This window comes from Peribacillus phoenicis, assembly GCF_047238085.1.
Lineage (GTDB): Bacteria > Bacillota > Bacilli > Bacillales > DSM-1321 > Peribacillus.
On record NZ_JBDFMF010000001.1, the window covers coordinates 1,049,687 to 1,165,029 of the forward strand.

General features: G+C 39.9%; 101 protein-coding genes, 3 pseudogenes and 2 riboswitches (2 of these 106 running past the window's edge). Of the genes and pseudogenes, 77 read left to right on the forward strand and 27 right to left on the reverse strand.

Annotated elements, in window-relative coordinates:
* From ABC374_RS05115 to ABC374_RS05145, 7 genes are all read left to right on the forward strand, one after another.
* On the forward strand, positions 1–11,390 hold the 3' portion of the coding sequence (locus tag ABC374_RS05115) for an amino acid adenylation domain-containing protein (protein ID WP_413016318.1). 2,455 nt of this gene lie to the left of the window's left edge; only the last 11,390 of its 13,845 coding nucleotides appear in the window; the start codon falls outside the window, past its left edge; the stop codon is at positions 11,388–11,390.
* Between the two features lie 134 nt (positions 11,391–11,524).
* Positions 11,525–12,130: a DUF6434 domain-containing protein gene (locus ABC374_RS05120; RefSeq protein ID WP_413016320.1), complete on the forward strand. Its 606-nt coding sequence runs from the start codon at positions 11,525–11,527 to the stop codon at positions 12,128–12,130.
* 14 nt (positions 12,131–12,144) lie between these two features.
* Entirely contained in the window at positions 12,145–13,197 is a 1,053-nt protein-coding gene (dinB, locus tag ABC374_RS05125) for a DNA polymerase IV (RefSeq protein WP_413016322.1), read from the forward strand.
* A 29-nt stretch (positions 13,198–13,226) separates the two neighbouring features.
* Positions 13,227–13,940, forward strand: coding sequence for a thioesterase II family protein (locus tag ABC374_RS05130; protein WP_413016324.1), 714 nt, complete (start codon positions 13,227–13,229; stop codon positions 13,938–13,940).
* Complete coding sequence (locus ABC374_RS05135; protein ID WP_413016326.1) at positions 13,941–14,618, forward strand: 4'-phosphopantetheinyl transferase family protein; 678 nt, start codon at positions 13,941–13,943, stop codon at positions 14,616–14,618.
* 680 nt (positions 14,619–15,298) lie between these two features.
* Positions 15,299–16,036: a tRNA pseudouridine(38-40) synthase TruA gene (gene truA / locus ABC374_RS05140; protein WP_350301787.1), complete on the forward strand. Its 738-nt coding sequence runs from the start codon at positions 15,299–15,301 to the stop codon at positions 16,034–16,036.
* Between the two features lie 96 nt (positions 16,037–16,132).
* Positions 16,133–16,657 (forward strand): type 1 glutamine amidotransferase domain-containing protein, encoded by a 525-nt coding sequence (locus ABC374_RS05145; RefSeq protein WP_413016329.1) that lies wholly within the window; start codon positions 16,133–16,135, stop codon positions 16,655–16,657.
* Between the two features lie 119 nt (positions 16,658–16,776).
* Here the strand turns inward: ABC374_RS05145 and ABC374_RS05150 are convergent, their stop codons facing one another.
* Positions 16,777–17,460, reverse strand: a complete 684-nt coding sequence (locus ABC374_RS05150) for a DUF421 domain-containing protein (RefSeq protein WP_350301789.1) — start codon at positions 17,458–17,460, stop codon at positions 16,777–16,779.
* A 278-nt stretch (positions 17,461–17,738) separates the two neighbouring features.
* On the opposite strand from ABC374_RS05150, the gene ABC374_RS05155 reads away from it, so the two are divergent.
* From ABC374_RS05155 to ABC374_RS05170, 4 genes and pseudogenes are all read left to right on the forward strand, one after another.
* The gene (locus tag ABC374_RS05155) at positions 17,739–19,841 is read left to right on the forward strand and encodes a YhgE/Pip family protein (protein WP_413016331.1); all 2,103 of its coding nucleotides are present in this window, start codon (positions 17,739–17,741) and stop codon (positions 19,839–19,841) included.
* Between the two features lie 270 nt (positions 19,842–20,111).
* Positions 20,112–20,955, forward strand: a pseudogene (locus tag ABC374_RS05160) (ABC transporter ATP-binding protein).
* On the forward strand, positions 20,888–21,640 hold the full coding sequence (locus ABC374_RS05165; protein ID WP_101224076.1) for an ABC transporter permease: 753 nt from the start codon (positions 20,888–20,890) through the stop codon (positions 21,638–21,640). The pseudogene ABC374_RS05160 and the gene ABC374_RS05165 overlap by 68 nt, the downstream one beginning before the upstream one ends.
* A 41-nt stretch (positions 21,641–21,681) precedes the next feature.
* Positions 21,682–22,698 (forward strand): aliphatic sulfonate ABC transporter substrate-binding protein, encoded by a 1,017-nt coding sequence (locus tag ABC374_RS05170; protein ID WP_413016333.1) that lies wholly within the window; start codon positions 21,682–21,684, stop codon positions 22,696–22,698.
* Positions 22,699–23,066: 368 nt separating this feature from the next.
* On the opposite strand, the gene ABC374_RS05175 is transcribed toward ABC374_RS05170, so the two are convergent.
* A complete protein-coding gene (locus ABC374_RS05175; protein ID WP_413016335.1) occupies positions 23,067–24,005 on the reverse strand; it encodes a DHH family phosphoesterase in 939 nt (312 codons plus the stop codon).
* A gap of 445 nt (positions 24,006–24,450) precedes the next feature.
* Between ABC374_RS05175 and ABC374_RS05180 the strand changes: the two genes are divergently transcribed.
* The 4 genes from ABC374_RS05180 (at position 24,451) to ABC374_RS05195 (ending at position 27,795) form a co-directional block, all read left to right on the forward strand.
* Positions 24,451–25,638: a CaiB/BaiF CoA transferase family protein gene (locus ABC374_RS05180; protein ID WP_413016337.1), complete on the forward strand. Its 1,188-nt coding sequence runs from the start codon at positions 24,451–24,453 to the stop codon at positions 25,636–25,638.
* Between the two features lie 14 nt (positions 25,639–25,652).
* Positions 25,653–26,858 carry an acyl-CoA dehydrogenase family protein gene (locus tag ABC374_RS05185; protein ID WP_054400504.1) on the forward strand — a complete coding sequence of 402 codons (1,206 nt, stop codon included), beginning with the start codon at positions 25,653–25,655 and terminating at the stop codon, positions 26,856–26,858.
* 23 nt (positions 26,859–26,881) lie between these two features.
* Positions 26,882–27,193 carry a DUF3870 domain-containing protein gene (locus ABC374_RS05190; protein ID WP_048682993.1) on the forward strand — a complete coding sequence of 104 codons (312 nt, stop codon included), beginning with the start codon at positions 26,882–26,884 and terminating at the stop codon, positions 27,191–27,193.
* 434 nt (positions 27,194–27,627) lie between these two features.
* A complete protein-coding gene (locus ABC374_RS05195; RefSeq protein ID WP_413016339.1) occupies positions 27,628–27,795 on the forward strand; it encodes a hypothetical protein in 168 nt (55 codons plus the stop codon).
* Positions 27,796–28,194: 399 nt separating this feature from the next.
* On the opposite strand, the gene ABC374_RS05200 is transcribed toward ABC374_RS05195, so the two are convergent.
* Together ABC374_RS05200 and ABC374_RS05205 are read right to left on the reverse strand one after the other, a co-directional pair.
* Positions 28,195–28,509 (reverse strand): hypothetical protein, encoded by a 315-nt coding sequence (locus ABC374_RS05200; protein ID WP_350301796.1) that lies wholly within the window; start codon positions 28,507–28,509, stop codon positions 28,195–28,197.
* 97 nt (positions 28,510–28,606) lie between these two features.
* Positions 28,607–28,684: pseudogene (locus tag ABC374_RS05205) on the reverse strand (CotG/ExsB N-terminal domain-containing protein); the annotation flags it as partial.
* A 149-nt stretch (positions 28,685–28,833) separates the two neighbouring features.
* Here ABC374_RS05205 and ABC374_RS05210 point away from each other — a divergent pair.
* The gene (locus ABC374_RS05210) at positions 28,834–29,925 is read left to right on the forward strand and encodes a CotH kinase family protein (RefSeq protein ID WP_413016341.1); all 1,092 of its coding nucleotides are present in this window, start codon (positions 28,834–28,836) and stop codon (positions 29,923–29,925) included.
* A gap of 146 nt (positions 29,926–30,071) precedes the next feature.
* The gene (locus ABC374_RS05215; protein WP_413016343.1) at positions 30,072–31,043 is read left to right on the forward strand and encodes a TRM11 family SAM-dependent methyltransferase; all 972 of its coding nucleotides are present in this window, start codon (positions 30,072–30,074) and stop codon (positions 31,041–31,043) included.
* Positions 31,044–31,195: 152 nt separating this feature from the next.
* Here the strand turns inward: ABC374_RS05215 and ABC374_RS05220 are convergent, their stop codons facing one another.
* Positions 31,196–32,392, reverse strand: coding sequence for a M14 family zinc carboxypeptidase (locus ABC374_RS05220; protein ID WP_413016345.1), 1,197 nt, complete (start codon positions 32,390–32,392; stop codon positions 31,196–31,198).
* Between the two features lie 195 nt (positions 32,393–32,587).
* The gene (locus ABC374_RS05225; protein WP_413016347.1) at positions 32,588–33,553 is read right to left on the reverse strand and encodes an MBL fold metallo-hydrolase; all 966 of its coding nucleotides are present in this window, start codon (positions 33,551–33,553) and stop codon (positions 32,588–32,590) included.
* A gap of 328 nt (positions 33,554–33,881) precedes the next feature.
* Here ABC374_RS05225 and ABC374_RS05230 point away from each other — a divergent pair, with 328 nt between their 5' ends.
* Both ABC374_RS05230 and ABC374_RS05235 read left to right on the forward strand, forming a co-directional pair.
* The gene (locus tag ABC374_RS05230; RefSeq protein ID WP_413016349.1) at positions 33,882–34,859 is read left to right on the forward strand and encodes a 2-hydroxyacid dehydrogenase; all 978 of its coding nucleotides are present in this window, start codon (positions 33,882–33,884) and stop codon (positions 34,857–34,859) included.
* Between the two features lie 649 nt (positions 34,860–35,508).
* Positions 35,509–36,741: a multidrug effflux MFS transporter gene (locus ABC374_RS05235; RefSeq protein WP_413016351.1), complete on the forward strand. Its 1,233-nt coding sequence runs from the start codon at positions 35,509–35,511 to the stop codon at positions 36,739–36,741.
* Positions 36,742–36,805: 64 nt separating this feature from the next.
* Here the strand turns inward: ABC374_RS05235 and ABC374_RS05240 are convergent, their stop codons facing one another.
* Positions 36,806–37,591 carry an SDR family oxidoreductase gene (locus ABC374_RS05240; RefSeq protein ID WP_350301801.1) on the reverse strand — a complete coding sequence of 262 codons (786 nt, stop codon included), beginning with the start codon at positions 37,589–37,591 and terminating at the stop codon, positions 36,806–36,808.
* 207 nt (positions 37,592–37,798) lie between these two features.
* Between ABC374_RS05240 and ABC374_RS05245 the strand changes: the two genes are divergently transcribed.
* From ABC374_RS05245 to ABC374_RS05255, 3 genes are all read left to right on the forward strand, one after another.
* Positions 37,799–38,797 carry a Gfo/Idh/MocA family protein gene (locus ABC374_RS05245; protein ID WP_413020273.1) on the forward strand — a complete coding sequence of 333 codons (999 nt, stop codon included), beginning with the start codon at positions 37,799–37,801 and terminating at the stop codon, positions 38,795–38,797.
* Between the two features lie 81 nt (positions 38,798–38,878).
* Entirely contained in the window at positions 38,879–39,187 is a 309-nt protein-coding gene (locus tag ABC374_RS05250) for an iron-sulfur cluster assembly accessory protein (RefSeq protein ID WP_413016353.1), read from the forward strand.
* Positions 39,188–39,208: 21 nt separating this feature from the next.
* On the forward strand, positions 39,209–40,330 hold the full coding sequence (locus ABC374_RS05255) for an NADH-dependent flavin oxidoreductase (RefSeq protein WP_260356967.1): 1,122 nt from the start codon (positions 39,209–39,211) through the stop codon (positions 40,328–40,330).
* A 271-nt stretch (positions 40,331–40,601) separates the two neighbouring features.
* Here ABC374_RS05255 and ABC374_RS05260 read toward each other — a convergent pair whose 3' ends face one another.
* Positions 40,602–41,612, reverse strand: coding sequence for a LacI family DNA-binding transcriptional regulator (locus ABC374_RS05260; RefSeq protein ID WP_413016355.1), 1,011 nt, complete (start codon positions 41,610–41,612; stop codon positions 40,602–40,604).
* Between the two features lie 393 nt (positions 41,613–42,005).
* On the opposite strand from ABC374_RS05260, the gene ABC374_RS05265 reads away from it, so the two are divergent.
* The 26 genes from ABC374_RS05265 (at position 42,006) to ABC374_RS05390 (ending at position 73,073) form a co-directional block, all read left to right on the forward strand.
* Positions 42,006–43,688, forward strand: coding sequence for a sugar phosphorylase (locus ABC374_RS05265; RefSeq protein WP_413016357.1), 1,683 nt, complete (start codon positions 42,006–42,008; stop codon positions 43,686–43,688).
* A gap of 15 nt (positions 43,689–43,703) precedes the next feature.
* Positions 43,704–45,005 (forward strand): ABC transporter substrate-binding protein, encoded by a 1,302-nt coding sequence (locus tag ABC374_RS05270; protein WP_413016359.1) that lies wholly within the window; start codon positions 43,704–43,706, stop codon positions 45,003–45,005.
* Between the two features lie 133 nt (positions 45,006–45,138).
* Complete coding sequence (locus ABC374_RS05275) at positions 45,139–46,014, forward strand: carbohydrate ABC transporter permease (RefSeq protein ID WP_413016361.1); 876 nt, start codon at positions 45,139–45,141, stop codon at positions 46,012–46,014.
* Positions 46,007–46,855 carry a carbohydrate ABC transporter permease gene (locus ABC374_RS05280; RefSeq protein WP_413020274.1) on the forward strand — a complete coding sequence of 283 codons (849 nt, stop codon included), beginning with the start codon at positions 46,007–46,009 and terminating at the stop codon, positions 46,853–46,855. Before ABC374_RS05275 ends, ABC374_RS05280 begins: the two co-directional genes overlap by 8 nt.
* 37 nt (positions 46,856–46,892) lie before the next feature.
* A complete protein-coding gene (locus ABC374_RS05285) occupies positions 46,893–47,951 on the forward strand; it encodes a zinc-dependent alcohol dehydrogenase (protein ID WP_413016363.1) in 1,059 nt (352 codons plus the stop codon).
* A 106-nt stretch (positions 47,952–48,057) separates the two neighbouring features.
* Complete coding sequence (locus tag ABC374_RS05290; RefSeq protein WP_413016365.1) at positions 48,058–48,873, forward strand: sugar phosphate isomerase/epimerase family protein; 816 nt, start codon at positions 48,058–48,060, stop codon at positions 48,871–48,873.
* A complete protein-coding gene (locus ABC374_RS05295) occupies positions 48,870–49,904 on the forward strand; it encodes a Gfo/Idh/MocA family protein (protein WP_413016367.1) in 1,035 nt (344 codons plus the stop codon). The genes ABC374_RS05290 and ABC374_RS05295 overlap by 4 nt, the downstream gene beginning before the upstream one ends.
* A complete protein-coding gene (locus tag ABC374_RS05300; protein WP_413016369.1) occupies positions 49,901–52,123 on the forward strand; it encodes a glycoside hydrolase family 65 protein in 2,223 nt (740 codons plus the stop codon). Before ABC374_RS05295 ends, ABC374_RS05300 begins: the two co-directional genes overlap by 4 nt.
* Before the next feature lie 122 nt (positions 52,124–52,245).
* Positions 52,246–53,403 (forward strand): glycerate kinase, encoded by a 1,158-nt coding sequence (locus ABC374_RS05305; RefSeq protein WP_413016371.1) that lies wholly within the window; start codon positions 52,246–52,248, stop codon positions 53,401–53,403.
* A complete protein-coding gene (gene pgmB / locus ABC374_RS05310; protein WP_413016373.1) occupies positions 53,384–54,061 on the forward strand; it encodes a beta-phosphoglucomutase in 678 nt (225 codons plus the stop codon). Before ABC374_RS05305 ends, pgmB begins: the two co-directional genes overlap by 20 nt.
* 539 nt (positions 54,062–54,600) lie before the next feature.
* Positions 54,601–56,010 (forward strand): GH1 family beta-glucosidase, encoded by a 1,410-nt coding sequence (locus ABC374_RS05315; RefSeq protein WP_413016374.1) that lies wholly within the window; start codon positions 54,601–54,603, stop codon positions 56,008–56,010.
* Positions 56,011–56,519: 509 nt separating this feature from the next.
* On the forward strand, positions 56,520–58,160 hold the full coding sequence (locus ABC374_RS05320; protein WP_413016376.1) for a SulP family inorganic anion transporter: 1,641 nt from the start codon (positions 56,520–56,522) through the stop codon (positions 58,158–58,160).
* An 85-nt stretch (positions 58,161–58,245) separates the two neighbouring features.
* Positions 58,246–58,659: a MerR family transcriptional regulator gene (locus ABC374_RS05325; RefSeq protein WP_241590541.1), complete on the forward strand. Its 414-nt coding sequence runs from the start codon at positions 58,246–58,248 to the stop codon at positions 58,657–58,659.
* A gap of 224 nt (positions 58,660–58,883) precedes the next feature.
* Complete coding sequence (locus ABC374_RS05330) at positions 58,884–60,398, forward strand: carboxylesterase/lipase family protein (RefSeq protein ID WP_413016379.1); 1,515 nt, start codon at positions 58,884–58,886, stop codon at positions 60,396–60,398.
* Between the two features lie 32 nt (positions 60,399–60,430).
* Positions 60,431–61,717, forward strand: a complete 1,287-nt coding sequence (gene kynU / locus ABC374_RS05335) for a kynureninase (protein WP_413020275.1) — start codon at positions 60,431–60,433, stop codon at positions 61,715–61,717.
* Positions 61,718–61,731: 14 nt separating this feature from the next.
* Positions 61,732–63,081 carry an amino acid permease gene (locus ABC374_RS05340; RefSeq protein WP_350301807.1) on the forward strand — a complete coding sequence of 450 codons (1,350 nt, stop codon included), beginning with the start codon at positions 61,732–61,734 and terminating at the stop codon, positions 63,079–63,081.
* A 17-nt stretch (positions 63,082–63,098) separates the two neighbouring features.
* Positions 63,099–63,944 carry a tryptophan 2,3-dioxygenase gene (kynA, locus tag ABC374_RS05345; RefSeq protein WP_413016381.1) on the forward strand — a complete coding sequence of 282 codons (846 nt, stop codon included), beginning with the start codon at positions 63,099–63,101 and terminating at the stop codon, positions 63,942–63,944.
* A 292-nt stretch (positions 63,945–64,236) separates the two neighbouring features.
* The gene (nadD, locus tag ABC374_RS05350; protein WP_350301809.1) at positions 64,237–64,890 is read left to right on the forward strand and encodes a nicotinate (nicotinamide) nucleotide adenylyltransferase; all 654 of its coding nucleotides are present in this window, start codon (positions 64,237–64,239) and stop codon (positions 64,888–64,890) included.
* Positions 64,891–65,145: 255 nt separating this feature from the next.
* On the forward strand, positions 65,146–66,177 hold the full coding sequence (locus tag ABC374_RS05355; RefSeq protein WP_350301810.1) for a sulfate ABC transporter substrate-binding protein: 1,032 nt from the start codon (positions 65,146–65,148) through the stop codon (positions 66,175–66,177).
* A gap of 67 nt (positions 66,178–66,244) precedes the next feature.
* Positions 66,245–67,084: a sulfate ABC transporter permease subunit CysT gene (gene cysT, locus ABC374_RS05360; protein WP_350301811.1), complete on the forward strand. Its 840-nt coding sequence runs from the start codon at positions 66,245–66,247 to the stop codon at positions 67,082–67,084.
* 10 nt (positions 67,085–67,094) lie between these two features.
* Positions 67,095–67,979: a sulfate ABC transporter permease subunit CysW gene (gene cysW / locus ABC374_RS05365; protein ID WP_350301812.1), complete on the forward strand. Its 885-nt coding sequence runs from the start codon at positions 67,095–67,097 to the stop codon at positions 67,977–67,979.
* Between the two features lie 10 nt (positions 67,980–67,989).
* Complete coding sequence (locus ABC374_RS05370) at positions 67,990–69,054, forward strand: sulfate/molybdate ABC transporter ATP-binding protein (protein WP_350301813.1); 1,065 nt, start codon at positions 67,990–67,992, stop codon at positions 69,052–69,054.
* Positions 69,055–69,568: 514 nt separating this feature from the next.
* The gene (locus tag ABC374_RS05375) at positions 69,569–70,945 is read left to right on the forward strand and encodes a C40 family peptidase (protein WP_413016384.1); all 1,377 of its coding nucleotides are present in this window, start codon (positions 69,569–69,571) and stop codon (positions 70,943–70,945) included.
* Positions 70,946–71,140: 195 nt separating this feature from the next.
* Positions 71,141–71,575: a hypothetical protein gene (locus tag ABC374_RS05380; protein ID WP_350302816.1), complete on the forward strand. Its 435-nt coding sequence runs from the start codon at positions 71,141–71,143 to the stop codon at positions 71,573–71,575.
* On the forward strand, positions 71,563–71,862 hold the full coding sequence (locus ABC374_RS05385; RefSeq protein WP_076366987.1) for a YxcD family protein: 300 nt from the start codon (positions 71,563–71,565) through the stop codon (positions 71,860–71,862). Before ABC374_RS05380 ends, ABC374_RS05385 begins: the two co-directional genes overlap by 13 nt.
* 236 nt (positions 71,863–72,098) lie before the next feature.
* Positions 72,099–73,073, forward strand: coding sequence for an aldose 1-epimerase (locus ABC374_RS05390; protein ID WP_413016387.1), 975 nt, complete (start codon positions 72,099–72,101; stop codon positions 73,071–73,073).
* Between the two features lie 40 nt (positions 73,074–73,113).
* On the opposite strand, the gene ABC374_RS05395 is transcribed toward ABC374_RS05390, so the two are convergent.
* Entirely contained in the window at positions 73,114–74,502 is a 1,389-nt protein-coding gene (locus tag ABC374_RS05395; protein WP_413016389.1) for an amino acid permease, read from the reverse strand.
* Between the two features lie 520 nt (positions 74,503–75,022).
* Between ABC374_RS05395 and ABC374_RS05400 the strand changes: the two genes are divergently transcribed.
* The 3 genes from ABC374_RS05400 to ABC374_RS05410 all read left to right on the forward strand — a co-directional run bounded on the left by ABC374_RS05400 (position 75,023) and on the right by ABC374_RS05410 (position 77,113).
* Positions 75,023–75,190, forward strand: a complete 168-nt coding sequence (locus tag ABC374_RS05400; protein ID WP_350301817.1) for a YezD family protein — start codon at positions 75,023–75,025, stop codon at positions 75,188–75,190.
* A gap of 438 nt (positions 75,191–75,628) precedes the next feature.
* Positions 75,629–76,414 (forward strand): serine hydrolase, encoded by a 786-nt coding sequence (locus ABC374_RS05405; RefSeq protein ID WP_350301818.1) that lies wholly within the window; start codon positions 75,629–75,631, stop codon positions 76,412–76,414.
* 90 nt (positions 76,415–76,504) lie between these two features.
* On the forward strand, positions 76,505–77,113 hold the full coding sequence (locus ABC374_RS05410) for a YdcF family protein (protein WP_413016392.1): 609 nt from the start codon (positions 76,505–76,507) through the stop codon (positions 77,111–77,113).
* Between the two features lie 34 nt (positions 77,114–77,147).
* Here the strand turns inward: ABC374_RS05410 and ABC374_RS05415 are convergent, their stop codons facing one another.
* Positions 77,148–77,408: a hypothetical protein gene (locus ABC374_RS05415; protein ID WP_350301820.1), complete on the reverse strand. Its 261-nt coding sequence runs from the start codon at positions 77,406–77,408 to the stop codon at positions 77,148–77,150.
* A gap of 290 nt (positions 77,409–77,698) precedes the next feature.
* Here ABC374_RS05415 and cspC point away from each other — a divergent pair, with 290 nt between their 5' ends.
* Positions 77,699–77,899, forward strand: a complete 201-nt coding sequence (gene cspC, locus ABC374_RS05420) for a cold shock protein CspC (protein ID WP_034314312.1) — start codon at positions 77,699–77,701, stop codon at positions 77,897–77,899.
* Between the two features lie 121 nt (positions 77,900–78,020).
* Here cspC and ABC374_RS05425 read toward each other — a convergent pair whose 3' ends face one another.
* The gene (locus tag ABC374_RS05425) at positions 78,021–78,188 is read right to left on the reverse strand and encodes a hypothetical protein (protein ID WP_164855016.1); all 168 of its coding nucleotides are present in this window, start codon (positions 78,186–78,188) and stop codon (positions 78,021–78,023) included.
* Positions 78,189–79,334: 1,146 nt separating this feature from the next.
* Between ABC374_RS05425 and ABC374_RS05430 the strand changes: the two genes are divergently transcribed.
* Complete coding sequence (locus ABC374_RS05430) at positions 79,335–79,835, forward strand: hypothetical protein (protein WP_413016394.1); 501 nt, start codon at positions 79,335–79,337, stop codon at positions 79,833–79,835.
* Between the two features lie 334 nt (positions 79,836–80,169).
* Positions 80,170–80,412: pseudogene (locus tag ABC374_RS05435) on the forward strand (tyrosine-type recombinase/integrase); the annotation flags it as partial.
* Positions 80,413–80,472: 60 nt separating this feature from the next.
* On the opposite strand, the gene ABC374_RS05440 reads toward ABC374_RS05435, so the two are convergent.
* Together ABC374_RS05440 and ABC374_RS05445 are read right to left on the reverse strand one after the other, a co-directional pair.
* The gene (locus ABC374_RS05440) at positions 80,473–81,705 is read right to left on the reverse strand and encodes an aminopeptidase (protein ID WP_413020276.1); all 1,233 of its coding nucleotides are present in this window, start codon (positions 81,703–81,705) and stop codon (positions 80,473–80,475) included.
* A 294-nt stretch (positions 81,706–81,999) separates the two neighbouring features.
* Entirely contained in the window at positions 82,000–83,487 is a 1,488-nt protein-coding gene (locus ABC374_RS05445) for an aldehyde dehydrogenase family protein (RefSeq protein ID WP_137023217.1), read from the reverse strand.
* Between the two features lie 272 nt (positions 83,488–83,759).
* Here ABC374_RS05445 and ABC374_RS05450 point away from each other — a divergent pair, with 272 nt between their 5' ends.
* Positions 83,760–84,965 carry an MFS transporter gene (locus tag ABC374_RS05450; protein WP_241590517.1) on the forward strand — a complete coding sequence of 402 codons (1,206 nt, stop codon included), beginning with the start codon at positions 83,760–83,762 and terminating at the stop codon, positions 84,963–84,965.
* A gap of 39 nt (positions 84,966–85,004) precedes the next feature.
* On the opposite strand, the gene thiE is transcribed toward ABC374_RS05450, so the two are convergent.
* From thiE to tenA, 6 genes are read right to left on the reverse strand one after another with little or no spacing between them, the layout of a single operon-like run.
* Complete coding sequence (gene thiE, locus ABC374_RS05455; protein WP_413016397.1) at positions 85,005–85,637, reverse strand: thiamine phosphate synthase; 633 nt, start codon at positions 85,635–85,637, stop codon at positions 85,005–85,007.
* Positions 85,618–86,259, reverse strand: a complete 642-nt coding sequence (thiM, locus tag ABC374_RS05460; protein WP_413016399.1) for a hydroxyethylthiazole kinase — start codon at positions 86,257–86,259, stop codon at positions 85,618–85,620. The genes thiE and thiM overlap by 20 nt, the downstream gene beginning before the upstream one ends.
* On the reverse strand, positions 86,225–86,434 hold the full coding sequence (locus ABC374_RS05465; RefSeq protein WP_413016401.1) for a hydroxyethylthiazole kinase: 210 nt from the start codon (positions 86,432–86,434) through the stop codon (positions 86,225–86,227). The genes thiM and ABC374_RS05465 overlap by 35 nt, the downstream gene beginning before the upstream one ends.
* On the reverse strand, positions 86,431–87,237 hold the full coding sequence (gene thiD / locus ABC374_RS05470) for a bifunctional hydroxymethylpyrimidine kinase/phosphomethylpyrimidine kinase (RefSeq protein WP_413016403.1): 807 nt from the start codon (positions 87,235–87,237) through the stop codon (positions 86,431–86,433). The genes ABC374_RS05465 and thiD overlap by 4 nt, the downstream gene beginning before the upstream one ends.
* Positions 87,206–87,727: an energy coupling factor transporter S component ThiW gene (gene thiW / locus ABC374_RS05475; protein ID WP_413020277.1), complete on the reverse strand. Its 522-nt coding sequence runs from the start codon at positions 87,725–87,727 to the stop codon at positions 87,206–87,208. The genes thiD and thiW overlap by 32 nt, the downstream gene beginning before the upstream one ends.
* Positions 87,728–87,742: 15 nt before the next feature.
* Positions 87,743–88,432 carry a thiaminase II gene (gene tenA / locus ABC374_RS05480; RefSeq protein ID WP_413016405.1) on the reverse strand — a complete coding sequence of 230 codons (690 nt, stop codon included), beginning with the start codon at positions 88,430–88,432 and terminating at the stop codon, positions 87,743–87,745.
* 89 nt (positions 88,433–88,521) lie between these two features.
* Positions 88,522–88,626: riboswitch (TPP riboswitch) on the reverse strand.
* A 157-nt stretch (positions 88,627–88,783) separates the two neighbouring features.
* Positions 88,784–88,888: riboswitch (SAM riboswitch) on the forward strand.
* Between the two features lie 174 nt (positions 88,889–89,062).
* Between tenA and ABC374_RS05485 the strand changes: the two genes are divergently transcribed.
* Together ABC374_RS05485 and ABC374_RS05490 are read left to right on the forward strand one after the other, a co-directional pair.
* Entirely contained in the window at positions 89,063–89,251 is a 189-nt protein-coding gene (locus ABC374_RS05485) for a Fur-regulated basic protein FbpA (RefSeq protein WP_350301835.1), read from the forward strand.
* Positions 89,252–89,504: 253 nt separating this feature from the next.
* Complete coding sequence (locus ABC374_RS05490) at positions 89,505–89,699, forward strand: aspartyl-phosphate phosphatase Spo0E family protein (RefSeq protein WP_413016407.1); 195 nt, start codon at positions 89,505–89,507, stop codon at positions 89,697–89,699.
* Positions 89,700–89,767: 68 nt separating this feature from the next.
* Here the strand turns inward: ABC374_RS05490 and ABC374_RS05495 are convergent, their stop codons facing one another.
* Complete coding sequence (locus ABC374_RS05495; protein ID WP_350301837.1) at positions 89,768–90,274, reverse strand: GNAT family N-acetyltransferase; 507 nt, start codon at positions 90,272–90,274, stop codon at positions 89,768–89,770.
* 219 nt (positions 90,275–90,493) lie between these two features.
* Between ABC374_RS05495 and ABC374_RS05500 the strand changes: the two genes are divergently transcribed.
* Positions 90,494–91,195 carry a GDSL-type esterase/lipase family protein gene (locus ABC374_RS05500; RefSeq protein ID WP_413016410.1) on the forward strand — a complete coding sequence of 234 codons (702 nt, stop codon included), beginning with the start codon at positions 90,494–90,496 and terminating at the stop codon, positions 91,193–91,195.
* 42 nt (positions 91,196–91,237) lie between these two features.
* Here ABC374_RS05500 and ABC374_RS05505 read toward each other — a convergent pair whose 3' ends face one another.
* Positions 91,238–93,055, reverse strand: coding sequence for an ABC transporter ATP-binding protein (locus tag ABC374_RS05505; RefSeq protein WP_413016412.1), 1,818 nt, complete (start codon positions 93,053–93,055; stop codon positions 91,238–91,240).
* Positions 93,056–93,259: 204 nt separating this feature from the next.
* On the opposite strand from ABC374_RS05505, the gene ABC374_RS05510 reads away from it, so the two are divergent.
* From ABC374_RS05510 to ABC374_RS05520, 3 genes are all read left to right on the forward strand, one after another.
* Complete coding sequence (locus tag ABC374_RS05510) at positions 93,260–93,742, forward strand: DinB family protein (protein WP_413016414.1); 483 nt, start codon at positions 93,260–93,262, stop codon at positions 93,740–93,742.
* Positions 93,743–93,814: 72 nt separating this feature from the next.
* A complete protein-coding gene (locus tag ABC374_RS05515; protein WP_413016416.1) occupies positions 93,815–94,354 on the forward strand; it encodes a M15 family metallopeptidase in 540 nt (179 codons plus the stop codon).
* A gap of 131 nt (positions 94,355–94,485) precedes the next feature.
* On the forward strand, positions 94,486–95,028 hold the full coding sequence (locus tag ABC374_RS05520) for an acyl-CoA thioesterase (RefSeq protein WP_034314279.1): 543 nt from the start codon (positions 94,486–94,488) through the stop codon (positions 95,026–95,028).
* Between the two features lie 195 nt (positions 95,029–95,223).
* Here ABC374_RS05520 and ABC374_RS05525 read toward each other — a convergent pair whose 3' ends face one another.
* Entirely contained in the window at positions 95,224–95,859 is a 636-nt protein-coding gene (locus tag ABC374_RS05525; protein ID WP_101224033.1) for a Bax inhibitor-1/YccA family protein, read from the reverse strand.
* 493 nt (positions 95,860–96,352) lie between these two features.
* Here ABC374_RS05525 and ABC374_RS05530 point away from each other — a divergent pair, with 493 nt between their 5' ends.
* From ABC374_RS05530 to ABC374_RS05565, 8 genes are all read left to right on the forward strand, one after another.
* On the forward strand, positions 96,353–97,378 hold the full coding sequence (locus tag ABC374_RS05530; protein WP_350301841.1) for an ABC transporter ATP-binding protein: 1,026 nt from the start codon (positions 96,353–96,355) through the stop codon (positions 97,376–97,378).
* Entirely contained in the window at positions 97,356–98,282 is a 927-nt protein-coding gene (locus ABC374_RS05535) for an ABC transporter ATP-binding protein (protein WP_137018949.1), read from the forward strand. The genes ABC374_RS05530 and ABC374_RS05535 overlap by 23 nt, the downstream gene beginning before the upstream one ends.
* 15 nt (positions 98,283–98,297) lie before the next feature.
* The gene (opp4B, locus tag ABC374_RS05540; protein WP_137018948.1) at positions 98,298–99,263 is read left to right on the forward strand and encodes an oligopeptide ABC transporter permease; all 966 of its coding nucleotides are present in this window, start codon (positions 98,298–98,300) and stop codon (positions 99,261–99,263) included.
* Between the two features lie 22 nt (positions 99,264–99,285).
* On the forward strand, positions 99,286–100,185 hold the full coding sequence (locus ABC374_RS05545; protein WP_413020278.1) for an ABC transporter permease: 900 nt from the start codon (positions 99,286–99,288) through the stop codon (positions 100,183–100,185).
* 18 nt (positions 100,186–100,203) lie between these two features.
* Positions 100,204–101,967, forward strand: coding sequence for an oligopeptide ABC transporter substrate-binding protein (opp4A, locus tag ABC374_RS05550; RefSeq protein ID WP_350301843.1), 1,764 nt, complete (start codon positions 100,204–100,206; stop codon positions 101,965–101,967).
* A gap of 109 nt (positions 101,968–102,076) precedes the next feature.
* Positions 102,077–102,265, forward strand: coding sequence for a hypothetical protein (locus ABC374_RS05555; protein WP_034314269.1), 189 nt, complete (start codon positions 102,077–102,079; stop codon positions 102,263–102,265).
* 33 nt (positions 102,266–102,298) lie between these two features.
* A complete protein-coding gene (locus ABC374_RS05560; protein WP_413016419.1) occupies positions 102,299–102,436 on the forward strand; it encodes a hypothetical protein in 138 nt (45 codons plus the stop codon).
* Positions 102,437–102,530: 94 nt separating this feature from the next.
* Positions 102,531–103,577, forward strand: coding sequence for a M42 family metallopeptidase (locus ABC374_RS05565; RefSeq protein ID WP_413016421.1), 1,047 nt, complete (start codon positions 102,531–102,533; stop codon positions 103,575–103,577).
* Positions 103,578–103,905: 328 nt separating this feature from the next.
* Here ABC374_RS05565 and ABC374_RS05570 read toward each other — a convergent pair whose 3' ends face one another.
* Entirely contained in the window at positions 103,906–104,328 is a 423-nt protein-coding gene (locus ABC374_RS05570; protein ID WP_101224469.1) for a pyridoxamine 5'-phosphate oxidase family protein, read from the reverse strand.
* 185 nt (positions 104,329–104,513) lie between these two features.
* On the opposite strand from ABC374_RS05570, the gene ABC374_RS05575 reads away from it, so the two are divergent.
* The 3 genes from ABC374_RS05575 to ABC374_RS05585 are packed head-to-tail and all read left to right on the forward strand — an operon-like array spanning position 104,514 to position 107,547.
* A complete protein-coding gene (locus ABC374_RS05575; RefSeq protein WP_350301847.1) occupies positions 104,514–105,329 on the forward strand; it encodes a cyanophycinase in 816 nt (271 codons plus the stop codon).
* On the forward strand, positions 105,326–107,167 hold the full coding sequence (gene cphA / locus ABC374_RS05580; protein WP_413016424.1) for a cyanophycin synthetase: 1,842 nt from the start codon (positions 105,326–105,328) through the stop codon (positions 107,165–107,167). Before ABC374_RS05575 ends, cphA begins: the two co-directional genes overlap by 4 nt.
* The gene (locus ABC374_RS05585; RefSeq protein ID WP_413016426.1) at positions 107,164–107,547 is read left to right on the forward strand and encodes a hypothetical protein; all 384 of its coding nucleotides are present in this window, start codon (positions 107,164–107,166) and stop codon (positions 107,545–107,547) included. Before cphA ends, ABC374_RS05585 begins: the two co-directional genes overlap by 4 nt.
* 95 nt (positions 107,548–107,642) lie before the next feature.
* On the opposite strand, the gene yidC is transcribed toward ABC374_RS05585, so the two are convergent.
* Entirely contained in the window at positions 107,643–108,428 is a 786-nt protein-coding gene (gene yidC / locus ABC374_RS05590) for a membrane protein insertase YidC (RefSeq protein WP_413016428.1), read from the reverse strand.
* Positions 108,429–108,456: 28 nt separating this feature from the next.
* Positions 108,457–108,744, reverse strand: a complete 288-nt coding sequence (locus ABC374_RS05595) for a hypothetical protein (RefSeq protein WP_048687259.1) — start codon at positions 108,742–108,744, stop codon at positions 108,457–108,459.
* Positions 108,745–109,034: 290 nt separating this feature from the next.
* Between ABC374_RS05595 and ABC374_RS05600 the strand changes: the two genes are divergently transcribed.
* On the forward strand, positions 109,035–109,499 hold the full coding sequence (locus tag ABC374_RS05600) for a hypothetical protein (protein ID WP_413016430.1): 465 nt from the start codon (positions 109,035–109,037) through the stop codon (positions 109,497–109,499).
* 541 nt (positions 109,500–110,040) lie between these two features.
* Here ABC374_RS05600 and ABC374_RS05605 read toward each other — a convergent pair.
* Complete coding sequence (locus tag ABC374_RS05605) at positions 110,041–110,862, reverse strand: glycerophosphodiester phosphodiesterase (RefSeq protein WP_413016432.1); 822 nt, start codon at positions 110,860–110,862, stop codon at positions 110,041–110,043.
* Between the two features lie 177 nt (positions 110,863–111,039).
* Here ABC374_RS05605 and ABC374_RS05610 point away from each other — a divergent pair, with 177 nt between their 5' ends.
* Positions 111,040–112,356: an MFS transporter gene (locus ABC374_RS05610; RefSeq protein ID WP_413016434.1), complete on the forward strand. Its 1,317-nt coding sequence runs from the start codon at positions 111,040–111,042 to the stop codon at positions 112,354–112,356.
* 53 nt (positions 112,357–112,409) lie between these two features.
* On the opposite strand, the gene ABC374_RS05615 is transcribed toward ABC374_RS05610, so the two are convergent.
* Positions 112,410–112,826 carry an organic hydroperoxide resistance protein gene (locus ABC374_RS05615; RefSeq protein ID WP_101224475.1) on the reverse strand — a complete coding sequence of 139 codons (417 nt, stop codon included), beginning with the start codon at positions 112,824–112,826 and terminating at the stop codon, positions 112,410–112,412.
* Positions 112,827–113,017: 191 nt separating this feature from the next.
* Between ABC374_RS05615 and ABC374_RS05620 the strand changes: the two genes are divergently transcribed.
* The 3 genes in view from ABC374_RS05620 to ABC374_RS05630 are tightly spaced (each overlapping or abutting the next) and all read left to right on the forward strand, a layout consistent with a single transcriptional unit that may run on beyond the window.
* The gene (locus ABC374_RS05620) at positions 113,018–113,401 is read left to right on the forward strand and encodes a GntR family transcriptional regulator (RefSeq protein WP_413020279.1); all 384 of its coding nucleotides are present in this window, start codon (positions 113,018–113,020) and stop codon (positions 113,399–113,401) included.
* Entirely contained in the window at positions 113,398–114,297 is a 900-nt protein-coding gene (locus tag ABC374_RS05625; RefSeq protein WP_413016436.1) for an ABC transporter ATP-binding protein, read from the forward strand. The genes ABC374_RS05620 and ABC374_RS05625 overlap by 4 nt, the downstream gene beginning before the upstream one ends.
* Positions 114,272–115,343: the 5' portion of a DUF6449 domain-containing protein gene (locus ABC374_RS05630; RefSeq protein WP_413016438.1), read on the forward strand. 896 nt of this gene lie beyond the right edge of the window; the window shows 1,072 of its 1,968 coding nt (coding positions 1–1,072); it begins with the start codon at positions 114,272–114,274; the stop codon falls past the right edge of the window. The genes ABC374_RS05625 and ABC374_RS05630 overlap by 26 nt, the downstream gene beginning before the upstream one ends.

The window sequence follows — 115,343 nt, forward strand, 5'->3', positions numbered from 1 at the left end:
TTACTATAGGTCGTCCTATCGGTAATACTCAAGTCTACGTATTAAATTCCGATTTACTCCCAGTCCCGGATGGAGTAAAAGGTGATCTGTACATAGCTGGAGACGGTTTATCAAAAGGGTACTTTAAGAATCCGGAACTAACAAAAAATAGCTTTATTCCAAATCCGTTTATCCCTCGAACTACGATGTATAAAACGGGTGATTTAGCAAGGTATCTTAAAAGTGGTGAGATTGAATTTATAGGCAGAAGTGACCAGCAAGTAAAACTAAGAGGATATCGTTTGGAATTAGGTGAAATAGAAGCGGTTTTAAAAACAAACCAAAACGTAAGCGAAGCGGTTGTGGTATTAAGGAATAATAAACAACATGTACCTCAACTAGTAGGATTCATTCAACAGGAAGTTGATAGAGGTGTAGAGTTTATTAAGGAATTGCTTCAAGACCTCTCTAAAAAACTTCCTGGCTATATGTTTCCTTCAAAAGTCATAACAGTTAAGAGCTTTCCTCTTACTTTAAATCAAAAGATTGATCGAAAGGTATTGAGAGATTTAGATGAAGATATCATACGCAAGAAGTATGAGGTGAAAAATGATCCAGGTGAGCAAACGTCTGAGGGAAAAAAGGATAATGACCTTAAACTAATGATAGAAACTTCATTAATTGAAATGATTTCTATAACTAATGAGATAGATAAGTTAGAAATAGATGTTTCGTTAAATATTGGTGAATACGGGTTTGATTCTATTTCTTATACGAAATTGGCCCAGAAGATTTCACAGCAATATGAGATAGATATAAAACCTAATATCTTTTATCAATATTCGACGATTGAATCATTTGCTCATCATCTTTCCACTTACTATCAAGAGAAGTTAGAATCCCTTGTCTTACCTGTTTCTGAGGAAAAGAAAGTAGTGAGAAAGCCAATTAGCCAAGAGAAAGTGACGGTAAGTAAAAATATTCCATCAACGGAAGAGCCGATTGCTATTGTGGGTATGTGGGGTAAAATGCCTCAAAGCCAGGATTTGGATGAGTTTTGGGATTCACTTTTCAACGATAGAGATTTAATTGAGGAAGTTCCTGCCTCTCGTTGGGATTGGAGAGAGTTTGAAGGAAACCCAATGACAGAGGGTAACAAGATAAGTTCCAAATGGGGAGGATTTATTCCTAACGTAGATAAGTTTGACCCTTCTTTCTTTGGAATATCTCCTTATGAGGCAAATTCAATGGACCCTCAACAAAGATTAATTCTTGAAAGTGTTTGGAAGACGATAGAAAATTCAGGTCATAGACTATCAGAACTCTCAGGTTCTTCTACAGGAGTTTTCATCGGCTCAAGTGGCTCTGACTTTATGGGTACGGTAGGAGATGAAGTAGAAAACTATACGCTGACCGGTATTGCGAGAAGTGTCTTAGCTAATAGAGTGTCGTATTTATTAAATCTTACGGGCCCTAGCGAACCAGTAGATACGGCTTGCTCTAGTGGACTGGTGGCTATGCATAGAGCAATTGCTGCTATTCAAAGTGGAGAATGTGAGCAAGCCATTGCAGGCGCAGTCAATGTAATCTTAGACCCATTTGCCAGCATAGCTGCCAGTAAAGTAGGAATGCTTAGTGTAGATGGTAGATGCAAAGCCTTTGACTCTAGCGCTAATGGTTATGTTAGGGGAGAAGGAGTAGCAACTGTATTACTAAAACCATTATCAAAGGCCTTAGAAGAACATGATTATATTTACGGAGTTGTGAGAAGTTCTGCGGTTAATCATGGAGGAAAAGCAAATTCCTTTACTGCACCAAATCCTAATGCCCAGACCGACTTATTAATAAAAGCCTATCAAAAAGCTAACATTAATCCTTCGATGGTTTCTTACATCGAAGCGCATGGAACAGGAACAGAACTAGGTGATCCAATTGAAATCGACGGATTGAAAGCAGCTTTTAATCAACTATATAAAGAATGGGGTATAGAAATTCCTTCTGAACCTCATTGTGGAATAGGATCAGTAAAAAGCAACATAGGTCATTTAGAAGCAGCTGCTGGAATGGCTGGTCTAATTAAAATTCTTTTATGTATGCAACATGAGGTGTTACCATCCAATATTCACTTAAAGGAGAAAAATCCTTATATCGATTTAGATCATAGCCCGTTTTATTTAGTACGTGAGAAAGAGGAATGGAGGTCAATGAAAGACGATAAACAAAACAATTTTATAGCTGGTGTAAGCTCTTTTGGTTTCGGAGGAAGCAATGCGCATATTGTTCTTCAGGAGTATGAGCATACAGTAGAAGAGAATGATGGAGAAAAATCTTACATTATTCCACTTGCAGCTAAGACTGATGAGGAGTTAAAAGAGGTAGCTATTAACCTAAGAGGTTTTCTTTTAAAGGAGAAACCAATTAAACAAAAGACTCTTTATAATCTCACGAATATTTCTTATACCCTTCAAGTAGGAAGAGATGGTATGAAATCAAGGTTTTCTACAGTTGTATCTTCAGAAAAGGAGTTACTAAAAAAGCTAGATGAATTCTTGATAGGTTCGAAGGATAAAGGTCAGTTTTATAATCATACTATAAAGAAGAGAAAACCACATCCGGATTTACTTGAACAACAGGAGATAGATGATTTAGTACAAAACAAGAGATTAAAAGAGATAGCTTATCAGTGGGTGATAGGTAACTCTATTGATTGGAATGAATTGCATAAAGATGATACACACCAGATTCAGAGAGTTCCATTACCATCTTACCCATTTAAAGGAGAGTCCTTTCCAATACACAATAAAAAAGGACAAGAGTCTGTAAAGCATTCTAAGCCAATAGAACAGAAACACCCTATGTTAGAAAAAAGTGATATGGTGACTGATAACATTTGTGAAGTTTCTCTAACAGGTAATGAATACTTTATAAGAGATCATGTAGTAGATCAACAAAGAGTTATGCCAGGGGTAGCCTATTTAGAAATGTCCTTAGCAGCCGCTAAGAGAAGTTTTCCAAATTATAAAGTGAACCTAATCAAAAACATTGTTTGGTCAAAACCCTTAATTATTGGAGAGAATTTTGATGAAAAAGTAGAAATTCACCTGGAGGAAACTAAACAATCCGATCTTTCGTACTCTTTCATATCAAAAGGAAATGTACTTTCAGGAGGTAAACTTGCTTTTCGACAACCCTTAGAGGAGGTTTCCCCTGTAAACTTGCCTGCTATTAAAGAGCGCTGTTCTTACCAGAAGAGCACAGAAGATTGTTATAGATTATTCAGAAAAAATGACTTTAAATATGGTCCGTCATTTCAGGTAATCGAGACCATTCATCATAGTAACAGTGAATCATTGGCTCTTATTAACATGCCAGGTGAATGCTCACAGATTAAAGATTATACGTTACATCCTTCTCTAATGGATGGTGCATTACAAAACATCATTTTATTGCTAGGTGAAAGAGATAATCAGGAATTAATTTTACCTTTTTCTATAGGGGAAATCCAAATACATCGCCCGTTAGTGGAAAAATGTTATGTCTATGGAGTTCTCAAAAACAGTAAAGGACAAGTTCGTAAATATGATATTTATCTAACGGATCTGTCAGGTAATGTATTGGTATATATAAAAGATTACTCTTTACGAATGGTTAAAGCCCCTGAGAAAAAGAAACTAAATCCTATTCACTTCTATGAGCCGAGTTGGATAGAAAGTAGTATTCACATGGGACAAGGTTTATATGAAGAAAAAGAGGTCGAAATTATTTTTGATAACAATCCTTCTCGATATGCTGAGTGGATTAAGAATGAAAATGTCCTATTGGTTAAGACAGGGGACTCTTTTAGAATAGAAGGCCCAATGCTTTATTCAATTAACCCTATGAATGATAAGGATTATGCACTCCTTCTTAAAGAGATCCGAACACAATTAACATATCTACCTAACAAAATGAGTATTTTTTGGCCATTATCTTCAGTGGAATTAACAGTTGGGCAAAAGTTTAGCCATAGTGCGGAGGCTGTATTCTCATTAGTCAAAACTCTAATGACTCAAGGGGTCAATCAAGCTGATATTACTTATGTATATGATTGTGCGTCCAAAGATCAAAATACTGTATTTGACCAAGCAATAGGTGGTTTAGCAAAAACCATCGTCATTGAAAAACCAAACATTCTTGTCAGGGCTGTAGGAATTGATAGTATCTACAAAACTGCTAATCAATTACATGAATTAGTTCGACAAGAGAGGGCAGAGGGATCTAAAGAAGTTCGTTATCTCGAAGGTAAACGATATGTGAAATCGATCGTAAAGGCTAGAGTCGAAAATCAGTTGCTTAAAGGTACTGAACCTATTTTTAAGGATGAAGGTGTGTACGTTATATCCGGTGGTGCTGGGGCCATAGGTCTATTCTTAGCTAAGAGTATAGTTCAGCAAGCAAAAAATCCTTACCTTTATCTGTTGGGACGCTCTGAGTTATCTAAGGAATTAAAGGGTCAACTAGAGTATCTAGAGAAGTTAGGAGCTTCCGTTAGATACCTTCAAACAGATGTTTCCAAAAGCAAGGAAGTTCATCGTGCTTTTGAAATTATAAAAGAGCAGCATGAATGTATTAAAGGAATTTTTCATGCTGCTGGAATGATAAAGGATTCTTATCTTTTAAAGAAATCTTTAGAAGACTTTAGACAAGTAATTCAACCAAAAGTTTTTGGCACTATAAATATTGAAGATGCAATAAAGGATTTTGACGTGGACCTTTTTGTTCTTTTCTCCTCTATTTCAAGTATTACAGGAAATATTGGGCAAAGTGACTATGCATATGCTAACAGTTACCTTAATGAGTTTGCTGTATGGAGAGAGAATAAACCGGATAAAAAGGGAAAAACAATTTCAATTAGTTGGCCATTATGGCAAAACGGCGGTATGAAAGTGGAGAGCAGAGTTACCGAAATGTTGGAGAAAAAATGGGGTGTAGCTCCACTAAGTAACGAACATGCAATACGCACAATTAACATTGCAGTCAAGCAAACTATGAATCAATTAATCCCGCTGGAGGGCGATGGAATGAAAATTGACGAAGTTCTACAGGTAAGAAATATTGAAGAAACTAACAAAAGCATAGAGGTAAGTGAAACAAGCGAGGATTCAGAATTTAATCTGCAGGAATTACAGGAATTAACCATTGAGTATTTAAAAGAAGTTATTTCGAAGGCCACAGAAGTTCCTGGTTATAAAATTGATGAAGAAGAGCCCTTTGAAGTGTACGGTATTGACTCCGTTATGATTCTAAAACTTAATACAGAGCTCGAGACTATATTTGGTGATATCTCTAAAACGCTATTTTTCGAGTATCAAAATACGGCAGAGCTTGCAGATTATTTTATTGAGTACCATAGCGCTCAACTGATTGAACTATTAGGTCTTACAAACAATGAGGACCCAGTAGCAAATCATACAGAGCTCGTGTATCAAGAGGATAACTTTGAAGACCAGGAAATCATCACGGAACCTCAACTAGAGGAGCTTCCGAAACTAGAAGTAGAGAAGTATAAAGAAAGCACTACTAAAGAGCATATTCCTGCTGTTAATCATCATGTATTTGAGGATGATATTGCCATTGTTGGAATTGACGGTCAGTATCCAAAAGCGAAGAACTTAGAGGAGTTTTGGGAGAACTTACAAGAAGGGAAGAACTGTATCACTGAAATACCAAGTGATCGTTGGGATTATAAAAAATATTTTACTGAGCAAAAAGGCGAGAGAGGGAAAACATACTCAAAGTGGGGTGGATTTTTAGAGGATGTAGATAAATTTGATCCTTTATTCTTTAATATCTCTCCTTTAGAGGCACAGATGCTTGATCCACAAGAGCGATTATTTATTCAAACGGTATGGCACACATTAGAAGATGCGGGATATACACGTAAAAAACTAGCCGATAAAAATGTCGGTGTATACGTGGGAGCGATGTGGGGGCAGTATCAATTATATGGTGGAGAAATTGAAGAAGGGATCATTGTAACACCAACTTCTTCGTATGCATCTATTGCCAATCGAGTATCTTACTTCTTTAACTTTAATGGCCCTAGTCTCACTTTAGATACCATGTGTTCGTCATCTCTTACTACTATTCACTTGGCATGTGAAAGTATCCGAAATGGTGAAATAGATATGGCTATTGCAGGTGGTGTGAATTTAACTATCCATCCTAATAAACATATCTTCTTAAGCCAGACCAAGTTTGCTTCCTCAGAAGGTCTATGCAAAAGCTTTGGTGAAGGTGGAGATGGATATGTCCCTGGAGAAGGTGTAGGCGCTGTTTTATTAAAACCATTAAAGAAAGCTATTGAAGATAATGATCGAATCTATTCTGTTATTAAAGGTACGGTAGTTAATCATGGTGGAAAGACGAATGGTTATACAGTACCTAATCCAAAAGCTCAAGAAAATCTTATTGAGAAAGCACTAGCTAAGACAGGCATTGATCCAAGAACAATTAGTTATATAGAGGCGCATGGAACAGGGACAGCTTTAGGAGATCCTATTGAGATCACAGGTATTAGTAAAGCTTTTGGTAAATACACAAAAGATAAGAATTTTTGCTCGATTGGCTCTGTAAAGTCTAATATTGGTCACTGTGAGTCTGCAGCAGGCATAGCAGGTATCACAAAGATGGTTCTGCAATTAAAGCATAAAAAACTAGTGCCATCTATTCACTCTGATGTATTAAACTCTAATATTAATTTTGAGGAAACACCTTTTTATGTTCAGCAGAAATTTGAAGATTGGAAACAGCCTGTACTAGTGAAAGATGGTCGAGAAATACGCATGCCAAGAAGAGCGGGCATTAGTTCTTTCGGTGCTGGGGGAGCAAATGCTCACATTATCTTAGAAGAATACGAACCAAGTATTGTTGAAGAAAGTAAAGTAGACTCTTCACCACAGTTGTTAGTTCTCTCAGCCAAAAACAAAGAGCAACTAAATGAGTATGCAAAAAGTTTGGTGGAGTTCTTATCACAAGGTCAAGATAATATGAGAGAGTTTGTACTGTCTCAGTTGTCTGGAGAACAAAATCAGAAAGTACAAGCTATTCCCGACTTTAGAGAAGCAATACTTAAAGAGCTCTCAGATGTTTTAGCTGTTTCACCATCTGATTTAGATATTTATACTTCTTTTGATGAATATGGAATGGGTCATGTTGAGTTAAAAGCCTTAATTAATTTATTTAAAGATGAATATAATATTACTTTAGACATCAATTTAGAAGAAAATGTGTTTTCTGTAATGGAAAAAGTAAATCCATCTATAAAAGTAGAGAGACATTCGAACACGATTCCGTTTACTGATATCGCTTATACCTTGCAAACCGGTCGTGAGGAGATGGAAGAAAGACTGGCTATCGTTGCATCATCTTCAGAAGAAGCTGTAGAGAAGTTATTGGAATATTGCAACGGTAATGAAAGTAATACTAAATTCAATCACAACAATATAAACCAGTCGTTTGGAAAGACAGATTTCTTATTTACTGGTAAAGAAGGAAAGAGGTTTATTAACGATTTAATTCTTAATAAACAGCTGGACAAATTAGCACATCTCTGGGTATCGGGTATTGATATTGCCTGGGATTTATTACATGATGGTTTACCAAAAATGAATGTAACAGCCCCTAAATATCCCTTTGCTAAAGAAAGATGTTGGGTAACAGACGATTTTCCATTAATGAAACAAAGTGCCCGTATTCATCCACTAGTTCATGAAGTAGATGCTAATTTAAGCCTAACAAAAGGTGGAGTAGTCTATAAAACCTTTTTAACTGACGAGATGAAGGAAAGACTAGCCAATTCTTATAGTTATGGAGTAATGATATTAGAAGTGATAAAGGCCACTCTAGAACAAATTAGTGAGAATATGAGGATTCAAGAACTAGAATTAACTCAGAAAGATTTTGTGAGTGGTGAAGACATTCCTTTATACATTCATTTAGAAAACAAGGATGAATTATTAAGATTTAATGTGAGTGTTGGAGAAGAGGAAAAGGTTCTTGCTCGAGGCGTTGCTAAATACGACGAACGAATGTCCGATGATGGTCCACTTCCTGTAACTGATTTGCTTACTAAAGTACAATCTGGAATCTCTAGAACCTTCTCACAAGGGGGGTTAATATTTGAATGTAAATACAATGATCAAGAGATGGTGATAGAGTGGAAAAATAATGTGACCCATCGTGATTATTTCTATGATTCAACTCTTGTTGCTGAAGTGTTAAAAGTTTTAGAGAAATGTTTCGATGTGAAGGTGGATGAAGGTATAAAGGCTATTAATAGCGTCTCTACTTTACATGAGTTTGGAACTGAAGGTGTGGTATTTGTTCAAAAAGATCAAGAGGATTTCTTTAACATTGCATTCCTAACCTATAGTGGTGATATCTGTGCTAAATGGGAAGGGTGCTCTTATAAAGGGAATAGCAATTTAGTACTTGATCGTTTCTTCTATAAACCATTCTGGAAAAAAGCGGAAGTGGCAGTAAAACCACAACAAGAGAACAAAAAGGTACTTATTATTCAACCTGAAGGTTTTGAAGAATTAATTACTGAATTAAAGAATAACCATGTTCATGACGTGGTTTATATAACTAAACCATCAACGAGAACTTATCCATTAACCAATGAAATTTGGGAGTTTGATGGAACATTAGAAGGTACCGCTCTCTTATTAAAAGAAATTCAAGATATTGATGTCATTTATTTCTTGGGTGGGTTATCTCAGTCCTTAGAAGTAGACAGCACGGATATGGTAAGATTTACAGAAATCCAGGACAAAGGCGTTATACAACTTTACCGTATTGTAAAAGCGATAGAGACAAGTTTACCAAATAAAAAGGTTCAGTTAAAAGTCGTTACGAATAATGTGCAAATTCTTTCTAAAGATGAAGTTAACTATCCTTATAGCGCATCCCTAGTAGGCTTTTCAAAATCACTAGCCAAAGAATATAAGAATATTACAGTTAGTTGCATGGATATAGCTCTAGAAAATAGCCATAAGGATAATGCGTTAATGATTGCAGCGGAAGAAACTTCTACTAGAGTTAAAGAAGTAGCATTTCGACAAGGTAGACGTTACGAGAGAATATTACTTCCTGAAGAGTTGTCTGTTAATTCAAATCCAGCTTATAAGAAGAACGGTGTGTACTTTATTGTAGGTGGAATGGGTAACGTTGGACATAAATTATCTTTATATTTAGCAGAAAATTATAAAGCTAAATTAGTGATAACAGGAAGAACTGCTTTAAATGATCAACTTCGAGAAAAGATAAAGGTAATTGAGGAAAAGGGTGGAGAGGTTCTATATATTCAAGCGGATCTAATGGATCGTGAAGGAATGGGAGGCGCAGTTAAACAGGCCATTCATCATTATGGAAAAATAAATGGTGTTATCCATTCAGCTATGAACTTTGCATACGAAATTATCTCAAATACTAATGAAGAAAAGTTAAAGGAAGAAATTGGTTCTAAGGCAATAGGCAGCTTGATTCTATTTAATGCTCTTAAAAATCTAGATTTAGACTTCCTACTATTCTTCTCATCAGGAGAGGCATTTACAGGAAATGTTGGGTGGTCTAGCTATGCTGCAGGATGTACATTTAAAGATGCATTTGCATCCCATATTTCCTCAAGAGTAAGTTATCCTGTCCAAATAATAAATTGGGGATTCTGGGATAACGAACAGGATGAATTCAAGGGAATGCTTAAATCCAAAGGTATACATCCAATTGAAACAAACATAGGTATGAAAGCCTTAGAAAGGGTACTTTCTCATCAAACGAAGCAAGTTATGGCCCTAAATGTTGAAGATAATGTGTTGACTCTTATGGGAGTAGAGCTACCAAAGGTAAATACTTCTACTTCAAATTGGAATGCCTTTAACAAAGCTTTAAGTGGTGGAAAACAAACAAAAGATATCTCTGCTAATCCTGTAGAACGCGTTCCAATGACGCTAGATAAAGATGCATTGCAGCAGAAAGTGGAACTTTTTGTTAAAGAGATTTTCTCTAGAGTATTAAAATTAGATGTAGAGAAAATAGAAAATCACAAAGAATTTAGTTTTTATGGTGTTGACTCACTCATTGTTACGGATATTCATCAGGAGTTTGAAAAAGAGTTAGATGAAAAGCTACTCGTAACGCTATTATTAGAAAATACCACAGTGGCTGATGTTACGGAGTATTTAATAGAGAATAATAGTGAGGCGCTAATCAGAAAATTTGGCGGAAGCACTATTGAAAGAATAGAAAGCCAACCAATGCCTTTTTCAGAGGTGGAAATCAACCTATTTAACCAGGTTAGTCATGAGCCGGGGGCTACAGAAGAATCTCTTGTACCTCATAACGTATTAACAGATGAGGTCTATGTGTCAACAAGTATGTTAAGTAATCCTGATATCGAAATACTAAGTGTAACAGAGCAAAGTGAAGTTAGTGAAATGCTCTATGAATACGGCGATAAATATACTAATGGAACTTTAAAAGCAATTAAAGATCATATTATTAATAAATCTGATATGGTTTATAATCCTAACAATATGTATCACATGATGATTAATACGTCCTTTAATAAAAAAATTGAGGTTTTTACAATTGGTGAAGGAGTTCCTATCCTTCTCGTGCCTGCAATTGGGTTAACAGCACCGATTTGGACGAACCAGTTAAAAGGTTGGTCTGATAAATATCAATTAATTGTTATTCATCACCCTGGATACGGAATAAGTGAAGTGCCAAAACAAATTACTCATGAAGTTGTGGCCGCCATATTTAAAGAAGTGCTACAGACTTTGGAAATTGAAAGAAAGATTCACATAATTGGATCTTGCTTTGGAGGGGTAGTATCCCAGTACTTCGCTAAGGAGTACCCAGAACTTGTTGCTTCTTTAACTTTGGCAGGAAGTTTCTATAAAAACTTTGGTTTACCTGATATTCAAGTAGAAGATCTTACGATTGAGCAAATGATTGAAGGTGCAAGCATGATTTCAACGGGAGTAAATCGAGACTTCGACGTGGTATTAGAAAACACTGAATTGGATAGGGATAGCCGTTTAGATGTTGTCGAAAATGCCAGAGAGCTATTAAATAAGAGTCAATGCGTAGATCCTCTCGTAGTTATGCGTTATATTACACAAATCTTAACTCTATCTGGGAAAGAATGGTTAGCGGATATTAACATTCCCACACTTTGTTTAGCTGGAGACTTAGATACAATTGTGAGTCCGATTATTTCTCAAGAGATAAGTGAGTTAGTTCCTGATGGAACCTATATGGAAATTAAGGGGTCAGGTCACTACCCATATTTAACTCATACGGAGGATTTTGATAAAAGAGTATTACCATTTATTGAAAAACAAGAGAATATTGTTTTAGTATAACTATTTATCCAACCTATTTTAGGAAAATAGGTTGGATTGCTTATTAAATCAACTACCAAGGGTTGCATGATATGATAAATTATAGGAGAATGTTGATTGTAAATTAAATTTTCAGGGAGGAAGAATAGTAGAAAATGAGTAAGAAAAAACAAGATGAACGTCCAAATCTAGATAAAAATATCTCAGTAGAGGATTTCCTGGAATTTTATTGGTTAAAGGAAGAGCTACAAAACTTCTGTAGAGAGGAAGCAATGAGTGCTTCTGGTTCAAAAATAGAGATTACAGAACGGATTGCATATTATCTAAAAACGGGTCATCGTTTAAGGGTTAGCAGACCATCATCCACTTCTAAAAAATCATCCTATTATCCAACTAAAAGTGCCGGTACTATGTCTTTAAATACCGTTATTGAACCAGGGTTTAAGTGTACTCAGGAACATAGGGAATTCTTTAAAAGTGTAATTGGCACTAAATTTCACTTCTCAGTTGAATTACAAAACTTTATTAAAGCAAACCCAGGTAAAACATACAAAGATGTAGTGGACCATTATTATAAAATACAAGAAGATAAGAAGAATGGAAGACGTACTACTATTTCAAGACAGTTTGAATACAACACATTTATTCGTGACTATTATGATGATCCAGCTAATAAAGGTAAATCACTTAAAGAGGCTATAAGCGCTTGGAAAGAAGTGCGCAGTCAACGTGGGGATAATGTATATAGACCCAAAAAATAGAGTGGGTGAAAGTAATGAGCACTCGTAAAATCATACATATAGATATGGATGCATTTTATTCGTCAATAGAACAACGGGATAATCCCATTTTAAAAGGAAAACCGGTAGTAATTGCGCGCGATGCAAAGGAAAGAGGAGTAGTTACTACATGTTCATATGAAGCAAGAAAATATGGTGTTTATTCATCCATGCCATCTTACATGGCTCGTAAGCTCTGTCCTCACGCTATTTTTATTCCACCAAGGCTTGATTATTATAAAAAAGTTTCTCAAGAAATTATGGGAATCTTTAGACGTTATACAGATGTAATAGAACCTATAGCATTTGATGAAGCCTTTCTAGATGTCACAACAAACTATTTTGGTACCCCTTCCGCTACGATTATTGCTAAAGATATAATGCGAACTATCTACCAAGAGTTAGGATTAACGTCATCTGCAGGAGTTTCCTACAATAAGTTCTTATCTAAGATTGCGTCAGATATTCAAAAGCCTTGTGGTCTTACAGTGGTGCCACCAGATAAGGCAGCAGAATTTATAAAGGGTTTACCTATCTCTAAGTTTTTTGGGGTAGGAAAAGTAACCGAAAAAAAGATGAATGAATTAGGCATTTATACAGGGGAGGATCTCCTTAAATGGAGTGAAACAGATTTAATCAGACATTTTAATAAGCGTGGCTACTTGTTATATCGAAATGTCAGAGGTGAAGATGATACACCAGTGGTAAGTGAAAGGAAAAGGAAATCACTAGGAAAAGAGTTTACGTTTCATGAAGATGTTCATGATGAAGAAGTCATTTTTTATAAGATAAGGGAGCTAGCAAATATAATATCAGGCAATCTATACAAATTACACTTAAAAGGAAGTGTAATTAAGTTAAAAGTTCGGTATGGAGATTTTTCTTCTGTAACCAAGCAAAAATCTAAAGTTGTAAGAGAACCGCTAGAAATTTATAACACAGCTGTAGAATTATGGGAAAGTCTTGAAGGTAGGGGTCCTATACGTAATATAGGTATTTATGCTTCTAGTCTACATGAGGTACATGTAGAAGAGGAAGGATTTTTATAAGGAATCCTTTAGAGAAGGGGGACTGTGTAATGAAATTAATCTGTTTACCGTTTGCAGGAGGTTCATCCGTGGTCTTTAGTAAATGGCCGAAGCTAGTTTCCGCGAATATTGAAATCTTAAATATTGAATTGGCAGGTAGAGGAAGAAGATTTCAAGAAAAGTGTTATGAAAATGTAAAAGAAGCAGTCGAAGATATCTATCAAATAGTAAAACCTGTTCTGACAGGGGATGAACCTTACTCTATTTTTGGTCACAGTATGGGAAGCCTGCTAGCATTCGAACTCTGCCACAAAATTCAAGAGGCAAACCATAGGTTACCTAAAGCTGTCTTTTTCTCTGCCAAATCAGCACCACACCTTTCTCCAAAAGAAAAAGTCCATTTATTTGAAAAAGAACGTTTTATAGAGAGGGTTTTTAGCTTAGGAGGCACACCTGAGCAGTTGATTAATAATAAAGAACTTCTGGATTTGTATCTCCCTTCTATCCGAGCGGATTATAAGCTGGTTGAAACATATAAATTTCAGGAGAGACTGTCCTTGCTGAATATTCCCTTCTATGTTTTTTACGGGGATAAGGATGATATCAAGATGGATGAACTGCAAGAGTGGAAAATACATACTAGCCAAACATGTAGGTGGTATGAATTTATAGGGGGACATTTCTTCATTTACTCACAAGAGAATCGTGTTGTTACTTTAATAGATGACATACTGAGTAATCATCAGTTAGCGCTTAAGAGTTAAATGAATATATATGCTATTGAGATACCTAAAAGTTTAACCGGACACCAAATGGAGAAGTATTTGTCTCAAATTCCTATAGAAAGGCAAGAAAAAGTTAGACGATATGTAAGAGAGGAAGACGCAATCCGATCTTTATGTGGGTCACTAATAACTAAGTTTGTTTTATGGGAAGAATTAAAAACGTTTAACTTCTCTTATACTTATAATAAATATGGAAAACCTTTTATTAGAGAGTTTCCCAGCTTTCATTATAATCTATCCCATTCTCATAATTGGGTAGTATGTGCTACAGATAACAATGAAGTAGGTATAGATATTGAAAAGATAAAGGATATTGATCTAGGGATTGCTGAAAGGTTCTTCACACCAATTGAATTTGCTGAAATTCAACGTAGACCCCATTATGAACAATTAGCTTGTTTTTATGAATATTGGACGATGAAAGAATCCTTTATTAAAGCTTTAGGAAGGGGGCTTTCAATCCCTCTTAATTCGTTCTCTATAAGAGAAGAAAATGGTGTGTATAAGACCATTGATCAAAACTCAAAATTATATTACTTCAAACAACCAAATCTTGATAAAGAGTATAAGTTGGCTGTTTGTAGTAAGAAAAAGATATCGGAAATTAGAATTCAATATGTCAATATGAATGATTTTGATAAAAAGTGTCAGACTTAAGGTTAGGAAACTAGTTTTAACATATATAAATTAAAGGTTTTTAGGTAAGTTCAAAATTAACTGAGTTAAATGAAATTAACTCAAAAAAATAATTATGTGAGCATTTCGTTAGCGATTGGTCTGTATATCCAATCCTAGTTATTGATATCATAACTGAATTTTTTTATAAAATGTATTATCACACGTTTGAACTAGCCTGATTTTGTCTAATGAGATTGCAAGAGGTGGGTTCGAATCCCTCACAGGTCATCAACTGTCAAAGGCTCGAATCCTTGATATTACAGGGGTTTGGGCCTTTTTATTTTTTGATTTCCATTTATTATTCCTGTGTGATTCTGCATTGCACGGAAACTGGATATGTGACGCCGGCTCGTTCGTTGCATGACGTTAGCCACTTTGGTACACTATGCAGAAGTGCTTTTTTAGTTTGATAGCTGGGAGTTACTATCGAATGCATGGATGAGCTGCAGGGGTGTATCCTGAACGAACCCTTAAAATGGAACTCCTTTTACTGTAGACTTGTGGAGCAGTTACAAAACCCATTAACAACTTAACAATTTAAATGTTTTTCTAAGAAAGGACCATCTGTCCCCTCATACAGCAGAGTTGTATGGGGGCTTATATTTTATCAAGAATTTTCTGTTTAGATGACTTTACAGGAATAAAATAAGGAGGACGCAATGAACAATTATAAATTGACCATTCAATATGATGGCGGGCGCTATAAAGGCTGGCAGCGACTAGGTAATAGTGATGATACGATTCAAGGTAAAATAGAAAATGTATTAACGGAAATGGCAGGGGAAAAAATTGAAATCATCGGTTGCAGCAGAACGGATGCCGGTGTACATGCCCTTGCTCAAATCGCCAATTTTAAGCTCGGTGAAAATCTGACTGAAGCTGAAATCATGAATTATTTGAATAGATATTTGCCCCGAGATATCAGCGTTGTCGAGGTTAGGCTAGTTCCTGATCGTTTTCATGCCCGTTATAATGCTAAGGATAAAACCTATTTGTATAAGATCTGGAACGAGCAATATACAAATCCTTTCATGCGAAAGTACAGTATGCATGTAGAGAAAAAGCTGGATATCACAAGAATGAAAAAAGCATGTCAATTTTTTATAGGTGAACATGATTTCACTGCTTTTTCAAATGCAAAGTCCAAGAAAAAATCCATGGTGCGTGAGATATATTCCATTGATATAGAAGAAAATGCCGGCTTCATCCAAATTACGGTGCGAGGCGATGGATTTCTTTATAATATGGTTAGGAAGATTGTCGGGACGTTGATAGAAGTAGGGTTAAATGAAATAGATGCTGAAAATATACCAAGTATTTTAGAGTCAAAAGAAAGAATCCAAACGGGCCGAATGGCGGAGGCAGCTGGGTTGTACTTGGTAAAGGTTGATTTTTAGACCGGATATGGATTCATCGGTTATAGTATGTATAGTGTACAGGCAGTAGAAAAAGGGAAGTAATAGAAAAAAGAACGAAAGAAGGAGAGGTTTTTCATGAGATTAACAGGAAAGAAAATAATCAGTCTTGTGCACCATGATTTTGAAGATTTAGAGCTCTGGTATCCGATTTTACGTTTAAAAGAAGAAGGGGCGATTGTTCACCTTGCTGGAGAAAAGGCGAATGAAACATACATTGGAAAATATAGTGTACCAGCCATTTCCGATTATGAGTATGGCAGTATTAAAGCTGAAGAATATGATGCCATTCTTGTACCGGGCGGTTGGGCACCTGACAAAATTCGCCGGTTTCCTGAAGTGATATCACTCCTCCAAAACATGGAAGAAAGTAAAAAACCCATCGGGCAAATTTGTCACGCTGGTTGGGTGTTGATATCCGCGAAAATTTTACAGGGAAAGAATGTAACGAGTACACCGGGCATTAAAGATGATATGGAAAACGCGGGGGCAACTTGGATAGACAAGCCCGTCGTCGTAGATGGAAACCTTGTATCAAGCAGACGTCCGCCTGATCTACCGGATTATTTAAGGGAATTGATAAACGTGATTGAAAAGGGTTAAATCCATAGTACGGTGAAAAAGTGGTTTTTCCTTATGGAAAAACCACTTTTTCTATCCATACCCGAATTTATTTTTAATACTGATTATGATACATACTGAAATGCGAAAGATTATTCCCTTCATTGATCTTTAATCAAATCAATATACAAATTTCCTTTTGTTCCTACGACAGCATACGAGATATCAAAAACAGCAAGGTTTCTTTTTTTGAGTTCAGCCATTAACGATTCGTAATCGTAGGTGTGTTTGGATAAGTTTTCATATAAGATCTTTCCGTCATAGACCAGTTCAAGCGGTACAGATCCTGCTGAGGAGAGTAAAGGTAAATCCTGCTTGGCGGCATTTTGGTATTGTTCTTTTTTTAATACAGAGAGGGAGCCATTTGTCTCTAAAATGGCATATTCCACTTCTTCTATGTTGAAGATATCTTTTCCTCGCAAAGCCTGTTTAAGAGAATCCAGTGAATACCCCATTTGTTCCATTGACTCTTCGAGAATTTGTCCTTTTTGAATTAAGGTAGCAGGTTCTCCAGCGATCCATTTCCCGAAGCGCGGATTTCTAATCGTTAGACGATTCAGCATATATACGATGGTACCCATAATAATAATTGCAATGATAAAATACAGGAATTTAATTTTTATATTGAATGCTAGATTCCCTGCAATTGTCCCCATCGTAATTGAAGCGATATAAAGGTGATAGGTCCTCTGGGCAATCGTCTGTTTACCGAGGAGATGGACAAATACCCATAATAAAATAAAAGAGGTCAAGGTTCGAAAGATGATTTCAACAGATTCTGACATGACTATTTCTCCCTTGCAAAACTCCCGACAGTTCGTTTGTGATAGTTTGTTCTTACATCTTGCCGTTTATTCTGTAACTTAAAAAGGAAAAAGACATAAATTGATAGCCTTATTTTTAAACCAGGCATTCAAGATAAGTGAAATCTCAGGAAGCAAGCAGTTCGTTACTTGCTTCTTTTTTTATTTTGTCTAAAAAAATCGATGGATATGTTTACTTGTATCGTTAAAGAAATTTCTTCGAATAATAGTATCAAAATACTTTTGCACGGGGGTATGTTTTGAGAAATATTCAGGAAATTTTCATTGACGATTTAAAAAGCATTTATAAAAATTTCTTTGTTTGTATTGTAGTTGTTTTTCTCATGTTCATCCCTTCCATTTATGCGTGGTTTAATATTGTCGCATCTTGGGACCCTTATGCAAATACGGAAGGAATCCTTGTCGGTGTTGCCAATAATGATAAAGGTGCGGAGTTAAATGGCGAAGCCGTGAACATAGGCAAGGAAGTAATGGAAGGGTTAAAGGAGAATAAGGATCTGGGCTGGAGATTCACATCCGAAAAAGAGGCGATAAAAAAGGTGGAAAAGGGTGATTATTATGCATCCATCATCATTCCGGAGAACTTTTCCGAACATATTGCGACGATCATGACCGATGACCCTAAGAAGGCGGAAATTGATTACTATGTTAATGAAAAGATCAATTCCATTGCTCCTAAAATAACGGCAGCGGGTGCCAACAGCATTGTGGACAATGTGAGCAAAACCTTTATCAAATCAGCCAGTGGTAGTATCCTTGCAATCTTTAATGAACTCGGAATCACTTTACAAAACGAGTTACCGACGATTCAAAAAATGAAGAATATGGTCTATTTATTAGAGGGTGAACTGCCTGAGCTCGAGCAAAATATCAAAACCGTTCAAACACATGTCAAAAAGGCTGAAGATATCATTAAGAAGGTTAATGATGGCCTGGATTCGATAGAAGGAATAACATCGCAGAAGGACAAATTGGTATCGGACGTTTCTAGTTATGTAGATTCAACAAAGCAGGCATTCGAAGGAATCAGTCCCCTTTTGAAAAATGATATTGCGAACATCAGGGGCGATAATGAATCCGTTATAGTGCTGGCGAACCGGTTAACGGGTCAGGGTTTGCCTGGCAATGAGTATGATCAGCTAGTGGAACAAGGGATAACGAGGATAAATAAAGAGCTGTACCTTTTGGACAGTATGTATAATTTATTGGTGAGGGTCAATCAATTTAATGAGCAAAACTTGCTTCAGCCAGAAATACAGCTGGTTGATGAACTAAGGGATAATGCTTCGAAACAACTTCAAGAGCTGAATAGCCGAGCCTTCGGCAATCTTATCGAACTTGCTGGGAACAATGATCAAGTCTTGGCAAGATTCCAGGAGAGCTATTCAAAGGAAACGGGGCCAAAATTCACTGAAATCTGGAATGAAACGGAAGCAATATTGAATAAGGTCCAGCTTACGATGGAGGAGGGAGCCAAGGTTCTTCCTGAGGTGAGGGTGTTATTGAATGAGACCAATCGAACATTGGAAACACGTACAGGGGATATCGATAAGTTACAGAATAAGTTTCCGGAAATCGAAACGAAAATAAAGGCTCTAGCTTCTAAAATGAGGGAATTCGATAAGTCTTATAATATGGAAGAAGTGATCGATTTCCTAAGGAATGATATTGAACAAGAAAGTGAATTTTTTTCAGAACCAGTGCTGCTCAATAAACACAGTCTCTTTCCGATTCCGAACTATGGGTCCGCAATGTCTCCTTTCTTTACGGCACTTTCCCTTTGGGTCGGCGGTACAATATTGATTTCCATGCTTAGCGTGGGTGTTTCTCAAAAGGTCTATAGCCCGTATCAAATTTATATCGGGCGGTATCTTATATTTTTCATCATTGGGGTAATGCAGGCTCTTAGTGTTTCTATTGGGAATATCATCCTGATCGATGTGTATGTAGCGGATAAATTTGAGTACATCCTGTTTTCTGTTCTGATAAGTACAGTATTTACACTCATTGTCTACACCTTCGTTTCCGTTCTTGGAAATGTTGGAAAAGGGATAAGCGTCGTCTTGATGGTCCTTCAAATATCAAGTTCAGGAGGCACCTTCCCGATTCAGGTCACACCGCCCTTTTTTCAGCATATTAACCCGTTCTTGCCATTCACCTATGCTGTGGGTTTACTTCGTGAATCTGTTGGGGGAATAACTTGGAGCGTAGCTGGCAAGGACATTTTTATCCTGATTCTCTTTTTAATATTCACACTCATCTTTGGTGTCATTTTGAAAAAGCCTCTGCATGCAAGGACACAAAAGATGAAGGATAAATTATATGGAAGCAGGATTTTTTAAGGTCATCGAAAGAGTGTAAGTGAAACAATGAATATTAAAATTAGCCTGAACCCTTACAAAGGGCTCAGGTTTTTATATTTGCTGATTGGGATTTGTTCATATGTTTTTTTGTGTAAGGCTGGAATATTTATCAATATTTTGACAGGTGGATAGAAAGATACCGATAAATTAGAATTTTTGCATTTTTATTGTTGACAAAAACCATTGGATTAATCATTATTAAGAAATAATGTTTAGTAAATCGATGCGATATAAAAGCGGGGTGACTTTATGTATTTAACAATAGATGGCATTGAAAAAAGTTTTAAGAATGAAAAGAAAGAAAGCATAAAGGTGCTCGATAAGATAAACATAGAGGTCGAGAAAGGAAGCTTCGTTTCGATCGTCGGCCCTTCAGGATGTGGTAAATCCACACTCCTTTATCTGATTGCCGGCCTTGATAAGGCAGATACAGGTGAAATACGTGTAGCTGGGAAAAAAGTGGTGAAGCCAGGACCGGAACGGGTTGTAGTGTTTCAAGAGGCGGGGTTATTTCCTTGGTTGACGGTACTTGAAAATGTTACATACGGATTGAAGTTAAAGAAAATTCCTAATGAAGAGGCGAAAGCCAAGGCATTGGACATTTTAAAGATGGTTCACCTCAGCCGATATGTTGACTCGTATCCACATCAACTCTCAGGGGGCATGAAACAGAGGGTAGCCATCGCAAGAGCGTTGGTGATGGAACCGGATATCCTGTTGATGGATGAGCCATTCTCCGCGCTTGATGAGCAAACGAGGATGGTTCTTGCATAAAGAGCTGCTCGAAATCTGGAGAAAAACTAAAGTGACGATCTTTTTCGTTACCCATAATATTCGTGAGGCTGTTCAGCTTTCCGAAAAAATTATCGTCTTTGCTACCCGTCCAGGGAAAATCAAAGAGACGATTTCCGTCCCTTCCATGAAAGATGGAGTTATGCCGGATAGTGTAACTTTGCATACAGAACAAAGGGTTCTATCGATTTTGCAGGAGGAAATTGAAAAAGTGCTGAAGGAGGAAATGGGGAATGATTACAGCTTTAAGACGAATCATATTCATCGCGATGATAGCGGGGATATGGGAAGTCACATCTAGACTTTCCAGTCTTCCGGATTTCATGTTCCCAAGCCTGACTCAGGTTTTGGAAACTCTGTTTAATGGACTGATGAGCGGACAAATAACCGAAGCCATCGGAAAAAGCCTTGGCCGAATCCTGATCGGCTTTATGATTGCCATTATAGTAGGTCTGATATTAGGATATTTCATTTGGCGCTTTAAATTGGTTGAAGACACTTTAGGATTCGTCGTGACGGCATTACAGTCCATCCCGAGTATCGTGTGGTTCCCTTTAGCGATCATTTGGTTTGGATTGAATGATTTTTCGATCCTCTTCATCGTCACCATCGGCGCAACTTGGACGATGACGGTTAATGCAACGAGTGGCTTTCGGAATGTACCTCAGTTGTATCAGCGGGTTGCCAAAACATATGGATCGACCGGATTTCATTTTCTTCGCACCGTTATTTTACCAGCATCCGTCCCGCAAATAATATCCGGTCTCCGAATTGCATGGGCCTTTTCTTGGCGCGCATTGATGGCCGGTGAATTACTTGGCGGGGGAGGCGGTCTTGGACAATTGCTGGAAATGGGCAGATCACTGGGACAAATGGATTTGGTCATCTCCGTGATGATCATCATCGCAATCATCGGAACAATCGTGGATAATGTTGTCTTCTCCCGTCTTGAACGTAATGTTCAACTGAAATGGGGAGTAAAGTAACGGTAGTTTAATAAAATAATAGTTAAAAAGGAGAGAAAGATATGCTGAAAAAATCATTTTTTGCCCTTATACTGTCTGTATTGTTAACCGGAATAGTAAGCGGATGCACTCAATCCAGCAGTAATGATGAAGAAGGAGAAGGGTCCGGGGGGAAATCCGTGAAAATTGGGTATTTTCCTAACTTAACCCACAGTGCAACGATCATTGCGCTTGAAAAAGGCTTTTTCGAAGAAGAGTTTGGTAAAGATGTTAAGATCGAAACCAAAACAGTGGCCAATGGCGGATTATTCATGGAAGCAATGGCTACAAACGCCATTGATGTCGGAACGGTCGGTCCTGGTCCATTGCTTAACTTTTACGTAAAAAACCCAGAATACCATTTGATCTCCGGGGCTGTTAATGGAGGTGCCGTACTTGTTGCTAGCGAGGGCAGCAAGGTTACGGATTTAAAAGATTTGGGCGGTAAAAAGGTAGCGATTCCCGTCATTGGAAGCACACAGGATGTCATGCTTAGGAAGGCCCTTCAAGATGTTGACTTAAAACCGACTACAAATGGGGGCACAGTTGAGCTGTATGCGGCAGCACCTGCAGACACAACCGCCCTTTTTGTCCAAAAATCAGTCGATGCAGCAGCAACCCAGGAACCATGGGGTTATGTATTGGAAAACCAGGCAAAAGGAAAGTTACTGCTTGACTGGGATCAATTTGCATGGGGGAAAGATTCACCTAATACGGTAGTGGCTGCAAGCCAGAAGTTCTTGGATAAAAAGGGGCTCGCTGCTTCCTATTTGAAAGCGCATGAAAAAGCGGTGAAGTTTATACAAGACAACCCTGAAGAAAGCCAAGAACTGGTTATTAAGCATTTGAAGGAACTGACTGGAAAAGAATTAAGTAAAGAAGAAGTGGCTTCAGCATTTTCACGCCTTGAAGTGACAACCGAAGTTAATGAGCAAGTCATTCAGGAAATGGCCGACATAAGCAAAGAAGCTGGTTATATCCCTAGCAATGATATAAAAGGCATGATTGATTTATCCATTCTTCAAGAAGTGTCCAAATAAATTGAAACAAGCAAGCGCCTCAGCCATCCTGGCTTTGGCGCTTTTTTTGTAATCAGGTGAAGGTTGGATTTAATCCAGTAATGGTCGAATAAATCCTGCATAGGTCGAATTAATTCCAGTACAGGTTGAATTAATCGAAATTAGGTCGGAATATTACGTTGTAGGTCGAATTAATTCCAGTACAGGTTGAATTAATCGAAATTAGGTCGGAATATTACGTTGTAGGTCGAATTAATTCCAGTATAGGTCGAATAAATTCCAGTACAGGTCGAATAAATCAAAATTAGATCAAATTATTACGTTGTGGTTTGAATTATTTTCCGGTGAAGGACGAATTCATATAAACATCGCAGGTCATGAACTCCCTGTTATGGACAGACTTGATCTAATGCTTGGATAACATGATCAACCTCTTCCCAGGAATGGATGGTAGCTCCTGAAGCCAGTGAATGTCCTCCTCCATTGAATTGACGTGCGACTGAAGCGATGGGGATATTCCGTGAACGTATCCTGACACGGATTTCAGAAGGATATTCGATGAAGAAAGCCCAGATTTTATTGCCCCTGACACTTGATAGCGTATTGACTAAATTCGAAGCTTCGAGTCGATCCACACCATACATATTTAAAAGTTCCTCCGTAATAATGAAGTAAGCTACACCTTTATCAGTTACCTTGAAGCTCATGAGAATGTCTTTTTGAAGTCTCGAAGCGTTTTTTTCCTTTACATTAAGACTGTTATGAATTCTTTCTGGCTGAATATTATAAGTTCTTAAGTGCGAAACCATCTTTAATGTCCTCGGAGTGGTATTCCCATTCATGAAATTCCCTGTATCACTAAGTATTCCTGCATAAAATGGTTTAGCCGCTTCTTTATTCATGATAAAGCCCTCTGGAAATTCCAAGAATAAATCAACAAGCATTTCACTTGCAGAGCTATAGGAAGGGTCGACCCAAGAAAGATCACCGAATTGTTCATATTCAGGGTGGTGGTCAATTTTAATCAGCATGTCCCCTTGATCATAGCGGGAATCACTGATCCGTGAAATGTTGGCCGTATCACAAACAATCACTAAGGCACCTTTGTATTTGTTATCGGAAATGACATCCATATCACCAATGAATAGAAGCTTATCCACTTCTTCGCCTACCGCAAAGACTTCTTTAGAAGGGTGGGAATGCTTCAATAGCTTCTTTAAACCGATTTGTGATCCCAATGCATCCGGATCCGGATTAACATGGCGATGAATGATGATTGTGTGGTATTTCCTGATCGCTTCGATTATTTCCGTTTTTTTATTTTCCATATCGCCATCTCCCTTTTAAGTTTTCCTTGTCTAGCGAGCGATAATTGATATTATGTATAATTCATATATTGACAGTTATGCATATTCAATCATCACATGGCTCACGAATAAAGGCAATTCCGATGTACTGGAAGTATTTTTATATTAACGGGAGGTATGCTTCAGAGTATTTCAGAGGAAGTAATAAAAACACGCAAACAAAATTATTGCAAAATTCAAAAAATGAAACTATACTTAATTTACCAAACCGATGACAACAAGTTACCTTGTTGCATGGCCGGCTTGTCATAAAACTGGAATCCATAAAAATTGACTTGGTTCACTTGATCTTCCTTTGCAGGAAGACAGTTCGTGGATAAGGGTCAGTGAAACATTCAATGTAATGACATTGTTGGTTTTACTGGCTCTTTTTTGTGTATCCCGACAGTTTGAAAGGGGTGATGATATGAATGGAGCTTTGGAGGGAGTCAGGATTATCGATGTATCCCGTGTTTTGGCGGGGCCGTTTTGTTCAATGATTCTCGGTGATTTGGGTGCCGATGTTATTAAAATCGAGCATCATGAATCAGGTGATGAAACGAGAGGATGGGGTCCGCCATTCGCCCAAGGAGAAAGCGCTTACTATTTATGTGCCAATCGAAATAAGCAAAGCATGACCTTGAATTTAAAGTCGGAACAAGGGAAAGAGATTTTCCGGAAGTTAGTGGCTTCAGGGGATATAGTGATTCAAAATTTCAAGACGGGCACATTGGAAAAAATGGGGTTAGGTTATGAGGATTTAAAGGAAACCAACCCCAAACTGATCTTGGCATCGATTACTGGATTTGGTTTAACTGGACCTTATAAGGATTTGCCTGGCTATGACTATATCATTCAAGCGATGAGTGGTTTGATGAGCATCACAGGAGCAAAAGATGGGAGTCCCGTGAAGGTCGGGGTGGCCATAGCTGACATAATGACTGGCTTGTATACATGCATTGGCATTTTATCCGCTTTACATCATAGGGATAAAGCGGGGGAAGGTCAGGAAATTGATATTTCGTTAATGGATTGTCAGGTTTCTTCATTGGTGAATGTCGCCAGCAACTATTTATTCAGTGGCTTGACCCCTGAAAGAATGGGAAACCAGCATCCCAATATCGTTCCATACCAGACATTCCGGACAAGCGATGGAGAGCTTGTCGTGGCAGTAGGAAATGATGATCAGTTCAGAAGGTTTTCAACCGTTATAGGCAGACCTGATTTAGCCCAGCAGGAACAGTTTAAGCATAATGAAAAACGTTTGCAAAACAAGGAAGTATTAATACCGATAATAGAGGATTTGTTGAAAGGAAAGACAAAGAAGGAATGGAAAGGGCTGTTTGATGATGCAGGGATACCCAATGGTCCGATCAATGATATAGCAGAGATGTTCGAGGATCCGCAAATCATCGCAAGAGGCATGTTGGTGAGCATGGAGCATCCCACAATAGAAGATCTTAGAGTGACGGGATCGCCCCTGAACCTTTCAAAAACTCCGGTTACGATGAGAAAGCATCCGCCGCTCTATGGTGAGCACACCGATTCCATTTTGGCTGATATTGGATATAGTCCAGACCAAATAAGCAAATTCAAGGAAAATAAAATTATTTAGGAGGAATTTTAATGATGAATTTCGAATTAACAGAAGAGCAGCAAAGTGTGAAGAAAGTGGTAAGGAAATTTGTCGATAAGGAAATTATCCCATACATTCAAGAGTGGGATAGGCAAGGTCAATTCCAGCCACATATTTTAAAAAGGTTAGCGGAATTGCAGTTGATGGGCGTTTGTATACCAGAAGAGTATGGTGGAGTCGGAATGGATTATAATACCCTTGCCATCGTTTGTGAAGAGCTGGAGCGAGGCGATACGGCTTACCGAACTGCAGTTTCTGTACATACAGGGTTAAATAGCATGACCCTGCTGCAATGGGGGACGGAAGAACAAAAACAGAAATATTTAGTGCCGCAGGCAAAGGGGATCAAGATAGGTGCTTTTGGTCTGACTGAACCGAATGCAGGGTCTGATGTTGCTGCAATGAAGTCAACGGCAAAACGTGTTGGGGACCATTATATCTTGAACGGGTCTAAAACATGGATTTCGCTCTGTGATTATGCAGATCATTTCCTTATCTTCGCCAAGACGGATCATGATGCCGGTTCAAGAGGTATCACTGCTTTTATTGTGGAACGGACTTTCGAGGGAGTGGAGTCGAAAGCCATTAAAGGGAAATTGGGAATTCGTGCCGGGAATACAGGCGAAATCTTTTTAACGGATGTAAAAGTTCCAGTGGAGAATAGGCTTGGTGAAGAAGGTGAGGGCTTTAAAATTTCCATGTCGGCATTGGACAGCGGCCGGTTTACAGTGGCCGCAGGTGCTGTAGGGTTAATAGAAGCAAGCCTGGAAGCAAGCTTGAAGTATTGCCATGAAAGAAGCACATTCGGAAAAGAGATTGGCAGGCATCAGCTCGTTCAACAGATGATTGCCAAGATGACCGCAAATTTAGAGATTTCCAGATTGCTCGTCTTTAAAGCGGGTACCTTAAAAAATCAAGGAAAAAGGAATACGAAGGAAACATCGCTTGCCAAGTGGATATCATGTAATGCTGCAAACGAAGCTGCCAATGATGCTGTTCAAATTCATGGTGCCTACGGCTACTCGGATGAATATCCAGTGGAACGTTTTCTGCGGAATTCAAAAGCTCCGGTCATTTACGAAGGAACCCGTGAGATTCATACTGTAATGCAGGGTGAATACGCACTTGGCTACAGACAAGATAAAGAGCTTCGTAAGCAATTGCCTGCATGGCCCTTCGAGCAGGTTTCCGTACATTAACTATAGATAGAGGAGATCAGATGATGAACACATACTTTATTGCAGGGCATGCAAAGCTACCACAAGGGATGGCAGCGAGAAATATATATGATTCCATCACCATCACGGTGGAGCTTGACTTTAAATATGGAGTAATAGTCGAGGCTTCCTGTACACTTGCTACAGAACATGGAAGGGAATTCATTCGTCAGCTGCTGCGCGGTTATTGCCTGAAAGATGGAATCGAAGAATTGATTGACCGGGTGCAAATGCATTATCGTGGGAAGGCTGGTCAAGCCATTCAAGCAGGGCTGAAGGATGTGTATGCACAGTTCGAATTGGTCTCCGTTAAATAAGCGAAACTGGGAGGATCCTACCGTATGTATGAGGGTAGGATCCTTTTTAATATGTTCAGGCAGATGATGGAGCTGTTTTTATGAAAATAATAGTGCTGCCGGTATGGCGAACGAAGTAGAAATTTAATAACTTCTCAAGAAGAACGTGTTAAAGAAAGTAACTTTTCTCAGGAACTAATTGATACAATAGATGAGTATATTGTATGGGATGAATCTGGGATTTTTTTTTCATGGACCCATCAGGAGATTTATCAACAAACTTAAGTGAAGAATGAAGAAGAAGGCATTGCTATAGCAGTCGGTCTTGGTGCCGCTGGTTATTAGGGACAAATATTTGTTATGGTGTTGAGCAAGAAATTATAAAAATTTCGTATCATCAAAGATTAGATAACTTCCGACAGGAGTAAAATATCATTCTAAGTAAGGATGGTTTCATGAAGCGTATTGATGTTGTTTTGCTATTTATGGTTGTATCTATCTCGGTATTACTGTTTATTCTTCTTCAGGGGAAGTTATCCAACAACTATATAGTTTTAATGACTTTTGGGTTTGGCTTAGTTGTTGGATTGGTTAGGCTTTCCCTGCTAAAAAAATACGCCTAGCCTAAGAGAAGAAGTCTTGCATAATTAGATTAACCAAGCTATTAACCAAAGTACCTGGGGACTTTTTAAATTACACAGGAGAGATTTCATAAAAATACTGGGGATTTGCCTAGTATTTAAAAACCAAAAAATATAATTTCTCCTTATGCTCTTAATCAACTTCATTGCCTTTTTATCAAGAACGGTGAGATATTTTTGTTATGCTAAATGTTTATTTGACGTTCTCATTCTTTATTTACGTTACGAAGCTCTTCATGCTGTTTTTCAACCCGATATAACAGCATATCAACTGTTGGATGGATATAACCGATAAAAACACAAAAACTCGTCAAGTAGTGGCGAGTTTTGTGTTTTTATATAGGGATTGGCTTTACATTAAAGCTTAATAAACAGTAAAAATTAAAACGTAACCCTGAAATTAGAAGCAGCATTTCCGTTTATTGCGAAAGTTATTGCTGCAAAGCCACCTGCAGCGGTTGGAGGAACAACGGTTTCTGCTGGCGCGCCTTTGTCTGCTGCATATAGAACAACGGTTTCGGCTGGTGTGCCTTTGTGTGCTGCATGTCGATCTCCATTTCCAGCAGGAACCCCTTTGAGTGCCGGAAGTGGATCGTTTCCAGCAAGAGGCCCTTTGAGTGCCGCAGGTGGATCGTTTCCTGCTCGTGCGCCTTTGCGTGCTGCAAGTTGACCTGCTCGTGCCCCTTTGAGTACCACAAGTGGACCGGTTCCTATTCCTGCTCGTGCAACGCTTAGTGCTGCAAGCGGAGCATTTGTTGCTTGTACGTGAAGATCGGCCTTTTGAATGTGGGTCCTTAAACATGAAATCGCTCAATCCCAAGGAATTGGCTCTATCCACCGCATTCTGTATGTCACGAATGATGTCTGACATATATAATCCCCCTTTCTATACATTAAACTATGTTGCTTGTACGTGATGTGCTAAAGAAAACCCCCATCTTTTTAAAAATAGTGTTTTTTTTTTGGTGACATCCTTCGCTTTTTTTCATAATTTAATAGGAAAGGGAAGGGAAGGGTTATATGAATTCTGATAAGAAGCTGCCCGTGTACCAGCTTTTTATTCCACCAGTTAATTTAATGGAACTTCGCAGAGATATATGGTGCAATGATCCTTTACCGGCAAAGTTAACACTTAACAGAAAAAAACTTGATATTGATATTGTTTACCGTGGCTCACATATCCGCGGTTTTCGTAAAAAATCCTATAATGTAGTCTTTTATAAACCTAATACTTTTAAGAATGCCAAGGAAGTTCATTTAAATGCCGAATATAAAGATAAATCTTTACTAAGAAATAAATTATCTTTAGACTTTTTTTCGGATATAGGCACCTTATCACCGAACTCCCAGTTCGTTTTCCTGAATCTGAACGGAAAGGACGAAGGGATATACCTGGAATTGGAATCGGTGGATGAGTATTATTTGAAGAAAAGGGGGCTGCCAAAGGGGTCCATTTTCTATGCAGTGGATGGTGATGCCAATTTCTCATTGATGAGCGATTTGGATAAAGGAATCAAAAAATCATTGGAGATGGGCTATCAAAAAAAATGCGGGACAGCAAAGGATGAATTATATTTACAAGAGCTGATTCTTCAAATCAATACAATTTCAAGAGTGGATTTTGAAAAGGAAATCGTAAAATATCTCGATGTCGATAAATACCTGCGCTGGCTGGCCGGTGTCATATTCACACAAAACTATGATGGGTTCGTTCATAACTATGCCTTGTATCGAAATGGAGAAACTGGGCTCTTTGAAATGATTCCATGGGATTATGATGCGACATGGGGCAGGGATGTTAACGGGAAAGTGATGGAAGAGGATTATGTGGGAATCGAGGGGTTCAATACATTGACTGCCAGAATCCTTGATTTAAGGGGATTTCGTGTCCGATACCAAGAACTTCTTAAGGAGATTTTGAACAATCATTTTAACGTGGGCTATATGAAACCTATCATTCAGGAAATGCATGATCAAATAAGACCTTATGTTTCAAAAGATCCATATATCAAGGGGAATATTGTGAAATTTGATACTGAGCCCGAATTCATCCTGAAATTCATTGAGGCCCGTGCAAAGTATATAATTAGCCGGCTGCATAAATTGGATTAATAATTCCTATCCGTTAGTGATGGAACAATGAAAAATATAACAGCAGGAGTGTTGAAAGAAAAGCATTCCTGCTTTTTTCTGCACGATTCCATTTGCTTTTCTCTACTATTACAGCTATGTTTGATAGAAAGATATAATTTAAAGTAATGAAGGATGGGAATAGATTGACTAATCATAGCCGCAAACCGGCATATATATATACGTTTACATGCACCCCTGACGAACGCTCTTTATCTAAAATGGAGATGCGTTCGTTCTTTGGCTTTGAGACTTCATGGGATATTTTAAAAAGTGATATAGCAATTGAACCGAGCAGGAGCCCTTTCATAAAAGGGCGGGTCGACGTCATGTTTGAAGGGGAAAGCATATCCGAAATCGTTGAGCAAGTGAAGGATATTCATTTGCCAGATTCGACGTTCAAAGTATTATTCGTGAAAATTAACGATTTGAATAAAGAAGCAAAAATAGATTATGATGGACAGCGTGAAATTGAACGGGAGATTGGCTGGCACATTCAGGGAAATGCCGATGTACGTAATCCTGATCAGGTCTTTGGAATCGTGACCCTTGGCGGACGTTGGTATTTTGGGAAGTATGTCAAACCTGACGCGGTTTGGTTAAAACATATGAAAAAGCCCCGTGAATATTCAACAGCGCTTAGCACAAGAGTGGCGAGGGCCATTGCCAACATAGCCGTTCCGCATCCGGATGGCGTGAAGGCAATTGATCCATGCTGCGGAATTGGAACGGTATTGGTAGAAGCATTGTCGATGGGAATCAATATTGTCGGCCGGGATATCAATCCGCTTGTTACCGACGGTTCCAGGGAGAACATTGCCTATTTCGGACTCGAAGGTGATGTAACTACAGGTCCGATTTCGGAGGTCACCAGTAAATATGATGTAGCGATTATCGATATGCCCTACAATTTATATACACATGCGACGCCGGAAGATCAACTATCGATCCTTAAACATGCCAGGGGCTTTGCTGACAAGGTCGTCGTCGTAACGATCGACACGATGGATCATATGATTGAAGAAGCAGGATTTGAGATCGCCGATCGCTGTGTAGCCAGGAAAGGCATTTTTTCCAGAGAGATTGTAGTGTGTGTGTGAGTTTCATCGGCAAGAAAAGGCTGAAATCTTTAATTGGATATGGACTTACCCCTGTCAAATAGACAAATAAAAAAGGCAGTGCTGCCATCTGGCTTCGATATTCGGTGCCAGATGGCGGAAATGCCCCCTTTACAATTAAGTTTAAATATTGACTAGATTCCGGGTGTAGATGAACTTTCAGGGATTTTTTCATAGTCTGATGGATTAAGATTATGAACCGATCCATCTGTTACACCATTGATAATACCCATTAGCCCCGTTTCAACCGTTTTTACGAGCTGGCCATTCTCTTTTTGCCCAAAGTTTTGTGTTTGACCACTAACTTCAAATAGAACCGTCCCACTTCCGTTTAAAGCAAACGTCCCTAAAGCAGTTCCTGGCAGATCAATGGATTGATCGTATAATGAAATATTTGTAAAAACTGAATTTCCTTTTGCTTGCAGTGCATTATACGCAGTAAGTGTCAACTGACGGGAGAAATCATATTTAAAATTATCTGCATACTCTGCATATTTAGCACCTTCTGGAGTACTTGGGTTAGGAACGAATTTTCCTGATATTGACATAGTTGCACGCTCATCAGTTCCTTCGATATATGGGAACCCCTGGTGATGAAGATCGATAAAAACATCCACTTTCCCGAATTTTGATTTTAAGCCTTTATATGTGTCGCGTACCGATTGCGCTTCGGGGGTAATAAACCAGCCCGGCTTTTCAGATGCCCCCGGGAAGTCTTGAGGCTTTGGTACATAATTTAGGTCAGGATTGAAGTCACGGTTAACATCAAAACCGGGTTTGCTAGCATAGTCGTCTCCTGATCTGGGAGTAGTGTAATAGTTCCAAGTAGGTTTCACATTAGAAAGTTGGGGGAATTCACCTACAACTTCAGACCATGTCATTTCATTTCCACGACGATCAAGCTCTGAGCCGTCTACGTTCATCATTGGAATAGCAACAATTGTTAGTTCATCAAGCACTTTCTTTACCTCAGGTGAGTTACTTTGACCAAGGTTTTTAAGAATGTTCAATAACGCGACAGTTCCTGTTTTTTCATTTCCATGAATTTCACTTTGAATAAGAACGACTTTGTCACCATGACCGACAGTCACTTTTTGAATGGAACGACCCTGATTCGTTTTTCCGGCCACTTCTACATTGACTTTCCCTGAACTCGTTTGCTCAAGTTGATTTAATTCTTTTACAAGTTCGTCATAATTAAGGAATGCTTCGGTAGAAAGATTCGTTCCGCCTGTCGTATTTGGTCCTCTTTCAGCTAAGCTGACATTTGGGCCAAGTAATGCTGCGGCTACTACTGTTGAACTTAAAACCTTTAAAAATTTTCTTTTCACATTCAATCCCCTATTCTGAAAATATTTAATATTCAGATAATGGATTCTTCACTTTCTAATCATTTTCCTGTTAGATTAATTAAAACACCCAAAAAGGCCTATGTATTTCAGATTCAAGTATTTTGAATATTTTTCCACGAAAAAAGTAAAATCCCCACTAACTGGGGACGATTTCAATTTCGGCATTTTTTAATGTCATTTAGCTTGATAATGAACTACATTTTCAACGAGTTGTTTCGTGACTTTTCCCTGATATTCTAAATAATCCAAATGGCCGATGATTTCTGACATGACGAGCGGGAATTCAGATATATACTTTTGTTTGTAAAACTCCTTTGCCAGCTCATTGCCGGTAGCAATTCCGGATTCTATCAAGGCAAGGATCTTTTGTGATTTTCTTTCTATGCTGTTGAGTCTTTTTTCAATCGTATGACCGGGTTGTTCAATGATGTTACCATGACCAGGAAATAGGAGATTCACCTGTAATGCTAAACATCGTTTTAATGAATCGATATGATCTACGAGAGTCAGCATTCTATTACCGTTTTCATCAGGTTCGATCAAGGCATTGCTTGATATATGTTCAATCAATAAATCACCGGCAAGAAGCCGTTTTCCTTCTTGGTCAAGGAATGCAATTTGATCTGGGGCATGCCCTGGAAATTCGATCACTTCAAAATTCAGCCATTGTTTTTCCGTGATGGCGATGATGTCACCATTCAGTTTTTGATCTTTATTATTATCGACCGCGTTGAATAGGTATGCCACTTGTTTATCTCCAAGTTCACCACAGCCCATCTCATGGTAAAGCTGCTTATAAAATTCAATTCTCATACTTAAGAAGTCAGGGTCCCTTTTTAAACGGGGAATGGATTTAGAATGGGCAAAAACGGGAATCGGATGGAGTTCGGTAATCCGGTTGACCAAACCAACATGGTCTCCATGGTGATGGGTTAATAAAATTTCCGTTATATCTCCAACGGTAAATCCATTTTCGTTTAATGTTTGCTGCAGTGCATTCCAGCAGACGTCATCATTCATACCTGCATCGACTAATGTTAAAGATTCATCCTGTTTAACTAAGTAAAAGTTTATACTTTTTAAAGATAAAGCGCTTGGGGCTATAATCGGATAAATTTTAAATGTTGTATTCGTTTTCATGAACGTCCCATATCCTCCTAAATCGAGATAAACTACATCTGGAAAATTGCGAAATTACTAATGACCGAATAGATTTAAAGGGTTATTATTCTATGATTAGTTGAATGAACTGAAACTGTCAAGCGGAAGTTTCCAGGCAATCGAGAAATTTAATAGTAAGATGGATTGGAAATGAATGGTCTATTTATCTAGTTTATTTTAAAATTGAGTAAACAAGCCAGTAATTTAGCCAATATTCTTTTAATTTTTTTGTGTAATGAAAAACTGAAGGCGACAAAAGGTGAAAAAATGCGTTTCATGGAATGAAACGGTATAGGAGGTTTATGGTTTGAAGCAAAAAATCTATATTACAAGGAAATTGCCAGAACAAATCATCGAAGGTCTTAGTCAAAATTATGATGTCAGGATGTGGGATCAAGAGGATATACCGGTCCCTAGAGAAGTCCTTGAAGAAGAAATGAAAGAAGTCGAGGGGCTGCTTTGCTTATTGACGGAACAAATCAATGAGTCACTGATTGAACAGGCACCTAATCTGAAAATCATCGCGAATATGGCAGTGGGCCATAATAATATTGATGTTCAAAGTGCAGCAAAACGGGGCATCATGGTAACGAACACACCAGGGGTTTTAACGGAAACGACAGCTGATTTAACCTTCGGCTTGCTGCTTGCAACGGCGAGAAGGATGATGGAGGCTGAAGATTATTTAAGGAGTGGAAAGTGGGAGACCTGGTCGCCGATGCAGCTGACAGGACAAGATGTACACGGTGCAACGCTGGGTATCATCGGGTTAGGCAGGATTGGGGAAGCCCTTGCCAAAAGAGCTAAGGGATTCGACATGAACATAGTTTATTTTAATCGAAGCCGTAAATATGGACAGGAAAAAGAATTAGGAATCGAATATCAGCCTCTTGAAAAATTGCTCCAAATCTCGGATTTCGTTTGTGTCATGCTGCCGCTCACACCGGAAACCACTTATATGATTGGCAAGGAGCAGCTTGAATTAATGAAAGGAACGGCTGTGCTCATAAATACCGCAAGAGGCGGGATTATCGATGAAAAAGCGTTGTACCAGGCGCTAAAAAGTCGAGGAATTTGGGCGGCTGGATTGGATGTATTCGAAGAAGAGCCCGTTCCTGTGGACCACCCGCTGCTAACATTGCCCAATGTGGTTACATTGCCGCATATCGGTAGTGCCAGCATTGCCACAAGATTGAAAATGGCAGCTCTGGCTGTACAAAACTTGATGGAGGGGTTATCTGGTGATACTCCCCGTAATTTAGTAATTTTGAATAAATCAAAATGACCCTGAAATGGGTTTGGAATGGTCACATCCCGAATCGCTTTCACGATTTTTTGTTATACTCCATGAGTTTTTATTGTTTATAAAGGTTAAAACATCACTAGATTGAAGAACTTGGCCGCGGTCGGCGGAAAGGGAGCGGATTTAATCCGTGGATCTTAAAATAAATGCTTTGGAGTGAGGTAAAGGTCGAAAAAAATCGTGAATGGCCGAAAAGTGCGGTGTAGGTCGGATAAAATACGAGAACGGCCGAGGAAAAGCTTTGGATAACAAAAAACGTCCGGTATAGGTGGTAAAAAGTGTTCCGGCTGAAATCAACTGCAACGTTTTTCAAATAAAATACGGCAGGGAAACTGACTTTACTTCGAGTTTGTCTACAGTATATAGTGACTCCAAAATGGGGTCATTTTTTATGAATTTTTTTAGCGGAAGCTGAAAATAATGCTCACATGGAGTTGCATCCGAAGGTGGGAATTGTTTTGACCTACAAAAGTTTTCCTTTATCCTCACATTAATGCTTAATTGAGTGCTGAAAGGAAGAAACGAATTCAAGTGAAGCATACTTATCGTAAATTGTGCGGATCTTTTGTAAAATAAAGAAAGTCGAGTTTTATTTAGGAAAAACAATTAGTTAAAAGGGATAGGGGTAAGAATGATTGAAATGAAGGAAACGATATCATCAGGCAACGAAATGACTAAATCCAAAAGGCTGTTGATGGCTCTTATGCTGGGATCTTTTGCAGCGATTGGACCACTGTCACTTGATATGTATTTACCGGGTCTCCCTACACTGGCAGAGGATCTGAATAGCAGTACGTCTTTAGCGCAGCTTAGCTTGACGGCCTGCTTATTAGGATTGGCTTTGGGCCAAATTTATTTAGGGCCTCTAAGTGATGCAAAAGGAAGGCGGACACCGTTAATCATATCTTTATCCATTTATTGCATTTCATCTCTGTTATGCGCTTTTGCTCCAACCATTGAATTGCTTTTATTATTACGTTTTATCCAAGGTATTGCGGGAGCGGGAGGCATTGTCATTTCAAGGGCCATAGTTCGTGACCTTTTTTCAGGAACGGATTTGACCAAGTTCTTCTCCATGTTAATGCTGGTGAATGGGGCGGCTCCGATATTGGCACCGGTTTTTGGCGGTCAACTTTTACAGTTCACTTCTTGGCGGGGAGTTTTCATTGTCATTTCAGTATTAGGTATCATTATGGTTGCGGCTGCATTTTTTGGGATAAAGGAAACTTTATCGTCTAATCTCAGGAGTGCCGGTGGGGTAAATGATACAATCAAGACATTTGGAAACTTATTGAAGGATCGTGTGTTTATGGGCTATGCTTTTTCACAAGGATTCATAAGTGCCGCTATGTTCGCTTATATTTCCGGATCGCCTTTTGTTCTGCAGAACATTTATGGGGTTTCCCCACAGACCTTTAGCCTGATTTTTGCAATAAACGGAATTGGGATCATCATCGCTTCACAAGTTGCCGGGAAGCTGGCAGGGAAGGTTAAAGAAGAAAAACTGCTTCAAATGGGATTATGTCTAGCTTTGTTTGGGGGAATATTACTTCTTGCCTCAGTCCTTCTTGAAATGGGGTTGGTAGGAATCTTGGTCGCTTTATTCCTCTCCGTCTCAAGCGTAGGTATTGTCGGAACAACAAGTTTTTCTTTAGCGATGCAAAATCAGAAAAAAACTGCAGGCAGTGCTTCGGCTTTAATTGGCCTGCTTCCCTTCATTTTAGGATCACTAATGGCTCCCCTGGTGGGATTAGGTTCAGGTGAGTCACCCTTGCCGATGGGAATTGTGATGGTAAGCTGTCATGTCATCGCCATGTTCGCTTATTTACTCCTTGCCCGTCGCGGATTAAGGCGAGTTGCTTAAAAAGGAAAAAAGCTGAAATCCTGATGTGGATTTCAGCTTTTTCTTTTAAGGGGTTAAGTATGAATCATAATAGTGATTCTGCTCCATCGATATAAACTTCCGTGCCCGTAACATGGGAAGACATATCTGATGCTAGAAACAATACGAGATCACCAGCTTGTTCGGTAGTCCCTGCTTTCCTCGCAAGGGGCTGGGAGCCTTGCGGATATTCAATGGGAATCGTGATTTTTTTTAAGTTTTCATCTTCCGGGAATGTGTTATCGTGAATGTTCGTATCAATCGAGCCGGGACAAATGGTATTTACCCTGATTTTATATCTTGCCAATTCGAGTGCAGCCATTTTACCGAAAGCGACTTGACCTGCCTTGGATGAACTATAAGCGGAAAAACCAAAATTCTTGAAATATCGGTTTCCATTGATGGAGCTGTTGATTACGATGCTGCCACCCGTTTCCTTCATATAGGGAATGGCGTATTTGATGGTGAGAAAGGTGCCTTTGAGGTTAATGGTATGTGTCTGATCCCAATCTTCTGGCTTAATGTCTTCTATAGGGGCAATCACTCCGTTGATGCCTGCGTTTGCAAATACAAAATCAATTTTCCCAAAATGTTCATAGGCGGTCTTGTAGGCATGTTCAACTTGCTCGGCCTTGGATACATCCGTTTTAATGATTAAAGCCTCTCGACCAAGGTTCTCCACTTCTTCCTTCACCTTTTCGGCATTTTCGACTGTACGGTCAAAAAAGATGATGTTCGCGCCGTTTTCAGCTAGTTTCAGTGCAGCGCCCCGGCCAATTCCCGATCCTCCACCGGTAATGATGGCAACTTTGTTTTTCATTAATTCTGTCATAAACTTCACACGCTCCTTTTAAGTCTTCTATTCCCAATTTGGGAGTATGTAGAAACATCATGGCAGTGGTAATATAGAAAAATTATAAACGAATATTACCTAAAAAATCCAATTTAAACAATTGCGAGTGTTCATTATACTTTGTTTTTCAGTAAAATGTCTGTATATTGAGGACATAATTAAGTTAGCTTGAAAGGGGATAGGATGTTGATAAGATTAGGGGTAATAGGTACAAACTGGATCACGGAACGATTTTTGGAGGCTGCGAAGCATGTAGAGGATTTATCTTTAACCGCCGTGTATTCACGTACAGAAGAGAAAGCCAAGGAATTTGCCAATAAATACAAAGTACATACCACTTTTACGAATTTAGAAGAAATGGCTGCCAGCGATGAAATCGACGCTGTATATATAGCAAGCCCTAACTCTCATCATTGCAGGCAAGCCGTGTTGTTTTTACAAAATAAAAAACATGTATTATGTGAAAAACCAATGGCCTCGAATGCGGCAGAAGTAATGGAAATGATTGAGGCAGCAAAACAAAATGATGTGCTATTGATGGAAGCGATGAAATCGACCATCATGCCGAATTTTGAAAGTATAAAAGGGAATCTGGATAAAATCGGGAAGATTAGGCGTTTCTCGGGAAGCTTTTGCCAATATTCATCACGCTATGATTCATATAAACAAGGAACTGTGCTGAATGCATTCAATCCGGAATTCTCCAGTGGCTCTTTAATGGATTTAGGCATTTACGTCCTCTATCCACTTGCTGTACTGTTCGGTAAACCCAATAAGGTGCAGGCATCAGGAACGATGCTTGAATCAGGAGTTGATGGGCAGGGGACGATTCTGCTTTCTTATGATGAAATGGAGGCAGTCGTCATGTTTTCCAAGATTACTGAATCCAATTTGCCATCGGAAATTCAAGGTGAACTTGGGAGCATCATCATTCAGAAAATTTCAGGACCGCAAGCGGTGGATATTCAGTATCGGGATGGAACCACTGAATATATTTCTGTTAAACAGGATATGCCTTCCATGTATTATGAAGCGAAAGAATTTGTTGATTTGATACAGCAGGGGAAAATGGAATCCGATATAAATTCATATTCGAATTCACTGTTGACCATGGAAATCATGGATGAAGCAAGAAAGCAAATCGGCATCGTCTTTCCTTCAGACCGAGGACATGGTCAATCATGAAGGGGAAAAATGGATGTTACTGATAACCCTTAATTGGGTAGAATTCAGTACAGGGAAAATTTTATTGTTGGGGGAATGGACATGAATTGCAAAATAAATCGCAATGCAGCAAAAGTCTTACAAAAAATGCTGAGCACTCAAGAAGCCGAAGGGAAAATGATTCGTGTATATATCACCCATATGCATGGCGATCATGCCCATTATGACATGAAGCTGGATACACCGGCAGAGCATGATGAAATCGTCAAAACAGATAAAGAAATCGATATTTTGCTTGATTCACGTGAAGAATTTCTGGATGGTGTCTGGATTAAATATTTTTATGTACCTAAAGAAGGCTTTGAAATCACGAATCCTTCTAAAGAACCGCACGGACATCATCACCACTAAGAGTAAAGGGGGAGGATTGGCATGAATCAAAAATACGAAAAGATTTTTCAACCATATATATTTCCATCAGGGGTAGAAGTGAAAAATCGTATCATGATGGCTCCTATGACCACTTATTCTTCGGATGATCAAGGCGTTGTAACCGATGATGAACTGGCCTATTACGCTGAACGCTCGGCTGGTGTAGGTGCGGTGGTCACGGCATGTGCCTATGTATCTGCTGGAGGCAAGGGATTCCCAGGCCAACTTAGCGCAGATGACGATTTCTTTATCCCATCCTTGAGAAAACTAGCCGAAACGATACAGTCCAACGGCTCAAAAGCGATCCTGCAAATATATCATGGAGGCCGGCAAAGTCCGCCGGAATTATTGCCTGATAACCAACCGGTTTCTGCAAGTGCCATTGCTTCCAGCGAGGAAGCTCCTGTACCGCGGGAAATGAGTGAAGATGAAATACAAGACATTATTAAAGCATTTGGAGAAGCAACAAGAAGGGCAATCGAAGCAGGATTCGATGGTGTGGAAATCCATGGTGCCAATACCTACTTGCTGCAGCAATTCTTCTCGCCACACTCGAACCGTCGTACGGATAACTGGGGTGGAACACTGGGAAAACGATTGATTTTCCCGCTTACTATTGTGAATGAAGTTGAGAAAACGGTTGCTGAGCATGCGAAAAAGCCGTTTATCATTGGCTACCGCCTTTCTCCTGAAGAAGGCAGCAATCCTGGAATCACATTAGATGATACGATCCAATTCGTTGATAGATTAGCGAATCAAAACCTGGATTATCTACATATATCGGTAGGCCACTTCTGGAATGGCTCATTCCGCGAGAGTGATAGGACAAAGTCGCGCATCGTTAAAATTTACGATAAAGTAGGTAATCGTATCCCTGTTGTCGGTGTAGGCTCACTGCATACACCCGATGAAGTTGCAGAAGCTATGGAAACGGGTGTCCCTTTTATCGCCCTTGGCCGCGAACTTCTTATGGAACCGCATTGGATTGAAAAAATCAGGTCTGGAAAAGAAGCGGAAATACGGACCACCCTTTCAAAAAAAGATCAGGATGAACTGGTCATTCCAGATCCTCTTTGGGAAAAGTTGATTGGGATAAAAGGTTGGCTCCCGGTTGTGGAGTGATTACAACATCTTGAATATGTGTAACCCGTCCTCCTTAGGTGGACGGGTTTTTGTTTTTATTCCAAAAAGGCTCGATGAGTTCCATAACTAAAAGAAGCCTGCATTTGTTATTTAACAATAATAAATGCAGGCTTCTTTTATTAATATATCTTAGGGCTTCTCGTCCATGATCCGTATTTTTAAGACAAACAAGCAGAATTGTGAACCTTTCCCTTTTAAAATGTTTCCAAACCCTTTATGGGAAGACACTTTGGATAATTATTTTAAAATATCAAATTTCAGCTACGGAATTTTGGATAATGTTTTCAGTTGGAATGATGGTATGTGGTATCTGATCTTGATTACCTTTTATCTTTGTAAAGAGAACCTGTACAGCAATGTCTCCTAATTTTTTTACAGGGATTTCCTTGCAAGTCAAAGAGGGAGAGAGAAATGGGTGTAAATTTGAATTACTGTAGCCTACGATGGATAGGTCTTTCGGTATGGAAATTCCATTTTCCGCTGCCATCTTATAGATACTCATCACCTTAAGATCATCAGTTGCAAAAACGGCTGTCGGCCGGTTATTTCCCAATAGTTGTTTTGTTGCTTGATGTGCGGCATCGATCGTATACCCACTGTTGATAATCCATTCATTCTTTAGTGGGAGCCCGTTATTCTTAATGCATGTTTTATATCCTTCCAAGCGATCGATGGAAACATGATAATCGAGTGGAGAATGTAAGCAGGCAATATCACGGTGTCCCTTATCGATCAAATATTGCGTCAAATCATAACTGTCCTTGTAGTTATTCGTGTCTACGGAAAAAACGTTTTTGTAATGACCTTCTACCTTTCCAATGACTACTATAGGGATATTAAATGGATCTATTTGTTGAAAGAAGTTTTCATTTGCAGGGGAACTTAGCATAATGATCCCTTTTATTAATTTATCCTTTATTTTCCTGATGCACTTTTGAAGTTCATCCTGACTGTTTTTCGCAGTCTGTAAAATCACATCGAAGTTTTCGTCTTCAGCATTGGTTGATATTGTATGAATGATCTCTGAGAAAAATGGGTTATTCTCGGTAGTTTTGGCTGAACGCGATAGTACCATGATCGCGTCAAATCCGGAAGATAGGGCCCGGGCTAATTTACTAGGTTGATAATTTAATTGTTCAATTGCTTTTAACACGCGCTCCCGCGATTCAACAGAGATGTTGCTTTGATTGTTTAGCACACGTGATACGGTGGATTTTGAAACCTCTGCAACACGGGCAATATCGTAGATAGTGTGTCCCAATCAAGTTCTCCCCCTCCTAGTAGATTATCTGTATATTCCTGAATTTTTATTGGTGTTTATGTACCACTGGGAAAATGGATTAATTTTTTGTTTATTTTTATAGATTGATCTTCAATTTAATAATAGAGAGCGGTTTCATAGGGTAAATTATATTGATGAATCAGGATAGTGGCAATAGAAATTTTAAAAGTAGGAGGCAATCTTGCAATGAAAAGTAGTTTCTGGACTTCATGCAAAATTAGGTGAACCCTCTAAAATAAAAGCGTGGTTCCCGATTTGGGTTCTTGTTGACAGAGAACGCTTACTGTATTATATTTTGTTTGTGGGAGCGGTTCCACGAGAAAATATTTAACTATTAATTTATATGGAAACGGTTCCAAGAAGGGGGCGTATATGGAATATATTAAACAGAGATTATCTGCAATTTATGGAGAATCTGATGCACAAAAGGTTTGGGCTGACTTAAAAGGTAAACTTGTACAAGCAAAAGAAACACCTTATAAAGAAAGAAAACAAAGATGGGATGAGAAAGATATCGTCTTGATTACATATTCGGATCAATTTCAGGAGGAAGACCAGCCTACACTGGCGACCTTTGAGAAGGTATTTGATCGTTACTTGGCAGACAAATTTGAAATTGTCCATCTGCTGCCTTTTTATCCGTATTCGTCGGATGATGGTTTTTCGGTAGTGGATTATAAGAAGGTCAATCCAATTGCGGGAGATTGGGAGGATGTTGAAAAACTATCGAAAAAAACGAGAATCATGTTTGATTATGTGTGCAATCATATTTCAGCAAAGAGTGATTGGTTTAAAGAGTACATAAAAGGAAACCCGGAATATTCCAACTTTTTTACAGAGATGGACCCAAATGTAGATCTGAGTTCAGTAACAAGACCAAGATCCACACCCGTCCTCACCAGGTTTCAAATGGAGGATGGATCAGAAAAGCATATTTGGACGACGTTTAGTGAAGATCAAATTGATTTGAATTTCAAAAACCCAAAAGTTTTATTGAGAATGATTGATATTCTATTATTCTATATGGAGCAAGGTGCGGAATATATCAGGCTAGATGCGGTAGGGTTCATGTGGAAGGAAGTCGGAGGGACTTGTATCCATCTTGAAAAAACGCACCAAATCATAAAATTGTTCCGTGATATTGTTGAGGAAGTTGCTAAAGGAACTGTCCTCATCACTGAAACGAATGTACCTCATAAGGATAATATTTCATATTTCGGCAATGGTAGCGATGAAGCACATATGGTTTATCAATTCCCTTTACCGCCGCTCGTGCTCTACTCCTTTAATCGCGGAAATGGGAGCGCTCTCACAGAGTGGGCAAGAAATCTACAGCCGGCAGGGGAGAATACAACATTCTTTAATTTCCTTGCTTCACACGACGGTATTGGATTGAATCCTATTCGCGGCATTATCCCAGAAGATGAGATTCTCAATCTGGTAGCAGACCTGAAAAGGGAAGGCGCAAAAGTTAACTACAAAAAAAATCCTGATGGCACGGAAAGTCCATATGAAATCAATGTGACATACTTGGACGCTTTGAATAAACTGTCGGATGATGATGAATTAAGGGTGAAACGTTTTTTGGCCGCACATTCTATTTTATTATCCCTTCAGGGAGTGCCGGCGGTTTATATCCAGAGTATATTAGGGTCTAGAAATGATTATGAAGGTGCGGCCAAAACAGGAATGAACCGTTCAATTAACCGCCAAAAGTATAGATTGGATAAAATTGAAACGGAACTGGAGAAAGCAGCTTCTTTGCGAAGCAGGATATATAGAGAGTTAACGAACCTTATCCAAATTAGGAAAGCAGAAGCATTATTTCATCCAGATGTGCCGATGGAAATTTTGGATAAAGGTGAAAAAGTATTTGCACTTAAAAGAGGCGATGATTCCCAAAAAAGTCTGATCATTATTCACAATATTGCGAATGAACCTGTGGATTGCCAGGTTTCAGGAAATTTTATAAATGTAATGACTGGGGAAGAAATGGCTTTCGACGGTACTATTACACTAAATCCCTATCAATTCCTGTGGTTGAAAGCGATTTAACTAGGAGGCAAAAAGATGAAAATCAAAATCCCAAGTTTGGTAGTTATCTTAGTTTTAAGCATTGCTTTATCAGCATGCGGTTGGAACGAAAAGACAGGAGAAAATGCAAAAACAACGATTGAGTTCATGCATTCCTCTGTAGAGCAAGAGCGTCTAGCTGTCATCAACAAGCTGGTAAAAAGGTTTGAGAAGGAAAATCCCACTATTAAAATCAAGCAAATTCCGGTTCAAGAAGGTTCATATAATACAAAAATCATCACTTTAGCAAGTGCCGGAAAACTTCCTGCGGTCCTTGAAGTCGGACAGGATTATGCCAAAGTCATGGATAAAGAACAACTTATCGACAAAGAGGCAGTTAGTAATACGCTCGATAAAGCTGGTAAGGAAGACTTTTATGATGGTGCCTTAAAACTAGTAACACCAGAAGATGGGAAAGGGCACACGGGTGTCCCTATCAGTGGCTGGGTTCAAGGCATTTGGTTTAATAAAGAAATGCTGGCATCTAAAGGATTTGAAGAGCCGAAAACGTGGGAAGATGTAATGTCGATCGCTCAGGCATTTACTGACAGCAGCAATAAAAAGTATGGTATTGGTTTGCCGACTGTTGAAGGCGGATTTTCAGAGCAGGCATTCTCACAATTTGCTCTTTCAAACAATGCGAATGTACTTGATGGCAAAGGGCAGTTGGATTTTAATAAAAAGGCGATGAAAGAAGCGCTGACTTATTATAAAGAATTGGCCCAATACACTATGCCCGGTTCAAATGATACCACTGAAGTGAAAGATGCATTCATGAATGGTACAACACCAATGGCGGTATACTCAACTTATATCCTGCCTTCTGTATACGAAGAAGGCGATGCAGGAAATATTGGGTTTGCAATTCCAGAGAAAAAAACAAGAGCGGTGTTTGGAACGGTTTCTGCAATCACGATCTCTTCTGGATTGGATGATACTCAAAAAGAAGCAGCACAGAAATTCACAACGTTTTTGTCCAAACCGGAAAATATGACCGAGTGGGTTTTAATGTCGCCAGGCGGTGCACAACCAGTTAGTAAAGCGGTTACAAAAAATGCTGCATATACGGCAAATGAAGTTGTAAAAGCCTTCGGAGACTTATCAACCGAAATCGCAGCATCATTTAATGATATCCAAGTGTTTGGTTTGGTTGGTGAAAAAAACTACTTGAAAATGGGAGATATATCGAGTTCAGGCACTATTCCCAAATTAGTGAATGATATAACAGTCGGTGAAAAAACCGTTGATATGGAACTTAAAAGCGCTGAACAGAAAATGAAAGAAGTCTTAAAAAAATAAGGCATTAGAGAAGGTGATTAAGACCCTCTATTTTTAGAAATATGTCCAAGGTCTACGCCTAACGATAAAGGTAGAAAATCCCTTATTGGTTTGTACGATTTAAAAAATGTGATTATTTAGGGGGACCGTGAAAATGAAAAAAAGAGGGAAATCAGATTTGAAATTGGCAGTGGTGCTACTTTTCCCAAGTGTCTTTTTAGTGCTTTTGCTGGTTGCATACCCAATGATATCTAACATAAAGATCAGCTTTTTTGATCTTCCAATTAACCCAAGGCTAAGTGCAACCTTTGTCGGGTTAAATAACTATACAGATATACTGACGGATATCGAATTTTTAAAATCATTGGGAATTACACTTTTATACATGATTTTAGCGGTGGCAGGGAGTACAGCCTTGGGATTGGTTGTGGCAATCTTTTTTAACCGTCCATTCAAATTCCGTAAGGCTGCCCGTTCAATGATTATTCTGTCTTATGTTACACCTTCAATTTCTTTGGTTTTTGCTTGGAAATACATGTTCAATAATGGCTATGGTGTCGTAAACCATTTAGGGGTTGACGTGTTTCATTTATTTGAAAAGGCACCACTCTGGTTTGACAATCCTGTTAGCAGCTTCATTCTAGTCGTTCTTTTTGCAATATGGAGATACTTTCCTTATGCGTTCATCTCATTCCTGGCGATATTGCAGACGGTGGATTCAAGTTTATATGAGGCGGCAGAAATTGATGGAGCTTCCACCTGGGAAAAGTTCAAAAACGTTACCATCCCGGCAATTATGCCTGTGCTGATAACAATTATAACTTTACGTTCCATCTGGTTGTTCTATATGTTCACAGATGTATATCTGTTAACAAACAAAGTGAACATTATTGGAATTTACCTATATGAAACTGCATTTGCTTTTAATGATCTTGGTAAAGCCGCATCCATCTCTGTAATTCTTTTTATCATTCTTTCTATCGTTATAATAGCATCAAGAAAGCGGGTGAAATTAAATGGCAATGGCTAGCAGTAAAAAGAATAAAGCAGCAAGAAAGATCAGGTTTTATCTTGGGCTGATCATCCTGTTGACTATTTCCCTATTCCCATTCTTTATCATGTTGATGACTTCCTTTAAAAGTTCTAAGGAAGCGGTTGCCACTAACCCATCCTTTTTTCCGGAAGATTGGACATTCCAGCATTATGTCGATATCTTTAATCCCGATATCTTCCCCTATTTAGCTTATTTTAAAAATAGTTTAATAGTGGCCCTTACTGCAGCATTGCTGTCCGTTGCAATAGGAATTTTCGGGGCTTACGCCCTTTCGAAGTTGAAATTTATCGGTAAAACCACCATTAATGCTAGTTTTTATACGGTGTATATGTTGTCTGGGATTTTGCTTGTCGTTCCTTTATTTAAAATCATCTCCGGACTTGGGTTATATGATACGAAAACAGCACTGATTATCACGATGATTGTTCAAACTCTTCCAACCTCGATATTCATGTTAAAAAGTTATTTTGACACTATCCCGGATGATTTGGAGGAAGCGGCGATGATTGATGGGTTGAATCGTGTGCAGATCATTTTCTATATTATTATTCCACTAGCCTTATCAGGTATCATATCCGTTTTTGTATATTCCTTTATGGTCGCTTGGAATGATTACCTATTTGCATCCATTTTCTTATCGGATTCCGCAAACTTCACGCTTCCAATCGGCTTAAATGCTTTGTTCAGTACACCTGACTATATATGGGGCAGAATGATGGCCGCTTCGCTTATAACGGCGCTGCCTGTTGTAGCGATGTACGCAATCTCAGAACACTTCATAAAAGGAAACGTAACTGAAGGTGGAGTGAAAGGGTAAACGGAAAATTCAAATAATTGAGAGAAGGTAATTTATTATGAAAAAACTAGTTGCAGTAAAACCAAGAGTAGCGGAATTGCTGGATTATGAAGACATTTCCATAAAACCAAATGAGGTGAAAATAGAAGTGCAGTTTGCCTCTCCTAAACATGGCACGGAAGTTATAGACTTTCGCGGGATGACTCCTTTTATGGATGAGAACTTCTCTGAAGATTGGCGGATGTTTATGCCACGGGAAGAAGGTACAGCTAAAGGGATCGTATTTGGTGAATTCCAGCTTGGAAATATGGTTGTAGGTCAAATAATTGAAGTTGGGTCCGAAGTAACGGGTTACCAGGTGGGGGAGACGGTTTGTACATATGGACCAATCAGGGAGACTGTTATTGTAAATGCGGTTGAGAACCACCGTTTACGGAAAATGCCAGAAGGTTCTAAATGGCAAAATGCAGTATGTTATGATCCTGCACAATTTGCAATGAGCGGTGTACGCGATGCTAATGTTCGCGCAGGTGATTACGTAGTTGTGGTTGGGCTGGGTGCAATTGGACAACTGGCAATCCAGTTGGCTAAAAAAGCAGGTGCGAGTATTGTTGTCGGAATTGACCCTCTGAACCAGCGCCGGGATATTGCACTTCGTAACGGGGCGGATATTTGTTTAGATCCAACTGCTTGCGATGTAGGATTTGAAGTGAAAAAGCTGACAAATAAAATAGGGGCTGATTCAATCATTGAAACAAGCGGCAATGCTGCAGCTCTTCAGGCGGCACTAAAGGGTATTGCATATGGCGGGACCATCTCATATGTAGCCTTTGGGAAAGCTTTCCCTGAAGGGTTGAATTTTGGCCGTGAAGCTCATTTTAATAATGCTAAGATTGTATTCTCCCGCGCAGCCAGCGAACCTAATCCAGATTATCCACGCTGGAATAGAAAGCGGATAGAGGAGACCTGCTGGGAGTTGCTGATGAACGGGTATCTGAATTGTGAAGACATCATCGAACCAATCGTACCATTTGAAAAGTGCGCTGAAGCGTACATGGAATATGTAGATCAGCATCCTGAACTAAGTATTAAAATGGGTATCGAGTATAAAAAATAAAAATGAGTTAGAGCAGCTGTAGCGGTTTCCTTACGATTTGAAAAAATGTAAATCGCTTATATTGGTGAATTTTTCATTTTAATACATGTGTTTGGGGGAGTTTTTAATGAAAATTGGTACACAGGACCAGGAGTTTTTCCCTAGGAATATCAAAGAAAAATTTCATTTCTTAAAAGAGGCTGGCTTCGAAGGATTTGAAATTGATGGCAGACTTTTAGTTGACAATCTAGACGAAATAAAAGATGCCATAGCGGAAACAGGAATTCCGGTAACGACTGCCTGCGGAGGCTATACAGGCTGGATTGGTGACTTTATCGAAGAACGCAGACTAAATGGTTTAGGTGAAATCAAAAAAATCCTGGAAGCGTTACAAGAAGTAGGTGGGAAGGGGATTGTAGTTCCAGCTGCATGGGGCATGTTCACTTACCGTCTGCCCCCAATGGTTTCTCCCAGAAGCCGGGAGGGTGATAAACAGTCCATAAGTAATTCCCTTCTATACCTGGACACAATCGCAAAAGAGACAGAGACGACTATTTTCCTGGAACCATTGAATCGCTATCAGGATCATATGATCAACACATTAGCCGACGCAAGAAGTTACATAGAAGAAAATAATTTAAACAATGTAAAAATCATTGCGGACTTCTATCATATGAATATTGAAGAAGATGATATTCCAGAGGCATTACACACAAATCGGGACTTGATTGGGCACATTCACTTGGCGGATAATCATCGTTTTCAGCCGGGGAGCGGCTCACTGGATTTCAAGACACCATTCAATCAACTAAAAGAAGATGGATATGATGGCTTTTTAACACTTGAATGCCGTGTAAGGGGAAATGATCCAAAAGAAGAATATTTAAAAGCATTGCGACACCTCCACCAATCATTAGGCTTTAGAGGGGCTGAACAAGGATGAAGAAGAAAGTTGCGATAATTGGTGGAGGACAAACGGCAGAAAAAGTGCATGTTCCCTACTATCATACACGTGAAGAAGTAGAAATTGTTGCAGTCGTTGGTCGAAATATTGAGTGGACAAAAAACTTTGCGGAACGGAACGGAATAGCACGTTCCTATACAGATGCAGATGAGATGTTTCAGGCAGAACAGCCTGACATCGTCAGTGTCTGCACGCCGAATCGATATCATTATGAAAATGTGATAAAGGCATTGGAATACGGCTGTCATGTAATGTGCGAGAAACCGCCGGCTACTTCCGCTATAGAAGCAAAGCATATGCAAGAAGTTGCAAAAGAAAACAATCTTATTCTTGCATATAATTTTCATCACCGTTTTGCTGATGATGTTAAAATTTTGCGAAAAAAAGTGACAGAAGGTGTGCTGGGGGATATTTATGTCGTAAAAGCAAAAGCCCTGCGCCGAAGCGGTGTACCAGGGTGGGGGAATTTCATAAATAAAGAAGCGCAAGGAGGGGGGCCGCTAATAGATTTGGGTGTCCACATGCTTGATGCCGCCCTCTATGTGTTGGGTTATCCAAAAGTGGAGAAGGTAACGGCCAAGATGTTTCAAAAAATTGGCCCAAAAAAATCACATGGATCTTTTGGGGAATGGGATCCAAAAAAGTTTGAAGTGGAAGATTCCCTTTTTGGATTCATTGAGCTTGAAGGCGGTTGCTTGCTGCAACTCGAGACTTCATTCGCTTTAAATATTAAAGAAACATCAATCATGAATGTGGAATTCTGTGGAGATGAGGCGGGAGCAACACTTTTTCCTGCCAGTATTTATACTGATCAAAAAGGTGAATTAGTGACGATTTTGGACAGAAAGACAGCTGATCCAGACAGGCTTCAGAAAGGATTGGCTGCTTTTGTTGATAAATGTTTGGGCAAGGAAGTCATGGTGGCTAATGGAAGAGAAGGTTACTTGATCTTGCAACTTATCGAAGCTCTCTATCAATCTGCTGAAAAAGGTGAAAGTGTAACCATATGAAAAAATTAGAGGAAAAGGAATTTGACCTGCGTTATATAAATAAATTTGCTAGTTTAATGACAATAGGCAATGGATACTGTGGTCTGCGTGCCACTCATGAAGAAAACTATGCAGATCAAACACGAGGTATGTATGTAGCCGGTATTTATAATAAAGCAACGGCTAATGAACCGTCCGAATTAGTCAATTTGCCAGATATGATAGGAATGAATATTGAGGTTGATGGAGAAACTTTTTCCCTGCTAACGGGGGAAGTCCTTTCATATAAACGCCAGCTAAACTTTGAGACCGGGGAATTAAACCGTGAAATATTATGGAAAAGCAAATCAGGTGCACGATACCGTTTTACTTTTCAACGTTTTGCAGCAAAAAATGACCTTCATGTCCTAGGTACTAAATTAACGGTCATTTCTTTAGACAAAACCACTCAAATAAAAATAGTTACTGGAATCAATGCGCAGCAAACTAACTTTGGAAGACAGCATCTTATTGAAGAAAAGGTTCGTGTAATTGAGGGGGACTTAATACAGGGTATCTATAAAACTACTGAATCAGGGCATACGATTGCACTTGCAGCGTGTTTTACGTGTTCAGGCGAAAGTGATATATCTTATTCGGCAAAAAATAGGCAGCTGCTATCCACGATCAAGCAGGACCTTCTGCCTGATACCCCTTTTACTCTAGAGAAAATCGGTGCCGTTTATACGTCCCTGGATGCAGATATTATGGGGAAAAGCCCTGAAGTGGCCAGTGTTGTGGCCCTAAGAAAATACTCTTCATATGGATATGACGCTTTACTTGAAAAGTCAGCAGGGAGGTGGGCGCAATTTTGGAAGCAAAATCGCATCGAAATTACGTCAACTAGGGATTTTGATCAGCTTGCTGTTGATTTTTCTTTATATCAAATAGAAGTCATGACACCTGCACATGATGAACGCTTCAGTGTCGGTGCGAAGGGTTTGACGGGAGAAGGATACAAAGGTCATGTTTTTTGGGATACTGAAATGTTCATTTTACCATTCCATCTGTTTACAGATCCGGAAAAAGCGAGAAAACTATTGCGTTACCGTTATTTAAAACTGGAACATGCAAAAGCAAAAGCTGCGGCCAATGGATTCGAAGGTGCTTTATTCCCTTGGGAAAGTGCTTTAACCGGAGAAGAGGAAACACCTGAATTTGCGGCCATTAATATTAAAACTGGAAAGCGGCAGAAGGTGGCATCCGCCATAGCTGAACATCATATTGTGGCTGACATTGCTTATACAGTCGTGGAGTATTACCAAAATACATTAGATGATGCTTTTATGAGAAAAGAAGGGCTTGAACTGCTTAAAGAAACGAGCCGGTTTTGGATCAGCAGGGCTGTAGAAGAAAATGGGCAGTTGGTTATCAAAGATGTCATCGGGCCGGATGAATACACAGAACACGTTGATAATAATGCATTTACAAACTATATGGCTTGGAACAATGTTGAGCAGGCACTATTTTTTATGGATAAGTATGGGGATTCAGATGGTTTGTTAATGGAACGAGGACAGGAATTTCTAAAGCGTTTATATTTACCTAAGGCTAATGATCATAAAATCATTCCCCAGGATGATACATTCCTCAGCAAGCCTGAAATCGACCTTTCCCGCTATAAAGAATCTCAGGGCAGTCAAGGGATTCTTATGGATTATTCACGTCAAGAAGTAAATGAAATGCAAATTTTAAAACAAGCGGATGTCGTTATGCTGCTTTATTTATTTCCGGAGCTATTTCCAAGTGATATAATCTCTGAAAATTTGCATTATTACGAGGAGCACACCATACACGATTCTTCACTGAGCAAAGCGATTCATGCCATAGTTGCAGCAAGAGCGGGTGAACTAGAAAAGTCATATGAATTTTTCCATGAAGCATCTTTAATCGACTTGGGCCCGAACCCACTATCTTCAGATGAAGGGCTTCATGCTGCATCCCTTGGTGCCATCTGGATGGCAACCATGTTCGGTTTTGCGAATATCTCGATTAAGGATCATCGCTTAAGTTTAAAACCTAACTTGCCATCTGACTGGTCGGAACTTGCCTTTCCATTAATTTTCCGAGGGTCGCGCCTACATATCAACCTTACACATGATCAAGCCGTAATAACGAAAGTTTCGGGTGATGATGTACTAATAGAACTAAACGGTGCTGAATATTCGCTATCGAGCAAAATTGAAGTAAGTTTCCAATAAGAAGAAGTACTGCCGCTCTTAAAAGCATCGTACTTGCATGGAAATCATCTGAAATGGGATTTTACTCGCTTGCTTTCACGATTATTCATAAGAACTAGTTAGGTATCATTCAGGAGGCAAACATGAAAATTGTAATTGCACCAGATTCATTTAAAGAGAGTTTACCATCCGACCAGGTCGCAAGAGCCATACAATCCGGATTCATGTCCATTTTTCCGAAAGCGGAGTATCATTTGCTTCCAATTGCAGACGGCGGTGAAGGTACTGTTCAAGCTTTGGTTTCCGCTCACAGGGGAAGAGTAGAGAGCATTTCTGTTACCGGTCCACTAGGACTGCCGGTTGAAGCGGATATAGCTTTCTCGAAAGATGGTGAGACAGCATTTATCGAAATGGCGGAAGCATGCGGATTACATCTTGTACCTATAGATCAACGAAATCCCTTACTAACTACATCTTTTGGTGTGGGAGAACTTATTCTTCACGCTGTTAACCAAGGTGCCTCGGAACTGATCATCGGAGTTGGCGGGAGTTCAACCAATGATGGGGGAGTAGGCATGGCTTCCGCTCTTGGTTATGAATTTTTTGATGGTGAAAGAAAAGCAGTAAAGGGTGCCGGCAGGGATCTTTTTAATATTGTGTCTTTGTCTGAAAGTAACCGTGACAGGCGATTAGATTCTGTAAATATTACGATTGCAGCAGATGTGGACAATCCCTTAACGGGCAATAACGGTGCAACCTATATTTACGGTCCACAAAAAGGGCTTCCTGAAGAGTTGCTGGATGAAATGGATCATGCCATGGGCAGGTTTTATCAAATGGCAGGCAACTACTTAGGAATGGATGTCTCCTCCTTACCAGGGAGTGGTGCAGGTGGAGGGATGGGCGCCGGACTGGTGTTATTTACAGGAGCTAAACTAAAAAAGGGCATTGAACTTATGATGGAGCATCTAAAGGTGAAAGAAATTTGCCAGGATGCAGATATAGTGATTGTGGGGGAAGGGAAAATAGACGGCCAAACAATATATGGAAAAGCACCCTCAGGTGTAGCCAAATGCGCACCACCAAAAGCAAAAGTAATAGCGATTTGCGGAAGTGTGGGTAAGGGATCTGATGTTCTTTACAATCATGGATTCGATGCCATATTCCCTACCATTCCTGCAATGCTGCCGATTGAAGACATCCTTGGCGGTGCATTTAAAAATATAGAGAGAACATCTCGGAATGTTGCAGCACTTCTTCGAAAAGAGAGGGACGGTTATTATGGAAGAAAAATTTATTGATGCAGTAGTATTTGATCTTGATGGAGTCATTACTGATTCAGCGCATTATCATTTCCTGGCTTGGCGAGAACTGGCTCATGAACTAGGTATTAGTATTAACGAGATCTTTAACGAGAGGCTTAAGGGGGTAAGCCGAATGGATTCCCTTGAGCTGATTTTACAAGAGGGAAATCAGCAAAATGACTTTACTTTAAGCGAAAAAGAAACAATGGCTGAAAAAAAGAACCTTCACTACTGCGAATTTCTGAAGAAATTGACACCTCAAGATATAATGCCAGGGATTTTGGAGCTCATTACCAATATTAAATTCGAAGGAATTTCCATTGGTCTTGCTTCTGTTTCCAGAAATGCAAGCACCGTATTAAAGGCACTCCAGTTAGAGGATACTTTTGATTACGTTGTAGATGCTGCAAAAGTGAAAAAATCGAAACCTGATCCGGAAATTTTCTTGACGGCATGTAAACAACTGGATGCGAACCCAAATCGATCAATCGGAATTGAAGATGCTTCTGCAGGGATTGACTCCATCAAGGCAAGCGGAATGTTCGCTGTAGGTGTGGGAAATACCCTTAATAAAGCCGATTATAAGGTACATGCAACGAAAGAACTTCAATGGGAAACGATAAAGGCTGAATATAAAACATGGATAGAAAGATGATTCTCCAAGATACTGCCTAATTACAGTGGGCAGTAATAATCCAGGCAGTGCACTGTCAGTGCATACGATGGTAACAGAAAAGGCTGAAGTGAATCAGTAAAAACTTTGATGCCCGATCGGCTTGAATTTTTCATTTTAAAGTTGCAACGGTCGTTCTTTTTATAACGGGGTCAAACCTGGAATAAAAAACATTGCTCTCGTTTTGTGTCCCGCACTATCATTGACTGTTTTCTTCCAGAAATGACTTACCGACACATGCTCCCGGTTGTGGAATGATTAGCAACATCTTGAATATATGTGTAACCCGTCCTCCAATGGTGGACGGGTTTTTGCATGTTTTCATATGAAACTAAAAATCAATCATCTTCAGCTAGAAAAATAGAGGTTGATTCAGCAGAATTCTGGATTTAATCATTCCCTGATAGTAAATACTATCTTTAAGACTTATGTATTACGTGAATTAAAAATTAATATTTGTTCCAATGAATAAAATATATTATTATAAATTTAATAAGAGGGTATGAAATGGAGGGTTATAATTGAAGTTTCCACACGATTTTTTATTCGGAGCAGCTTCCGCTTCTTTTCAAATAGAAGGAGCATGGGATGAAGATGGTAAAGGTATAACGAATTGGGATGTCTTCTCGAAGATACCGGGGAAAACATATGAAGGTACAAACGGGGATGTAGCGATAGACCATTATCATCGTTACAAAGAAGATATTAAATTAATGGCAGAGATGGGACTTGAATCATATCGGTTTTCCATTTCATGGGCACGTATTTTGCCAACCGGTGACGGGGAAATCAATGAAAAAGGTTTGGAATTTTATAATAATGTTATTAATGAATGCTTAAAATATGGGATTGTTCCATTTGTTACGCTGTATCATTGGGATTTGCCTTTGACGCTTGAACAAGATGGGGGATGGACGAATAAGCGAACAGCTGAAGCATTCGTCAAGTATGCGGAGATTTGTTTTCTCGCATTCGGAGACCGCGTCAAACATTGGATCACGTTTAATGAAACGGTTATGTTTTGCGGTTTGGGGTATTTAAAAGGAGCGCACCCGCCTGGAATCCAAAACGATGAAAATAAATACTTTCAAGCGACACATTACGTTTTTTATGCACATGCCAAAGCGGTAGAGGTATATAAGGCACTGAATCATTACGGTGAAATTGGGATTACCCATGTCTTCCTGCCAGCTTATAGTATTGATGACAAACATGAGAATGTATTAGCTGCTAAGCATGCCAATGAATATGAAACTTTTTGGTATTATGACCCAATTTTAAAAGGTGAATATCCAGCTTATGTGGTTGAGCAATTAAAGGAGAAAGGCTGGACACCAAGTTGGACCGAAGAAGAACTGGATACGCTAAAAAGAAATGCGGGGAAAAATGATTTTATTGGACTCAATTATTACCAGCCCATCCGTGTGGAAAAAAATCGGGAAGCCACCTCAAACATGGAGCATTCAAGAGAAACATCTACTCTAGCTCCAGGAAACCCGTCTTTTGATGGCTTTTATCGGACCGTAAAAATGGAAGATAAAACATATACTAAATGGGGCTGGGAAATCTCACCTCAAGGATTCTTAGATGGGCTGCATATGTTAAAAGAGCGTTATGGTGATATTAAAATGTATGTTACAGAAAACGGACTTGGTGATGAGGATCCGATTATCGATGGTGAAATAGTGGATGTTCCCCGTATTAAATATATTGAGGAGCACTTAAAAGTGATTAAGCGAGCAATCAAAGAAGGTATCCATTTAAAAGGATATTACGCATGGTCTGCCATTGATCTATTAAGTTGGTTAAACGGGTATAAGAAGCAATACGGATTTATTTACGTGGATCATCATGATCAGTTAAACCGGAAAAAGAAGCTGTCGTTTCATTGGTATAAGCATATTATCGAGACGAGAGGAGAAGAGCTGTAAACTGAAAGAAAAAGTATATAGAGCCTTGAGTTTTTATAGAGCATGTTTTGAGCAATCTTTCTCAAAACATGCTTTTTCTATTGGCATTAATCAAGTTTTCTGATATGGGGAATTAGTCCAAAGTTCAAACCTCCTGATTTGTAGTCTGAATCTCCGGCTTCAAATTAACTAGACTGGAAGTAAGGTCCCGGATTGTAATGTACATGTAAAAATATTCTAAAAAATGTAAACAAATGTTTACATTGCTAACAATGTACAGTTTTACGTTTTACTGTATAATGTTGAAGCGTGGTCGAGACCATGTCAAATAACTTAACATAAGGAGATTACATATGACGATTATTTCTTAGCTTTGAAAAGTCCCCCCGCATGGTTTGTCCCGTTGAAAAAACCTACAATAGTTAGATTAATTTCGATCAAGCACTCCCTCTAAAATGAAAGAATGTCATTTTTCCTGATGAAGGTAGATTCCAACTAAAAAAACGACTAAGGATGTGAGTTTTAAAAAGATGATAAAAGATTCTAGATTTCAAGGATATAATATGAAAGGTTTTCAAAAGGATGTAACGGCAGGATTGGTCGTAGGTGTTGTAGCCATCCCTTTAGGATTGGCTTTTGCAATTGCTTCAGGCGTCGAACCGATATACGGGTTATATACGACCATCATCGCTGGAATCCTCATATCGATTTTGGGTGGCTCCAAGTATCAAATTGGAGGGCCAACCGGGGCGTTTGTTCCTTTATTATTTGGAATCGTTATGCAATATGGGTATGAAAGCCTGCTTATTGCCGGGTTTTTAGCCGGAATAATGTTAGTCCTGATGGGTCTGCTTAAGGTAGGCAATTTGATGAAGTTCATTCCCCGTCCCGTCATCATTGGATTTACAACAGGAATTGCGATAATAATCTTTTCAGGCCAAATTGCCAACTTCTTTGGTATGAAAGTGGAAAAACATGAAGCGTTCATGGATAACATGAAGGAACTGGTGATTAAAGCAGGCACGATCAATCTATATAGTGTGATTGTTGCGATAATATGTTTTGTCGTCATTCTGCTCGCACCTAGACTTCTGCCACGAGTGCCAGGACCGCTTCTGGGTCTGCTAATATCAACAATGGCAGCTTACTTTTTATTTCCCGATAAGGTGGCTACGATTGGTTCCACGTATGGAGCGATTCCAAAAGGTTTTCCGGAATTTCAAGTGCCGGATCTATCAGTGGAAGTCATTATCACACTCCTTCCCGTTGCTTTTACCATTGCCTTGTTAGGCGGTGTCGAGTCATTGTTATCCGCTACCGTGGCCGATAACATGGGGGGAACCAAGCATGATAGTAACAAGGAATTGGTTGGGCAAGGAATCGCGAACATCGCGACCCCATTCTTCGGCGGGATACCTGCAACAGGTGCCATTGCCAGGACAGCTACCAATATAAAAAGCGGGGCAGCCTCCCCGATGTCCGGAGTCATTCACGGAATTGTCGTTTTACTGGTTTTGCTGGTGCTTTCTCCATATGCAGCGCATATACCTTTGGCAAGCATGGCGCCCATATTGATGTTTGTTGCCTGGAATATGAGTGAAAGAAAGGAATTCGCTCATGTATTGAAAACGAAGACGGCGGATTCTGCGGTTTTGCTAGTCACCTTCCTCGTCACAGTCTTCACTGATTTAATCATGGGAGTGGGAATCGGCTTATTGATTGCATTCATCACCTTCATTGCAAAAATGAGCCACACGTTAAAAGTCAGGGAAAGAAGTCATGAGATTACCGAGATTATTCCAATTGATAATTCGGATTCAAAGATCAATGTGTATAACTTGGAAGGTCCCCTCTTCTTTGGTTCGATAGACGTCTTGGAGTCATCGATATTGGAGAACTTGGATAATAAGACGAAAGTGTTGGTATTAAGCATGCGCCGGGTAACATATATGGACACTTCAGCAGAGGCTGCACTATTGGCGATTGTTAATCGCATCGGAAAATATAAGGGGAAATTAATCATTTCAGGAATCCAGCAGCAACCCAAGGAATTGTTACTCAGCACTGGGTTGTATCATAAAATAGATAAACAGCACTTTTTTAAATCGAAGGAAGATGCCCTGTATTTTGCCAAGAAGCAGTTGAAGGGCAATTCGGATAAAGTAGTCTAATAGTTTCATCCTTGAAGTCACCTTTTTGGATAGTTATGTTATAGTATCGTTAACAGTAGATTTTTAAAAGAAGGTGACTATCTGGGTGAATGTATATCGGATTGGCCAGCTTGCTGAACTAGCGAATGTTTCGAGAAGAACCATTGACTATTACACACAATTAGGAATGCTGAACTATGAAAAAACTGGGTCAAGATATCGGTATTACACAGAAGATGCTTTAAATCGTCTTCAAATGATTAATCGGTATAAAGAACAGAATATGCCTTTGACCGAAATCAAGGAACGGTTACAAGTCTGGTCGGAAACCACTGTTGATTCGGAGCAAGTGCTCTTGATGGTGGACAAGCTATCTACAGACCTTAAAGGACTGGAGAATGAATTGCTGGAATTAAAGCCTTTATTGGAACAGCTCGATGAACAGCAATTAACATATGCTGCACAACAGCTTTCCGTTCGGGGCAGCTCTTTATTGAGTATCCTTGCCATGCTCGCCTAAGCTTTTTGCCAAGTTCAACAAAAAAGGACCTGATTGGGTCTTTTTTTGTTAACTGGACATTTAATGAAAACTACAAACTCAAAAGGATAACCTGACTTTATATACGATAGCGGTACTTTATTTTAACGGAGTCTATAGATCTTTTTTCAATGAAGATGAAGGATATAAGGGATTGGAAAAAGAAGAACTTAAGTATCTACTACTATATGAAGAGGTGAAAGGGAATGATTGGATCGATAGTTACGACGGTAAAAGGACATCTTCAAGGTACTATGGAAAACGATATATGCGTTTGGCGTGGAGTCAGGTATGCGAAAGCGCCGATTGAGGGCCTTCGTTTCCTCTCGCCGGAGCCAGTTGATAAGTGGAGCGGTGTCCTGGATGCAGTGGATTTTGGTCCGATTCCCCCGCAGCCGATGGATCGGGCGGTAAGGACGGGAATGACCGGAAATGAAAAAATGGATGAGGATTGCTTGTTCCTGAATATTTGGTCGCCTAGGGCTGATGATAAAAAACGCCCGGTCATGGTGTGGATTCCTGGAGGAGCATACATAACGGGAGCTGGATCCCTTGATATGTACAATGGACATTTACTGGCTAAGAATGGGGATGTAGTCGTAGTAAGCATCAACTATAGGCTGGGGGCACTGGGATATCTGGATTTTTCCGAGTTGGCAGGTGATGGGGAAATATTTGAAACCAATTTAGGTTTACGTGATCAAGTTGCGTCTCTGAAATGGGTTAAAGAAAATATAGAAGCGTTTGGCGGCGACCCTGATAATGTTACGATATTTGGTGAATCAGCTGGTGGCAATGCGGTGACGACTTTACTTACTGTTCCTTCAGCGAGAGGACTTTTTAAACAGGCCATTGCGGAAAGTCCCGCTCCGACATCTGTTTACGGAAAAGGATTTGCGCGCCAATTCAGTGAAAGGTTCCTTGAAATATTGGGAATTGGAAAGGATGAAATCCACCGCTTAAAGACACTTCCAGTTCAAGAGATTGTCGGGGCCTCCTACCAACTCTTGCAGGAAAATTCACAGGCCATGCCGGGCTCACTATCATTTGGACCTGTCGTAGATGGTGACTTCCTGCCCGATTATCCACTAGATTCGATTCGAACCGGAAAAGCAAAGGGAATACCCTTGCTTATAGGAACAAATAGGGACGAAGCAACATTATTCGACCAGATGGATCCCCCGTTAATCCCAACTAATGCGGCGATGATTCAGAAAATGTTCGATAACACTGATCCAGAGGCGAAAGAGCGAATTACGAATGCTTATATAAACTACCCAGAAAAGGAAGCTGCACTTGGCATTGGCCGTGATGCGACTTTCCATATTCCCTCGGTTTGGTATGCAGAGGCATATAGCCGCTTTGAAAAAACATGGATGTACCGTTTTGATTATAAAACGGCCGCAATGCGCATAAGTAAATTAGGGGCGACACATGGTATGGAAATTCCTTTTGCCTTCCAGACTTTCGACTCGGCATTTGGGAAACGGATTACTTCATATGGTTCAAGGTCAGCTGCCCTAAAGGTTTCCCATAGAATGCAGGGCCATTGGATCAACTTTGCGAAACATGGAAACCCCAATCCCCCGGAAGGCGAAATCTGGCCGAAATATGATGAAAGAAATCACTACACAATGATTTTTGATAAAAAGGATTATATTGAAAAAGATCCTGACAGAATGATAAGGTTGGCATGGGAAGGGGTAGGGATTTACAAGTGAAAAATAGTGGCTTGGAAGAAAGCGGGGAGAACATGGATATCAATAATTTCATGTCAACGAAAGAGTATGCGAAAACTTTGGATCAGGAAGATCCATTAGTTTCTTACAGAGAGGAGTTCTACTTGAACCCCGGAATGATTTATATGGATGGCAACTCATTGGGACTTTTATCAAAGCGGGCTGAGAAAAGTTTAATGAAGTCATTGGAAGATTGGAAAAGGTTTGGAATCGATGGGTGGACGGAAGGCACCGAGCCCTGGTTTTACTTTTCTGAGAGATTGGGTGAATTGAGTGCCCCGCTGGTAGGTGCTTTAGAGGATGAAGTGATAATGGGAGGGTCGACTACAGCTAATCTGCATCAGCTTGCGGCCACTTTTTTTGAACCGAGAGCTGGCAGGAATAAGATTTTGGCGGATGAACTAACCTTCCCGAGTGATATCTATGCACTTCAAAGCCAGCTCCGATTGCATGGGCTTGATCCTTCGGCACACTTGGTTCAGGTGAAAAGCCGAGATGGTAAATTCCTTGAAGAAGAAGACATCATTGCAGAAATGAACGAGGAAATAGCATTGATTGTACTTCCGACGGTTTTATATCGAAGCGGTCAGGTCCTTGATATGGCGAGGTTAACAAAGGAAGCGCATGCACGTGGAATCATGATAGGATTCGATGCCTGTCATTCCGTGGGAGCCATCCCGCATTTGTTTGACAACTGGGAAGTGGATTTCGCGTTTTGGTGTAATTATAAGCATTTGAATGGCGGACCAGGATGTGTAGCGGGGTTATATGTGAACCGTAAGCATTTTGCAAGGCTGCCCGGGTTGGCTGGATGGTTTGGCTCGCGGAAAGATAAGCAGTTCGATATGGAACATACCTTTACCCAGGCAAATTCGGCAGGTGCCTTTCAAATTGGAACTCCCCATATATTAAGCATGGCTCCCCTTTTAGGCTCGCTTGAAATATTTGCGGAAGCGGGGATAGAGCAAGTCCGGAAGAAATCCTTGAAGCTGACTCAATATCTTATGGATTTAATACAATCGGAATTGACGGGATATGGGTTTGAGATTGGGAGCCCAAGGCATGAAGCAAAAAGGGGCGGTCATATCATTCTTGAACATCCAGAAGCTGCAAGAATATGTAAAGCATTGAAACAAGAGGCCATCATACCCGATTATCGTGAACCGAATATGATTCGTTTAGCACCTGTTGCTCTTTATACCTCTTTTCAGGAAGTCTATGAAACTGTACAGGTGCTTAAGAAGATCATGGACGGCAGATTATATGAAAACTATGAAAATAAAAGGGGAATCATTGCCTAGAATGGGAGCAACATATGGAGAAAAATAAACTGCATCGTGAATTATCATCGAATCAAATCACCATGATAGCCATGGGATGTGCAATTGGCACCGGGTTATTTTTGGGAAGCGGCCTTGCGATTTCAACGGCAGGTCCAAGTGTACTTATCAGCTATGCAATAGGTGCATTCATTGTCCTTCTGCTGATGGGCTGTTTGGCGGAAATGACTGTAGCCTATCCAACATCGGGATCCTTTGGAACCATTGCTGAAAAATATATAAGTCCATTTGCGGGTTTTGTTGTGAGGTATTCCTATTGGATAGCGAATGTTCTTGCCATTGGTGTCGAAGTGAGTGCCATCGCTGTTTATATGAAATACTGGTTCCCTGCTGTACCTGGAAGTGTTTGGATTTTCCTTTTTGCCGCACTGCTAATCTATGTAAATGCGACGAGTGTCAATACATTCGGGAATTTTGAGTATGTATTTTCAATGATCAAGATAAGCGCCATTGTCATATTCATTCTACTGGGCGCCTATGTGGTGATTGGCGCTGGACCTTCAAGCGGGATCGGTGTAGAGAACTATGCCAATGATGGAGGTTTTATGCCTTTCGGATTTTGGGGGCTTTGGGTCGCCATATTCATTTCGCTCTTCAGCTTTTTAGGAACTGAGTTGATTGCGGTGACGGCGGGCGAAGCAAAGGACCCGGATATAGCCGTCCCTAAAGCTTTGAAGGCAACTGTCTTCAGGCTTGCCACTTTTTATGTACTGACTATCGGAATCATGTTAATGATTGTTCCCTGGCAATCTGCCGGTATTGATAAAAGCCCATTCGTTAAGGTAATGGAAATCCTGAATGTTCCCGGGGCATCGGGGATAATGAATTTCATTATTTTAACTGCTGCTTTATCTGCAATGAATAGTCAATTATATGCCTCCACCAGAATGATATTTTCGTTATCCGAGCAAAAGCAGGCTCCAGCCCTATTTCAAAAAGTGAGCAGGAAAGGTGTCCCGGTAAGGGCACTTCTCATATCCACTTTAGGAATATTTCTTGCTGCAGGAGTAAAGGTTCTGCTTCCGGATACTTCATATGCATTCATGATGGGGATATCGATGTTCGGGGCCATTTTAACCTGGTTCATGGTTTTCATTTCCCATTTATATTTCAGGAAGAGGTGGGAGAAATCAGGGGGCCGCAAATTACCGGTTAAAATGTATGGATTTCCATATCTAACGATTCTTGGTGCATTTCTTTTGTTTGCTTTGACGGTATCTACCTGGTTCACTGGCCCATTTAAAATCGTGCTCCAGTTCGGGGTTCCTTGGCTGATCTTTCTTTGCATCGTTTATTTATTGATGACGAAATTCAAAAGAAAGTAAAGGGAAAGAGGGATAGTATGGATAAGGGTCCAAGAGATGAACATCGTTTGGAAGAAAGTATGGTAACTGATTTTGAAAAAAATATGTCCTATGGGGACTATCTGCATTTAAATCAAATTTTATCAAGTCAGCATCGACTTTCCGGCCATCACGATGAAATGCTGTTCATCATCATTCACCAAACAAGTGAATTGTGGATGAAATTGATCATCCATGAATTGACTGCGGCAACTGATCATATTGAGGCAGGACATTTGGAGCCTTCCTTTAAGATGCTATCCAGGGTGGCCAGGATCCAACAGCAACTAGTTCAATCTTGGAATGTGCTTTCGACCTTAACGCCATCCGATTATATGGAATTCCGGGAGAAACTAGGAAACTCTTCAGGGTTTCAATCATTTCAGAACAGGTTGATAGAATTTGCGATGGGGCAAAAGAATTCGCAAATATTGGCCGTTTTCCGTCATCAGCCCGAGCTTTATGAGTCGATGATGGCAGCCTTGAATAAACCAAGTATTTATGATGCGGCTATAGGGGCTTTGGCTGCAAGAGGGCTTCCCATTGATCAATCTGTCCTGAAGAGGGATTGGTTTTTAATTTATCAGGAAAATGCAAGTGTTGAAAAAGCATGGCTGACCGTTTACCGTGATGTGCATAACTACTGGGATTTGTATGAGCTGGCCGAAAAACTCGTTGATATTGGAAGTCAACAACAATTTTGGAGATTCAATCATATGAGCACCGTAGAACGGATCATCGGTAATAAAAAGGGAACTGGCGGATCGTCCGGTGTAAGTTATCTGAAAAAAGTGGTCGAACAGCCATTTTTTCCTGAGCTTTGGACATTAAGGACCAAACTGTAAGCTTTGACTGGGGGGGATTTCATGAATCAATGGTTAGATATCCCAGCGCCTTAATGAAAATACGCCATATTGGCTAGGAGATAGCAATATTCATATATGCTGACAATGGCTGAAGGGTCATCTGTCAATGTAGCGGAAATCAGACTGACTCTTTAAGAATTCAATTGATTCTCCCTATCATTTTGATGGAAATGGAAAAAATCATCGAACATGATCTCGATTTATGAAACCGGGCACGGGAGCCCGGTCAGGGCCGTGGTGAAAAAGGAACACTGGTGAGGGGGATATAAGGATGGGCAAAATTGGAGTTTATGGATCTTCCTTCGATCCGGTCACGAATGTGCATTTATGGACAGCATCCACCATTGCGCATCGTGCTAAGCTTGACAAGGTGATTTTTTTACCTTGCTCAAATGGCCGGATCGATAAACAGATGAAAACGAGCAATGAACACCGTTGGGAAATGCTCAAGCTGGCAATAGGGGGCAACCCGTTATTTGAAGTCAGTGATTATGAAATTAATGAACGTGCCGGAACGAGTAAACAATATACTTGGTATACGATGGAATATTTTAAATCACGATTTCCAAAGGACGAAGTTTACTTCATAATGGGTGCAGATTTACTTGAAGATATTGATAATCAGGAGTTGCCGGTACACTTACGATGGAAATTCAGGGAAAAACTGATTGCAAATCATAAATTCATCGTCATGGCACGGGATGGGATCGATATGCTGAAAATCATATCCAAAAGTCCATTGCTAAGGAATTATGATGATGGCAATACATTTCACCTTATTGATAAAGGCCTTTCCATGGAAATCAGTTCTACATATATAAGGGATGAATTCGCGATGGGCGGGGAACCAAGATATTTACTGCCTGATCAGTGTTATCAGTATATCTTGGACAATAAGCTATATCAAAAAGCATCAAATTCATAATAGGTATTAAAAAAAGGGCTCGATCTCCCCGTTGGATCGAGCCCTTTCGTTTGGTGGAATTCTTAAACTTTCAAAACGTGAATGAATTTAAATAAAAGGACATGCAATACCTAGTTGACAACTGGGTTAACTTTGCTTTATGGTAATGATATACAAAAAAATACTTGCTGATCAGAGAACTGAAGGCATACTATCTCCTGAATGATTGAAAGGGAAATAGCATGCCTTTTTTGTTGTAAAAAAAGGGGGAAGCTCATGAAAAAGGTAATGTTATTGATAAGTTTGATTTTAGCATTCGGTGTACTTGCGGGATGCAACTCGGAAAAAACGGAAGGCGACGGGACATCAAAGTCAGTCGAGCTTTTGAATGTGTCATATGATCCGACAAGGGAATTGTACCAGGAATTCAATGAAGCGTTCGTGAAGCACTGGAAAGAAGAATCCGGTCAGGATGTAACGATTCAGCAATCACATGGCGGATCTGGTAAACAGGGCAGGGCAGTCATTGATGGATTGGAGGCGGATGTCGTTACATTGGCATTGGCTTATGATATTGATGCCATTTATGAAGCTAGTAATTTGTTAGCGAAGGATTGGCAAAAACGTTTACCGGAGAACTCGACACCATACACATCAACCATTGTGTTTTTGGTGAAAAAAGATAACCCTAAAGGCATTAAAGATTGGGATGATCTGATTAAAAAGGATGTATCCGTCATTACCCCAAATCCAAAGACAAGCGGAGGGGCAAGGTGGAATTACTTGGCTGCCTGGGCTTATGCGGAGAAAAATTTCGATAATGACGAAACAAAAGTGAAGGATTTCATGAAAAAACTTTATCAGAATGTTGAAGTCCTGGATTCAGGGGCCCGCGGTGCAACGACCACTTTTGTGGAAAGGGGAATTGGTGACGTACTAATCGCTTGGGAGAATGAAGCCTATTTAACACTGGAAGAATTCGGTGATGACAAATATGAAATCGTCAATCCTTCAATCAGTATATTAGCAGAGCCACCGGTAGCTGTTGTCGATGAAGTGGTCGAGAAAAAAGGAACAAAGGAAGTGGCTGAAGCCTACCTGGAATACCTCTATACGGATGCCGGTCAGGAAATTGCCGCGAAAAACTTCTATCGTCCAAGGGATGAGAAGGTTCTCGCTGAATATGAAGACCAATTTGCCAATATCGATATGGTGACTGTTGATGATACGTTTGGCGGTTGGAAAAAAGCCCAGGAAACACATTTTAATGATGGTGGCACATTTGACGAGATTTATCAACAGCAATAAGCATGAAGGAGAAGATGACTTTAACATCTTCTCCTTCATAAATCAGAAAAAGGGTTGAGGCGAAGCGATGAATATAGTCACTGAAGGTAAACAGACGAAAAAGAGGACCATACCCGGTTTTGGATTGACGATGGGTTTTACGCTGCTGTATCTCTCCATCATCGTATTGATCCCGTTATCGATGATTTTTCTAAACACATTTTCAATGGGATTCCAGGATTTTTGGGCGACCATCACTGAACCAAGGGTTCTCGCTTCTTATAAATTGAGTTTCATGACAGCGTTAACTGCGGCCTTTGTGAACGCAGTTTTTGGTGTGTTAATTGCCTGGGTGCTTACTCGTTATGAGTTTCCCGGCAAACGGATCATCGATGGACTGGTTGATTTGCCTTTTGCCCTCCCGACTGCCGTGGCAGGGATTACGTTGACCACCTTGTATTCACCGAACGGATGGATCGGGCAATTTTTCAGTTTTAAAGTCGCTTTCACTCCCGCAGGGATCATCATCGCCCTAATATTTATCGGTCTTCCATTCGTGGTGCGGATGGTTCAACCGGTGCTTGAAAATATCGAAAAAGGGATGGAAGAAGCATCTGCCTCTTTAGGGGCGAATCGAATGCAGACATTCATTAAAATTATCTTCCCGGAATTGATTCCAGCGATATTGACGGGTTTTGCACTTTCTTTTGCGAGGGCACTTGGAGAGTATGGATCAGTTGTCTTCATTGCCGGAAATATGCCGTTTAAAACGGAGATTTCCCCGCTGATCATCATGACAAAGCTTGAACAGTATGATTATGAAGGTGCTACAGCGGTTGCAGCTGTCATGCTCATTATTACATTTATAATCTTATTCACCATCAATATCTTACAATGGTGGACCGGCAAAAGATATTCAGGGAAGTAGGAGGGATATGATGGAACATGATAATTCAGTTGTTGTAAATGCGAATCACCCAGTCATTAATACGAGAAACGCAACTAAAGAGCCTAAATCCATACAGTGGATCCTCATTTCCATTGTATTGCTATTTCTCACTTTGTTTTTAGTTGTCCCATTAATCGCGATCTTTGTAAAAGCCTTTGAAAAAGGTGCCGAAGCTTATTTTGCGGCCATTGTCCACCCTGATGCCGTGGCTGCGATTAAGTTAACATTGATCGTTGTCCTCATCACCTTGCCACTCAATGCCATATTTGGAGTGGTTGCCGCGTGGACCATAACAAAATATGATTTCAAGGGAAAAAACTTCTTAATAACATTGATAGATTTGCCTTTTTCCGTTTCGCCCGTCATTGCCGGGTTGATTTTTGTCCTTCTGTTCGGCTTGCATGGAACACTTGGTCCACTGCTGCAATCTCTTGACATTAAAGTGATCTTTTCAATACCAGGGATTGTCATCGCCTCCATTTTCATCACCTTCCCATTCATTGCGCGCGAATTGATCCCGCTCATGCAAAGCCAGGGGACGTCTGAAGAAGAGGCCTCACTCACGCTGGGTGCAGGAGGGTTTAAGACATTTTGGTATGTGACGCTTCCCAATATAAAATGGGGACTTCTATATGGAGTCATCCTTTGCAATGCAAGGATAATCGGGGAATTTGGAGCTGTATCGGTCGTATCGGGCCATATACGGGGCATGACCAATACGATGCCGCTTCATATTGAAATCTTATACAATGAATATCAATTTTCGGCCGCTTTTGCCGTTGCATCCCTGATGTCCATTTTTGCAATCATAACCTTGATCATTAAAAGCTTCATAGAGTGGAAAACAGACTTTAAATCAACCAAAGCGAGGTAGGAGGAATGAAATGAGTATCATCATTGAAAATGTTACAAAATATTACGGGTCCTATCAAGCACTTCGGAACATCGATTTGGAAATAAAAAGCGGTGAACTTGTAGCCCTACTTGGCCCTTCAGGATCAGGAAAAACGTCATTACTGCGTATCATCGCCGGTCTTGAACAAGCTGAGAACGGAAAGATCCTCTTTAATGAAGAGAATTACACGCATAAACATGTAAAAGATCGAAATGTGGGTTTCGTCTTTCAGCATTATGCCCTTTTTCGCAATATGACCATTTTTGATAATATTGCCTATGGATTAAAGGTCCGACCTAGAAAAATAAGGCCCAGTAAAGAAGTTATTGCACAAAAGGTTACCGAATTGCTTCAACTCGTCAAGCTGGAAGGATATAAAGATCGTTATCCATCGCAATTATCAGGCGGCCAGCGCCAGCGTGTCGCATTGGCAAGGGCACTTGCAGTTGAACCGAATATCCTCTTGCTTGATGAACCATTCGGGGCATTGGATGCCAAGGTTCGCAAAGAACTTCGGCGTTGGCTAAGAAGACTTCATGATGAATTCAATGTTACAAGTGTGTTCGTGACGCATGATCAGGAAGAGGCGATGGATGTTGCTGATCGGGTCGTAATCATGAATGAAGGGAAAATTGAACAGATTGGAACTCCGGAAGAAGTATATGATCACCCGGAAAATCCATTCGTTTATGATTTTCTCGGCAGTGTCAATCTTTTCAAGGGCAACGTTCACCAAGGGAAATTGGTAACTGGGAATGTGGAAATGAATGCCCCGGGCAGTGAAGATGGAGCGGGCACTGGTTATGTAAGGGCTCATAACTTTATCATAGAAAGAGAACCAACAGAAAAGGATTCGATCGCATCCATAATTGAGCACATTCATACAATTGGCCCCATCGTCCGGATAGAAGTCATTCGTCAGGATACAAACGAACCGCTGGAAATCGAACTGACGAAAGAACAATATTTGAATCTTGAAATAAGCAAAGGAGAAAGGGTATTCGTCCGACCAAAAGAATTGAAAGTTTTTGTCGACTTTATGGCTGGAATTTAAGGATGGGTCGAATATTGACGGAAAAACCGCTGATGAGCGGTTTTTTTTATGGGAATGCTAACGGACCTTCCCGTATGAAGGGTAAATAAGCTGCAATCTGTTACAAATGGGCCTCCATGCATTCGAAAGTGGTAAGTTTTTACCTGCCAATAGTCCATGGTCCCTTGGTGCTAAACACTAGATAGAAAGTCTTGCATCAAAATACGAAGGTGATTATGTAAGATATTGGATGTTTTATCACGTGGAAACGTCGAATTTTTATGTTTAATGTTAAAATTGAAATATAATTGTAATATTGTTATTACGTATTTGACAAAATCTGATGATATACTACGACTTAGATGAAAACATAGTAGAGTTTAAGAAATGTATTTAATATTATCTCAACCTTAGAAGATTACATAAAGAGTAAAAAAAATAGAGAAGAGTTCCCAGCAATTTATTTTGACTAAGTATTTTTCATAGAGAAAAAGAAGTGGGTCGATGGAAATGCAAGGGGAGGAAAGCAGGGGAAATGAGTTTGAAGAAAAAACTTATCGTATTGAACACGACAATTATGCTTGGATTAGGAAGCGCTTTTGCCATACCGTCTGTAAAAGCTGAATCTATCACGGATATTCAAACGCAACGTACAGGAATACAATCAGATATTTCAGAGGCAGAACAAGTTATTCAGCAATTGAAAAAAGAACAATCGAAAATGAATACCCAAATTGCCCAGATCGAATCGGCAATGAAAGAAAATGACCAAAAAATCAAAGATACTAAACAAGAAATTAAAGACACCGAAAAAGACATAGATTCTTTAAAAAAAGAAATTAAAGCGTTGGAAGAAAGAATCGCAAAACGCGAGGAAGTCTTGAAAGAGCGCGCACTTTCTTTCCAAGAGAGCGGCGGGGACGTTGAGTACCTAGAAGTTGTTTTAGGTTCTAAAAGCTTTGGTGAATTCGTTAATCGTGTTGGAGCGGTAGCCACTATCGTGGAAGCTGACCAACAGATTCTTAGCGAGCAGGAAGCGGATAAAGCTGACTTAGAGAAAAAACAAGCGACCGTTGAGAAAAAATTGCAAAGCCTTAAGGATATGGAAGTAGAGCTTAAAGGCATGCAATCGCAAATTAAAGATCAAAAAGCTGAAACTGTTAACATGAAGGCTAAGATTGAAAAGAAGGAATCGGAAACAGAAGCACTAAAACAATCTTTAGAGAATAAAGATGCCGGTTTAGAAGCACAAATTGCATCCATCCGTGAAAATATCAAAAAAGAGGAAGAACGTAAAGCAGCAGAGAAAGCAGATCTTGACCGTGCTGCTGAAGAAGTGAGTACTTCAAATTCTTCCAGTGAAGGATCATCAAGCTCTTCTAACGAAGAATCATCAAGTTCTTCTAAAGGCGAAGCTTCGGCAAAAAGCTCATCTAAAGGTGAATCATCTTCAAATTCATCTAAAAACAGTTCTGCTGCTAAACCTGCAGCCAGTAAAACTGAAACATCAAGCAAGCCAAGCAGTGCAAATACAGGCTCTGCCATTACAGCAGGTTATAAATATATCGGTAACTCCACATATAAATTTGGTGGCGGAAGAACGGCATCCGATATTGCTAACGGTCTTTTCGATTGTTCAGGATTCGTTGCATGGGCTTATAAACAAGCTGGTGTTAACCTTCCAGCAAGTACGGATGCATTGAAAAATGCAGGACGTCAAGTATCTAAGAGCCAAATACAACCTGGAGATTTAGTGTTCTTCAATACCTATAAAACTGATGGACATGTCGGTATTTATGTCGGTGGCGGCAAATTTATCGGTTCCCAAAGTTCAACAGGTGTTGCAATCGCCAATATGGAAAGCGGATATTGGGCAGGTGTATTCAACGGCCGTGTCGTTCGTGTAAACTAATAGTTCAATAATAAGCAGGGGAGAAAATGCCCCTGCTTATTTTTTTGAAAAAAAATCGAAAAAAATGAAACTTATTTTGAATTTCAACGTAAATACTATAAGATAAAACAAGGATAGGTGATGTGGACTTCAGTAACTCTGGGAAAACATATAAAGAAACATCATTCCATACTATAAACGGAGGCAAAAAACATGATGAAAAAATTTATGGCTGCATTACTTACAATTACACTAGCATTCTCGCCAGTCGGCACTTACGTATTCCAGGATCATGCGGAATCAGTCGATGCAAGGGGTTACAAGTCAGGCAAAAGAAGCTTTAACAGCAACAACAATAATAATTCGAATTTCCAAAATAAAGAAACGAAGAAGTCCGATGCTACTACTGCCAATAAAGCTAAGAGTGGAAACACATTCGCAAAAGGCGGCTTAATGAAAGGAATTATGCTAGGTGGACTGGCTGGTTTACTTTTTGGAAGCCTATTCGCCAATATGGGAATGCTTGGTTCTATACTTGGTCTATTAATCAACGTGTTGGCGGTTGTGGTATTAATCGTTGTAATCCGTAAGATATTCACATATTTCAAAGATAAGAAGAAGAAAGAGGATACAAACCCATGGAGAGGCTAAAGATATCCGAACAAGATATCATCAATGCGGTTTGTGTTTACATTGCCCGTAAAAAGCAGGTACAGCCCAATGAGGTGGAAGTCGAGTTAATGTATGATGATGATTATGGCTTTTCGGCGGAAGCGTTTGTCGATGGCCGGAAACAAGTGTTAATTACCATCAACTTGATAGAAGCGCTTCGCTTATGGCTGGATGAATATATGAATAAAGATCCATACTCGGGTATTGAACTTGTTTTGGATGATGAAGAAGGCATAGTGGCTTTAGTAAGTGAAAGTAATAGATAAGTAAAAAGGATGCCGTAACGGCATCCTTTTTTTATTTAATGAGGTACAACTTGATTTGGCGAAGGAAAAAGATAAAAGAGAAATAGAAAAATAGTAAAGCAACAAAGCAAAATGCTAGATTACCAACACATTTGTTAAACACAGATAGATTATAACGAATTATATTTTCCATTTGTTGCAAAAAATGGTCTGCGGAAGTAGGATGGATATATGTTCAAGTCAAAGGAGGAGAATAAGTGACAGGTTACATAGAAGATATCACTTTTTTAAATGAAAAGGCCATAAAGTTCGGCAATGAAAAAGTGGAAGCGATACTTGCGCCATCTTTAGGAAGCAATCTGCTTTCGCTTAAGTACAAGCATAAGGATATTGAGGTGCTGCGAACTCCGGTTAGTCTGGAAGAGTATAAAAAAGCTCCCATTTTATACGGAATGCCTATCCTGTTTCCTCCTAATCGGATTGAAGATGGTCAATTTACATATAAGGGGACTGAGTATAGGTTTCCGGTCAATGAAAGGGGAAAATTCAATCATATACATGGTTTTTTACATGACAAGCCTTGGCAAGTCTGCAAAAAGGAAGTGAACGGGAAAGAAATCGTCATTAATACTGAATTTTCAAGCAGTGAATTTGATCTAAAAGATAGCTTTCCACAAGATATCACTGTGAATATGTCTTTATCTTTAAGGGCTGAAACGTTGGATATAAAATTGGAAATCACCAACAAGGGCATTGAACCCTTTCCGTGGGGGGCAGGCTATCATACTGTATTCAATTTTCCATTTGGACCAGGGGGGAAATTGGAGGATTGCAGAATATCTCTTCCCGTCAATAAACATTGGGAGTTGAATGAAAGGTCATTGCCCACTGGTGCAATTCATGAAACGGCCGATACAATGGAAATCCAAAACGGCTTTAGCTTGGAGGGCCGGCTGTTTGATGACCTATTTGGCTATGATGAGGAAAGAGCCCTCGAAAACGAGTGCATTCTCACTGACCAAGAGGCTGGCATACATGTCATCTATCATGCCGATCAACATTTTATGTTTTGGGTATTATTCAACCAGGAGGGGTTCGTCTGTCCTGAACCATATACATGGGTAACGAATGCTCCTAATTTGGATTTGTCAGCAAAATTGACCGGATTGAGGGAATTAAGATCTGGTGAAACGGTTCAGCTGAGAACTAGATTGGCAATAAAGGATATATAAAAAAACACCTTGGCACTTATTTGTGCCAAGGTGTTTAAGGTTATGCTTTTTTTCTCATCCAGAGTGGGTATAGGGCGATTCCGAATACATATAAGGCAATGCCAAGTATGAATGTATTCATATCGGCTGTACCTGTCTTGATGACCCAGATCGAGTAGATTAACGCCAGGATGGTGATAATTCCATCACGTACCCTTGAGCCTTTCATGATGTCATAGGTTTCCCCAGTCATGACCAGTTTCAATTGATACAGAACGGATGCAAGATACGGAATCAAGTAAGCGAGTGTAGCGACGATCATCGAAAATTTATAAGCCTCCAAAATCGTACCCGAAATAGTGGAGAATAAGAATATCTGTGTCATGATATTTGTTATTGTCATAGAACGGACGGGTGTGCCATTTTTGTTTGCTTTCGCAAAATAGGCCGGAAACAAATCCGATTTCGCTGCCTGGTAAGGAACTTCTGAGGCAACGACAATCCATCCGATTGTCGATCCCAATAAGGAAATGACGGCAAGAGCAGCCATTATATAAGTGCCGCTTGAACCAACTACCGCTTGTAGTGCGTCAACAAGCGGTTTTTGTGATATTTTCAACTCGTCTTGTGATATGGCACCCATCGTCAATAAAGTAATGCCGATATAAATGGCAACAGCGATAAGTAAACCAAAAATCGTCGCTTTCTTTACATCATTTTGTGACTTGGCACGGTTTGAAAGCATGACGGCAGCTTCGATACCGATGAAGGCCCATAATGTTGAAATTGCAGCTGCATTCACTTGATCACCTAAAGAGACGGCTGAACCCGCCTTATCATAAAATTCAGCTCCGTTTCCTAGATTGGAAGTATCGAAGATGAATATCGTGATAATGATGAAAAATAAGAATCCAAGCACTTTGGTAACTGTAGCAAAAAGATTCATTTTCCCAGCACTGTTAAAACTTCTTACCAAGATTGCCTGAATCCCCCAAAGGGCAATGGAACATACTGCAAACGTTAATGCTTTACCTAGTTCAAGTTGAAACGAACCCGCTGTATAAATCACTTTCGTACTATGCATCACCGGGAAAAACGTTGATAGGTAACCAGCAAATGAGATGATGACAGAAGCTGTCGCAGCCCAATTCGCAGCCCAATAGCCCCAAGCCATGCTATACCCTGAAATCCTTCCTTTAGCAGGAGATTTAAATAATGATTGGGCATAACTTTGCGGTCCAGCCTTCAAATCCGGTTTCCGGACTGCCAGGTTACCAAACACTAAAGCTATTAGAAAAACTCCCAGTCCAGTAACAATCCATGCCAATGTCGCCCCTAATGGACTGGATACCTGTGCTAATTGAGCAGGGAGCATAAAAATTCCGCCGCCGACCATATTTCCAATTACGAATGTGGTCAAAATCAATAAACCCCATTTTTTATTTACCATTTATATCGAACCTTTCTTATATACAATATGTGTGTTTATACCGACAACTTATACTAAAATAGTATATCTCAAATAGTTTAGTTTGGTAAAGTGGTAAATAAGTAAAATGTAAAACGCAGACTAATCAGAAAATTTAAACGCAATATTGACAATGGGAGAAAAATGGATTATATTAGTAAATACCAAGTTAGTTGGTAAGAATAATATGGTTTGTTGCTTGAATCGTATTTTTCTATAAGATAAGCATCCCGAATATTGCCGATTAGTCAACTAAAGGCACCCTTACATCTAATCTAATTAGATGGCGGGTGCCTTTTATTTATAGTGAGGGGAGGGGAATATGGAGTTCCTATTAACTGGTTATTCTTATTCGGAAAGTAAAGTGATGAGGATATGATAGGTAAACCAAGTTCCTCAAGAAAACATTGAAAGTGGGAAGCACCTGCGCTTTTCATGAGATCACTTTTAACATTAGGCATGAAACGAAGCTTTATTACCAGTAGTGAAGGGGAGAGATATTATGGAAAAGAAAGAAGAATTGAAAATCATGCATATCATTTCAAGCTTGGAAGATCTGCAATATGGATCAGTTTTAATAACCGTACATGATGGTAAAATCACACAGGTGGATACAACCGAGAAGAAACGATTCCCATTAGCGAAGAGCCGGGCAGTTAATGCCAGATGAATAATAGTTATTGAGGGAGCTTTCGATATGAAGGCTCTTAAACTGTAGACAAAATCGATAATAATTAAGATTGCCTACGTTTTTTTTGAGGGAGTGTAAAATATGATCGTTGATTTCCTCTCCAGGCACTCGCTTTCCGCGGGCGGTCCCGGGAGCCTCCTCGGCGCTCTTGGCGCCTGTGGGGTCTCCCTTGGACGCGCTTTTCCCGCAGGAGTCTCGCACCCTCCGTTCCAATCAACTAGTTTAAAAATCCAGACGGACCCCCTTTTGTAAATAAACTCGGAGCTTTCGATATAAAGGCTCTTTTTTTTATACAATAATTTATTCAATTTGGAATTTATAAGAAGATTGTACTGCTTTTAACATGGTAGAATAAGTTAGGGTATAAGGATTTTTTTATAGGGATTATATGATATATAAGGGAGGAACAGGGGATAGATGACCTTACAGACTATAGAACATGATATCTTGGCATTAGTTGAAACATTTAATGGGAGAATCGCATATAAAATTGAAAATGGTCTTGGGGACACGATTGGATATCACGAGAATGAATCCTTTCAATCAGCGAGTTTAATCAAAATACCAATGATCATCGAAGGTTATCGTCAAAGTGAACAAAAGAAAATCTATTTGAACCAACCAGTGACCATCCCGCCTAATGAAGTGACTGGGGGTTCCGGGGTCCTGCATGTCTTATCGAACAAGGTATTTTTAACCGTAGAGGATTTATTGACATTGATGATAACCGTTTCCGACAATACATCCACGAATATGATGATGAACCTGCTGGGCTTTGAGGAAATCAATCAATGCATCAAGGAACTTGGTTTGAAAAATACTGTCCTTGAACGAAAAATGCAGGATTTTAAGGCACTAAAAGAAGGGCGCGACAATACCATATCGGCGGAAGATACGATTACCTGCTTAAAAGCCATACATACAGGCAACTTTTTAACGAAAGAAAGCCAGGAAAGAATCTTGCGTGTATTTGACAATCAGCAATTAAGGGATAAACTTCCATCACTGATGGGCAGAGGGGTCAAGGTCGCAAGCAAAACGGGCGGAATTCGGGGAGTTGCCCATGATTGTGCAATCATTCGGTCAGAAACACAAACTGTTTATGCTGCAGTTCTTACTGAAGATATGAAATCAGAGGAAGAAAGCCGTCAAGTAATCAGTAAAATTGGAAAACTGATATATGATGATATGGTTGCAGAATAAGCTGTTGAATTCAATATTTTTGGAAGAGCGGGAAGTCCTTCATGATTTCCCGCTCTTCGATCTTAGTTATGAGGGAGTTAGTGGGAAAGCATGTTATATAAGGAAAAGAAAAAGAAGCGGGGGAAAACTTTAAAGAAATTTTGTGTAATTAGCGTTATTGCAGTACTGGGGTATTTTGGTTTTTTGCACATGAAAATTCAAGAAACCATTCACCAGCAAATTCCGGAACATGCCGATTATCTCATTATTCTTGGAGCAAGGGTCAAAGGTTCGGTGCCATCATTATCCTTACAATACAGGATAGATAAAGCTGCAGAATATTTATCGGCTAATAAACAGACAGTGGCCATTGTATCTGGCGGCAAAGGACCGGGAGAAGAAATATCGGAAGCAAAAGCAATGCAACAGGGACTAATCGCCCAAGGAATTGAAGAGGCACGCATCATAATGGAAGACAAATCTACAACAACTCAGGAAAATATTGTTTTCTCAAAAGAACTCATTCCTGATACAACAGCTCCAGGATTGATCGTTAGTAATGACTTTCATATCTACCGGGCAGTCGAAATAGCAAAAAGAGAAGGCTTGGACATAAAAGGAATGCCGGCAAAGACACCAAAAGTGTCACTATTGAAATCATATACCCGTGAATATCTGGCAATTACCAAATACTATTTGACCGAGTTGATTGGAAGGTAAATTGGAATTCTTTTAAAGATGTGGGGTGCTTTCATTATTCGACTTCCACGACAACATTAGGAACTTCCCAAAAATCTTTCTCTTGATATAGCTCCTTTAGTGTTTTATAAACGGGATACCCGGTATGGGAAATCTCGACTCGTTCATCAGCATCCACTTCTTCCACATCTATATCATCAACAAAACCAAGTTGATCATCGATTTCCATTAAATAATACCCGAGTGCCTCATACCCGCTATAGGCTACAATAACCTTACTGTCAAAACCGCTATTAGAAACTTTGTAATATTTCATTGAGTGGCCTCCTTGTTGATCATTCTTAAAAATGAAAATCGTACGGTTTCTTATTACTCTGATATACCCATTAATTACTATCTGAATCATTAAATTGGATAAATAAAGAAAATAGCAAGTCAAAAAGAATGTGAAGCCAACTTAAAATATCACTCGAAAATTTGCTATCTGCATCAATTCATGTTAATCTAATAAAGAATTGTTTTTGGTTGTGGAAGAGGATACTCGTTATTTTCCAAATGATTAAAAATAGTAATACAATGTGTGTTATGCACTAGGAGGCAACAACAATGGAACAAGGTACAGTTAAATGGTTTAATGCAGAAAAAGGTTTTGGATTTATCGAACGCGAAAACGGAGACGATGTATTCGTACATTTCTCAGCTATCCAAAGCGAAGGCTTCAAATCTTTAGACGAAGGTCAAAAAGTAACTTTCGAAGTTGAGCAAGGTGCACGTGGAGCTCAAGCTGCTAACGTTCAAAAAGCTTAATTTTAAAATTAAATCGTAACCTATATGAACAGACTTCCTCGGGAGTCTGTTTTTTATTGTGCTAAAAAATGAAAGCAAAAAAAATCCCACTCTGACTGAGTAGGTTTTTAGTGACTTGTCATTAAGCTTTTTTTAATTCTTCCTCAAAGAAAAAAGTAGTCGGATGTTCTTTAACAGTATAAGAATATCTTTTCATGTTTTTTACATATGCCCATTTATTAATGGTTACTGATTCATTAGTATCCTGAATAGTTACTGTTTCACCAGTATTATACTTATTGCTTTTCAATTTAGCCACCCTCTTTAATAATAGTATAACATATTTGGCAGTGAAAGATGTGTTCAAGATATTCCAATGATATATTAGGTTTGTAAAATTATCAGGCTTTCATTATTTTGAATGATATAAAGAGGAAGTTATAGTGTGATGTTTTAGCGATTACAGAAGGAGAAGGGCGGATTACGTTTTTTGGCTTGAACAACAAGGAATGGATGTCACAGTTTGGGATTATGCGGATTCAGGTTTCGGAAGTATATTTCATTTTTTAATTACTGTAGAAAAGCGAAGGCTTTTTTGTATGCCCCGGAAGAGTTTTTAGCGACTTTTGAGGGATTGGCGAAGCGAATCAGTCATTTCTCTTTATGGGGGAGGTTTTCCGAAATCTTCATAGGTATGACATGTGATTCAGTTTGCTGGACAAAAGCTCAAGCCTATTGGTGATTAAGAAAAGGGTAAATATGTGTGAAATCGTCAGTAACGCTTTGTGATTTTTAAATGTGGAGGGTCAGAAAGCTATGACGACTATAAAGGTATACTACAGATAAGATAAGAGTACCAGAATGGCATGGAATCCTATACCCAACTTTAAGGTATAAAACAGAAATTTTCGAGTTATAGAATGTCAATTAAAAGTCCTGAATTCTCGGCATTTACTTGGCAAGGTTCACTTGCAACAAAATTTAAATACTTACGAAATGAAGGAATGTTTCATTATTACCAAGATATAGAGTCTCAGTTGATCAATATTTTTTCTGCAATAGGTAGTAAAATGCAATTTTTATAGTAAAATTAGAGTTTCGGTATTTAGCAAAATTAAAAAAGAACGAAACAACCTTAAAAAAGGAAATTAAAAAAATATATCAATTGCAAGTTTTTAACGCAATGATGTTCTTAGTGTATTCTTTATTTTTTATAGCCTTTTTTGTATATATAGTTATGCTTTTTATTGTGAAATGGTATGCACTTTCGGGAATCTAAGTAGGACTTTTATGATTCAAAAGAAGGGATACTTAAAACGTCGGGACGCATTTATAAAAAACGATCCAGCTTTAATAAAATCTTAGAACTAAGAGAGGACAGGTACTTTTGAAAAAATTCATATTAATCATATTTACAATTTCTTTGTTACTTGTAGGTTGTAATGAGAACTCTTCTTTGGAAAATCAATCCGAAAAAGAAAAGATTAAAACTGAAGACACATCAAATGGAAACAAGCAATCATTTGAGGATAAACAACAAGAAATTGTTAAATTTATAAACAAGGATATACAAGAAATAGTAGGTTATGAAACAGAAGCAAATCAAGTATTAGCAACTGTATCGGGTGAAAATTATCATAATGATGAAGAATTATATGAGGTACTTGCAAACAAGGTTATACCCACCTATCAAAAAGCAGTAAATAAAGCAAAATCACTAGTTGTAGAAGCTGAAGAATTAAAACCTTTAAAAGCTAAAATTGAAGAAGCTACAGGTATATATTATGATGCTTTAATGCTTGAAAAAGAGGGCTTGGAAAAAAAGGATACTGAACTAATAAATCAATCAAATGCAAAAGGGCAAGAATATAAAAAAGTGATAACTGAGTACCATGTAGAGATGAAGAATCTTGCCAAAGAATACAATATCGATTATGAACAAGAATCGGCTAAGTAACTTTAATTTGATTCAAGCTGTATAAAAAATGATTATTCACCAGAAACATTAAAACCTAGTCTTTTTTAAAAGGAATCTCTATTTGAATTCTTTAATGAAATAGATATTCTACAAACGACAAATGTTGGCTTACTAATTCTAGTTTTGGTATTTAAATACATAAGATTGAACCTATAATAAGTAAATGTGGTTCTTAAAGACCTTGTCATAGAGTAATGCGGACAAGGTCTTTTAATATTGAGTAACTTCTATTAGTCAAGGTGAAAATAACGAAAAAGAGGGAATACTCGGCCCGTACAATCTCCCTAACAAAATTCAGGATTAGGTTTTGAGGTTAAATGATGATGTTGAAAACTTAGGCGAAAAAGCTAGGTTACCTACAATCCGTTTTCATGATTTAAGGCATACACATGTCACCATGCTAATCAAACAAAACGTGAATGTAAAAGTCATTTCGGAGAGGGTTGGACATACATCCATTCAAATTACGCTAGACAAGTATAGCCACGTGCTTCCTAGTATGCAGAAACACGTGGCAGAAGAACTTGATAATTTGTTTAAAGTTAAAGAACTGTGACCAATTTTGTGACCACTCAAGGTTTTAGACCTTAGAAAAGCCTCTATATCAACGTTTTAATTAAAACGCCCAATCCCCATTACGGAAGACAGGTTCGCTTGAGCCGTCCTGTTTGATGCCATCGATGTTCATTTTATCCGATCCAATCATGAAATCAACATGTGTAAGGCTTTCATTCAATCCATTTTCTGCAAGCTCTTCTGGACTCATGTTTTTACCGCCTTCAATACAGAAAGCATAGGAGCTGCCGATAGCGAGATGGTTTGATGCATTTTCATCGAATAATGTATTGAAGAATAAAACATTCGATTGGGAAATCGGTGAGTTGAATGGAACAAGTGCCACTTCCCCAAGATAGTGAGAACCTTCATCCGTTTCAACCAATTGTTTTAGGATTTCTTCCCCTTCTTCAGCTTTTACTTCAATGATCCGTCCTTCCTTAAAGGTCACGGAAAAATTATTGATGATGTTGCCGCCGTAACTAAGTGGTTTCGTACTGGAAACCGTACCGTTAACGCCTGTTTTCAATGGAACTGTAAACACTTCTTCGGTTGGCATGTTAGCCATGAATTCATGACCCTGTACGTTAACGCTTCCTGCTCCGACCCAAAGATGTTTGTCGGGTAACTCGATTGTCAAGTCGGTTCCAGGAGCCGTGTAATGCAATTTTAGGAAATGCTTATCATTTAAATAATCAACCTTTTCATGCAGGGTATCATCGTGTTTTTTCCAGGCCTCCACAGGATCCTTCACATCAACACGAACTGCTTTGAAAATGGCTTCCCATAACAGATCAACGCGTTTACCTTCTGCTTCTTCAGGGAATACTTTATCAGCCCAAGCCTTTGAAGGGACGGCAACTATGGACCAGCTCACTTTATCGGATTGCATATACTGACGCCACTTCTTCAGAGCAGTCCCGGATGCTTTTTGGAAGTTGGCAATCCTTTCAGGTTTTACACCTTTTAATAAGTCAGGGCTGGAGGAGATGACGGATAGATAGGCAGCTCCGTTTTCTGCAAGTTCGATCGTTTCTTCTGCGCGCCATTTTGGATATTCGTGGAACACCTCGTCCGGAGCCAGTTCATATTTGGTACGTGAAACGATATCGTCATTCCAGTTAACGATGACATTGCGCGCACCGTTTTCATATGCCTTTTTTACAATGAGACGCACAAGGTCAGCGCCCTCTAATGTTGTGTTTACGACCAGTGTTTGGTCTTGTTGGATGTTTACGCCGACTTTTACGGCAAGTTCCGCATATTTTTCTAAATTCGATTGAAAATCACTCATCATTTTAAAACTCCTTTTCCATTTTCTACATTTTTAATTGTACTTATTGTGATATAAAAAAGAAACTTTTTACACCGATGTGAAATTAATAGTATACGAAGGAGTTCATTTGCAACTTAAGTTCGCTCAGACTCAAGCAGCTATTTTGTCTATCTTGCATTTTACCAAAACTAAAGAAGGAAAGACTATTGAAAAGGTTTGAATAGTTGAATAATTCAATGAATCTGTACAGTGAATCAATGGACTGAAAGAAAGAGGGCCTCTTTGAGACCCTCTTTCTTATTAGTCAAAAAATCACTTGCCTAAATTAATCCAGACGCTTTTCACTTCAGAATAGTTGTCCAATGCATAAGATCCCATTTCACGTCCAATTCCGGATTGTTTGTAGCCGCCGAACGGGGAAGCTGCGTCGAACGCGTTATAACAATTCACCCATACTGTACCGGCACGAAGTTTTCCTGCAACATAATGGGCATTGGCTATATCGCTTGTCCACAAGCCGGCAGCCAATCCATATTCACTGGCATTTGCACGGTTAATGACATCATCTAAATCCTCGAATGGCATTGCCGCTATGACCGGTCCGAAAATCTCTTCTTTGGCAATCGTCATATCCTCTTCAACACCAGCGAATATAGTAGGAGAAACAAAGTAGCCTTGTTCACCCGGTTTATTTCCGCCGACAAGAACTTCCGCACCCTCGTTTTTCCCTTTTTCAATATAACCCATTACCCGATTTTGCTGCTCCTCGGAAACAAGCGGTCCAATTTGTGTACTTGGATCCAGACCTATCCCTTGTTTGATGTTTTTTGCATGGCTGGCCATATCGGCAACAACATTATCATACTGTTTCTTTTGAATATAAACCCTTGAACCGGCACAGCATACCTGACCTTGGTTAAACATGACTCCATTCAAAGCTCCAGGGATGGCTTTTGAGAAATCAGCATCAGGCAGGATGATGTTTGGCGATTTCCCTCCAAGTTCCAATGTGACCCGTTTCAATGAATATGAAGCGGAGCGCATGATCAATTTTCCAACTTCGGTCGAACCGGTAAATGCAATTTTATTTACTTGCGGATGGTCGACAAGTGCTTGTCCGGCGGTTTCACCAAAACCGGGAACGATATTGACGACCCCATCAGGGAAACCGGCTTCAGCCAATAATTCAGCCAGGTAAAGAGCGGAAAGCGGTGTTTGCTCAGCAGGCTTTAATATGACCGTGCAACCTGTAGCGAGTGCCGCTCCCAGTTTCCACATCGCCATAAGAAGCGGAAAGTTCCATGGGATGATTTGGCCGACAACACCAACAGCCTCGTGTTTTGTGTAGTTAAAATAATTTCCGCTTACCGGAATGGTCTGCCCGACAATCTTGGTGGACCAGCCAGCAAAATATCTCATATGTTCTATCGCTAAAGGAATGTCGGCATTGGTCGTTTCATTGATTGGTTTCCCATTATCCAACGTTTCCAATTGAGCTAGTTCAGTTTTATTTTCTTCCATTAAATCGGCTAGTTTATACATAAGTCTACTGCGTGCAGCTGCGCTCATCCTTGACCAAGGACCTTCATCGAATGCTTTGCGTGCAGCTTTGACGGCTAAGTCGATATCTTCTTTATCAGCTTCATAAACATCGGCAAGTTTTTGTCCTGTAGCAGGATTAGGAGTGGAGAAGGTTTTTTTTGAAGCACTTTCTACAAACTGGCCATTAATATAGAGCTTTTTTGGTCCTGTTAAAAATTTTTGCAGCTTTCCACTTACTTCTAACGTTAGATTTGTCATTAATTACCCTCCTGAATAAAATGGTTATCTTGGGCAAAACATGATGACTTATTGTTAACGCTATGATCTATGCCAATTTTTATGATAAATGAAAAAAAGGGAATATTCAATCTATAACATTCGACAGAATATCCAAGGTTTCTTCATCATTTTAAAAATGAAGTATTTTTTTGTCATGACATGTGTATTTACTATAGCAAAAATGAAAGTTAATAGTTAAAATGAATAAGGATAAAATAACAAGAAGGTCTAAAGTTCTTCAGGAGGAATATATGGGAAATGATGCGAAAATGATATCGCAGCGTAAGTTACTTGGTGTTGCGGGTCTTGGATGGATGTTCGATGCACTTGATGTCGGTATGCTTTCTTTCATTATAGTAGCTTTAAGACAGGACTGGAACTTAACCAGTGAGCAGGTTGGCTGGATTGGGAGCATAAACTCCATAGGAATGGCTGTTGGAGCCGTATTCTTTGGTGCGATGGCCGACAGGGTCGGACGGAAGAATGTCTTTATCATTACATTATTATTGTTTTCAATCGCAAGTGGCCTGTCTGCAGCAGTCAGTACACTCAGCTTGTTCTTGATATTGCGATTTTTGATTGGAATGGGGCTTGGAGGAGAACTTCCGGTTGCATCGACATTGGTCTCTGAAAGTGTTGAAGCGAGTAAAAGGGGGAGGGTCGTCGTCCTTCTTGAAAGTTTTTGGGCGGTTGGCTGGATTTTGGCGGCACTCATATCCTATTTCATCATACCGGCTTATGGTTGGCGGGTTGCATTGTTATTGAGCGCCGTACCCGCTTTATATGCGCTGTACCTGCGCTTGAAACTGCCGGATTCACCGAAGTATACGGAACTTGAAAAAAAGCAGAGGCCATCTGTATTAAGCAATATGAAAAGTGTCTGGAAAAAGGAATACTCCCGTCAGACCCTTGTGTTGTGGGTTCTATGGTTTTGCGTGGTCTTTTCTTATTATGGGATGTTTTTATGGCTGCCAAGTGTGATGGTCCTAAAAGGGTTCAGCATGATTCAAAGCTTTGAATATGTATTGATCATGACGCTTGCACAGCTTCCGGGTTATTTTTCAGCTGCATGGCTGATAGAGAAGTTGGGACGTAAATTCGTTTTGATCACATACTTAATTGGAACGGCAGTCAGTGCCTTTTTCTTTGGATCGGCAGAGGGGCTGGCACTGCTGATAGTTTCCGGAATGTTCCTATCTTTCTTCAACCTAGGGGCATGGGGTGCGCTTTATGCGTATACTCCTGAGCAGTATCCAACAGCAGTTCGCGGTACAGGTGCTGGTTTAGCCGCAGGGATCGGCCGGATCGGCGGTGTCCTGGGACCGTTGCTTGTAGGGTATTTAGTTGCGGCAGGCACCCCGATTTCATCGATTTTCACCATTTTTACAATTGCTATTTTAGTGGGGGCAGTTGCCGTAGCTTTTGGGAAGGAAACAAAGAATACCGTTTTGACATAAACAAAAGGATGGGGACTGTAATCAGTCCCCATCCTTTTGTTATTTAAAGTTTTTTATGATTTTTAAAAGGGATTCGGAGGCAGTCTTTGGACTTTCTGCATTCATGATGGCCGATACGACTGCGGTACCGGACAGCCCGCTAGCAGAAAGGGCGGAAATGTTATCGGCCGTGATACCCCCGATGGCTACGGCGGGAATTGATACGCTGCGGCAAATTTCCTCCAGATCCCCAATTGCCATTAAGGTTGCATCTTGTTTGGTCTTTGTTGGGAAAACGGAACCGACTCCGATATAATCTGCTCCATTTCGTTCGGCTTCTAGAGCCTCTTCAAGAGTGGAGACAGATACACCGACAATCATATCTTCAGGAACCATTTTTTTGACGACAGGCAATGGAAGGTCATCTTGCCCAATATGAATTCCATCCGCTGCAACAGCAAGTGCTATATCCACCCGGTCATTGATGATAAGGGGAATGGACAGCTTGTTCAATAACTGTTTTAATGCAGAAGCTTTATTATAAAAGGAGAGGGAGGAATTGTTTTTCTCTCTAAGCTGTACGATCGAGACACCTCCTGAAACAGATTCTGCAATGATTTTGGTCAATTCTTCTATTCCTATGGACTCTTCCGTAACTAAATACAGGCTTAAATCAATTTGGGACTTCTTCATTCATTTTCACCTCATGCATCCAGATTTCCTTATCCATTCTTGATATTGCATCGATTAATCGCACACGAAACGTTCCTGTTCCTTCATCCTTTTGAAGGTTTTTGGCAGCTAGTTCCCCTGAAATGCTCATGGTTGAGATACCGGCAATCGCCGCAGAATAGAAATCATCGGTGACTCCGGAAAAAGTGCCGATAAGAGCAGTGGACATACAACCGGTACCTGTAACATTAGTTAATAGGAGGTTCCCGTTATCGATGATGGACGTACGTTTTCCATCGCTGACAGCATCCTTCGCTCCGCTGACCACGACGATGCAATTCAATTTATTTGCCGCTCGAGCAGCCAGCTCTGCATTGCTGACCGCAAGCTCCTCCGAATCCACCCCGCGAGTAACGGTATCCCCACCAATCAATGAAAGGATCTCACTTGCATTGCCGCGAATGATTTGGAAAGTAACCTTACTTAGAAGCTCTTTCACTTGCTCTGTTCGATAGGCGGTGGCACCAACTCCCACCGGGTCCAAAATGACCGGGATATCCAGGTCATTTGCCGTCTTACCGGCAATCTCCATTGCTTCCAAGGCTTTATCATCGATCGTACCGAAATTCAGAGACCAATGCATCCGCTAATTTGACCATATCCGCCACTTCTCTTGGGCTCGATGTCATCACTGGTGAACCACCGATGGCAAGGGTGGCATTTGCACAGTCGTTGACCGTAACAAAGTTGGTGATTTGGTGAACGAGTGGTTTTCTTTCTTTTACCTTCACGAATAAATCGGCTGCGGAAACCTTCATATTAAGTCACTCCGTTCTTTTTTTGAATATGAATGAAAATGATGGACAGGTCCATGACCTTTACCGATTGAAAAACTATTGCGTATCGCTTCAGAAATATAAGTCTTGGCCTGTTCAATCGACTCTTGCAATGGCAGTCCATTAGCCAGGTTTGATGTAATGGCGGATGATAGGGTACAGCCCGTACCATGAGTGTTTTTTGTATGTATGCGCTCTCCCTTGATCCAGTGGAAGTCAGTTCCATCATAAAAAAGATCATTTGGATTTCCCGCTGCATGGCCCCCTTTAAGTAAAACGGCTTTGGGGCCCATTTCTTGTATTGAAATGCATGCCCTGTAGAAATCTTGTTTCGTCCGAATCGACAAGCCAGTAAGCACTTCCGCTTCCGGTACATTTGGTGTTACAAGTGTTGCAAGCGGAAGCAAATCCATTTTTAAGGCGGAGACAGCCTTTTCGTCGAGCAAGTGGTGGCCGCTTTTGGAAATCATGACAGGGTCAAGGATAACGATGGCAGGCATGAAGGTTTTAAGGGACGCAGCGACTGTTTCCACGATTTCTTTTGATCCAAGCATGCCTATTTTTACTGCATCGACAGGAATATCTTCAAAGATAGCTGCAATTTGGTCCGATATGATAGCTGTTTCAATTGGCTGTACTGAACGGACTTCCATTGTGTTTTGTGCGGTAACGGCTGTTATGGCAGACATTCCAAAGACCCCATGTGCAGAAAATGTTTTTAAATCCGCTTGTATTCCAGCACCGCCCCCTGAATCAGAACCGGCGATGGTTAATGCTGTTTTCATAAAAAAACCCCTTCATATAATTATTTTTTAGAAGTATTTTAAGTAATATGAAAGCTAAAATCGCTCCTGCGAATGAACTGAGCATAAAAGCCGGTAAAAAACCAAAAAGAGCAGCTTTTTCTCCCAATAGGAGAATGGCAAGTGGATAACAGGCCAGGGAACCGAGAATGCCGGTCCCGATCACTTCACCTAAACAAGCGAATTTTAAGCTTTGTGTTTTTCGATAAAGGATGGCAGCCAAAAGTGCACCGATCATGCTGCCGGGAAAGGCGAATATTGAACCGGTACCAGACATGTTTCTAATGATGGAAACTAAGGAAGCTTGTGTCACAGCATAAGCAGGCCCCAATAGAACGGCCGTGAGGACATTTGCCAGATGCTGAATAGGAAAGACCTTTGCAAATCCTGCAGGGATGAAAATAAATGAACTGGTCAGCGTCGTTATAGCCGTGATCATGGCAGTCAACGTCAGTTTCTTGATGGGATTCATCATCATGTCTGCGACCTACAGCGGCCAATCCTGCTCATTTTGAACCATATCCCAGAATAAATATTCATATCGGGAAGTAACCAAAAAGTGCTTTTCTAATCTAAGAAGTTCCTTTTCTGGCATGCCTTCCGTCAATTCTTCCAACAATGCGATCAGCCACTTGTGTGCTTCCCCGAATTCAGGTGATGAATAGGACCTTATCCAATCTGCGTAGCGATTGTTTTCCAATGCTGCTCCATTTTGTTCTTTTAGTAGCAAACCGATTTCATAATAATCCCAAGCGCAGGGCAGGAGACAGGCGATCAAGTCTGCCAAAGTCCCATGCTGAGCTGCATTTAGCATGTAACCTGTATAGGCTAGAGTGGTGGGAGTAGGTTCTGTTTCTTCCAATTCCTTGGCACTGATCCCGAATTCGGAAGCATATTGCCGATGGGTATCCATTTCCACTTGAAGGGTTTCATTTAAAATGCTCGCAAACTTTGCCATGGTTTCGATGTTATGAGCTTTGATGACACCTAAAGCAAAGAGCTTGGAATAATCCATGAGATAGATATAGTCCTGCTTCAGGTAATAGGCAAATTTCTTTTCAGGAAGCGTGCCGTTTCCAATTGCCTGGACAAAGGGATGTGAATGGTTCCTTTTCCAAATCTCTTTTGCCCGTGCATGAAGTCTATAACTGAATGTTTCTGTTTTAATATTCTCCATTGTTCATCCTCCTTTAGAATGGTTCCCGTTGATAATGAAAAACCCCGTTCCTGAATACGGAACGGGGTAGATGGATATAGTCTGTAAATGGACGATATCATCCACTTCCCTCCGCCGGTATGAGCCGGTTCAGGTTCAAAGGGTCCGGAACTATTTCCATCTCAGTCTTAAAAAAGACTCCCCTAGTGGTGTGAATTGTATGTAATTACTGACATCATATCAGAAAGACAAGAAAATGCAACCCGTATTTGAAGAGAGAGCACATTATGTCCAGGAAAAAAGGGAGAACCAGGTAATTGACTTTTGATGATTATTAGGATAGAATCATTTCTACATCATTTATATATCGAATTCTTATCCAGAGAGGTGGAGGGACTTGGCCCAAAGAAACCTCGGCAGCGGACCCGTTTTGGGAACTGTGCTAAATCCAACAAGCATATGCTTGGAAGATAAGAAGAGCCGTACGGACACTGTCAGCCTCTTCTTGAATTAGAAGGGGCTTTTATTTTTGGAAATAACGTTTAGTGACATAATAGAAAAGGTATATATAATTTGGTGAAAATCAAACAAGTTGATAAAGTTAGCTAACTAGAAGCAGGCTCTAGGATGACTAGGAAAGGAGCCATTTACATGGCAGAATTATTTAAGAGGATTGAACAGAGGAAGGCAAAGCTCATTGAAGAGCTATTGGCCAATGGAGTATACAAAACCTCTGATGAAAGGCACCTTTATGATGCCCCATTAAAAGTGCTCGAAGATGAATATAGGATAGTTATAAATAGACCTAATAACGAGTCACCTTCTGAATGGATGACATAGTAAGCGATGGACTATATTTTGGGTTCCTGGATAAGGTATATGATGTAAGCATTCACAGTCTACACTAGTGGATGCTTTTTTGGGTTTAATAGAAAATGACATAAAATATACATAATTAAAGAATAAAGTAGGTGTTTTGTCACATTTGACCTATAAAATAACACATTTTATTTCTGGAAAATAGTTGATTTTAACTAGTAGTTTCATTATGATGAAAGTGTAAAAAAATTGAATAAATGGGAGGTGGCATATAATGCCTTGCCGTAAGGTAACTATAGAAAGAATTGAAGAAAAGAGACAGGAAATGTTCAAATTAGCAGCAAGTTACGGCTTAACAAGTCTGCTAACTGTTCAAGCCAGTCAAGAATTGGATACACTATTAAATGCGTTAGCAAGTAAAAGAGAGTCTGAATATTTTTCCCTCCAAAAAGCATATCGTTATTTTTAAATTAGCCAATTCGACCTGTATTAATTTGAAAAAGCTACTGCTCAAGGCAATAGCTCTAAAGAATTATATTAAATATCGACACGTTTACCGAGAATGATCAAATCCCGCTCAATGCCATCCAGCTCGGCAACTTGAGGTAAATGTGCCCATTCTTCAAACCCGAATTTGGAAAAAAGCTTAAGGCTCGGTATATTGTGGGCGAAAATGAAACCCAATATAGTCTTAATACCTAATTTTGGACTCAATTCAATTGCCTTTTGAATCGAAATTTGTCCGATTCCTTTTCCCCGGAAATAATCATCAATATAAATGCTGATTTCGGCAGTGAAATTATATGCCGGTCGGCCATAGAAGGATTGAAAGCTCATCCATCCAGCAGTTTTCCCTTCTATAGTAATGATATATAGCGGTCTACTTTCTGAATGATGTTCCTCAAACCATTTAACCCTCGATTGAACGGATACAGGCTCCGTATCCGCCGTGACCATTCTTGAAGCAATTGTCGAATTATATATTTCAACAATTCTGGGTAGATCAGATAGTTCTGCCTCTCTAAACTCTATGTGCTCTTCCATGATTTAAACTCCTAACTATCATTTATTCAATCTCCAGAATGAAGGGTAATCCCGTTTTTTGTTTAAGGGACGGTAAATGACACTCAATCCATTGAAAGTTTTTTATTATCATACACTCTTTACTCTTTATCTGACAATTCCTTTTTTATGTTACGTCTGCAGGTTTTTGGGGTATGTAAAGGATTAAATACTTCTAGTAAAAAGACAGAGGAGAACCAAATGAAAAAATTGTTAGTTTTTTTGATTATAGTACTGGTTATATGTTTTGCTGCATATGAATTTCAGGCCTCGGAGTCGGAAGATGTGCAAAGGGTGATGGCTTTTGGAGATTCGTTAACCTATGGAAAAGGGGATAAGGACGGGGAAGGATATATAGAAGGCCTGGAGGATGAATTGAATAACCCGGAATCGGAACAAAAGGTGAGTTTTTGGAATTACGGTATAAAAGGCCAGGAAACGGATGGGGTGATGAAACAGCTTGATGATTACCGCATTAAAACGAAACTTGATGAAGCCGATACTTTCATCGTTTATATCGGAACGAATGACTTGATCAATAGTAACGGCGGGGACTTGGAGAAAATCAGTGATCGTAAAATCAATGAGGGTAAACGGGAGTATATCAACCATCTGAAAAAGATTACGGCAACACTGATAAAGGCAAACGATAAAGCGGATATTCTGGTAGTGGGACTATATAACCCTATTAAAGGAAATCAAAAACTTGAAAAGCACATTCGCGATTATAACCAGTCAATAAAGGGAATAGCGGATAAAGACAAAAGGATGTTATTCATTCCTACGAATGATCTTTTTGAAGGTAAAAAGAAAACAGAGTATTTCAGTGATAAGTTACATCCGAACGAAAAAGGGTATCAGCTCATTGCGAATCGGGTTTTGAAAAGTTATGATTTCAAATGAAAGCAAAAATGCACAGAAAGACATTCTGTGCATTTTTGCTTGCTAGGAATTTAATATGGCTTTTAGTTGCGGGAACTGCAAGTCATGGAGCTGCTTGTATCTGCCGTCGTTTTGCAATAACTGTTCATGTGTTCCTTTTTCATGAACCTGCCCTTTTTCCAGGACAATTATTTGATCGGCATCATGAATGGTCGATAAACGATGTGCAATGACTATTGAAGTCCGGTTTATCAATAAACGTGACAAAGCTTCCTGTATCAAATGTTCGGATTCTGTATCCAAGGCCGCCGTTGCTTCATCGAGAATGATGATTTGCGGATTTTTCAAAAGTGCCCTGGCAATGGCAATGCGCTGTTTTTGTCCGCCTGAAAGCTTGACTCCGCGCTCTCCAATTTGAGAATCATAACCATCAGGAAAGGCACTGATAAAGTCATGCGCATTTGCTGCTTTGGCGGATTTGATGATTTCATCATCTGTAGCATCAAGTTTTCCATACACGATGTTATCACGGATGGAACCGTTGAATAAAATGATATCCTGGGAGACAACTCCCATTTGTCCCCTTAATGATTTCAGTGATACATTTTTGATATCATGGCCATCCATTTTAATAGTTCCATCTTGCGGATCATAAAATCGGATCAAAAGGCTCGTGATGGTCGATTTTCCTGCACCAGAGGAGCCGACCAGAGCGGTTACTTGACCAGCTTTCATGGTCAGGTTTAAATTGCTGAGCACGGGAACACCCTCATCATATGCAAAATCAACACATTGAAATTCAATTTGCTTTTTTATGGAAGGGAGTTCAATGGCATTTCCCTTGTCACTTATTTCAGGTTGAGTTTCCAATATTTCATTTATCCGCTCAAAGGCGGCGGCTGATTGCTGGACAATGCTGATGACCCGGCTAAAATTGCGAACGGGACTCTGCAGCAACCTTAAATAGGCGAGGAAGGCAACTATTAATCCTATTGTGAATTCACCTTCCATCACTTGCCAAGCACCGAACACAATGACTGCTACAAGACCGATATTGTTCAATAAATCAATAATCGGACCGAACATGGAACGTAGCCGAACGGACTTAACGTTTGCAGCCATATTTTCCTGATTACGCTCGGCAAACCGCCTTGATTCGAACTCTTCATTTGTAAAAGATTGAATGAGCCGCATTCCTGAAATGGAATCCTGTAACTGGTTGCTGACATCTCCTGCGGAACTTTGCACAGACCTAAATGACATCCTGATGCGTTTCCCGAATACCCTTGTGATATAGAACATGAACGGGAATGTAAAAAGAAGGACAATGGTCAGCTTCCAGTTAATGAAAAGCATGTATACCGCCACGGCAATGAAAGTCACCGTATCTGTCAAGACTTGGAGCATGCTCGAAGAAATGAGCTGCTGCAGTAAGTTGACATCATTGGTCAACCGGGACATTAAGTCACCAGTACGGTTTTTGTCAAAGAATTTCATATCCAGTGTTTGAATATGGTCATACATGCTATTCCGTATATCCATAATAGCCTTTTGACCGACCTTGGAAACGATATAGCTGTTAAAGTAGTTCAGTAAAGCCAATAAGATGCTAGCACAAAGAATTCCTGTGCCAATCCAGATTAACAAATCATATCTTTTTTCGGGAATGACTTTATCAATCGTAAACTGCGTCAACTGGGGGATGGAGAACTCAAGCAATGAAATGAAAAGCATTATACATAAAGTCAAAGTGCAAAACTTCCATTTGGATGGTACCCGATTGAACATTTGTTTGAGCATCAACCATATGCTTCCTTTTGAGGGTATTGCATGCAGGGCACTGCGGCCTTTGTGGCTGAATGGAATATGTCCTCCACTCATAACGATCACTCCTATTTAGACTATCCATGATGAATTTTGAAAGTCATTTGAATTTTACCTTAATGACTATCATAGAGCTTTTAAAAAAATAGACAACTTTTAATCGGTTCGTTTCTGTCAAAAAGTATTATTATTTTACACTTTCCTATAGGACATGGAATAATTAAAGGAGATTAGCGAGTCTTATAAGAGGAGATGCTAAAAATGAATGAAAATGAAAAAATCAGGGAAGAGCTTTTAAATGCGGTCAACGGACTATCGGATGAACAGCTGAACGCCCATCCTGAAACAGGACGATGGAGCATCATCCAGGTATTGGATCATTTATATTTAATGGAGAGGGCCATAACAAAGACCATATCCGATAAATTGAAAAGTGACGATAGTGTTCCTGCTGTGGATAAACCGATCGAGCTTACTTTAAATCGTGAAGTGAAGGTCCAGGCCCCGCCATTTGTCATTCCGTCAGAATCATACCAAACTTTGAGTGAGGTTAAGGAAAAGCTGTCCGAATCCCGAAAAGCTTTTGTACAGGTCGTTGTCCATGCAAAGGGAATTGATCTCGAACAAAAGTCTTTTCCACATCCTTTGTTTAAAGATTTAAGCTTGAAGCAATGGATCCCGTTCGTGGGACTTCATGAAAAACGGCATTTATTGCAAATTGAAGAATTGAAAGCAAAATTATAATGGAAGAAACTCATCCGTCTTTGGTTGAGTTTTTCACTTTCAGACAGATATTCGTAAAGGAAGGATTTTTCAGTGAAAGCCACTTGGGTAAGGACATGTTTGGTATTGGGCTTTTTAGGATTGTTACTGGGGCTCTTGTTCAAGTATATGCTTCCTCCTGATCTGGATGAAATCGAACTGACTGACGAGCTGAATCCGATTGTCGCCGAAAAAAAAGACGAGCTCATCCAATTGGCTAATGACAAAGGCATCCCGGTTATCATTACGGCGGGGTTCCGGTCTATAGCCGAGCAAAATGAGCTATATGAAAAGGGCAGATCAGACTCGGGCAACATCGTAACGAATGCAAGAGGTGGCGAGTCGCTGCATAATTTCGGTTTGGCGATAGATTTTGCCCTCCTTAACAAACAAGGCGAGGCCATTTGGGACATGAGTTATGACGGCAACGATAATGGAAAGTCGGATTGGATGGAAGTCGTAACCATCGCTAAAGAGTTAGGTTTTGATTGGGGAGGGGATTGGGCAGGGTTCAAGGATTATCCGCATTTACAAATGACATTTGGCTTAAGCCTGCGTGAGCTGCAGCAAGGCAAGCAGTCAAAAGGGCAGTGAAAGCAGTGGGCTTCGCTATAGGCCGCATAATTTTGACTAATAGCAGGAAAATAAGCATGTGAATTGCTTTACAGGTAAGAATTCGATAAAGTGGACTAGTGAGAAATCAGACATAAAGGAGTGCAGTCACCATGGAAGAAACAAAAAATTGCCGGGACTCTTTGGTCATAAAAACAAGCCTTGTCCTCCCGCCGGATACAAATAATATTGGTACGATGTTCGGAGGCAAATTAATGGCATACATTGATGATGTAGCGGCTATATCAGCCATGCGTCATGCTCGAAGCAACGTCGTTACTGCATCAACTGATTCTGTCGATTTCCTGCACCCTATTCACGAAGGAAATGCAGTTTGCCTTGAAAGCTTCGTGACGTATACGGGCAGAACATCAATGGAAATCATCGTAAAGGTGATTGCAGAGGATTTAGTTACAGGAGCGCGGAATTTATGCGTCATTTCCTTCTTGACATTTGTTGCCATTAATGAAGAAGGTAAACCAATTCCGGTTCCGCGTTTGGTTCCTGAAACAGAGATGGAAATGAATTTAAATGAATCAGCAAAACAACGGGCCCAAATAAGGAAAAAACGAAGGGAAGATACACAGTTCATTGCTAGTACTTTCGGAGTGAAACTGCCATGGACCGATCAATCAAATCCAGGATTATATAAATAAGAGACGCATCCCTTCTTTCTTATTAATGATTGAGACCAAATTCATTGTGATTTGGTCTTTTATTCAACGCCAGGGGTTTGGGGAAAAAATCAGTACTCACATCTTACAGCTTAACCGTATGGGAAAGAAATGTGAAAAGACGCTTGGATAAGTCCAAGCGTCTTTCTTATGTTATGGTTTGATACTATTAGCACTTTAGTCATCGCTTGCTAAAATACCAAAGAAGCGCAAGATGTTAATGAATAGGTTAATGAAATCAAGATATAGATTCAAGGCCATGAGCGGTACTTCTTCGGCTGTTACCCCGTAATGCTTCATTCGATTGAAATCATATAAAATATAACCACTGAAAACTAAAATCCCGATAAAGGAAAAGACCAGCATGGCTGTAGAGCTTAATGGAGAGAAAATGTTGAAAATGCTAATGACCACTAAAGCTAGCAAGGCCGCAAATAACATCCCTCCCAAGAAAGAAAGGTCCCTTTTGGTGGTTGTGGCATAAATCGCCAGTCCTCCAAATACGACTGTCGTCGTCACACCTGCCAGGATCACCACATTTGCCCCTGCAGCAGCTAGGTAGTGTGCGATGATCGGATAGGTCGTAATTCCAGAAATCAACGTAAAACTATACAAAAATGTGTAGCCGATGGCTTTTTTCCTCCGCAATATGAATGCTCCAATCAACATGGCGATCTCAAGTATCGCCAAGGGAAGAAACAACGATGGCGGTACAAGAGTGCCGAGAGCCATCCCTAAAACGGAAACGGCAAGTGATAAAGCGAACGTCCGCATGACGGACGGCATATATGTTTGTACAGTTTGTGAATACATTCAATCACCTCATCATTTATTTTCTACCGTTTTCTACGAATCTGTTTTAAAAAGGTTTCATTGCATTACATGAAAATTAGGTGTTTTTTTAAAAGTATTGAAATATATATGAAGTAATTACCTTTTCTATGATATTCTTGCAAATATACTAATTTTTCTGAAATATTAAAATACTTAAACCGGAACCATTCCGCGGTACGTTAAACGGCAAGGTAAATAAATGGGCATAAACTTTAAAATAGATATCTTGAAATAATAAATTCAAAATTATTGATTCTATATATTTAATCGGACTTCAAAACTTTACTGTATAACAGTTATAAAGGAAACGATTTTTTATTGCAGAAAATTATTCCTAAAGTTATAAAATATGAAAAAAATGTGATTATTTTCTAAAAAAACTGTTGTATAAATGTAATAAATTGATTAAAATTTTAACTAATTATCAGAAGATTAATTATTTTCCCGATAAAATAGTTTAGGGGGAGCAAGGATGAAGAAAGCTATTTTACAAATAGAGAACCTAACTACCTCATTTCGAATCGGTAACAAATATCATGCAGCGGTGGATGATGTTTCGTTTACGGTGAATGAAAATGAAATTGTAGCAGTTGTTGGAGAATCAGGTTGTGGAAAGAGTGCCTTGGCCTTATCTATCATGCAATTACATAATAAGCAGAGAACGAAATCCGAAGGAAATATCAATTATAAAGGTCAAAATCTACTAAAGCTGAATGATGTGCAAATGAATAAAGTCCGTGGTAAGGAATTGGGTATGATATTCCAGGAACCATTAACGGCTTTGAACCCGCTTATGACCATAGGAAAACAGATCGAGGAGAATCTTGATTACCATACTGAACTCTCCAGTGCTGAAAAAAAGAACAGGACAATCGAACTTTTGACACAAGTGGGAATTCCTTATCCTGAACGGACGTACAAGCAATATCCGCATGAGCTCTCGGGCGGAATGCGGCAAAGGGCAATGATATCGATTGCCATTGCTTGCAACCCTGCGCTGGTCATTGCCGATGAACCCACGACGGCACTGGATGTTACGATTCAAGCACAAATACTTGATCTGCTGAAGGATATCCAAAGCAGGACAAAAATGGGGATCATCTTAATCACACATGATCTGAGCGTCGTAGCTGAGGTCGCTGACAGGATCGTTGTCATGTATGCAGGTCAGGTAGTGGAAACGGGAAGTGTTAAAGAGATATTCAACAATCCGCTACATCCATATACGAGGTCGTTATTAAATTCGATTCCTTCGGCTGCACACGAGAAAAACCGGTTGCACGTTATTGAGGGAATCGTTCCATCGATAGCTAAAATGGATCGGATAGGATGTCGTTTCCAAGATAGGATTCCTTGGATACCTAAGCATGCGCATGAAGAGACACCCCAACTTCACGAAGTGGGCAACGACCATTTTGTGCGCTGTACGTGCTATAAAAAATTTTATTTTCAAGCTGAAGGAGATGCATCGGCCCATGACATTACTCAAATTAGATAATCTGAAAGTGCATTTTCCAATAAGGGGCGGTTTTTTCAGAAGGGTGGTTGATCACGTAAAGGCCGTGGACGGTGTTTCCTTTGAGCTGCAGCAAGGGGAAACATATGGGTTGGTCGGGGAATCCGGAAGCGGCAAGTCCACGACAGGCAAGGCAGTGGTCAAGCTGAATGATGTCACATCCGGACAAATCCTGTTTGAAGGCAGGGATTTAGCATCTTTAAGTAGAAAAGAAATTAAACCATTTAGAAAAGATATCCAAATGATTTTCCAAGACCCGTATTCATCATTGAATCCCAAGAAGAGGGTACTGGACATCATTGCCGAACCGCTGAGGAACTTCGAACGGTTATCACCTTCAGAGGAAAAGAAAATCGTCCAGGACTTCTTGGACAAAGTCGGACTCAGTCCGGAGTCGATTCACAAGTATCCTCATGAATTTTCAGGGGGACAGCGCCAGCGGATTGGGATTGCCAGGTCTTTGACATTGAAACCTAAACTGATCATTGCGGATGAACCGGTGTCAGCACTGGATGTTTCCGTTCAGGCACAGGTATTGAATTTCCTTCAGGATCTCCAACAGGAGTTCAATTTGACTTATTTATTTGTCGGTCATGACTTAGGTGTAATCCGGCATATGTGTGACCGGATGGGCGTTATGTATCGAGGTAGATTGGTAGAGGAAGGCAAAAGCGAGGAAATCTATGAAAATCCGCAACATATATACACGAAGCGCCTGATCGCCGCCATTCCGGATTTAGAGCCGGAAGTTCGCGAAGATAAAGTGCAGCTTAGAAAAAAACTCACCTCGGAATATGAGTCTACCTACTCAAAATATTTCGATGAGAATGGACGTGCCTACGATTTGAAGCCAATTTCATCGACACATAGAGTCGCATTACAATAAGGAGGTGGAAGGAATATGTGGAAGTTTATCCTAAGGCGTTTATTAGTTATGATCCCGCAGCTCTTTTTATTGAGCATCATCGTTTTCATGATGGCAAAAGCAATGCCGGGAGATGCACTGTCAGGTCAGGAAATAAATCCTAGGGCCAACCCGGCCGAGCTTGATAGGATCAGGGAAGAACTGGGTTTGAATGACCCCTGGTACCAACAATATATAAGGTGGGCATCCAATGCAGTACAGGGGGATTTCGGTATTTCCTATACACATAAGACGCCCGTCATGGATGTTATCGAAGACAGGCTTTGGAACACGGTGTTCCTGGCGTTGGTCACACTGATCTTTACATATATGCTTGCGATTCCATTAGGCATACTTAGCGGAAGGTATAACGATACCTGGGTGGATAAAACCGTTACGGGTTATAGCTATGTAGGATTTGGCACGCCGATTTTCATTTTTGCTTTAATCATGTTATTCGTTTTCGGATTTGCCCTGGATTGGTTCCCGTCTGGTGGCAGTGTCGATTCAAAGGTGGATGAAGGAACATTCGCCTATGTTGTAAGCAAGATCAATCATTTGATTTTACCAGCTTTAAGTACAGCTTTAATTGCAACAACAAGTACGATCCAATATTTGCGAAATGAAATCATCGATAATAAAATCAAGGATTTCGTAAGGACAGCGCGTTCGAAGGGTGTGCCTGAATCAAAAGTATATTCACGGCATATCCTGAGAAATTCCTTTTTACCGATAGCGGCATTCTTAGGTTATGAAATTACTGGATTGATCGGCGGCGCGGTCATAATCGAGACCATTTTCAGTTATCCGGGTCTGGGGCAGCTTTTCCTTAGTTCAGTCAGTCTGCGGGATTTCAGCGTTGTCACGGCCATCGTCATGATGACGGGATTTGCCACTCTGCTTGGCACTCTTCTTTCGGACATCATACTTAGTGCGGTCGATCCGCGCATACGGATAGAATAGGAGCGGGGTGAGTCTTATGGAAATGAAAGTAGAAACCGGAAAGAACATACAAGTTAACGATGTGAGCCCTTCAGGAATCAAAATCATCTGGCAGGAAATCAAAAAGGATAAGCTTGCCATGGGCTCATTGATTATATTAGCAGCCATATTGATTTTTGTTTACGGTGCGTCGCTCTTCATGGACGCCAAGGAAATAGCCAAGGTCGATTTCCTCTCCATTTATATGGAACCATCTTCAGACTATTGGCTTGGAACCGATTATGGCGGCCGGGATGTATTTGCACAATTGATAGTGGGTACAAGGAATTCATTCACGATCAGTTTATTCATAACATTATTCACCGCTATCATCGGTTTATCATTAGGGCTTCTGGCTGGCTACTTCGGCGGGGCAACCGATAATGTGATCATGCGTATTATCGATTTCGTGATTGCCCTGCCGCAATTGATGTTCATCATCGTTGTAGTCACGATTGTACCGATCTTCAATGTATATGTTTTCATTTTAATCATGACGATGTTTTTATGGACAGGTAAGGCCCGGCTGATTCGTTCAAAGGCTTTGTCAGAGCGTGAGCTGGATTATGTCCACGCCTCACAGACACTCGGGACGCCACATTGGAAAATCATCCTGTTTCAGCTTCTGCCCAATGTCAGTTCACTGATCATCGTTAACTTCATTTTGAACCTTGCTGGCAATATTGGCCTAGAATCCAGTTTGACTTTCTTAGGGTTCGGTCTTCCGGAGAGCACACCGAGTTTAGGGACGCTCATCAGCTATGCTCGAAATCCAGATGTTCTGGAAAACAAGTGGTGGATATGGGTACCCGCATCACTCATGATTTTAGTGTTGATGCTGAGTATAAATTTCGTTGGTCAAGCGTTAAAACGCGCCGCCGATGCAAGACAAAGAAGAGGATAAAAAAGGGGAGTGTATGATATGAAAATCAAAAGCTACAGTAAGGTATTAAGTGCATTGGCCATTTCGTCTCTACTGCTTGCTGCATGTTCGGATGATACGGAGAAATCATCAACGAAAGAGAAAAAAGGGAAAGATGTCGAACAGGTCGATACCTCTAAATTCCCGACAAAGACGACGAATCAAGGAGAGCCGATTGAAGGCGGCCATTTGACATATGGATTGGTATCCGATACCCCGTTTGAAGGGATATTAAACAAAGTTTTCTATCAAGGCGAACCTGATAACCAAGTTATCTCATTCTTTGATGAAGATTTATTGGATACAGACGAAAACTATGTTTTCACGAATGAAGGTGCCGCTTCCTATGAGATTTCGGATGATCATAAAACGGTTACGCTGACAATTAAGGATAATGTGAAATGGCATGATGGAAAGCCTGTGACAGGCGCTGATTTAGAATATGCATACCTTGTCATGGGAAGCAAAGATTATAAAGGTGTACGCTATGATGAACAAATGGCTTTAATCGAGGGTATGGAGGAGTATCATGAAGGGAAAGCGGACAAGATTTCAGGCATAAAAGTCGACGGCAAGAAAATCACTTTCACTTTCAAAAAAGCGAATCCTTCTGTCACGACCGGATTATGGACATACCCGCTTCATAAAGAATACTTAAAAGATGTTCCGATTGCAGATTTGGAATCATCGGATAAAATCCGTAAAAATCCGATTGGTTTTGGACCATTCAAAGTGAAGAAAATCGTTCAAGGGGAAGCGGTCGAATTCGAAGCGAACAAAGATTATTACCGCGGTGAACCTAAATTGGACAGTGTCACATTAAAAGTCGTGAATCCGTCTGTTGTCGTCAAGTCACTTGAAAATGGCGACCTCGATGTAGCGGAGGTCCTGGCGGAGCAATATGAACAGGCCAAGGAACTGGACAATGTCGAATTATTGGGGAAAGTTGAATTGGCTTATTCCTATATTGGTTTCAACTTCGGTCATTATGATAAGGAAAAAGAAGAAAATGTTATGGATGAGAATCCAAAATTCGGTGATAAACGCCTTCGTCAGGCAATGGCATATGCCATCAATAATGAAGAAGTTGGCGAAAAAATGTTCAAGGGCCTTCGCTTCCCTGCCAACTCTGTCATTACACCGAACTTTAAATATAACAATAAAGATGTAAAACCATATGAATATGATCCAGAAAAAGCAAAAAAACTTTTGGATGATGCAGGTTTTGTAGATACGAATAATGATGGCCTTCGAGAAGATGCAGATGGAAAAGAGTTCAAGATCAACTTTGCTTCCATGAGCGGTTCCGATGTTTCTGAGCCACTAGCGAAGTATTATATCCAGCAATGGGAACAAGTAGGTTTGGACGTTGAATTGCAGGATGGAAGGCTGCATGAGTTCAATTCATTCTATGACCTGCTGAAAAAGGATAATGACGAAGTTGATGTATATTCAGCTGCATGGGGTGTCGCTTCCGATCCGGATCCATCAGGAATTTGGTCCAGATCTGCAGAATTTAACTATACCCGCTGGGTGAATGAAAAAAATGATGAGCTCCTTGCTAAAGGGATTTCAGAGGAAGCCTTCGATGATCAATATCGAATCGATACGTATAATGAGTGGCAAGAATTGATCCATGAAGAGGTTCCGGTCATTCCGACATTATTCCGTTATCAATTGGCTGGAGTGAATGAACGTGTTACAGGTTATGATTATCTCGCAGGCCGCCAATATCAGTGGCATAATGTCGGTGTAACGAAATAATTTAATTGATGACAATCGGCTGCCTATATAGGCGGCCGATTTTTTTGCGTTTCAATGATGTGGATAAAGGTTATATAGATAATAGTAAGTAATTGGAAGGGTGATATTGATGGAAGTGAGAAACCCTAATGAAACAAAGAGAGAGTTAGAAATATTGTTTACTGAATCGGTTGGCCGTTTACTGAAACCTCTCGAAGAGGAAATCATTGCAGACATTGTAGCCTATCCAGACGAAAAGAGAATTGCCTTCTTGGAGTATATGAAGGAAATGTCCAACAAACAAAGACAGTTGAAGTAAGTTGAACTTTCATCATAAAGGAGGTTTTTTTAAATGAAAACCGAAGATATGGATAGATACAAAGTATGGCGCGATAAGTGGAAAAGAAAAGTGAATATGGAGAATTTAGCGTTATATGGAATTTCAACATTAGTTATGGCCATGTTGCCTGTCCTGGCTTTTATGAGTTAAATCGATTAAGGACCGCCTTTTGGCGGTCTTTAAATATGTTAAAAGTTGCCATGAAAAGATATAATGAAGCAAGAGGAAAGGAGAGATAATACGCATGAGTGTGATCGAAGAAAAAGAAATTATATCTTACATAAAAGAATTGGTGTCCATACCCAGCCCCTCCGGCTATACTGAGCAAGCCATTAAATACGCGGCCGATTTCATGGAGCAGAGGAAGGTTCCTTACAACATCACGAATAAAGGGGCATTGCTTGCCTCGTTAAAAGGCGAAGATGATGACAAACAGCGCTTGCTGACTGCCCATGTCGATACTCTGGGAGCCATGGTAAAGGAAATCAAGGCGAATGGCCGCCTTAAATTGGCGATGATCGGCGGTTTCCGCTGGAACTCAGTGGAAGGGGAGTATTGTAAAATCCATACAGCTGACGGAGCCATTATCACCGGGACCATTTTAATCAATCAGACCTCTGTCCACGTATATAAAAATGCCGGCGATGCCAAGCGTGATGATGAGACAATTGAGGTCCGGATAGATGCTATCGTGAAAACTAAAGCGGAAACCGAGGCCATTGGCATTTCTGTTGGAGATTTTGTCTCCTTTGAACCGAGAGTGGAAGTGACGGATACAGGCTTTTTGAAATCAAGGCATTTGGATGATAAAGCTAGCGTAGGCATCCTCCTTCATATCATTGACCTCATTTCCGCAGGAAAGATAAAATTGGCCTATACGACCCATTTCCTGATTTCCAACAATGAAGAAATCGGCTATGGCGGAAATTCCAATATCCCTGAGAGAACAGTCGAATATCTAGCAGTCGATATGGGCGCGATCGGTGATGGACAATCGACGGATGAATTCAGCGTATCCATTTGCGCAAAAGACTCCTCAGGTCCATATCATTATAAACTCCGTCAGCATTTAGTTTCACTTGCCCAAGCAAATGCCGTCGACTACCGAGTCGATATTTATCCATATTATGGATCGGACGCTTCCGCTGCAATCCGGGCAGGATATGATGTCGTACATGGTCTGATCGGACCGGGAATCGATGCATCACATGCCTTCGAGCGGACACATGTCTCTTCATTAAAGCATACAGCGAATCTGATTTTGCACTATATCCAATCAGAGTTGGTATAATCGTGAAAAAAGCCCGCATTCATGTGCGGGCTTTTAACTGTTTTTTAGCGATATTTTAATTATAGTATTGTGTTTTTAGTGAAATGCACGTGAATTTCGGTCATTTACTCGTGAAATGGCGTAATACTCGTGAATTTCGATCAAATACTCGTGAGTATTGGTGTTTAACTCGTGAGTTTAGGCCATTTACTCGGAAGTATTGGTGTTTAACTCGTGAGTTTGGGCCATTTACTCGTGAGTTTTAGTGTTTAACTCGTGAGTTTGGGCCATTTACTCGTGAGTTTGAGCGTAATACTCGTGAATTGGCGTAAGTACAAAAAATAAAGATTTACAATGATAATTCTTGTGGAGGTTCACCGTTGTTGTTCATCAACCGGATGCTTTCCGGCTTAATTTGCAGGATTAAATAATTCGGATCTTTCGGACCTTCGAACCAATCTTCAAATGATTCATTCCATAATTTATCCTTCAGTTCCTGAGAATCGTTTATTTTCGAGGTACCTGAGATTTCCAGGTAAGAATCGCCCAATCCTTTATTATCATAGCCGATCAGGATATGAACATTAGGATTCTTTTCAATTTCATCAATTTTTTCCGTCTTTCCGCTCGTTGGTGTGTATAAAGTTAAATCATCGTTAAAGAATGTCATATAGCGTGAATGTGGTTTGTTGTTTTCAACTGAAGATAAAACTCCTATTTTATGATCACGGATGATGTTCAACACTTTTTCTTTTATTTGGTTTTGGCTCATTTTTGCACACTCCTTTTATTTTTTTTACTCTATTACTTTTCCTCTCTTTTCATTAAGTTAAACAAAATTCTGCAGTTTGCCATTTTTATGAATGAAGATTGATAGAAGTTGCCATACTAGTCATTATGTGTTCTATTTTGAGCAATTTCATGATGTTAATCCATTTGTAAAGGTGAGTATGATGAATGAATTGTGGTGAATTACTTATCATTGGCGGGGCAGAGGATAAGTGCCTTGAAGGTGAGGTATTAAATAAATTTGTCGAGCTTGCAACCCGTAATAGGGATGGCGGAATAGGAATATTGCCTACAGCGAGTGAAATTCCTGAGGAAGTGAGTACAGAGTATATCAAGATTTTCAGGGATTTAGGCGTGGGCAGGGTGGAAGTGATCAAGCTGGATTCAAGGCAGGATGCAGATGACCCAGCAATTTGTGAACAGCTGACATCTTTTTCCGCCATCTTCATTTCAGGGGGAAACCAAAGCCGATTGTTTGAGCTGATTGGAAAAACCAAATTCCACGATGCCCTTTCTAAAGCCTGGCATAAAGGAATGGTGATAGCAGGGACAAGTGCTGGCGCTTCCATTTTAGGTAAGCATATGATCATTGCTGCTGACACGATGCTGAATGACAATAAGTTAAAGGTTGAGATTGGGGTAGGCTTCGGCTTCCTTGACGGTTTGATAATCGATCAACATTTTTCCCAGCGTGGCCGCTTTGACCGCCTGTTAAGTGCGATAGCAGGGAAAAAGGAAATTATGGGTATTGGCATTGATGAAAATACAGCAATTTTAGTTAAAGACAGTCTTTTTGAAGTAGTTGGCCAACATCAAGTATTGGTTCTTGATGGCAGCACCAGTGATTATATCAATATCACAACTTCTGAGAATGGCAGTGAAGAGTTGACTCTTTCGGGATTTAACCTTCATGCACTAACCAGGGGATACCGTTTTGACCTGCTTAAAAGGAAATTGTTGATGAAAAAGGGGATCCAACAATGATAATCAATCGAGTCCGTTATTTAAAAGGACCTAATTATTTTGCTTATACACCGACGATTTGCATTGAATTGGATATAGGGGTACTGGAACAGAAACCATCTGATTCAATACCTGGATTCAATGAAAAATTGTTAAAGGCGCTCCCGAACCTGGGAAGCCATACATGTTCAAAAGGGTATCGAGGCGGTTTCGCCGAAAGGCTGAGAAAAGGAACATGGATGGGACATATATTGGAGCATATGACGATTGAGCTTCAAAACCTGGCCGGAATCGAAGCCATTCGTGGAAAAACGATTATGATGGAAAAGAAGGGTTTTTATTATGTGACCTTTGACTATCAGGAACCTCACTCAGGCCTTCAAGCTTTTTTAGCAGCAAAAGATATCGCGGAAGCCATCCTGAATGGTGAAAAGCATATAAATGTACAATCTTATGTAAAACAAATAGAGCAGTTATATTATAAAAATAAACTGGGTCCAAGTACCGAAGCCATTTTTAAGGCAGCACAAGCAAAAGGCATCCCTGTCGAGCGTATGGGTGATGAAAGCTTACTGCGTTTAGGAACCGGTACAAGGCAGAAGTATGTCCAGGCGACAATTTCCAGCCAGACTTCGAATATTGCCGTTGAGAATTCATGTGACAAATCATTGACCAAATCAATTTTAAGAGGGTGTGGCCTCCCTGTACCTGAAGGTGAAGTTGCCCATTCCATCGAAGATATCTTTGCCTCGGCGGACAGGCTGGGTTTTCCGCTGGTCATTAAACCGTATAATGGGAGGCAGGGGCAGGGTGTCATCACCCATATCAAAAATAAGGATGAACTATTCAATGTAATCAATTGTTTGGAGTCGCATGTGGAGAAGTACATAGTCGAACGGCATATTGAAGGACATGATTATCGGTTACTGATCGTCAACGGTGAACTTATAGCAGCTAGTTTGAGGCTTCCTCCCTATGTTATTGGCAACGGTAAGGAATCGATACGTAAATTGATAGAAAAAGAAAACTGTAATGATTTACGGGGGGAAGGACATGAGAAGCCGATGTCAAAAATCCCACTTACACATACCGTGACCTGTTACTTGGAAAAATCGAATCGGACGCTCGATACCATTCCGAATCAAGGGGAATTGGTTCAAGTTGTCGGCAATGCAAATCTTTCAACTGGTGGAAAGGCAATCGATGTAACGGATCAGGTTCATCCCACCATTAAGAATATGTCGGCTGCTGCCGCGAAAGCGATCGGTTTGGATATAGCCGGAATCGATTTTATTTGTGAGGATATATCAAAACCAATCGAACATTCACGGACTGCAATTATTGAAGTGAATGCTGCTCCGGGAATTCGAATGCATCATTATCCGAGCGAAGGGAAAAAAAGGGATGTAGGCAAGGCCATTGTTGATTATTTATTTCCGACTCGGGAAGAGGCAGCTATACCGATCATCGCAGTGACCGGAACAAATGGAAAGACGACAACGACCCGATTGGTTCATTATTTTCTTTCTAATGAAAATACAAAAGTGGGTATGACGAATTCTGATGGAGTATATATCGGAGATGAGGTTTTGGATCAAGGCGACTGCAGTGGTCCGGTCAGTGCAAGAATGGTATTGGCCCATCCTGAAGTTGATGTAGCCGTATTGGAAACGGCCAGAGGAGGGATTCTGCGTGAAGGTCTTGCTTTTCGTAAATGTGATGTGGGGATCATTACCAATGTAAGTGAGGATCACCTCGGCCGTGATGGAATCGATACTTTGGATGATCTCATTAAATTAAAGAGGCTGGTAGCCGAAGTCGTAATGACATCGACTATGCCCATAATGAAGCAGGATTGAAGGCCATATTCGAGACGGTCAGTGCTTATAACAAAAATCGTCTTATCACTGTTTTGGCAGGACCTGGGGACCGTATTGATGAAGAGCTTATCAGGCTCTCCAAGGCGGCGGCCATGAATTCTGATCTGTTCATCATTAAAGAAGACGATGATTTGCGAGGCAGGGAGCCTCTCGAAGTAGCCAGGCTGCTTCAGGAAGCTGCCGTAGAAGCAGGGTTACAAAAAGATCGGACCTTAATCGAACCTAATGAATTGGACGCATTCATAAAAGCCTGGGAAGCATCACAACCGGGTGACCTATTATTGTTCTTTTACACGGATTTCGAATATGTAGAGAAGTTTTTCCAAAAGGTTTCAACAAATCCATTGCCGAAGAAATAAAACAGTGAATTTCGCCCTGAAAATCCACTTTCAATCAAGGCTAGCAATTACTCGCGAAAATTTCAATGTATGAAAAAAAAGCTAATCCAATTGGATTAGCTTTTTTTCATAACCGTTTCATTTGCAGCCGGGACAACGGCATGGTCTTTTTTATATATTCGCTGAAGCACGATGGACTGAACAATCATGAATATACCTCCGATTGACCAATATAACGGCAAAGCAGCAGGAGCGGAGAAAGAAATGAATAAAATCATTGCTGGTGAGAGCAGGCTCATCAACTTCATTTGTTTCTGCTGTTCCTCCGGCATTTGTCTCATGGAAATGACCGATTGGAAGTAATAAATGACACCAGCAATAATCGCCATGGCAATATTCGGCTGACCAAGGCTGAACCAAAGGAAACTATGGGTCGCAATTTCATGGGAGCCTTGGATTGCATAATAAAAGCCCATTAGAATCGGCATTTGAATTAAGAGCGGCAAACAGCCCATGTTTAAAGGATTGACTCCATGCTTTTGGTAAAGCTGCATCATTTCCTGTTGAAGGGCCTTTTGTTTAGCTGGATCTTTCGTCTCTTTGATTTTCTGCTGGATTGCAGTCATTTCCGGTTTCAGCCCATTCATCTTCGTTTTCATGCTAAGCTGTGTTTTATATTGCTTGGCAGTCAGTGGAAGCAAGACAAGGCGAATCAAAAATGTCATCATGATGATGCTTAAACCATAGTTGCCATTAAATAAATCAGCATTAAACTCCAGCATTTTTGTCATCGGGTTAACCAAAGCGGTATGAAATGGACCGCTCGTTGCTGCTGAGCATCCTGTCAATAGGGTCGTTGCCAGAAATAGTACGGCAATTAGAAACATGTTTTTCTTCTTCAATATAATTTCCTCCTCAAATTGTTAGTGGTTAAACAACGAGAAGGAGGCTTGGCTCATCGGAATCATCTGGTGAATCCTTTTGCCGGATAAATGTGAAGAAGCGCTGTGCACCGCGCCAGTCAAAAATGCTGCCCGCATGAACAGGGGATTTACTTTTATCTGTATGAACGGAAGCTTGATATTTGTCGTTCAAGAGCGATTGCTTTTTATTTAAGAAGTAAAACGCAGCCAGTGGAAAGACAAAGGTAAATAAGTAACCTGCCCATACCGCATGGCGAACGGTCTGATAATCGAATTCTAATAATAATTCCCACATAGGAATCCCTCGTTTTTTCTAAGATAAGAAAATTTGGCCTCCAAAAATGATTCAGGGCCTGAAATGCTTTTGACCTTATTGAGTTTAAATCATTAAGAACACTATATCAAATTCTAGTGCAAGAAAGCTAAAAAATATAGGGATTTTTTCAAAAAATAAACAGGGAATATTTTCTGATTAAATATTCTGTAGAACCCCAGAGTCGAGACAAGTAATTCGGAATGAAGATGCACATATGGTCGTTCGTCTACATACGGATAAAAGGAAGTTCAATTATGAGGTGAAAAAGTATGAAACCATACAATTCATTCGATCAACAGAATAACAATAACGGTACTGAAAATATATATCAAAATGCACATCTCCGAAACATGGATAATGATTTCTTGGCAGTGCCATATCCATTTGAAAATCAAATAATGGATATAAGGACTCCTCCTGGCCCGCCTGGCCCGTCCTACGGGGACCAGCCGCCGCCGCGGCCGCCCCACGGAGGAGGCCCGCCTCATATAGCTCCGCCATTATTCACTCCACAACTTCATGATGGAATGTCTAAGGCAATGGACACTGGTTCAATAAAAGGGTGTTTATACAAACATACGTATGTTTGGCTTAAAAATGGCCGCTCATTTTGGTTTTACCCCACATATGTCGGCTATAATTCCGTGGCAGGTTATCGATGGAGACGAAGTCAACAGCGATGGGCCTATTATGGAACGGACGCGCATGAGATACAATTCTTTCATTGTTATTAAAATAACAATGCGCATTAGCGGATTGTTCAGTTGTGGACAAAAGGTGGGCGAAAAAAGTACGGTGTAGTCGAACTAATTGGTGAAAGGTCGAATAAAGTCTGGTGTGGGTCGAAAAAATGGGTGAACGGTCGAATAAAGTGCAGTGTGGGTCGAAAAAATGCGTGAACGGTCGAATAAATTGGGGTGTGGGTCGAATAAAATAGTGATCGGTCGAATAAAGTGCGGTGTGGGTCGAAAAACGGCGTGAACGGCCCCAAAAAAAGTGCACCTTCTTAAAACAACAGGATGTTTTTTTAAGAAGGTGGTTCGGAATGGTCTCACCCCGAACCATGATTTTAAAACGAGACTAGATTATCCTTAATGTTTTTTATTGTAACCTTTATTAGATTGAAGAAATTTGCGACACTCATGCCGAAAACTGGCTAGATTAGACCCCGCTGGATGCTTGCTTTGATGAGGCTTGGCAGACAGCGGGCGGAAAGGGAGCGGATTTCCGAAATCAAGTGTAAAGTTATTAAAGAAGGCAAATTCCTTCAAAGATTCAATCAAAAAAATAATCAGGAAAATCAGAAATGATCCCATCTAACTGCATCTTTTTGAACATGCGGATTTGTTTTTTATTGTTGACGGTCCATGTATATACTTTCATCCCGTGCTTTTGGATTCGCATTTGCAGTTTCTTACTCAAAATTGTTTGCTTTGGATTCAAAAATGATGCAAACTCGGCAATCTCCTTTAATTTTTGGTCATTAATTGGGCGTTTTATCAAAACGCCCACTTGTATGTCCGGCATTAATTGATGAAACCTTTTCATGGATTCCATATCGAATGAATGAACCATTATCCTATTTTCACTTGTTGAATATTCCTGGAATTTTCCTAATTCCTCTGCAAGTTTCTGTTCAATGCCGGGATAAGCAGATGGATGTTTTAATTCGATTAAGATTCCGGCTTCAGACCCGAAATTCTCCAATACCTCACTTAGTAAAGGAATCCTTTCGTTTTTATAACGGGAATGATACCAGCTTCCTGCATCCAGTTCCTTTAATTCGGCAGCCGTGTAATCACGGATGTTCCCTTTGCCGTTCGTGGTTCGATCCAGGGTGGGATCATGATGAACCACAAGTACATCATCTTTACTAAGATGGATATCCACTTCCAGGAAATCAGCTCCCAATTCAATAGCTTTATTAAAAGATGCCATTGTATTCTCGGGGCAATATCCAGATGCACCGCGATGTCCAATTTTAAGGGGGGAATGCTGGATTATTAAGCTTTCAGGGAAATCACTCTTTGATCTTTTAGCGTAGAGAGCGAACAGGACAAGCATGGTTATCACGATAATAAGAAAAAATGCAATCATCTTTCACACTCCTATTAGGCAAAATGATTAAAATTTAGCAGGACAGTCTCATTTCATAATTTTACATGTTAGCCAGGAAAAAATCATGTTTTACACAATGTTATAATCCGACTTAAAGGATTTATTGGAAAGGTATGGAATACATATAATTTAAGTATCAATAAGGAGGGAAAGCAGATGGAATTGCAGGTGAAACCGAAGTCTAAAAAATGGAAGGGGAATTTTGGTTTATATTTTTCCCTGCCCATTCTGTCTTGGGCGTTTTACGATTTTGCCAATACGATTTTTTCCTCTAATATCAATACGATTTTCTTTCCATTCTTCCTCCAGGAACAGATTGGGGAAAATGCCGTTCTTGATCAGATTGCCAGTACCTTCATCTCCTACGCAAATGCGATTGCCAGTTTATTTCTAGTTTTGTTTTCCCCGCTGTTCGGTGTCATGATCGATCGAACGGGAAAAATGAAAAAATACATTATGATTTTCACAATCATTTCCGTTGTATGTACATTTTTAATGGGGGTATTTGGAGGGGCGCCGTTCGATGGGAAGCTTCTTGGCATTCCAATTTCCTTGGCGATCGTCATTCTTTTATTTGTGATAGCAAAGTTTTTCTATCATTCGAGTCTTGTTTTCTATGATACGATGATGAGTGATTTAGGCACGAAACAGCAATTGCCGCTTATATCAGGATTTGGCGTGGCGGTAGGCTACCTTGGAACGTTAGTGGGCCTGTCCATCTATCCATTCATAAGTAAAGGGAGTTCACATGAAGCCTTTATTCCCACGGCCATTTTATTTCTGGTTTTTTCCCTTCCATTGTTCTTTTTTTTAAAAGAGACTCCAAAACAGCAAAAAGCGAAACAACCTTTTTTATCCGGTTATAAGGAAATTAAATCCACATTTAAAGAGATGAAATCCCATCGATCGGTTTTTACATTCATGATTGCTTATTTCTTTTTAAATGATGCAATTGCTACCACTATCGGCATGATGGCCGTATATGCCAAGACTGTTGTTGGATTTTCCTCAAGCGGATTCATTTTGCTTTACTTGGTTTCGACAGTATCGAGTATTGCCGGATCGTTTCTGTTTGGATACATCACGCAGTCGAAGGGGCCGCGGCTAGCTGTGACATATGTGGGGGTTCTGCTTTTGGTTGCTTTATTTATAGCGGTCTTTGCACAAACCGCTCTATGGTTCTGGGTTGCCGGAAGTATGTTCGGCATTTCGCTTGGTTCGATGTGGGTGACATCACGGACATATATCATTGAATTGACCCCGGATGAGAAGAGGGGGCAATTTTTTGGACTATTTGCATTCTCAGGAAAAGTTTCTTCAATAATCGGTCCGCTTTTATATGGAACAATAACGTTGGTATTCCATGACCTCGGTACATTGGCGAGCAGGATGGCATTGGGCTCATTGATCATCATGGCGGTAATAGGACTGGGCTTTCTTTTGAAAATGAAGGGATTGGAAGAAGTGAACTAAGAAAAAAGGGAATGGAGCCGGCCTTAATGCCGTATCCATTCCCTTGCATAATCTTATACCAAAATCAAGGTGACATCGACGTTCCCGCGAGTCGCTTTTGAATAGGGGCAGGTCATATGTGCTTTTTTGGCGAAGTCTTCAGCCTCTTCCCTGCTTAGGTCGGGAATAGAAACATCCAATCTTACAGCCAATTTAAAGCCGCCGTCATCCTCATCTTTACCGATCGTGACATTTGCCGTAACGGAAGTATCGACTTTTTTCTTTTCTTTTTGCAGAACAAGATTCAAGGCACTGTCAAAGCAAGCCGCGTAACCGGCTGCGAATAACTGTTCAGGGTTTGTGGCGCGCTCACCGGAACCACCTAATTCCTTCGGTGATCTCACATCGAAGTCCAGAATCCCGTCCTCTGATTTAACATGTCCCTCACGACCGCCTTGTACGGCAACTGTAGCTGTGTATAATGGTTTCAATGAAAACAACTCCTTTGTTTATTCTTACTATCATTAGTTCCCTCCTGTAAGTCTTGTTAAACAAAATGAAAGCGAGTTTATGAAGAGTATTGTGTGAAAATGGTTTTAAATTGGTTTTAAATTGGAAGATATTGTTTTATAATTTACTGTATTAGGAGATGTAATACACCCATTTGCAAGGAGGGTTTATGATGTTTGAGCTGGATGTTCAAAATGGAAAGCCGATATATGAGCAATTGATGGATAAGTTAAAGGAACTAATGATCAATGAAGTTTTACAGGAACATAATCAGCTACCATCTATTCGAATATTGGCTCAGGAATTGACCATCAATCCAAATACGATCCAGAAAGCGTACAAGCAGCTTGAATCTGACGGGTTTATATATACATTACCAGGCAAAGGGAATTTCGTGGCTCCTCCTAAATCCTTGAAAAATTCATTGAAAGAAGAAAAGATCAGAAACGAGCTTTCAAGGGTACTCGCTGAAGCTCTTTATATCGGAATCGATAAACATGAAATTTATAGATTGATAAAGGAAATCAATCCATTGGCAAAGGGGGGAGATTCATGATTGAAATAAAACAGGTGAGTAAATTATATGAAGGAAAAGAAGCGATCAAAAACGTCACCTTGGTCATACAAAAAGGCTCCATATTCGGGTTATTAGGTTCAAATGGGGCGGGGAAAACGACTTTATTAAAAATGCTTTCAGGCAATCTGATACAGGATGCAGGAGAAGTTCTAATTGATCGATCATACGTGTTTGAAAACCGTGAAGTGAAAAATCGTTGTTTCTTCCTTCCTGATACGCCTTATTTCCTGGCTAACTATACGATCATGCAAATGGCAAGTTTTTATAGCCATATTTATAGTGAATGGAATCAAGACCGTTTCTATCAATTACAGGAAGTATTTCCGATACCCGTACAAAATAAAATACATAAACTATCGAAGGGTATGCAAAGACAGGTTGCTTTTTGGCTCGCACTCTCGACGATGCCGGAAGTTCTCATCCTGGATGAACCGTTTGATGGGTTAGATCCGGTCATGCGTAAAAATGTGAGGCAGTTGTTGATTCAGGATGTATCGGAAAGGGATATGACGATTTTACTTTCGTCCCATAATCTCCGGGAAATTGAAGATTTAGCCGATCATGTCGGGATTTTACATGGAGGTGAGCTTGTGATCCAAAAGGATTTGAATGACTTAAAAGCGGATGTACACAAAGTGCAAATCGCCTTTAAACATAAAATTCCCCACGGTTTATACCGCGGAATTCAAATTCTAAACAAGGAAAGACGCGGCAGCGTGATCGTTTGCATCGTTAAAGGTAAAGAATCCATGATTAAATCGCACTTTAATCAGTTTCAGCCAGAAATATTAGATATTCTCCCCCTTACTCTAGAGGAGATATTCATTTATGAAATGGGGGATATAGGTTATGTCATCCAGAATAACCTGGTTTAATAGAGAATTGATTATCTATATTTTCAGAAGCACTGGCTGGATTGGTTTCCTGTATCTCGTCGGCCTCATATTTGCGCTGCCTTTGGAAATGTTAGCGATTATCTTGAATGAGAATAATGAATATGTGGAATTCAAAAACCTTTTTTCCTGTCAGCAGATGATACAGTTTGTCTTGGTCATCGTTATTCCAGTATTACTTGCCATCTTCCTTTTTCGGTTTTTACAAATGAAACAAGCCTCTGACTTTATTCATAGTTTACCGATTACTAGACGCAGCATCTACATTCATATGATTGGGACGGGAATTGGCTTCTTGGGTTTGCCGATATTACTTACAGGTTTAATTTTGATATTATTCCACTCGGCAATTGATATAGAAACGCTATATACCATGCCTGATATATGGTCTTGGATGGGGAATACATTTATTTTGGAAGCTTTGATCTTTTCTGTTGCCGTTTTAATTGGAATGGTGACGGGATTATCAGCCTTTCAAGGACTGCTGACCTATATTTTTCTTGCTTTGCCGGTGGGGCTGTTTGTATTGTTTTCAGCCAATGTGAAGTTTTTGATAGCAGGATTTTCTGCAGATTATTATCTAAGCTCCAATATGAATGGCATCTCCCCCTTATTAGCAGCAACGGAGATGGAAAAAATAGACTTTTTCTCTATTAATACTTTAATTTATAGTATATTAACCTTACTTTTTCTGATTAGTTCTCTTTTTCTCTATGAGAGGAGAAAGCTGGAGCACGTATCGCAGGCATTTGTTTATCCGAAGATTAAGCCATTATTTAAATTCGGCCTGACATTATGCATGATGCTGTTTACAGGGCTGTATTTTAGCGAAACGACAGGCCAGCCAGGGTGGATTTTCTTCGGATATACCGTCGGTTCTTTGCTTGGATATTATTTAGGGGAAATGGTCCTGCAAAAGACTTGGCGAATACGGGTCAACCTGAAAGGTTATGCAGCATTTATAGTGGCCATCATTGTGCTGGCACTCATTATAAAAATAGATCCCCTTCATTATAAGGCCAAGATTC

Excerpts from the sequence above, each read along its gene's own strand:
- ABC374_RS05595 (WP_048687259.1), bottom strand. The coding sequence starts at position 108,744 with ATGTGGGAATTATTATTAGAATTCGATTATCAGACCGTTCGCCATGCG.
- ABC374_RS05225 (WP_413016347.1), bottom strand. The coding sequence starts at position 33,553 with ATGAAAACGAATACAACATTTAAAATTTATCCGATTATAGCCCCAAGC.
- ABC374_RS05285 (WP_413016363.1), top strand. The coding sequence starts at position 46,893 with ATGAAAAAACTAGTTGCAGTAAAACCAAGAGTAGCGGAATTGCTGGAT.
- ABC374_RS05210 (WP_413016341.1), top strand. The coding sequence starts at position 28,834 with ATGAATTCTGATAAGAAGCTGCCCGTGTACCAGCTTTTTATTCCACCA.
- ABC374_RS05305 (WP_413016371.1), top strand. The coding sequence starts at position 52,246 with ATGAAAATTGTAATTGCACCAGATTCATTTAAAGAGAGTTTACCATCC.
- opp4B (WP_137018948.1), top strand. The coding sequence starts at position 98,298 with ATGTGGAAGTTTATCCTAAGGCGTTTATTAGTTATGATCCCGCAGCTC.
- ABC374_RS05255 (WP_260356967.1), top strand. The coding sequence starts at position 39,209 with ATGAATCAAAAATACGAAAAGATTTTTCAACCATATATATTTCCATCA.
- ABC374_RS05605 (WP_413016432.1), bottom strand. The coding sequence starts at position 110,862 with ATGATTGCATTTTTTCTTATTATCGTGATAACCATGCTTGTCCTGTTC.
- ABC374_RS05120 (WP_413016320.1), top strand. The coding sequence starts at position 11,525 with ATGAGTAAGAAAAAACAAGATGAACGTCCAAATCTAGATAAAAATATC.
- nadD (WP_350301809.1), top strand. The coding sequence starts at position 64,237 with ATGGGCAAAATTGGAGTTTATGGATCTTCCTTCGATCCGGTCACGAAT.
- ABC374_RS05185 (WP_054400504.1), top strand. The coding sequence starts at position 25,653 with ATGAATTTCGAATTAACAGAAGAGCAGCAAAGTGTGAAGAAAGTGGTA.
- opp4A (WP_350301843.1), top strand. The coding sequence starts at position 100,204 with ATGAAAATCAAAAGCTACAGTAAGGTATTAAGTGCATTGGCCATTTCG.
- ABC374_RS05530 (WP_350301841.1), top strand. The coding sequence starts at position 96,353 with ATGAAGAAAGCTATTTTACAAATAGAGAACCTAACTACCTCATTTCGA.
- ABC374_RS05380 (WP_350302816.1), top strand. The coding sequence starts at position 71,141 with ATGAAAAAATTTATGGCTGCATTACTTACAATTACACTAGCATTCTCG.
- ABC374_RS05525 (WP_101224033.1), bottom strand. The coding sequence starts at position 95,859 with ATGTATTCACAAACTGTACAAACATATATGCCGTCCGTCATGCGGACG.
- ABC374_RS05400 (WP_350301817.1), top strand. The coding sequence starts at position 75,023 with ATGGAAAAGAAAGAAGAATTGAAAATCATGCATATCATTTCAAGCTTG.
- ABC374_RS05170 (WP_413016333.1), top strand. The coding sequence starts at position 21,682 with ATGCTGAAAAAATCATTTTTTGCCCTTATACTGTCTGTATTGTTAACC.
- ABC374_RS05620 (WP_413020279.1), top strand. The coding sequence starts at position 113,018 with ATGTTTGAGCTGGATGTTCAAAATGGAAAGCCGATATATGAGCAATTG.
- ABC374_RS05340 (WP_350301807.1), top strand. The coding sequence starts at position 61,732 with ATGGAGAAAAATAAACTGCATCGTGAATTATCATCGAATCAAATCACC.
- ABC374_RS05395 (WP_413016389.1), bottom strand. The coding sequence starts at position 74,502 with ATGGTAAATAAAAAATGGGGTTTATTGATTTTGACCACATTCGTAATT.
- ABC374_RS05405 (WP_350301818.1), top strand. The coding sequence starts at position 75,629 with ATGACCTTACAGACTATAGAACATGATATCTTGGCATTAGTTGAAACA.
- ABC374_RS05465 (WP_413016401.1), bottom strand. The coding sequence starts at position 86,434 with ATGAAGGTTTCCGCAGCCGATTTATTCGTGAAGGTAAAAGAAAGAAAA.
- ABC374_RS05625 (WP_413016436.1), top strand. The coding sequence starts at position 113,398 with ATGATTGAAATAAAACAGGTGAGTAAATTATATGAAGGAAAAGAAGCG.
- dinB (WP_413016322.1), top strand. The coding sequence starts at position 12,145 with ATGAGCACTCGTAAAATCATACATATAGATATGGATGCATTTTATTCG.
- ABC374_RS05355 (WP_350301810.1), top strand. The coding sequence starts at position 65,146 with ATGAAAAAGGTAATGTTATTGATAAGTTTGATTTTAGCATTCGGTGTA.
- ABC374_RS05135 (WP_413016326.1), top strand. The coding sequence starts at position 13,941 with ATGAATATATATGCTATTGAGATACCTAAAAGTTTAACCGGACACCAA.
- ABC374_RS05490 (WP_413016407.1), top strand. The coding sequence starts at position 89,505 with ATGCCTTGCCGTAAGGTAACTATAGAAAGAATTGAAGAAAAGAGACAG.
- thiE (WP_413016397.1), bottom strand. The coding sequence starts at position 85,637 with ATGAAGAAGTCCCAAATTGATTTAAGCCTGTATTTAGTTACGGAAGAG.
- ABC374_RS05150 (WP_350301789.1), bottom strand. The coding sequence starts at position 17,460 with ATGTCAGAATCTGTTGAAATCATCTTTCGAACCTTGACCTCTTTTATT.
- ABC374_RS05190 (WP_048682993.1), top strand. The coding sequence starts at position 26,882 with ATGAACACATACTTTATTGCAGGGCATGCAAAGCTACCACAAGGGATG.
- ABC374_RS05600 (WP_413016430.1), top strand. The coding sequence starts at position 109,035 with ATGAAACCATACAATTCATTCGATCAACAGAATAACAATAACGGTACT.
- ABC374_RS05145 (WP_413016329.1), top strand. The coding sequence starts at position 16,133 with ATGAGATTAACAGGAAAGAAAATAATCAGTCTTGTGCACCATGATTTT.
- ABC374_RS05385 (WP_076366987.1), top strand. The coding sequence starts at position 71,563 with ATGGAGAGGCTAAAGATATCCGAACAAGATATCATCAATGCGGTTTGT.
- ABC374_RS05415 (WP_350301820.1), bottom strand. The coding sequence starts at position 77,408 with ATGAAATATTACAAAGTTTCTAATAGCGGTTTTGACAGTAAGGTTATT.
- ABC374_RS05280 (WP_413020274.1), top strand. The coding sequence starts at position 46,007 with ATGGCTAGCAGTAAAAAGAATAAAGCAGCAAGAAAGATCAGGTTTTAT.
- ABC374_RS05270 (WP_413016359.1), top strand. The coding sequence starts at position 43,704 with ATGAAAATCAAAATCCCAAGTTTGGTAGTTATCTTAGTTTTAAGCATT.
- cysT (WP_350301811.1), top strand. The coding sequence starts at position 66,245 with ATGAATATAGTCACTGAAGGTAAACAGACGAAAAAGAGGACCATACCC.
- ABC374_RS05510 (WP_413016414.1), top strand. The coding sequence starts at position 93,260 with ATGAATGAAAATGAAAAAATCAGGGAAGAGCTTTTAAATGCGGTCAAC.
- ABC374_RS05440 (WP_413020276.1), bottom strand. The coding sequence starts at position 81,705 with ATGAGTGATTTTCAATCGAATTTAGAAAAATATGCGGAACTTGCCGTA.
- ABC374_RS05410 (WP_413016392.1), top strand. The coding sequence starts at position 76,505 with ATGTTATATAAGGAAAAGAAAAAGAAGCGGGGGAAAACTTTAAAGAAA.
- ABC374_RS05290 (WP_413016365.1), top strand. The coding sequence starts at position 48,058 with ATGAAAATTGGTACACAGGACCAGGAGTTTTTCCCTAGGAATATCAAA.
- ABC374_RS05505 (WP_413016412.1), bottom strand. The coding sequence starts at position 93,055 with ATGAGTGGAGGACATATTCCATTCAGCCACAAAGGCCGCAGTGCCCTG.
- ABC374_RS05375 (WP_413016384.1), top strand. The coding sequence starts at position 69,569 with ATGAGTTTGAAGAAAAAACTTATCGTATTGAACACGACAATTATGCTT.
- kynA (WP_413016381.1), top strand. The coding sequence starts at position 63,099 with ATGGATAAGGGTCCAAGAGATGAACATCGTTTGGAAGAAAGTATGGTA.
- ABC374_RS05545 (WP_413020278.1), top strand. The coding sequence starts at position 99,286 with ATGAAAGTAGAAACCGGAAAGAACATACAAGTTAACGATGTGAGCCCT.
- ABC374_RS05130 (WP_413016324.1), top strand. The coding sequence starts at position 13,227 with ATGAAATTAATCTGTTTACCGTTTGCAGGAGGTTCATCCGTGGTCTTT.
- ABC374_RS05180 (WP_413016337.1), top strand. The coding sequence starts at position 24,451 with ATGAATGGAGCTTTGGAGGGAGTCAGGATTATCGATGTATCCCGTGTT.
- ABC374_RS05320 (WP_413016376.1), top strand. The coding sequence starts at position 56,520 with ATGATAAAAGATTCTAGATTTCAAGGATATAATATGAAAGGTTTTCAA.
- truA (WP_350301787.1), top strand. The coding sequence starts at position 15,299 with ATGAACAATTATAAATTGACCATTCAATATGATGGCGGGCGCTATAAA.
- thiD (WP_413016403.1), bottom strand. The coding sequence starts at position 87,237 with ATGAAAACAGCATTAACCATCGCCGGTTCTGATTCAGGGGGCGGTGCT.
- ABC374_RS05330 (WP_413016379.1), top strand. The coding sequence starts at position 58,884 with ATGATTGGATCGATAGTTACGACGGTAAAAGGACATCTTCAAGGTACT.
- kynU (WP_413020275.1), top strand. The coding sequence starts at position 60,431 with ATGGATATCAATAATTTCATGTCAACGAAAGAGTATGCGAAAACTTTG.
- ABC374_RS05445 (WP_137023217.1), bottom strand. The coding sequence starts at position 83,487 with ATGACAAATCTAACGTTAGAAGTAAGTGGAAAGCTGCAAAAATTTTTA.
- ABC374_RS05610 (WP_413016434.1), top strand. The coding sequence starts at position 111,040 with ATGGAATTGCAGGTGAAACCGAAGTCTAAAAAATGGAAGGGGAATTTT.
- ABC374_RS05240 (WP_350301801.1), bottom strand. The coding sequence starts at position 37,591 with ATGACAGAATTAATGAAAAACAAAGTTGCCATCATTACCGGTGGAGGA.
- cysW (WP_350301812.1), top strand. The coding sequence starts at position 67,095 with ATGGAACATGATAATTCAGTTGTTGTAAATGCGAATCACCCAGTCATT.
- ABC374_RS05485 (WP_350301835.1), top strand. The coding sequence starts at position 89,063 with ATGGCAGAATTATTTAAGAGGATTGAACAGAGGAAGGCAAAGCTCATT.
- ABC374_RS05295 (WP_413016367.1), top strand. The coding sequence starts at position 48,870 with ATGAAGAAGAAAGTTGCGATAATTGGTGGAGGACAAACGGCAGAAAAA.
- ABC374_RS05165 (WP_101224076.1), top strand. The coding sequence starts at position 20,888 with ATGATTACAGCTTTAAGACGAATCATATTCATCGCGATGATAGCGGGG.
- tenA (WP_413016405.1), bottom strand. The coding sequence starts at position 88,432 with ATGGAGAATATTAAAACAGAAACATTCAGTTATAGACTTCATGCACGG.
- ABC374_RS05575 (WP_350301847.1), top strand. The coding sequence starts at position 104,514 with ATGAATTGTGGTGAATTACTTATCATTGGCGGGGCAGAGGATAAGTGC.
- ABC374_RS05520 (WP_034314279.1), top strand. The coding sequence starts at position 94,486 with ATGGAAGAAACAAAAAATTGCCGGGACTCTTTGGTCATAAAAACAAGC.
- ABC374_RS05275 (WP_413016361.1), top strand. The coding sequence starts at position 45,139 with ATGAAAAAAAGAGGGAAATCAGATTTGAAATTGGCAGTGGTGCTACTT.
- thiM (WP_413016399.1), bottom strand. The coding sequence starts at position 86,259 with ATGCATTGGTCTCTGAATTTCGGTACGATCGATGATAAAGCCTTGGAA.
- ABC374_RS05300 (WP_413016369.1), top strand. The coding sequence starts at position 49,901 with ATGAAAAAATTAGAGGAAAAGGAATTTGACCTGCGTTATATAAATAAA.
- ABC374_RS05235 (WP_413016351.1), top strand. The coding sequence starts at position 35,509 with ATGATTGAAATGAAGGAAACGATATCATCAGGCAACGAAATGACTAAA.
- cspC (WP_034314312.1), top strand. The coding sequence starts at position 77,699 with ATGGAACAAGGTACAGTTAAATGGTTTAATGCAGAAAAAGGTTTTGGA.
- ABC374_RS05370 (WP_350301813.1), top strand. The coding sequence starts at position 67,990 with ATGAGTATCATCATTGAAAATGTTACAAAATATTACGGGTCCTATCAA.
- ABC374_RS05565 (WP_413016421.1), top strand. The coding sequence starts at position 102,531 with ATGAGTGTGATCGAAGAAAAAGAAATTATATCTTACATAAAAGAATTG.
- ABC374_RS05215 (WP_413016343.1), top strand. The coding sequence starts at position 30,072 with ATGAAGGATGGGAATAGATTGACTAATCATAGCCGCAAACCGGCATAT.
- ABC374_RS05570 (WP_101224469.1), bottom strand. The coding sequence starts at position 104,328 with ATGAGCCAAAACCAAATAAAAGAAAAAGTGTTGAACATCATCCGTGAT.
- cphA (WP_413016424.1), top strand. The coding sequence starts at position 105,326 with ATGATAATCAATCGAGTCCGTTATTTAAAAGGACCTAATTATTTTGCT.
- ABC374_RS05175 (WP_413016335.1), bottom strand. The coding sequence starts at position 24,005 with ATGGAAAATAAAAAAACGGAAATAATCGAAGCGATCAGGAAATACCAC.
- pgmB (WP_413016373.1), top strand. The coding sequence starts at position 53,384 with ATGGAAGAAAAATTTATTGATGCAGTAGTATTTGATCTTGATGGAGTC.
- ABC374_RS05250 (WP_413016353.1), top strand. The coding sequence starts at position 38,879 with ATGAATTGCAAAATAAATCGCAATGCAGCAAAAGTCTTACAAAAAATG.
- ABC374_RS05560 (WP_413016419.1), top strand. The coding sequence starts at position 102,299 with ATGAAAACCGAAGATATGGATAGATACAAAGTATGGCGCGATAAGTGG.
- ABC374_RS05195 (WP_413016339.1), top strand. The coding sequence starts at position 27,628 with ATGAAGCGTATTGATGTTGTTTTGCTATTTATGGTTGTATCTATCTCG.
- ABC374_RS05450 (WP_241590517.1), top strand. The coding sequence starts at position 83,760 with ATGGGAAATGATGCGAAAATGATATCGCAGCGTAAGTTACTTGGTGTT.
- ABC374_RS05535 (WP_137018949.1), top strand. The coding sequence starts at position 97,356 with ATGACATTACTCAAATTAGATAATCTGAAAGTGCATTTTCCAATAAGG.
- ABC374_RS05500 (WP_413016410.1), top strand. The coding sequence starts at position 90,494 with ATGAAAAAATTGTTAGTTTTTTTGATTATAGTACTGGTTATATGTTTT.
- ABC374_RS05495 (WP_350301837.1), bottom strand. The coding sequence starts at position 90,274 with ATGGAAGAGCACATAGAGTTTAGAGAGGCAGAACTATCTGATCTACCC.
- ABC374_RS05555 (WP_034314269.1), top strand. The coding sequence starts at position 102,077 with ATGGAAGTGAGAAACCCTAATGAAACAAAGAGAGAGTTAGAAATATTG.
- ABC374_RS05265 (WP_413016357.1), top strand. The coding sequence starts at position 42,006 with ATGGAATATATTAAACAGAGATTATCTGCAATTTATGGAGAATCTGAT.
- thiW (WP_413020277.1), bottom strand. The coding sequence starts at position 87,727 with ATGAATCCCATCAAGAAACTGACGTTGACTGCCATGATCACGGCTATA.